The following is a 110,587-nucleotide window of genomic DNA, read 5'->3' as shown; positions in this document are numbered from 1 at the left end:
GACGTCGTAACCGCCGTCGCGCAGCGGCGACTTGAAGAAGGGGGGCAGCCAGAGGCAGTCGACGCCGAGCCATTGCAGGTAGTCCAGCTTGGCGGCGAGGCCCTTCAGGTCGCCGACGCCGTCACCGTTGCTGTCCTGGAAGGAGCGGACCAGGACCTCGTAGAACACGGCGCGCTTGAACCACTCCGGATCCCGGTCCTTGGCGGGAGTGTCCTCGAACGTGTCGTGCACGGGCTCGTTCACGGTCATGAGGCTGCAGACCCTCCGATCTGGGGTATGGATCGCCGGACATGGAGCACGTGCGCCGGCGCCCGGCCGGGTGTGAGACGCACATAGTTGGTCCTGCCCCAGTGATAGGTCTCACCCGTCAGTTCGTCGTGCACCGGCACCGACTCGTGCCAGTCCAGGCCGAGTTGCGGCATGTCCAACGAGACTGTGGCCTCCTGGGTGTGGTGCGCATCCAGGTTCACGACCACCACGACCGTGTCGTCTCCGGTGCGCTTGCTGTACGCGAGGACGGCGTCGTTGTCCGTCGAGTGGAAGCGCAGATTGCGCAGGCGGCGCAGCGCGATGTGGCGCCGGCGGATGGTGTTGAGGCGGGTGATGAGGGGGGCGATGGTGCGGTGTTCGTGTGTGGCGGTGTCCCAGTCGCGGGGGGTGAGCTGGTATTTCTCGGAGTTGAGGTATTCCTCGCTGCCCTCGTGCAGGGGGGTGTTCTCGCACAGTTCGTAGCCGCTGTAGATGCCCCAGGTGGGGGAGAGGGTGGCGGCGAGGACGGCGCGGGTCTCGAAGGCGGGGCGGCCGCCGTGCTGGAGGTAGGCGTGGAGGATGTCGGGGGTGTTGGTGAACAGGTTGGGCCGCATGTAGGCGGCGGCTTCGCCGGTGAGTTCGGTGAGGTGGTCGGTGAGTTCCTGTTTGGTGGTGCGCCAGGTGAAGTAGGTGTAGGACTGCTGGAAGCCGATCTGGGCGAGGGTGTGCATCATCGCGGGGCGGGTGAAGGCTTCGGCGAGGAAGATGACGTCGGGGTCGGTGGTGTTGATGTCGGCGATGACGCGTTCCCAGAAGACGACGGGTTTGGTGTGGGGGTTGTCGACGCGGAAGATGCGTACGCCGCAGGCCATCCAGTGGCGCAGGATGCGGAGGGTTTCGGTGATCAGGCCGTCCATGTCGGTGTCGAAGGCGAGGGGGTGGATGTCCTGGTATTTCTTGGGGGGGTTCTCGGCGTGGGCGATGGTGCCGTCGGGGCGGTGGTGGAACCAGTGGGGGTGTTTGTGGACCCAGGGGTGGTCGGGGGAGCACTGGAGGGCGAGGTCGAGGGCGATTTCCAGGCCGTGGGCGGTGGCCTGCTCGACGAAGTGGCGGAAGTCTTCGGTGGTGCCGAGGGCGGGGTGGACGGTGTCGTGGCCGCCTTGGGGTGAGCCGATGGCCCAGGGGACGCCGACGTCGTCGGGGTGGGCGGTGAGGGTGTTGTTGCGGCCTTTGCGGTGGGTGGTGCCGATGGGGTGGATCGGGGGGAGGTAGACGACGTCGAAGCCCATGTCCGCGATGGGTTTGAGGCGTCGGGCTGCGGTGCGGAAGGTGCCGTGGGGGTGCTGGGGTGTGCCCTCGGAGCGGGGGAAGAACTCGTACCAGGAGCCGTACAGGGCGCGTTCGCGTTCCACGAGCAGGGGCAGTGGTGTGGAGGCGGTGACCAGTTCCCGCAGCGGATGCCGGGCCAGCACCTCCTCCACCTCCGGCGCCGACGCCACCGCCAACCGCTCCCGCGGCGGGCGCGAGTCGTCACCGAGCGAGCGCGCCGCGGCCAGCACCAGGTCGCGGTCGGGCCCCTGCGGCACCCGGGCGGCGGCCCGTGCGTACAGCTCGGCGCCCTCCTCCAGGACCAGCCCGGTGTCGAGGCCGGCCGGGATCTTGATCCCTGCGGTGTGCCGCCAGGTGGTGACGGGGTCGCCCCATGCCTCCACGTGGTAGGTCCAGCGGCCCATCGCGTCCGGGGTGACGTCCGCGCCCCAGCGGTCGGTGCCGGGGGCCGTCTCGCGCATCGGGGTCCAGGGGCCGGGCCGGCCCTCGGGATCGCACAGCACCACATGGGCGGCCACCGCGTCGTGCCCCTCGCGGAACACGGTCGCGGACACCTCGAAGGTCTCCCCGACGACCGCCTTGGCGGGCCGGCGTCCGCCCAGGACCACCGGGCGGACATCGAGGACCGGGATGCGGCCGATGGCCGGAGTCGAACTCATGGGTCTCACCTCCGCCGTGCGCGAAGCCGGGCCCGGGGCCCGGCCGTGGATCCGGTCTGCGCGGAACCTTCAGTGCCTCGCCGCCCTGGAACGCGGCTGCACCGGGGGCGCCCGCCGGATCCCGCCACGGCGTCGCGGCCCGCCGTCCCGCTCCCATGGGCGGCCGTCCCGGCCGCCGCGCAGACAGCGCTCCGCGGCCTGCGCGGCCTCCCGCGCGCAGCGCTTTCCCATGAGCACGCACAGGGTGTAGCCCGAGTCCTCGAACGTGGCCCGCACCGCGCGGTCGGACGGCGCCGCGAGCATCGCGCGTTCGCACGCCCGGTACCGGAGCAGCTGCCTGGCCACCTCGGCCTTCGCGGGTATCAGCATGGCCCTGTTCACCCTCCACGCTCTCGACTGGGCGCGTTTCCCGACGGTCGGGTGGACTCCGGGCACGACGTGGCACGGGTCCGTTACGGCGATCGAGGCATTTCACCCATGGTGCACGGATGAGCACGCAGCGTCTTGTTGGTTCTTCAACCACCTCGGGTGTGCTCCTGTTGCACGAATGGCGTAGCGCCTCCACTGTGGATCTGACTCGAAGCGACCAGCGCTCGACGCTCCGTGATCGGGGCCCATGCCCGTGGGGGGCGATGACGAGCGGGAGTTTTGCCGGTGAGGAGCAAGCGACGATGAAGACCGCAGTGCCCTGCTACTACCACCTCGACGTGGAAGTCAGCCCCGAGCGGGTGGGACAGGTCGGCCGCATCCTGGCCGCCCGTCTACGCCACTGGGACCTGGAGAACCTCGTGGTCCCCGTCCGCAGCGGCGCGGAACTGCTGCTGCGCGCCATCGACGATCACGCCACGGACAAGCGCGCGTCGATCGAGATGTGGTGGAACGGCCAGCACCTGATCACCGCCGTCGGCGACGACGACCGTGATCTGCGCCCCGACCAGGATCTGCGGCCCTGCCTGACCCGCATCGCGGCGATCAGCGACGGCTGGGGGTGCTGTGCGTCGGAGACCGGCAGCAAGATCATCTGGTTCTCGCAGCGGGCCCGTGCGGGCGAACGTGTCCCTCTGGTGCCGACGGCCCCGGCGCCCAGCCTGCGCCAGATGCGCCGGGTGCCGCGCGACACTCCGGCCGCCGCACCGGCGGCCCGGGCGGCGGGCGTGCCTGTGGCCGCCCTGGAGGGCGCCCGGTGACGGCGTCGACGTCCCGTACAGGGGTGCCCGTGTGGAGCGGGCACCCCTACCCGTTGGGCGCCGCCTTCGACGGGCAGGGCACCAACTTCGCCCTGTTCAGCGAGGTCGCCGAACGCGTCGACCTCGTCCTGGTCGACGAAGCGGGCACCGAGACCCGTCTCCCGCTGACCGAGGTCGACGGGTTCGTGTGGCACGGCTATGTCCCCGGGGTCGGTCCGGGCCGGCGCTACGGCTACCGTGTGCACGGTCCCTGGGACCCCGGCCTCGGCCACCGGTGCAACCCGGCGAAGCTGCTCCTCGACCCGTACGCGCGCGCCGTCGACGGACAGATCGACAACCACGCCTCGCTCTACGAACGCGCCCCCTTCGGCCCCGCCCCGGCCGACAGCGCCGGGCACTCCATGCTCGGCGTGGTGACCGACCCCTACTTCGACTGGGGCGACGACCGCCCGCTGCGGCGGCCGTACGCCGAGACCGTCATCTACGAGGCGCACGTACGCGGCCTGACGCGCACCCACCCGGACGTCCCGGAGCGGCTGCGCGGCACCTACGCCGCGCTCGCCCACCCGTCCATCGTCGAGCACCTGACCTCGCTGGGCGTGACCGCCATCGAGCTGATGCCTGTGCACCAGTTCGTGCAGGACGGCGTGCTCCAGGACCGCGGGCTGTCCAACTACTGGGGCTACAACACGATCGGCTTCTTCGCGCCGCACAACGCCTACGCCGCGTTCGGCACCCGCGGCCAGCAGGTCAACGAGTTCAAGGCGATGGTCAAGGCGCTGCACGCGGCCGGGCTCGAAGTGATCCTCGACGTGGTCTACAACCACACCGCCGAGGGCAACGAGCACGGCCCCACACTCTCCTTCCGCGGTATCGACAACGCTTCCTACTACCGCCTCGTGGACGGCGACTGGGCGCACTACTACGACACCACCGGCACCGGCAACAGCCTGCTGATGCGGCACCCCTACGTACTCCAGCTGATCATGGACTCGCTCCGGTACTGGGTCACCGAGATGCACGTGGACGGCTTCCGCTTCGACCTCGCGGCGACCCTGGCCCGGCAGTTCCACGAGGTGGACCGGCTGTCGGTGTTCTTCGACCTGATCCAGCAGGACCCGGTGATCAGCCGGGTCAAGCTCATCGCCGAGCCCTGGGACCTGGGGGAGGGCGGCTACCAGGTCGGCAACTTCCCGCCGCTGTGGTCGGAGTGGAACGGCAAGTACCGGGACACCGTACGGGACTTCTGGCGGGCGGAGCCGGGCTCGCTCGGCGAGTTCGCCTCCCGGCTCACCGGGTCCTCGGACCTCTACGCGCACAGCAGGCGCCGCCCGAGGGCCAGCGTCAACTTCGTGACCGCGCACGACGGTTTCACGCTGCGCGACCTAGTCTCGTACAACGACAAGCACAACGAGGCCAACGGCGAGGGCAACCGGGACGGCGAGAGCGTCAACCGGTCCTGGAACTGCGGCGTCGAGGGGGACACCGACGATCCCGCGGTCCTCGAACTGCGGGCCCGCCAGCAGCGCAACCTCCTGGCGACGCTGCTGCTGTCGCAGGGCATCCCGATGCTGTGCCACGGCGACGAACTCGGCCGCACCCAGCGCGGCAACAACAACGCCTACTGCCAGGACAGCGAGATCTCCTGGATCGGCTGGCGGCTGACCGACGAGCAGCACACGCTCACCCGCTTCACCCGGTACGTCATCGGGCTGCGCGCCGCCCACCCCGTGCTGCGCCGGCGCCGCTTCTTCCGTGGCGAGACGGCCACCCACGCCGGACAGCCGCTGCCCGACCTGGTGTGGCTGCTGCCCGACGCGCGCGAGATGACCGACCGGGACTGGCAGCGCTCCGACGCGCACTCGGTCGGCGTGTTCCTGAACGGCGACGCCATCGCCGAACGCGCCCCCCACGGGCGACGGGTGATCGACGACTCGTTCCTGCTGCTCCTCAACAGCTACTGGGAACCCGTCGACTTCCGCCTGCCCGACGCCACGTACGGCGACCGCTGGACCGCCCTGATCGACACCGCCGCCCCCGACGGCATCCCGAACGAACAAGCCCACAAGCCCGACACCCCCCACCGCATCGCCCCCCGAAGCCTGCTCCTCCTCTCCCGTCCCCCCACCTACTAAGGCGTTTACGGCCACGATGCTGCGGCACTGGAAGGCCGGGCAGCGCCCCGCCAGGGGCGCGGGGAACGGCGCGCCCAGCCACAACGCTGCCGCACCCGAACGACTGCCTGGTGCCCCTGCAAGGGGCGCGGGGAACGGCGCGACCAACCACGACGCCGCCGCACCCGAACGACTGCCTGGTGCCCCTGCAAGGGGCGCGGGGAACGGCGCGCCCAGCCACAACGCTGCCGCACCCGAACGCCGACGGAACCCACCGCGCCCCCACCTCACCGCACCCGGAACAACACAGCAACCCAACCAAGCCGAACCCCGCCAAAAGCGCCCCGCGCATTGTCACCGGCCGCGCCGCGAAGTCACCGTGAACTGCGCCCCGTCCGGGTCACGCAGCACGGCCTCGGCGGCATCCTCCCGCAGCACACTGCCCCCGTGCTTCTCCGCGGCCCGTCCGCACGTGGTCACGTCGGTCACGTAGAAGTGGACCTGCCAGTGCGGCCGGACCGCGGGATCGGGCGCGGCCTCCACCGCGCCCGAGTCGATGCGTGCCACGACGGCACCCTCGCTGCGCAGCACGACCTCCCCGCCCTCGTACTCGACCTCGCAGCAGCCGGGCAGCCCCGAGGCCCAGTCGAGGATCTCGCCGTAGAAGAGGGCCGAGTCGAAGGCGTTGCGCGTGTGGAGGCGGATGAAGGTCGGGGACGCCCGCCGCCACGACTCCCAGTTGGAGATCAGCTGGCCCTCCCAGATCCCGAAGGTCGCGCCGTCCCGGTCGGCCAGCAGGGCCGCCCGGCCGGGCGGGAAGGACAGCGGTCCGACCGCGGCCGTACCGCCGCGCTCGCGGGCCCGGCTCACGGCCACGTCCGCGTCCCGCACCGCGAAGTACGGTGTCCATGCCACCGCCATCTGCCACATCGCGGCGACCGCGGCGATCCCGGCGACCGGCACCCCGTTCGCCAGTGCGATCCGGAAGTGGTCGCCGAGCCGGACGCTGCGCCACCGCCAGCCGAGCACGGCCGAGTAGAAGTCCGCCGTGGCCCCGAGGTCACGGCTGGTGAGACTCACCCAGCACGGTGCGCCGAAAACGGAGTGCGTGGAGATGACGTCCTTCTTCTTCGGATCGCCGGCAAGGGGCGTGTCATGGTTCATCACAGTCGCGTCCTGATCTCATGGACCGGTGGCCACCGGTCTGTCACCAGTGTCCAACCGGAACCCGTTCCCCTGCCTGTCGAGCGGTCCGGTGGCAGGCGGCCGGGCGAGTGACGACGATGGATGCATGGGCGACGGCGAGCCGGACCGGATCTTCGAGCTTCAGGAAGAGGTGCACCAGCTGAAGGAGGCGGTCACCTCCCATGCGGTCGTGGACCAGGCCATCGGCATGGTGGTGGCGCTCGGCCGGGTCACCCCCGACGAGGGGTGGGCCGTGCTGAAGGAGGTCTCGCAGCACACGAACATCAAGCTGCGCAACATCGCCGAACTCATCCTCATCTGGGGGCGTACGGGAGACATACCCCCCGAGATCGGCGCCGAACTGGAGGACGCGCTCGACCGGTACGGGCCGACGCAGTTCCCGGAGACACCGACGGAGTGATCGCGGTCCCCGGCCTCAGTTGCCTCAGCCCGGATCGGCGAGCAGTTCCTCGCGCAGCCGGTCGCAGCAGCCGCTGATCAGCCGGGAGACGTGCATCTGCGAGATGCCGAGCTGGCTGGCGATCCGGCTCTGTGTCATACCGCGGAAGAACCGCAGGTAGAGGATGGTGCGTTCGCGCTCGGGCAGCGCCTCAAGACACGGGCGTACGGCCGCCCGGTCGACGACGAGGTCGAAACCGGGATCCGGCGCGCCGAGGGTGTCGCCGAGCGAGCGGCCGTCTGCGCCGGGCGTCTCCGCGTCCAGGGACAGCGCGGCGAAGCACTCCAGGGCCTCCAGGCCGGTGCGCACCTCCGCTTCCGTCAGCCGCGTGTACTCGGCGATCTCGGCGACGGTGGGCACCCGGCCGGTCGTCGCCGAGGCCAGTTCCTTGACGGCGCCGCGGACCCGGTTGCGCAGGTCCTGGACTCGGCGCGGCACGTGCAGGGTCCACATGTGGTCGCGGAAGTGCCGCTTGATCTCGCCGGTGACGGTCGGCACCGCATACGCCTCGAAGGCCCGGCCGCGCGAGGGATCGTAGTGGTCGACGGCCTTGACCAGGCCGAGCGCCGCCACCTGGTAGAGGTCTTCCAGCGCCTCTCCCCGGCCGCGGAAGCGGACGGCGATCCGTTCGGCCATGGGCAGCCAGATCCCGACCAGTTCGTCGCGCAGCGCCCGGCGCTCCGGGCCCTCGGGCAGTGCCGCGAGCCGTTCGAACGCGGCGGCCGTGTCGGGGGCGTCGTCGTGTGGATGGGGCTTGGCCCTGGTGGTGGTACCCGTCATGGGTGCGCACCTCCCTCAGCGTGTGCCGGGTGGACGGACAGCGTGGGAGACGCGCGCTCGGACCGGTGGGAGGGTCCGGGGCGGCGGCATCTGCGGGCCGAGCCCCCACGGACGTGCCTCCTGTCCGAAGCACTTTTCTGGAGATTCCCGTGACCTGTTATATCGAAACAGATCCGCCTAAAGGGTGATATCCAGCCTACGCTTCTTGACTTGCCCTTTGGTCTTCCTCGCAGGGAAATACCTCTGTAGGGGAGGTAATCTTCTCGTGTGGAAACGGATCGCCCGGTGGTCGGTCGTGCGCAGGCCGGCCGTGCGGCGACGGAGACCTTCTCCGAGGAACTGGCCGACACCCTGGTCGGGATCCAGCGGCTGATCCGCCGCCGGCTGCGAGGCGGATCGACCGGCCCTCCGCTGCGCGGCGCCGAGGTGGAACTCCTCCGCCTGGTGCAGACCCGGCCCGGCATCGGCATCAAGGAGGCCGCCCGGGAACTGCACCTGGCAGGCAACTCCGTGTCGACACTGGTCAACCGGCTCGCCAGGGACGGCCATCTGGTCCGAGAGACCGATCCGGCCGACCGGCGTGCCGCGCGTCTGCACCTCACCGAGGCGGCCCGTAGACGGTTGCGCGACTGGCAGCGCCGCCGGGCCGCCCTGGTCGGCCGGCATACGGCGCGGCTGACCGAGGCGGAACGCGACGCCCTGCGCGCGGCGCTCCCCGCGCTGCACCGGCTGGCCGTCACCCTGCACGAGGAGGCCGAGGAATCATGAAGCCCGACACCACCGCGGGTCCGGCCGAGGCCGTCACCTGTACCGGCCTCGCCCACAGGTTCGGCGAGACGAGGGCGGTGGACGGGCTCGACCTCACCGTGCGGGAGGGCGAGGTATTCGGACTGCTCGGACCCAACGGCGCAGGCAAGACCACGGCGATCCGCTGCATCACCACGCTGCTGCCCGTGCCCGCCGGCATGGTCCGCGTCTTCGGCCACGACCCCGCCGCCGAGCGCATGGCGGTACGCCGCCTGCTCGGCTACGTCCCGCAGCAGTTGTCCGCCGACGCCGGCCTCACCGGCCGCGAGAACGTCGTCCTGTTCGCCCGGGTCTTCGACATCCCCCGCCGCGAACGCGCCGCCCGGGTCGGCCAGGCCCTGGCCGCCGTCGGTCTCGCGGACGCCGCCGACCGGCTGGCGAGCACCTACTCCGGGGGCATGGTCCGCCGGCTGGAGCTGGCCCAGGCCCTGGTCAGCGCGCCCCGGCTGCTGATCCTCGACGAGCCGACCATCGGCCTCGACCCGATCGCCCGCACCGGCGTGTGGGACCACATCAACGCCGTCCGCGCGGCGACCGGCATGACCGTCCTGGTCACCACCCACTCCATGGACGAGGCGGACCAGTACTGCGACCGCGTCGCCCTCATGCACCGCGGCCGCATCCGGGCCCTCGGCACCCCGGCCGAACTGCGGCGGCAGCTCGCCGACCGCCGCCGGGCCGAGGGCGCGCCGGCCACGGACCCGCCGCCCACGCTGGAAGACGTCTTCCGGGACGTCGCGGGCAGCGGTCTCGACGACCAGTCAGGAGGTTTCCGCGATGTCCGAAGCACCCGCCGCACCGCCCGCCGCGTCGGCTGACGGCGCCCCCGACGCCGGCCCGGCCCTGCTGCTGCGCCCGCCCGAGCCCCGGGCCGGCTGGCGGCTGCTGCCCGCCCGGGTCGTCGCGATGTGCGCCGTCGAACTGCAGAAGCTGCGCCACGACCGCACCGAGCTGTACACCAGGGCGGTCCAGCCCGCGCTGTGGCTGCTGATCACCGGCAAGGCCTTCGCCGCCGGTGTGAAATCGCTGATCCAGGCCGTCGTCGTCATCGTCATCGCCGCGCTGCTCGGGGTCGCGCTCAGCTGGAACCCGCTGAAGCTGCTCGGCGTCGCGCTGGCCGTGGTCCTCGCCTCCGCCTTCTTCTCCTGCCTGTCGATGACCATCGCGGGCATCGTGCTCAGCCGCGACCGGCTGATGGGCTTCGGGCAGGCGATCACCATGCCGCTGTTCTTCGGCTCCAACGCCCTCTACCCGGTGTCCGTCATGCCCGGCTGGCTCCAGGCGGTCAGCAAGGTGAACCCGCTGAGCTACGAGGTGGACGCCCTGCGCGGTCTGCTCCTCGGCACCCCGGCGCACCCGGGACTCGACTTCGGCGTCCTCGCCGTCGCCGCCGCCCTCGGCATCGCCGCGGCCTCGTCCCTGCTCGGCCGGCTGGCTCGCTGATCTTGCCGCGGACGTGATGTGCGGCACGCGCCGCGCACCGCCTTCACGCCCGCGGAACGGATTCCCGCTGCGCAACGCTTGATCAGCGATCAAAGGGGGCGAATCACCTGGCCATGGCGTATTCCGCTCATTTGACAGTGCGCTGAGCGCACAGATAGACAGCAGCTCTCCGAGGCCGAAAGGAGCGCTGTGTACGAGCCGAACGTGGTCGGTGACTGGCAGGAGTACGACGAGCATGCCGGTCTGCGGGTCCGCGTCCACCGTCTGGAACTGGTGGAGCCGCCGCGCGGGCGCGACGACGCCGCCGACGGGCTGACGTACTTCAGCGTCCGGGTGACCGTCGAGAACCGGGGCGCGCGGCACTGCTCCGTGCAACTGGAGGACGGCCAGATCGATGTCCGGGTCGGCCCGGACGGGGAGGGCGCGTTCATCGACTGGCGCAACTCCCAGTTCATCGAGGGCTTCGACGTCTACCCGCTGCGCCGGGTCACCGCCGTGCTGTACGCGGCGGGCGCCGAGGCGTCCCTGGCCCAGGTGGACGTCCAGGTGCAGCTGCGCGTCGACGAGGAGTGGACCGACCGCCGGCTGTGGGCGGGCGGCATCGGGCTGGCGGAGGGCCCGGCCGCGGCGGCCCCGGCGGGCGCCTGCCAGGGCGGCCTGGCCCACCAGGTGAGCACGTTCCTGCGGGACCAGGCGGAGCCGGAGGGCGCCTGAGCGCCGCGGGTGTTCAGTGCGGGATGCCGTCGATGATCTCGCGGGCGCCCTGCCGCAGCAGGGACACCGCCACCGAGGTGCCCAGGGTGGCGGGGTCGAGCCGGCCGGCCCATTCGTGGGCGTTCAGCCGCGTCTTGCCGTCGGGGGTGAACACACACGCCCGCAGGGACAGCTCGCCGCCGCCCTCCACGCGGGCGTAACCGGCGATGGGGCTGTTGCAGTGCCCCTGCAGGACGTGCAGGAACATGCGTTCCGCCGTCGCCTCGCGATGGGTGTCCGGGTCGCCGAGACCGCTGACGGCGGCGATCAGGTCGGCGTCGTCCTCGCGGCACTGCAGGGCGAGGATGCCCGCGCCGATCGGCGGCATCATCGTCTCCGGCGACAGCACCTCGCTGATCATGTCGGGCCGCCCGATCCGCTCCAGCCCGGAGACCGCCAGCAGCAGCGCGTCCGCCTCGCCCGCGGCGAGCTTCGCCAGCCGCCGGTTGGCGTTGCCGCGCAGCGGCACGCACCCCAGGTGCGGGTGGGTGGCGGCCAGCTGGGCGACGCGGCGCACCGCGGAGGTGCCGACGCGGCTGCCCGCCGGGAGTTCGTCCAGGGTGAGTCCGCCCGGGTGGACGAGCGCGTCGCGGATGTCGTCACGCTTCAGGAACGCGGCGAACACCGTGCCCGCGGGCAGCGGCCGGTCGGCCGGCACGTCCTTCACACAGTGCACCGCGAGATCCGCCCGGCCGGCCAGCAGAGCGGCGTCCACCTCCTTGGTGAACGCGCCCTTGCCCTCGACAAGGGAGAGGTCGCCCAGCCACTTGTCCCCGGTCGTCTTCACCGGCACGACCTCGGTGCGTACGTGCGGGTGCAGCGCCGTCAGCTCGGCACGGACGCGCTCCACCTGGGCGAGGGCCATGGGTGAGTCACGGGAGACGATGCGGACGAGTTCCGGGACGGCCATGGAAACACGATAGACCCTCACCCGGCCCGCGTCGGCCCGTCGCCGGATGGTTCCCGGCCACCGCGTGGCCCGGTGCGGGGGTTTGTCCGCCTCGGGCGGCGGCCGGCCCGGCCGGGCCACGTCCCACCGCGGCGGAGCGTGGCCGTCGCCGGCTCAGGCGTACGGGTCGAAGGCGATGCCGGACGGCTTGGCCGAGGCGAGGTGCGACGCGAAACTCGCGTCCTTCAGGCCGAAGTGGGCGCTGCCGAAGTCGTATGCGCTCAACTTGTCACGCAGCGCCGCCGGGTAGCCGTTCCAGCCGACCAGCGGCGGGTACTGCCAGGTGCCCTTGTGGTTCTCCGGCGGCTCGTCGCCCGAGCCGGCCAGCCGGAAGCAGTGCGTGCTGATGCCGTCCTTGTGGTAGACGATCTTGGCGTGCGTGCCCTCGAAGCGGACCGAGGAGGCCGCGTGCACGGTGAACGAGCCGTGGTTGGACGTCGACACGTACTGCACCTGGCCGCTTTGCACCCACACCGCGACGTGCTCCCAGTCGTGCCGGTGGCCGCCGATGCTCGTGCCGGCGAGCGCCTGGTCCTTCTCGAAGTACAGGCCGTACAGATAGGCGCACCAGCCGTTGTTGCACTTGTAGCGCGAGTAGCCGTTGGTGTTGTCCAGGTCAAAGGCGTCGCGGCACTGACCGTTGAGGGCGCCGGTCGGGTTCAGACCGCCGTTGACCGTGCCGTCCGGGCCGATCGCGGGCGACGAGTAGCAGCCGTCGGTGTCGTAGTCGAAGGCGGGCTGGTACGTCAGCTCCGCCGCCTCGGCGTTGACGGGCAGCGCCGGCGGTGGGGCGGCGAAGGCGACGGCGGGGAAGGCGATGACGAGGGCGGCGGCACCGGCCAGCCCGGTGAGCCAGCGCCCGGGCCGGATACGGAACGTCCGTGACGACACTGCGTCCTCCAACTACGGTGGGAGGTGGGGGAGTTCAGGATCGCGGGCGGTCAGTACGTTGCCAAGACGGCCCGGGCGTCCCGTCGGTGAAGCCGCGCCCAACACTTGGCTCCCGGAACTCCCGTCACACGGCGTCGTCGGGCAGGTCGGCGGCCGACTCCTCGGGCGTGAGGTCCGGCCGCAACCGGTACCAGGACGGCTGACGCAGCAGCCCCGCCCGGGTACGGGTGCTGTAGCCGACCTCGCCGACCAGCCGGGGCAGCACCCAGCGGGCCCCGGCGATCCGCGGGACCGGGTCGAAGGGGCACGCACTGGTTTCGGCGGCCCGCAGCAGCGCCGTCAGCTCCGCCCGCTCGGCCTCGCTCCAGCCGGTGCCCACCCCGCCGACGTAGCGCAGCCGGCCGGCGGCGCGCTGGCCGACGAGCACCGCGCCGGGCAGCCCCGCGAGCCGCCCCTTGCCCGGCAGCCAGCCGCCCACGACGACGTCCGCGGTGCGCATATTGCGGATCTTGATCCAGGCGCGGGAGCGCACACCCGGTTCGTACACCGAGTCCAGCCGCTTGCACACCAGCCCCTCCAGGCCGTGCTCCCGGGTGGCCCGCAGCGCCTCGGCACCGTGCCCGACGACGGCGGCCGGCGTGGACCAGTAGGGGCCGGCGAGCCCCAGGTCCTCCAGCCGTGTCCGGCGCTGCGCGTACGGCAGCGCGAGCAGCGGGCGGCCGAGGTGCGGCACGTCGAACAGCACGAGGTGCACGGGGATCTGGGCCGCCCGGCGTGCCGCCCGGTCGGGGGCGTGCGCCAGGCCCATGCGGCTCTGCAGCAACTGGAAGTCGGCGCGTCCGCGGTCGTCCAGGGCCAGCACCTCGCCGTCCAGGATCGCGGGCGTGGTGCCCAGGGCGCCGCCCAGCGCGCGCAGTTCGGGGTAGGCGCCGGTGATGTCCTCGCCCGAACGGGCGCGCAGCAACAGGCTGCCGTCGCCGGGCAGATAGGCCATGACGCGCTGGCCGTCCTGTTTCGTCTCGTAGGCCCACCGGGCGTCCTGGGCGGCGGGCGGCAGCGTGCCGGGGGTGGCGAGCATCGGCGGGATCGTCGCAAGGGTCGCGGTCACGGCAGAAGGTCTCGACCGGGTCCGGCGTGCTCACGCGCCTTTCCCGCCGGTTCCCCTGAACGGGCCCGTCCCGGCGGCCCGCGCACGGCGACGTCCGGGCGTCTGCCGACCGGCGGGCCTGCGGGACGAGTCGGGCACGCGGGAGGCCGGGCCCGCGCCGGAGACGGCCCTGCCGTCCCGGCCGGCCGGCCGGGCCGAGGACAGGCACGGGGCCCTTAAGACCATCGGGTCGTTTCCCACCCGCGGCACACCGCCGGTCGGCTCAAGGCGCTTTGGTCTCCGGTCCGAGGGGGGCGGGACCGTCGACGGGCGCGGCCACGGCGTTCACCGCCCCGCCCCGGAGCCCGCGCCCGCGTCGGACGCGTCGACGTACACACCCGTGCAGGCCAGCCTGCCCTCCACCGCCGCGCACGCCTCCACGCCCCGGGACGAGGGCACCGCGAGCATCGGGCTGGTGTACCCGGTGGGGTCCGCGGCGGAATAGGCCGCCGACAGCACGTCCTGGCCGGCCCGCACGGACACCTCACGGGCACGCGGCGAGCGCACCCGCACCTCCGACCAGACGGTTTTGCAGGTGGGCGAGTAGCGCAGCCGGACGTCGTACCCGGTGTCCGAAACGGCGCTTTCGGTCCGCGCGTCCCGCGCGCAGGCCGACGCGTCCGGCAGGGTGCCCCGGCAGGCCGCGGCGTGGCAGTGGGGGGCCGCCACGACGTTCTGCGCCCCCTGCGGCCCGTGCCGGCCGGAGACCGCGAACGCCGTGGCCGTCGCGACGGCCACGGCCAGCAGCGCGAGTGCCGACAGCGGCAGCCGCGGCAACCGGGACCGTGGCGGGCGGGGCGGGCCGGCCGCCGCGGGCACCCCCGGGCACGGCGGGCCGCCGGCGGCCTCCCACAGCGCCACGACCGGGCCGGGATCGACGTCGGCGAGCCGGGCGAGCGCCTCGACGGCCGAGCGGGGCGGGCGCTGGAGGCCGGTCAGATAGCGGTGCCAGGCGGACTTGCTGTACGGGGTGCGGGCGGCAAGCGCCGCCAGACTCAGTCCCGTACGGTCCTTGAGTGCGCGCAGCCGCACCGCCAGCGGCTCGTCGGCAGAGGTGGGTCCGGGGGGTGGCGGCTGCCGCATGGTGCGTCCCTCGACTCCTTTTCCGCTATGGGCACTTCGCCCCTGATGTCGCCATGGCTTCCCGGCCGGACCGAGGCCCAACCGGGCTGTGACAGAAGAGGGGTGAGGTAGCGACAGACCGAAGGCCCGTTCGGGAACTCCGCGCTTTCCAGGGTTCCCGAACGGGCCTTCGACGGTCAGGGCGTGGGGCGGGCCGGAGCCGTCAGCACCACGGCACGGCGGTGCCGACCCGCACGTAGCGCGCGGAGACGTAGCCCTTGTGGTGCGCCAGCCGGTACCAGGTCCGGTTGCCCGACACCCACGAACCGTGTGTCTTGCAGGTGATCGTCACGAGCCGGTCGTCGTGCCGGTGGCCGACCACCCGGTGTCCGGTGCCCGGGCCGGAACGGACGTTCAGCCGGACATGGTGGGTGGCGACCCGCCCCGTGGTGGACGGGCCCTGCCGGTATGCGGTCCGCAGGGCGATGCCGTGCACCCGGTGCGTGGCGTGGTGCCGGTGGTGCGCTTGGCCATGGTGCCCGTGGTGCGAGTGGTGCCAGTGGTGCCGGTGCTCGGCGCCGTGCCGCACCGGGGCGTGCCGGGCGGGGGCGGGCGGCACTGACGAAAGGGCGGACTGGGCTGCGGCGGCCGGCGCGGGCAGCGGTGCCGTCCAGCCCGCATCGGCGGCCGACGCCGCCGTGGGCAGGAGCGCGAGCGCCGCGACGGTGGCCAGCAGGCCGCTCTTCACGGTCCGTCGGATCATGGAAACCTCCGGGCTGTCGTTCTCGTGACCACGAGCCGTGATCACGACAGCCAGCGTTTCCGTGACGACCAGTCAGGATACCGTTCCCGCGTCCCACGGGACGCCCGGGACGTGCCCGGGACGGACCGCCCGCCGCCGCTGCGGCCACGGGTGCCGTGCGGCCGTTCCGAATTACTTGAGTTACGCAACGATATGGTAAAGTGGTGGGCATGTCCACACAACCGCTGCCCGGCGCTCCCGCCGCCTCCGCCGAGGTCGTCGAGATCGAGCGCGCGCTGACGCGCATCACGTATCTGAGCACCCGGGCCCGGCAGCACGACCGGCTGATGGCGCTGGCCGGGGTGCCGCTGGACCGCGCCGCGGTGGCGCTGCTGCGGCAGATCGTGGACACCGAGCCGCTGCGGCCCGGCGAACTGGCCCAGCGGCTCGGCGTCGAGGCGTCCCATGTGACGCGCACGGTGCAGCAACTCCAGAAGGCCGGCTATGTCAGCCGCGTCCCCGACCCGGACGACCGCCGGGCCCAGCGGATCGAGCTGACCGAGGCCGGCCGGGAGGCCGTCGGCCGGGTCCGGGACGCCGGGGCGCGGGGCATGCAGGTCGCCCTGGCCGACTGGACGCCCGAGGAACTACGGCAGTTGGCCACCCTCTTCCACCGCATGGTCGACGACTTCCTGGCGCACTCCGCCGACGGCGAGCCCCCCGAGGAAAACGGCACCCCGCCGGCCTCGGCCTGACCCACCACGCCTGCGCCCGCGCGGTACCGGTGGGCATGCGGTGCTGCGGCCGGCTGGGGGCGTCGAGCCCGCACATCCTTCGTCTGCCGCGCCGTCGTGGCTGGTCGCGCAGTTCCCCGCGCCCCCAAAGAGGCGCGGGTGTCCGCCGCGCTTGATGCGGCACCGACGGGATCATCCTGGGGCATATGGAGCATCTCGTGGCCACGGCGGTGACCCGGAGTTCGCCCGGTGGGTCGACGAACGCAACGCGCGCTCCCCCAAGGGCGTCCACTCGATCCTGGCGGTGCCGCTGCGGGCCCGGCGGAGCAGCCGCTGCCCGAGGAGTGATCACCGGGCCGGGGGTCCGTCGTCCGCGGCCACCTGGGCGAGGGTCCGGCCGGTGCGGACCGAGCGGGCCCGGCGCGGGTCGGGGGTGCCGTGTCCCGAGGATGTGCCCGGACCCTTGCGGACCAGCAGCCAGGCATCCTCCCCGTCGCGCCCCCGGAACCGGGTCAGCGCGTACTCGCCGTGCAGTTTGGTGCCGTGCAGCCGGAACGTGGCGTGCCCGTCCGCCAGCGAGCGGGCGAAGTCGACCGGCCGCCCGGCACGGTCGTGGCTGAGCGGTTCGTACGTCCCGCGGTCCCAGACGATCACCGTTCCGCCCCCGTACTCGCCCCGTGGGATGACGCCCTCGAAGTCCTCGTACTCCAGCGGATGGTCCTCGGTCGGCACGGCGAGCCGCTTGTCCCGCGGATCGCCGGACGGGCCTTTCGGCACCGACCAGGACTTCAGCACGTCGTCGACCTGCAACCGGAAGTCGAAGTGCATCCGGCGTGCGTCGTGGATCTGGACCACGAACCGGGGCTCCTCACCGCCGCGGGCCACCGCGCCCCGCGGCTCACGGGTCCGCCCGAAGTCCCGCTTGCCACGGTATGTCCGCAGCCGGTCGTCGCTGCCCACGCGCGGCTCCTTCCGTGCGACTGGCTCCCGCCGGGTACCCGTCACGAACCGGCTGACGCCAACCTGATCCGGACCGTCTTTCGCCATCGCCCGGGGGCGCCATCGCCGTTTGCGGCTGCGGGTGTGTTGTGGCTGGTCGCGCAGTTCCTCGCGCCCCTGACGGGGCGGGGCGTTCAGAACTCCTCGTGGGTTTCGGGGTCCCCGCCCAGGCGCCGGTGCGCGCGGTCCCCGACCGCGGACATCTGCGCGTCGCTCAGCTCGAAGCCGAACACGTCCAGGTTCGCGCGCTGCCGGGCCGGGTCGGCCGACTTCGGAATGGGCACGGCGCCCAGTTGGACGTGCCAGCGCAGCACCGCCTGGGCGGGCGTCACCCCGAGCGCGCCGGCGACCGCCACCACGGCCGGGTCGGTGAGCAGCCGGACGTCCCGGCCGAGCGGGCTCCAGCTCTCCGTGACGATGCCCTTGCCCGCGTGGAAGGCGCGCAGCCCGTCCTGCGGGAAGAGGGGATGCATCTCGATCTGGTTGACGGACGGCAGCACCCCCGTCCTCTCCTCCAGCTCTTCGATGTGCTCGGCGGTGAAGTTGGAGACGCCGATGGAACGGACGAGTCCGTCCTCGCGCAGCTTGATCATGGCCCGCCATGCGTCGACGTACTTGCCGACGCGGGGAAGCGGCCAGTGGATCAGATACAGGTCCACATACTCCACGCCGAGCCGGCGCCGGGACTCCTCGAAGGAGGCCAGGGTCTCCTCGTACCCGTGGTGGCGGCCCGGCAGCTTCGTCGTCACCACGACCTCCTCCCGGGGCACACCGCTGCTCGCGATGCCCCGGCCGACCCCCGATTCGTTGCGGTAGTTCGTCGCGGTGTCCACGAGGCGGTAGCCGGCCGCCAGCGCGCCGCGCACCGCCTGCTCGGCCTGGTCGTCGGTCATCGGCCAGGTGCCCAGCCCGATGGCCGGGAGCGTCGTACCGTCGTTGAGCGTGTGCATCGCAGTGCTGATCACGGTGGGACCTTCCGTCGGCTGTGTCGTACACCCAGCGTCACGGATAGGGTGAGCGGTGATCAACCGGACGGGTGGGATGAGGCCATGACGACGGACAGGGGCACGGGGCGGCGGGCGGAGCCGGTGGCCGGAATCGAGGTGCGACCGGTCGCCGGGCACATCGGAGCCGAGATCACGGGCGTCGACCTGGCGGCCGGCCTCGACGCCGCGGTGGTCGCCCTGATCCGGGAGGCGGTGCTGCGCTGGAAGGTGGTGTTCTTCCGCGGACAGCGCCTGGACCACGCCGGCCATGTCGCCTTCGCGCGCCGTTTCGGCGAGCCGGTGGTCCTCGGGCGGCGCGGCAGCGCCTCGCCGGCCGAGCACCCGGCGGTGGAGACCACCGCCGACCGGCTGGAGCTGGGCGGCCGGTTCGGCATGGAGCACGAGGAGTGGCTGGAACGGCGCCGGCACACCCTGCTGCGCGGCTGGCACTGCGACCACGGGGCGCGGATCGACCCGCCCGCCGCGACGATCCTGCGCGCCGAGACCGTCCCGCCCTACGGCGGCGACACCACCTGGTCCAATCTGGCCGCCGCCTACGCCGGGCTGTCGGCGCCGGTGCGTGCCTTCGCCGACACCCTGCGCGCCGAGCACCGGCTCGGCGTCGGCTACCGGTCCCGCTCGGGCGACGACGCCTATCTGCGCCATCTGCTGGACCATCAGGTGGCCTCGGTGCACCCGCTGGTGCGGGTGCACCCGGAGACGGGCGAACGGGTGCTGTACATCAACGGCTACTACGTGGAACGCATCGTGGACGTCTCCCGGCCGGAGAGCGCGGCGCTGCTGGAGATGCTGCTGGCCCAGGCGGTACGGCCCGAGTACACGGTCCGCTTCCGCTGGGAGCCGGGCAGCGTGGCCTTCTGGGACAACCGGGCCACCATCCACCTCGCGCCGTCGGACACCGCCCACCTTCGCTGCACGCGGACCATGCACCGGGTCATGCTCGCCGGTGAGGTGCCGGTGGGGGTGGACGGCAGGCCGTCGGAGCCGATCGCCGGTACCCGGGCCGGCCGTTGGTGAGTCAGGTGGTCGCCGGGCGGCCGAGCGCGGGGCCCAGCAGGGTCGCCATGTCGGTGAGGATCTGCACATAGTCCTCGTGTGCGAAGGTGAAGGGCAGCGCGAACGCGACCTCGTCGACCTCGCGGAACGCGGCGTGCGCGTGCAGCCGTTCCGCGATCTCGGCCGAACTGCCCACCAGGTCGGGCGCGAACAGCAGCCGCGCGGGACCCTGCGGGGACGCCGTGCGGGGCAGACGCCGCGCCGCGTACTCGGCGTACTTGGCGCGCTGTTCGGGCGTCGCGGAGTCGGTGGGGATCACCACCAGGCCCTGGGAGACACGGGCCGCGTCACCGTCCGGGTGGTGGGCGCGGAACTCACGGATGTGGGACAGCTGGATGTCGGCGAAGTCCCGGCCCTCCTCGGGATCCTCGGCCTTGACGACGCTGCTCGTCAGGAAGTTCATCCCGTGCTCGCCCGCCCAGCGCGCCGAGCGCAGGCTGCCCCCGCCGTACCACAGACGGCTGCCGAGCCCGGGGGAGTGCGGCTGCACCACCTTCGAGAACACCTCGAACCCTGCCGTCCCGTCGAAGTCGGTGGCCGGCCTGCCGCGCACGAAGTCCAGCAGTCTGCGCACCCGTTGGTGGCTGAAGTCCTCGGCGTTGGCCGTGTCCGGGTACAGGGCGTCCTTCACCTGGTCGTAGTGCATCGGCGGGCCCACGCTCACGCCCGGGTTGAGACGCCCGCCGGACAGGATGTCGACCGTTGCCAGGTCCTCGGCGAGGCGCAGCGGGTTCTCCCAGCCCAACGGGGTGACCGCGGTGCCCAGTTCGATCCGGCTGGTGCGCTGCGAGGCGGCCGCCAGGACGGCGACCGGCGACGAGATGCCGTACTGCAGATGGCGGTGGCGCACCCAGGCGCTGTCGAAGCCCAGCCGTTCGCCCAGCTCGATGATCTCCAGCGTGGACTCGTGGCCCCGGCCCGGATCGGCCGCGTCGAAGAGTCCGATCGTGAGGAAGCCCAGCTTGCGCAGCGGGCGGTCGGTGGGCGGCACGGGGTCCTCCGGCGGTCGTACGTCAGTTCCGTCCCGATTGTGGCAGGCGAACGTTGCGGGAGTGTGATCACTCCGCCGGGATGACGACCCCGTCCTCGACGACGATCGGCCTGGTGGACGACACCGCCGTCACGACCAGCTGAACGCATCGCAGCTGTCCCGCACGCGGAACCGCTCCGCGTGCGGGACACCCGCGTCAACTGAGCGGATCCAGTGTGAGGTAGGCCTGCTGCGGGTCGCCGTCGTGCACCAGCGACTCCTGGTTGCCGACGTCGTCGAAGGCGAACGCGTACGCCTTGCCGTCGGCCATCTGCCCGTGGATGAGCCGGGCGTAGTGGTTCGTCACCCCGTCCTGGTAGAAGCCGGCCGGGTTGTTGTCGGGCTGGTTGGCGTTCGTCAGCAGCGTGGACCGGTTGAATCCCGCGCACAGCGTGCGAGAGATGGGGCCGCGCACCGCGTCGTTGGGCGCGTCCAGCAGCTTGTGGCAGCCGAACACGCTGTCCGCGTCCGGCTTCTGGAAGCTCGTCACCACCGCGCCGGAGCCGTCGGTGAAGTTCATGACGCCGCCCGAGACCCGGCCGTAGTACTTGGTGTTCGGCTGGTCGCCGAACGGCGTGACCGTGAGCGTCGAGGTGGTGTACTTGTTCCAGACCCGGCCCACGTAGTCGTCCATGGCGGACGCGGGAAGCGCGCCGGTCTCCAGGCCGTGCCCGGGGGAGAGCGCGCGCAGCACGGTGCCGTCGGAGCGGGTCTGGATCAGTCCGCCCCAGCCGCCCGTCTGACCGCGCAGCCCGTCGAACACCCCTTTGTAGCCGCCCGGCTTGAGGTGACCGGTGGTGCTCACGCCGCCGTCCGCGCGCCGCACGCCGACCGCGTACGGCACCGAGAACATGTCGACCTGGGTGCTGTTGAGCCACAGGCCCGCGTCGTTGAGCGTGTATTCGGACCAGTTGAACAGGATGTCCCGGTTGGGGTCGCTGGGGTTCTGCACGGCCGGCTGCACGAGACCGCCGGTGGTCAGCTTGAACACGAGCTTCTGGCCGTAGGAGAAGTAGATCCGGCCGGAGAACTTGGGGATCCGGATCGTCTTCGACTGCCCCGCGGCGGGGCCGGGAATCGCCGCGTCGGGGGCGGGAGTCGGCGGGTTGCCGCCCGCGGGCCAGGCGTGGAACGTGCCGTTCGCATCCGCCCAGCCCTGCTGTCCGGTGGAGAGCTGGGTGCCGATGTCGTAGAGGTACACCGGGTCGGTGCGGCCGGAGTTGTTGGTCACCGTCAGGGTGATCGTGTCCGGCACCGCGGCATCGGCGCGGTCCGGTGTGCCGAGCGCGAGCAGCGCGCCGACCAGGGCGGTCGCGGCCGCCAGGGACAGCGTGGGGCGCGTGAGTCGTACGAGCACTCTCCACCTCCGTGTGGGGTCGGGGTCGTACGGGCTTGGTCCGTACCTGTCTGAGAGCGCTCTCAGCGTTGCGTCGAGACGCGGTCATGTCAATGTGGTGGGCGAACTCCGTGGGGGCGCGCGCTGTCACGGGCCCCCACGGCGTGGTTCACAAGGTGCGCTCCAGCAGGTCGAGCAGCGCGGCCCAGTGCCGCTCGTCCGCCGCCCGGTCGTAGGCCGGGGTGTCCGCCTGTGTGTACCCGTGCCGGGCGCCCGGGTAGACCTCGCACCGGTGCCGTACGCCCGCCGCGGTCAGCGCGTCCTCCAGCCGCCGGATCTGCTCCGGGGGCAGCGAGGAGTCCTGGTCGGCGTGGCCGAAGTACGCCTCGCCGGTGATGTGTTCGGCCACCAGGTGCGGGCTGTCCGGGTCCTCGGTGGCCAGTTGCCCGCCGTGGAACCCGGCGACCGCCGCGACCCGCTGCGGATAGGTGCCTGCGGTCAGCAGGGCCAGCCGGGCACCCATGCAGTAGCCGGTCACCGCGACCGGTCCTTCGGCCACCAGCGGGCTGTCGGCGAGGAACCGCAGACAGGCACCCGCGTCCCGCATCGCGAGGTCGGGCGTCAGCGACTGCATGAGCGGGCCGATCCGCCGCCAGATGGCCGGGTCCTGGGCCGGGTCGATGAACTCGGGCAACTCGACGACGGGGACGCGCCCGTGCCGGTGGAACACATTGGGCAGCAGAACCGTGTAGCCGGCCGCGGCCAGCCGGTCGGCCATCGACTGCAGATGCGGGCGCAGCCCGAACGCGTCCTGGAAGAACAGGACGGCCGGACGGGGACGCTCGTCACCGGGATGGACCAGATAGGCGTCGGCGACGCCGTCCTCGGTCGGGATGTCCACGGTCGTTCCCTGTACGGCGGTCATGGCGTGGGAGCCTCCCTGCGGGGGGTGGCCGCCGGGGAGCGGGGCGCCCCCGGCGGTGCGTGTACGGGCCATGCTGTCACGCAAGATGCACGCCGGCGCAGTGGGTCCGGTCCGGCGGGCCGGGCCCTTCCCGGCTCATTCGAAGCGGGCTGGGTCGCCCGCGCCACGCCGCACCACCTCGGCCTCGCCGCCGGAGAAGTCGACGACGGTGGTCGGCTCCGTGCCGCAGTCACCGGAGTCGACCACCGCGTCCACCACGTGGTCGAGCCGGTCCTTGATCTCCCAGCCCTGGGTCAGCGGCTCGTCCTCCTCGGGCAGCAGCAGCGTGCTGGACAGCAGCGGTTCGCCGAGTTCGGCGAGCAGCGCCTGAGTGACCACGTGGTCCGGGATGCGCACGCCGACGGTCTTCTTCTTGGGGTGCAGCAGCTTGCGCGGCACCTCCCTGGTCGCCGGGAGGATGAAGGTGTAGCTGCCCGGCGTCGATGCCTTCACGGCCCGGAACACATCGTTGTCCACGCGCACGAACTGGCCGAGCTGCGCGAAGTCCCGGCACATCAGGGTGAAGTGGTGCCGGTCGTCGAGGCGGCGGATCGAACGGATCCGGTCCATGCCGTCACGGCTGCCGAGCCGGCACCCCAGGGCGTAGCAGGAGTCGGTGGGGTACGCGATGAGGGCGCCCGAGCGCACGGCGTCGGCGATCTGGGCGATGCTGCGCGGCTGCGGATTGTCGGGGTGCACGTCGAAGTACTTCGCCATCCGCCGAGCTTAAGCCGTCCCCCACCCCCTCGCCGCCCTGGACCGGATTACCCCGTGGGTCGTACTGCACGACCACAGAGGGGGAGACATGGGGGAGATGTGGGGGCGGGTCGGCGTGGGGCGCGTGGATGTCCCCTGGCCGGCGGTGAGCTGGATGGGCTCGGGTTTGTCGACGGGCGCGCACTCACCTCGCTCACCCGTCGCCTTCACCCCCGGGCGGGCCCCTGGCCCGGACCCCGTCCGCATCCCCTGAAACGGGGCCCCGCCCGGTGCCCCGCGCCGCCCGCGCCGGGTGATGTCGGCCTGGGCGTCACGGCGTTGCGCGAACTCGGCGGGGCATGCGCAGGCATGGCTCAGGTCTGTCGGGGAAGGCGACGGGCAAGCCGCTCGGGACCCACCCCCCGGCCCGAGTCGGTCGGCTCCGCCGGCGGTCCGTCCCCCCGGGACCGCCGGCGGAGAACGCAGAGAACGCAGAGAACGCAGTCGGCCGGCGGACAGGCGGCCGGGCGGAACGGGAGCGGCGCGTCGGGTAGCGTCCTTTTCCAGAGACCGAGGTCGACGGGATGGACGAGGAGAAGCGCGAGATGGCCGGCCTGGCCGACGAGGGCCCGCACACACGGACGACGCACGGCGAGGACGCCGCCTGGGCCGAGGAACTCCTCGACCAGCTGCGGTCCACCGGACGAGACCTGAGCCGGGTCGTCGACTGGCTCGCCCGGAACGTGGACGGCACGGTCTGCCTGCGCAACGACGCCGGAGCCGTACTCGCGGGCGAACCGGTGCCGCTCGCGGATCCGCTGGTCGCGGACGTGGTGAGCGGCCGGATCTCGTCCGCCGCGGTGGCGGACGGCGGGCGGCACGTCCGCCTGGTCGCGGTGCGGCACCACGGACCGTTCCGGGAGGCGACGGGCGTGCTGGCCGTGGCCCGCGCCGCCCCGTTCGACCGGCGCAGCGCGGAGATCGTGACCCGCACCGCCCCGGTCGTCGAACTCCTGCTGCGCGAACGCGAACTGACGGCCGCCGGGCGGCGGCTCAGCCGCGCCACCGCCGACCTGCGGCTGGCCATCCTGCAACTGCTGATGGTGGAGGACACCGTCGCTGCCCGCCGGGTCGCCGCGGGCCTGTGGCCCGGCCTGCTCGACACCGACACCGCCAGCGTGTACGTCGTCGAGGGGGCCGCCGAGCAACGGGACCGGCTCGTCGACGAGTGCATCGAGGCGACCGGCGGCCGGGCCCTCGTCGTGCGCTGCCCCGCGATGGACCGGCACGTCATCGTCCTCAGCCCCGCCGCCACGGCGGAGCGGTGGCTGCGCCCGCTCGTCGACGGCCGCCCCGGCACCTATCTCGGCGGCAGCGTCCGGCAGAGCCTCGCCCAGACCGCTCTCGCCTACGGGCAGGCCATCAGTGCCCTCGCCGTCGCCCATTTCCGCCCGGAGCAGGCGGCCGTCTACGCCGAACGCACCCACCCGGAGACGCTGATGGACCTCGTCGCCCTGCGCGCCTGGTCCGCCGATGTGCTGCGCCCGCTCGACAGCCTGCCCCACCACACCAGGGCCGAACTGCTCGCCACCACCCGGCTGGGCCTGGAGTACACCGCGGTCAGCGCGGCCAAGGTGCTCGGCGTCAGCCGCAACACCGTACGGGCCCGCATGGACCGCGTCGAGGCGCTGCTGGACACCGACTTCTCCGATCTCGCCGTCCGCGCCACCGTCCACCTCGCGCTGAACACCCAGGCGGGCTGCGCCGTGCCCGGCGGGCCCGGGACGGCGGCCGGGGCGCCCCCCGTCCGCCTCGGCGGACTGCTCGCCGGCTCCGCGATCCGCACCTGGGCCCATGACCTGCTGGACCGGCTGACCCACGACGGACGGGACCTGCGCGGCACCCTGCGCGCCTGGATCGGCGCCGGCGCGAACGCCGAACGGGCCGCCCAGGACCTCGGCGTGCACGCCCAGACGGTGCGCGAGCACGTCCGCAGTGCGGAACCCGTCCTGGAACGCCAACTCCTCGCCTCGGGCAGCGACCTGTACGAGGTCGTCCTCGCCCACCTGGTGGTCGGTGACCTTCCCGAGCCCGTGCTGCGCCGTACGAAGCAGGGCCGAAAAAGCTGAGAACGCCGAGAACGCCGAGAACGCCGAAAACGCTAAGAACGCCGAGAACGCCGAAAACAGGGTCAAACGGACTCGGCTGTGCACAGGTGAGTCCTCGTGGCGCCGCAGCGGGCACCGGCGCGATACCCCCGCGGCCTGTCACGCACGTAGGTTCGGCACTCGATGGGGGCACGACCGGAACGGGGGTCCGGTCGCGCCACCATGGTGCGCTCCCCGCGGCGCGGCCCGCCCCGGCGGCGGGGCGCAGCCCGGCCGCCGCCCCGGCACGATGCCGGAAGTGCCGTATCCAGCGCCCGAGTTGAGCCGACGGCGGGCTTGTGGCGGGCAAAGTTCACGCCCGGCCGGGTCACGCCGCCGGGTGGCGGTGCCGCCGTCCGCTTTCGGGTGATCCCGGCAGCCCGGCGCCCGGGAGCGGGGCGGCGGATGCCCGACGATCGCATCGGCCGGGCCGACGGACCCGCGCCCTCGTCCGCCGGGAGAACACCGTGCACATCCTGCTCGTGGCCAGTGCCTTCAACAGCCTCACCCAACGCGTCCACGCCGAACTGCGCGACCGCGGGCACACCGTGGCGGTGGAACTCGCCGTCCCCGGCCGCTGCCTGACCGAGGCCGTCGACCGCCACGACCCGCACCTGGTCCTCGCCCCGATGCTGAGGACGGCGATCCCCGCCGAGGTGTGGACGGTGCGGCCCTGCCTCGTCGTGCACCCCGGCCCGCTCGGTGACCGCGGCCCCTCCGCGCTGGACTGGGCCATCCACGAGGGCGCCGAGACCTGGGGCGTCACGGTCCTGGAGGCGCGGGAGGAGATGGACGCCGGCGCCGTGTGGGCGACGGTCGGCTGCCCGGTGCCCCCGGTGGCCAAGAGCGACCTGTACCGGGGTGAGATCGCCGATGCCGCGCTGGCCGCCGTAACCCTCGCGGTGGAGCGCTTCGCCTCGGGCACCTACCGGCCCGTACCGCAGCGGACCGGGCGCACCCGTCCCTACCTCGACCAGAGCGTCCGGCGGATCGACTGGGCCGCCGACTCCACCCGCACCGTGGTGCGCAAGCTGCGCGCCGCGGACTCGCAGCCCGGTGTGCTCGACGTGCTGTGCGGCGCGGAGTGGTATCTGCACGGCGGCCACCCCGAGTACCGGCTGCACGGCGCGCCCGGAGCCCTGCTGGCCACCCGCAGCGGCGCGGTCTGCCGGGCCACCGCCGACGGCGCCGTGTGGATCCCCGAACTGCGCCGCAGACGGGTTGCGGGGCAGCCGCCCGCGGTCAAGCTGCCGGCGGTGACGGCCCTCGGGGACCGGCTGCCCGACCTGCCCGAGTTCGCGCCCGCACCGACCGTGGACGCGGGCGGCCGCGGCTGGAGCGACATCTCCTACCGGGAGGACGGCGACGTCGGCTTCCTGGAGTTCTCCTTTCCCGGCGGCGCGATGAGCACCGCGCAGTGCCGGCGTCTGCTCGCCGCCTACCGGGAGGCATGCGCACGCCCCACCGCCGTGCTGGTGCTGGGCGGCCGGCGCGATTTCTTCTCCAACGGCATCCACCTCGGCGTCATCGAGGCCGCCCCGGACCCCGCCGCCGAGTCCTGGGCGAACATCAACGCCATCGACGACCTTGTCGAGGCGGTCCTGACCACCACGGACCGGCTGGTCATCGCCGCTCTTGCGGGCAACGCCGCCGCCGGCGGGGTGATGCTCGCCCTCGCGGCCGACGAGGTCTGGTGCCGCTCCGGGGCCGTGCTGAACCCGCACTACCGGCTCATGGGCCTGTACGGGTCGGAGTACTGGACGTACTCGCTGCCCCGCCGGGTGGGCGCGGCGGCGGCCGAGCGCCTGATGGCGGACGCCCTGCCGGTGAGCGCCGCGGGCGCCCTGCGGGCCGGCCTGGCCGACCGGGTGATCGCGTGCGGGCCCGGGGACTTCGCGGCGCAGACGGCCCGGCTTGCGGCCCGGCTCGCCACGATGCCGGGGACACCGTCCCGGATCGCGGCCAAGAAGGCGGAACGGGACCACGAGGAGTGCGTCGAGCCCCTGGCCGCGTTCCGGCAGCGTGAGCTGGCCCGGATGCGCCCCGCCTTCGACGACCCGGACGCCCCCTACCACGCGCTGCGCCGGGCCTTCGTACGCAAGCAGCGCCCGTCCGGCACACCGCAGCACCTCGCCCGCGCCACCGGACCGCGCACCGGCACGGAGCGGAGCGGCCTGATGAGGTCCCGCGTCACTGGAACGGACCGCGCCGACCTCTCATCGCCCGTGGACGCCTGATAGCAAGAAACCGAGACGCCGAGAAACCGAGACGCCGAGAAACCGAGAAACACGACGGCCGATGTGTCGGCCGCCGTCCCCCTGCCTCACCTCCCCTACCTCCCCGAGGAGGCGGTCCCATGACTCCGGCCACGCCCAGCAGTGCCGAGGCGACGCACACCGGTGGTACACCCGCGGGCGAGACGCCCACGATCCACATCCTCTGGATCAACGCCGGGCTGAGCTGCGACGGCGACTCGGTCTCGCTGACGGCCGCCATGCAGCCGAGCATCGAACAGATCGCGCTCGGCGTGCTGCCGGGGCTGCCGAAGATCGAGGTGCACTGGCCCCTCATCGACTTCGACTCCGGTCCGGTCGGCGGCGCCGACACGTTCATCGAGTGGTTCTTCAAGGGGGAACGGGGCGAGATCGACCCCTTCGTGCTGGTCGTGGAGGGCTCCGTGCCCAACGAGGCGATCAAGCCCGAGGGTTACTGGTGCGGCTTCGGGGACAACCCGGAGACCGGTCAGCCGATCACCACGAGCGAGTGGATCGACCGTCTCGCGCCCAGGGCCCTCGCCGTCGTCGCCATCGGCACCTGCGCCACCTACGGCGGCATCCATGCCATGGCGGGCAACCCGACCGGCGCGATGGGCGTGCCCGACTATCTCGGCTGGAACTGGAAGTCCAGGGCGGGCATCCCCATCGTGTGCGTCCCGGGCTGTCCCATCCAGCCCGACAACTTCGCCGAGACGCTCACCTACCTGCTCTACCAGGCGGCGGGCTCCGCCCCGATGATCCCCCTGGACGACAAGCTCCGCCCGACCTGGCTGTTCGGCGCCACCGTGCACGAGGGCTGCGACCGGGCCGGCTACTACGAGCAGGGCGACTTCGCCGAGGCGTACGACTCGCCCAAGTGCTCGGTCAAGCTCGGCTGCTGGGGCCCGGTCGTGAAGTGCAACGTGACCAAGCGGGGCTGGATGAACGGCATCGGCGGCTGCCCGAACGTCGGCGGCATCTGCATCGCCTGCACCATGCCCGGCTTCCCCGACAAGTTCATGCCGTTCATGGACCAGCCCCCGGGCGCGACCCTGTCCACCAAGGCCAGCGGCGCCTACGGCCGGGTCATCCGCCGGCTGCGCGATGTCACCCAGCACACCGTCGACAAGGAGCCCAAGTGGCGCCACACCGGGGGCAGGCTCACCACCGGATACCGGCCGCCGTGGTGAGCGCCCCCGACGGCCCGCTCCCGGCGGCCCGTCTTCGAACCCGTTCGCACCCTCCGCACCTCCCGCTCGCAGAACCTCCCGCTCGCAGAAGGGCACGACTGACACGATGGCACCGACGACCAAGGCGGCCGGCGACGGTAGCGGCCTGATCGAGATGTCCTGGGATCCGATCACCCGGATCGTGGGCAGCCTGGGCATCCACACGAAGATCGACTTCAAGCAGAAGCGGGTCGCCGAGTGCTACAGCACCTCGTCGGTCTTCCGCGGCTACAGCGTCTTCATGCGCGGCAAGGACCCGCGCGACGCGCACTTCATCACCAGCCGCATCTGCGGCATCTGCGGCGACAACCACGCCACGTGCTCGGTGTACGCGCAGAACATGGCCTACGGCGTCAAGCCCCCGCACCTCGGCGAATGGATCATCAACCTCGGCGAGTCCGCGGAGTACATGTTCGACCACAACATCTTCCAGGAGAACCTGGTCGGGGTGGACTACTGCGAGAAGATGGTCAAGGAGACCAACCCGGGTGTCCTCGAACTCGCCGAGCGCACCGAGGCACCGCACGCCACGGAGCACGGCTACCGCACCATCGCCGACATCATGCGCTCCCTCAACCCCATGGAGGGCGAGTTCTACCGCGAGGCGCTTCAGGTCAGCCGCTCCACCCGGGAGATGTTCTGCCTGATGGAGGGCCGCCATGTGCACCCCTCCACGCTCTACCCGGGCGGCGTCGGCACCAACGCCTCCGTGCAGCTCTTCACGGACTACCTCAGCCGCCTGATGCGCTACGTCGAGTTCATGAAGCGCGTCGTCCCGCTCCACGACGACCTGTTCGACTTCTTCTACGAGGCCCTGCCCGGCTACGAGGAGGTCGGCCGGCGGCGCGTCCTGCTCGGCTGCTGGGGGGCGCTCAACGACCCCGAGTACTGCGACTTCACCTACGCCAACATGACGGACTGGGGCCGGCGGATGTTCGTCACCCCGGGCATCGTGGTCGACGGCAAGCTCGTCACCACCGACCTCACCGAGATCAACCTCGGCATCCGCATCCTGCTGGGCAGCTCCTACTACGAGGACTGGCAGGGCAGGGAGCGGTTCGTCACACACGACCCGCTCGGCAACCCGGTCGACCCGCGCCACCCCTGGAACCAGCACACCATCCCCGCCCCGCAGAAGCGCGACTTCGACGGCAAGTACAGCTGGGTGATGTCGCCGCGCTGGTTCGACGGCAAGGACCATCTCGCCCTGGACACCGGCGGTGGCCCGCTCGCCCGGCTGTGGATCACCGCCCTGGCCGGCCTGGTCGACACCGGCGGGGTGCGGGCCACCGGACACAGCGTCGTCATCAACCTGCCGCGCACCATGACCCGGCCCGAGACCACCTTCGAGTGGAAGATCCCGAAGTGGAGCAACGCGCTGGAACGCAACCGCGCGCGCAGCTACTTCCAGGCCTACATCGCCGCCCTCGCCCTGCACTTCGCCGAGAAGGGCCTCGAAGAGGTACGCGCCGGACGCACCCGGACCTGGGAGAAGTTCGAGGTCCCCGACGAGGGCATCGGCGTCGGATTCACCGAGGCCGTCCGCGGCCTCCTCTCCCACCACATGGTGATCCGCGACGGCAAGATCGCCAACTACCACCCGTACCCGCCCACGCCGTGGAACGCCAGCGTCCGGGACCCCTACGGCACGCCCGGCCCCTACGAGGACGCCGTGCAGAACACCCCCATCTTCGAGGAGAACCCGCCGGACAGGTTCAAGGGCATCGACATCATGCGCACCGTGCGCAGCTTCGACCCGTGTCTGCCCTGCGGCGTCCACATGTACGTCGGCGACGGCCGCACCGTGGAGAAGATGCACGTGCCCACCGGCCTGAGCGGACTGGGCGGATGAGCCCCACCACCGCACCGGCCCACGCGGAGCGGGCCGGCCGGCGCATCGAGGAGGTGCTGGACCGGCTCTCCGGCACCGCGGACCCGGCCGCCGTCGCCGCGGCCGAGGAACTGGTCCGCTCCCTCATGGAGTTCTACGGCGCGGGACTCGCCCGGATCCTCGAACTGCTGTCGGCCCCCGAGGACCGTCCGCGTGTCGAGGCCCTGTTCGGCGACGGACTCGTCGCGAGCCTGCTGCTCCTGCACGACCTGCACCCCGAGGACCTGACCGCCCGCATCGGCCGTGCCCTGCACGGCATCGACGGCGCGGGGCGCGGCGGCGCCGGCCGCGGCGGCCGCGGCGTCCTTGATGTGCTCGGCTTCGACGAGGCGACCGGAACGCTGCGGCTGCGCGCGGTGTCCGGCTGCGGCTGCGGCTGCGCCGCCGGCGCGCCGGACCTGCGACGGGCCGCCGAGGACGCGCTCTCCTGCTTCGCCCCCGAGGTCACGGCCGTAGAGGTGCGCACCGAGCCGAGCCCCGAGGAGCCCGCACTGCTCCAGATCGGCACCCGCCCCGGGGCCGGTGCATGAGCGCGACCTGGGCCCCGACGGCGCGGTCCGGCCGCGGCCTGCGCCGGTACCTGACCGAACGCCCCGCACAGCCCGAACGCTGCGGGCTGTGCGCGGCACCGGTGGCGGACACGGACCACCGTCATCTCGCCGACACCGAGCAGCGGTCCCTGATCTGCGCCTGCCCGTCCTGCTTCCTGCTGATGGAACGGCCGGGCGCGGGCGCGGGCCGCTTCCGCCCGGTCCCCGCCCGCTACCTCACCGACCCCGACCATCGGCTCGACGCCCGCGCCTGGGACACCCTGCGCATCCCGGTCTCCGTCGCCTTCGTCTTCCGCAACACCGCCCTCGACCGCTTTGTCGCCCTCTACCCGAGCCCGGCCGGCGCCACCGAGAGCGAAGGGGAACCGGAGGCCTGGACCACCGTCCTCGGCGAGAGCGCCCTCGCCGGCCTGCTCGAACCGGACGTCGAGGCACTGCTGCTGCGCCGCACCGACGACGACTGCGCCTGCTTCCTGGTGCCCATCGACATCTGCTACGAACTCGTCGGCCGCATGCGGCTGTTGTGGCAGGGCTTCGACGGCGGGTCCGAGGCCAGGGCCGCCCTGGACGCGTTCTTCGCCCACGTCGAGACCCTGGCCAGGCCCGTCGGCACCGAGGACCGCCCATGACCGAACTCTCCTTCACCTGCACCGGGGTGCGCGCCGACCGTTACGCGGCCGGGCCGACCCTGGTGTTCCGGCTGCGCGTCACCACCCCCGGCGACGAACCCGTGCACGCCCTGGCCCTGCGCTGCCAGATCCGCATCGAACCCGCCCGGCGCGGCTACGACCGCGCCGAGGCCGACGGGCTCGTGGACCTGTTCGGCGAGCCGTCCCGCTGGGGCAGCACCCTCCAGCCGGTGCAGTTCGCGCAGGTCCCGCTGATGGTGCCCGGCTTCACCCGGGAGACCGAGACCGACCTCGTCGTGCCCTGCACCTACGACATGGACATCGCCGCCACCCGCTACCTCGCCGCCCTCGACGGCGGTGAGGTGCCGCTGCTGATGCTGTTCTCCGGAACGGCGTTCACCGGAGCAGGCGGCTTCCGCGTCGAACCCGTCCCCTGGGACCGGGAGGCCGCCTTCCGGATGCCGGTCGCGACCTGGCGCGAGATGGTCGACCAGCACTTCCCCGGCTGCGGCTGGATCCGGCTGCCCCGCGACACCATGAACGCCCTGCTGGCCCACCGCTCGCGGCGGGCGCTGCCCTCCTGGGAGGCGACCGTGCGGGACCTGCTCGCCCATGCCGTGCCCGCGCCGGAATCCGCCCTGACCGGCACCACCGGAAGGACCGTTTCGTGAGCGTGACCGCGTTCGCCCCGCAGACCGAGGCGCGCCTCGCCCTCGCCCGGAAGGTGGCCGACGCCGTCCTCTTCGAAGGCTATGTGCTCTACCCCTACCGGGCCTCCGCCGCGAAGAACCGGCTGCGCTGGCAGTTCGGCGTGCTGGTGCCGCCCGGCTGGGGCGCCGAACGCGAGGAACACGCCTTCCAGCACACCGAGTGCCTGCTGGAACCCAAGGACGGCGCCGTGCTCGCCGTCGAACTGCGCTTCCTGCGCGCCCGCCGCCGCACCGTCCAACGGGCCCGCGCGGACGGCGACTTCGAGACCGTACCGGAACTCCGCTTGGCGGACCGGGTGCTGGTGCCCTGGGACGAGGGGATCGAGGAGCGCGTCGAGGCGGTCGTACCGGTCGCCGACCTCCTCACCGGGGATGTCACGGTGCCCTTCGAGCGATGTGCGGGCACCGCGCACGAGACGGTCCGCGACCCGGCGGGCCGGCCGGCCGGCCGGACCGTCAACCGGTACGCGCCGCTGGCCGGCCGGCTGCGGCTGTCGGCCCGCGAACTCGACGGCCCCTACCGGGTGGTGCGGCTGACCGCCGTCGCCGAGAACACCAGCGACTGGACCCCGCCGGCCGGCCACGCCGCCGACCGCGACGCGGCACTCCCGCGCTCCCTGGTGGCCGCCCACCTCCTCATGGCCGTGGACCGGGGATCGTTCCTGTCGATGACCGACCCTCCCGAGTGGGCCGGGGGCGCGGTCGCCGCCTGCCGCAATCTGCACACCTGGCCGGTCCTGGCCGGCGAGCCGGGCCGCGCGGACGTGGTGCTGTCCTCGCCGATCATCCTGGAGGACCACCCGGCCATCGCGCCCGAGAGCCCCGGCGCGCTGTACGACGCGACCGAGATCGACGAGATCCTCGCGCTGCGCACCGCCGCCCTCACCGACGAGGAGAAGCGCGAGGCGCGGGGCACCGACGAGCGGGCCGCCGCCGTGATCGACCTGGCGGACTCGCTGCCGCCCGAGGTGCTTGAGCGCCTGCACGGCGCGGTCCGCGGTCTGCGCGAGGTGACCCGGCCGGCCGCCGGGACCGGATTCCCCGACGAGCACGGTGTGCCGCGGCCGGACACCCCGTGGTGGGACCCGGCCGGCGACGAAGGGTACGACCCCGGCCACGACAGCGCTCTGGTGGCCGGCCGGCCGGCGGGCGCGGGCAGCCGCCTCGTGCTGCGGCCCGGGCTGCGCCGCACCGACGCCCAGGACCTGTTCCTGCGCGGGCGCACCGCGACGGTCGAGGCCGTGCTGCACGACGTGGACGGCGCGGTGCATGTCGCGGTCACCGTGGACGGCGACCCGGGTGCCGATCTGCGCCGTGCACAGGGCCGCTTCCTGTACTTCCAGCCCGACGAACTCGCCTGGCCCGGGGAGCGCGCATGAGCGCGCGTCCCGCGGGCGGCCGGGTCCTCGTCGCCGGCGTCGGGAACGTCTTCCTCGGCGACGACGGCTTCGGCGTGGAGACCGCCCGCGTCCTGGCCGGCCGGCCACTGCCCGGCCATGTCGAGGTGCTGGACGTCGGGGTACGCGGAGTGCATCTCGCCTATCAACTCCTCGACGGGTACGACACGCTGATCCTGGTGGACGCCACCGCACGCGGCGGCCCGCCGGGCGCCCTGTACGTCATCGAGCCCGGGAGCGTCCCCGCGCCCGACCCGCAGGGCGCCCCGCCGGACGGCCATCGCATGACCCCGGACGCCGTGTTCGCGCTGCTCGGCACCCTGTGCGCCGGCACCGGCGGGCGGCCCCCGCGCCGCACGCTCGTCGTCGGGTGCGAACCGGCCTGTGTGGCCGAGGGGATGGGGCTGAGCGGGCCCGTGTCCGACGCCGTACCGAAGGCCGTCCGGCTCGTCGAGGACCTGCTGGGCGCGTCCCGTGAGCCCGAGCCACGTCCGCCGGCCCGCGAGGCCGCGAACTGAGGAGAGACCCGTGAAGAAGATCGTCTTCGGCGCCCTGACCGCCGGCGCCGCCGTGGCCGCCGTGCTCGTCGTACAGTCCCTGCCCGACCTGCGGCGCTATCTGCGCATCCGCCGCATGTGACCTGACGCCCGGCGACCCGGGCCGTGGCCGCAGCGCCGGCCGCGAGCAGACCGGTGGCCGCATCCGGCCCGCCTGGCCGCGGCCCCAGCACAGCCCCCGGCGCCGGCAGCGCCACGGTCAGAGCAGGGCGAAAGGGAGGCCGGACAGCATGCCGCAGCGCCCCGCCGGGCACGTCGTCGCGCCCCGCCCGGCGGGGCGCTGCGGCAAACGACGGACGCGGTCCCACCGCGGCGGCGTGCCGGGCCACCGGCCCGGCACCCTGCCCCTCTAATGGGATGCGGCCGTTCGCGCCGGTACGGCCCGCGCGCAGCGCATGTACGGCCCGCCGGGACGGAGGCAGATGCACGAGATGTCCATCGCGCTGGCGGTGATCGAAGAGGTGGCGGAGGCGGCCGAACGGGCCGGTGACGTCACCGCGGTGCGCTCGGTGCGGCTCCAGGTGGGCGAACTGGCTGGAGTGGTACCCGAAGCCCTCGCCTTCTCCTTCGAACTCGCCTGCGTCGGAACCCTGTTGGAGGGCGCCGAACTGGTCACCGAAGCGGTGCCCGGACGGGCCCGCTGCACGCCCTGCGACCACGAATGGGCCGTCGGCATGCCGCCCCGGCTCGGCTGCCCGCGGTGCCGGGGCGCGACCACCGACCTGCTGTCCGGCCGCGAACTGCGCATCGTCGGGGTGCGCTGGGAGGACGGCACGACGGGGGCAGCCACCCGTGAACCGAGCGAGGAGCGCTGAACCATGTGCCGTGCGGTGGATCTGCACCAGTCCGTGCTTGCCAGGAACGACGAGTCCGCGCACGCCCTGCGCGCCCGGCTCGCGGCCCGCGGCACCACGGTCGTCAACCTGCTCTCCAGCCCCGGCAGCGGCAAGACCGCCCTGCTGGAGCACGAACTCACCCTGGCCCGCGAGCGGTCCGTGCCGGTCGCCGCGCTCACCGCGGACCTCGCCACCGAGAACGACGCGGCGCGGCTCGCCCGTTCGGGCGTCCCGGTCCGGCAGATCCTCACCGACGGGCTGTGCCATCTGGAGGCCCGGATGCTCGCCCGGCACGTCGACGACTGGCTGCCGCGGCCCACGCGGCTGCTGTTCGTGGAGAACGTCGGCAACCTCGTCTGCCCGGCCTCCTACGACCTCGGCGAGACCCTGCGGGTGGCCCTCGCCTCCGTGACGGAGGGCGAGGACAAGCCGCTGAAGTACCCCACCGCTTTCGGCCTCGCCCACCTGGTGGTCGTCACCAAGACCGACATCGCCGCGGCCGTGGACTTCGACGAGGCGGCGTTCCGCGCCCACGTCGAACAGGTCAACCCGGGCGTCGAGGTGGTGCTGACCTCGGTGCGCGCGCGACGGGGGCTCGGCATCCTGCTGGAGCGCGCCCTGGCCGCCGCGGACGGCGTCCCGCCGCACACCCCGGTCATGTCCGCCCGCCCGCACGAGCACGCCGGGCACGCCCAGGCCGGGCACGCGCACGCCGGGCACGCCCAGGTCGGGCACGCGCATGCCGGGGACGAGCATGCCGGGGACGAGCATGCCGGGCACGCGCATGCCGGGCACGCCCAGGCCGGGCACGCGCGCGCCGGGCACGAGCAGGCCGGGCACGAGCAGGCCGGGCACGAGCATGCCGGGCACGCGCATGTGGGGCACGCGCATGCCGGGCACGCCCAGGCCGGGGACGAGCGCGCCGGGCACGCGCACGCTGCGTACGCGCAGGCCGGGTACGCGCACGACGCGGTTCCGTCTCGCTCGTGAACGTCACCGGGACGGTCGGCGCGACGGTTCTGCGCCGCCGGGTCACCGCGCGCGGCGTGGTCCAGGGGGTCGGCTTCCGGCCGTACGTCCATGCCCTCGCCACCTCGCTCGGCCTGACCGGACACGTGACCAACACCCCCGACGGGGTGGTCGTCGAGGTCGAGGGCGACCGCGCGGCCGTCGACCTGTTCTGCGCCCGTCTCGCGCCGGACGCCCCGCCGCTGGCCCGCGTCGACGGCGTCGACCAGGAGGACGTGCCCGCCACCGGCGACGGCGCGTTCACCATCCTCGCCTCCCGGGCCGACGGCCGGGCCGGCGCCCTGATCCCCCCGGACACCGCCACCTGCGCCGCGTGCCTCGGCGAACTGGCCGACCCCGCCGACCGGCGCCACCGCCACCCCTTCGTCAACTGCACCCACTGCGGGCCCCGCTTCACGATCGTCACCGGCCTGCCCTACGACCGGGCGCACACCACGATGGCCGGCTTCCCGCTGTGCCCGCGCTGCGCCCGCGAGTACGCCGACCCCGCCGACCGGCGCTTCCACGCCCAGCCCGTCGCCTGCCCGGACTGCGGCCCACGGCTGCGGCTGCTCACCCGCCGCCCGCGGACCGGCGGCGCCCCCGAGGAGGTCACCGACGCGGACCCGGTGGCCGAGGCACGCCGGCTGCTGGCCCGCGGGGCGGTCCTCGCCGTGAAGGGGCTCGGCGGCTACCACCTGGCGTGCGACGCGACCGACCCCGAGGCCGTCGCGCTGCTGCGGCGCCGCAAGGCGCGGGGCGACAAGCCGTTCGCGCTGATGGCACGCGGCGCGGGTGACATCGAGCACCTGGTGTCGCTCACCGCCGCGGAACGCGAACTGCTCGCCGGCCCGGCCCGCCCGATCGTGCTGCTGCGCCGCCGCGCACCGGCCGGGCCCGCCGGTCCGCGCCCGGCGCGGCAGGTCGCGCCCGGCAGCCCCGACCTCGGCGTCATGCTGCCCTACACCCCGCTGCACCACCTTCTGCTGGGCCTGCCGGGCGACCCCGAAGGGCCCCGGCTGCTCGTCATGACCAGCGGCAATGTCTCCGGCGAACCGATCGTCACCGACGAGGGGGAGGCCCTGGAACGCCTGGCACACCTGGCCGACGCCTGGCTCACCCACGACCGGCCGATCCGGGTGCCGTGCGACGACTCCGTGGTGCGACTGTGCGACGGGAAACCGCTCATCGTGCGCCGCGCCCGCGGCTATGCGCCGCTGGCACTCGATCTGCCCGTCCCGGTGCGCCCGGCCCTCGCGGTCGGCGGCGACCTGAAGAACGCGTGCTGTCTCGGCGAGGGGCGACGGGCCTGGCTGTCGGCGCACATCGGCGACATGGACGACCTCGCCACCCAGCGGGCCTTCGCGCGGGCCGTGGCACACCTGGAGTCGATCACACCGGTGCGGCCCGGACTGCTCGCGGCCGACCGGCACCCCGGCTACCGCTCCGCCCAGTGGGCCCTGCGCAACGCCGCGGGACGCGAGGTGGTCCGCGTTCAGCACCACCACGCGCACATCGCCGCCGCGATGGCGGAGCACGGCCTCGACGGCACGCGGCGGGTGCTCGGCGCCGCCTTCGACGGCACCGGACACGGCGACGACCAAGCGGTGTGGGGCGGGGAGTTCCTGCTCGCGGACTACGCCGGCTTCACCCGTCTCGGGCACCTGGCCTACGTCCCCCTGCCCGGCGGTGACGCCGCGGTGCACCGGCCCTACCGCATGGCGCTCGCGCATCTGCGCGCGGCCGGGCTCGGCTGGTCCGCCGACCTGCCCTGCGTGGCCGCCTGTCCTGCCGTCGAACTCACGGTGCTCTCACGTCAGTTGGAGCGCGGCATCCACTGTGTGCCCACCTCCAGCATGGGGCGCCTGTTCGACGCGGTGTCCTCCCTCGCCGGCGTGTGCCACCGGGCCGGCTACGAGGCGCAGGCAGCCGTCGAACTGGAGGCCGCCGCGCTGTCCGCGCCCGCCGAGGACACCACCGCGTACGCCTTCGCCGTACCCGAGGCCGCACCGGCCGACGGCCCGCTGCGGGCCGACCCGGCGCCCGTGCTGGCCGCGGTCGTCGACGATCTGCGGGCGGGCGTGCCCGCGGCGTCGATCGCGGCCCGATTCCATCGCGCCGTCGCCGGCCTTGTCCACCGCGTCTGCCTGCTGGCCCGGGACCGGCACGGGGTGGACACCGTCGCCCTCACCGGCGGCGTGTTCCTCAACTCCCTGCTCTCCTCTGCCTGTGCCGCGGCCCTTAGGGCGGACGGATTCACCGTGCTGCGCCACCACCTGGTCCCGCCCGGCGACGGGGGACTGGCCCTCGGGCAGCTGATGGTGGCCGCCGGGGCCGGCGGCCCGGACGGGACCACCCCCTGACGACCGACGCACGACCTGACAGCGAGGAGAGGCCCATGTGCCTGGCGGTACCCGGCAGAGTGCTGGACATCGACGAGCGGGACGGCACCCGGATGGCCACCGTCGACTTCGGCGGCGTGGTCAAGGAGGTGTGCCTGGAATACCTGCCCGACCTGAAGGTCGGCGAGTACGCCATCGTGCACGTCGGCTTCGCGCTGCAGCGGCTCGACGAGGAATCGGCCCGGCAGACGCTCGAACTCTTCGCCGAACTAGGCATGCTCCAGGAGGAGTTCGGTGACCCCTGGGAGGCGGCCGCGGGCGCGGGCGCCGCGCACACGGGCGAGGAGGCCCACCGGTGAAGTACATCGAGGAGTTCCAGGACCCGGAGCTGGCCCGGCGGCTGCTCGACGAGATCCATGACACGGTGACCAGGCCATGGGCGCTGATGGAGGTCTGCGGCGGCCAGACGCACTCCATCATCCGGCATGGCATCGACCAACTCCTCCCCGAGCAGGTCGAGTTGATCCACGGTCCGGGCTGTCCGGTGTGTGTCACACCGCTGGAGGTCATCGACAAGGCCCTGGAGATCGCCGCCCGCCCCGAGGTGATCTTCTGCTCCTTCGGCGACATGCTCCGGGTGCCCGGGACGGACCGCGACCTGTTCCAGGTGCGCGGGGAGGGCGGCGACGTACGGGTCGTGTACTCCCCGCTGGACGCCCTGCGGATCGCGCAGCGGCACCCGGACCGCGAGGTGGTGTTCTTCGGCATCGGCTTCGAGACCACCGCGCCGCCCAACGCGATGACCGTCCACCAGGCCCGCAAGCTGGGCATCCGCAACTTCAGCCTGCTGGTCTCGCATGTGCGGGTGCCGCCGGCCATCGAGGCGATCATGCGGTCGCCGAGCTGCCGGGTGCAGGCCTTCCTCGCCGCCGGACACGTGTGCACCGTCATGGGCCTCGGTGAGTATCCCGAACTGGCGCGGCGCCACCGTGTGCCGATCGTCGTCACCGGCTTCGAACCGCTGGACATCCTGGAAGGCGTACGCCGTACCGTGGCGCAGCTGGAGCGCGGCGAACACACTGTCTCCAACGCCTACCCGCGGGCCGTGCGCGCCGAGGGCAACCCCGCAGCGAAGGCCGTGCTGGAGGATGTCTTCGAGGTCACCGACCGCCCCTGGCGGGGCATCGGCGTGATCCCCGACAGCGGCTGGCGGCTGTCCGGCAGATACCGCGACTACGACGCCGAACTGCGGTTCCGCGTCGACGGCATCCGCACCCTGGAGCCGGCCGAGTGCCGCAGCGGCGAGGTGCTCCAGGGACTGCGCAAACCCCACGAGTGCGAGATGTTCGGCACCCGCTGCACCCCGCGCACCCCGCTCGGCGCCACCATGGTCTCCAACGAGGGTGCCTGCGCCGCCTATTACCTCTACCGACGTCTTCAGATCACGCCCGCGCCCCGGGAGGCGAGCCCCGTTGCCTGACACCACCGACACCCTGGACGTGACCGGCTGGACCTGCCCGGCCCCGCTGCGCGACCGGCCCCGCGTGGCCATGGGCCACGGCGGCGGGGGCACGCTCTCCGCGGAACTGGTCGAACAAGTCTTCGCGCCCGCCTTCGGCGGTGCGGCCCTCGCCGAACTGGGCGACGCGGCCGCGCTGAGTCTCGGCGGGGTCCGGCTGGCCTTCTCCACCGACTCCTTCGTGGTGCGGCCGCTGTTCTTCCCCGGCGGCAGCATCGGCGACCTCGCCGTCAACGGCACCGTCAACGACCTCGCGATGAGCGGCGCCCGGGCCGCCTACCTCTCCTGCGGATTCATCCTGGAGGAGGGGGTGGAGATCGAGACCGTCGCCCGGGTGGCCGACGCGCTCGGCGCCGCCGCGCGGACCGCGGGCGTGGAGGTCGCGACGGGCGACACCAAGGTGGTCGAGTGCGGGCACGGCGACGGAATCTTCGTCAACACGGCCGGCATCGGCCTGATCCCGGCCGGAGTCGATCTGCGCCCGGCCCGGGTGGTGCCCGGCGACGTGGTGATCGTCAGCGGGCCGGTCGGGGTGCACGGCGTGGCCATCATGAGCGTGCGCGAGGGCCTGGAGTTCGGGGTCGAGATCGTCAGCGACTGCGCGGCGCTCGGCGGCCTGGTGGCGGACATGCTGGCCGTCACCCCGGATCTGCACGTCCTGCGCGATCCCACCCGCGGCGGGCTCGCGGCCTGCCTCAACGAGATCGCGAGCGCGTCGGGCACCGGTGTCGTCATCGCGGAACGCGCCGTGCCCGTCCCGCCGGCGGTGGCCGGCGCCTGCGCCATGCTGGGCCTCGACCCCTTCTACGTCGCCAACGAGGGCAAGCTGGTGGCGTTCGTCCCGCGCGAGCACGCCGACGCCGTGCTGGCGGCGATGCGGGCGCATCCGCTGGGCGCGCAGTCCGCGATCATCGGCGAGGCGGTGGCGGAGCACCCCGGGATGGTGGTGGCCCGCACCGGCCTGGGCGGCACCCGGGTGGTCGACATGCCCCTCGGGGAACAGCTGCCGCGGATCTGCTGAGCGCTGCCGCACATCTGCCGAGCGCTCCCGGGCGTGCGCGCCGCCGGGCTCAGCCGGGGTCCGGCGGCTGGAGGACGGCCAGCGTGCCGTGTGCCTGGCGCAGCGCCACCTCCAGCGCGGTCGGGGCGTGCAGGGTGCCAGAGCCGTCCGGCGGGACCAGCCACTCCATGAGCCCGGCCGGACGGTACGGCGGCGGCACCGCGACCCATGCGCCCTTGCTCGCGTGCCGCAGCCCGGCCCCGACCCAGCGGCTGCCCGGGTCGGGCGGCAGGAAGAAGCCGACCCGGTGGGCGCCGCCGTCCGCGAGCGTGGGGCCCGGCAGGGGCAGCGACGGGCTCCACAGCAGGTCGAGGGTGAGCAGCCCCAACTCGTCGGGGACGCTCAGCACGTCCCAGTAGCGCCCCGCCTCCAGCAGGGCGATGCCCTCGCCCTGGTCCCACTCCCGCTTGCAGGTCCGGGGGTCGCAGGAGGCCGCCGCCAGCCACTCCACGCCCCGCATCCACGTCGCGTCCGTCATCTGCCGCTCCGGATGCCGGGCGCACGAGATAACCGCACGATGCGGCACACCGACCCGGCATATGCATCCTTGTAGATATTTCTATGCCGGGGAAGGGGTGGCGTGCCCTGGCGCTTTACGGCGCGTACGATTCCCGGGTTCCGTCGTCTTCCTGTTCGAGGGTGGACAGGACGGCCGGAGCCTTCGTGGACACCCGCACCGAGGTCTTCGCCGCGGACCCGGCCCAACCGACCGGCCGGGACGCGCCGTTACAGTGGGGCGGAGCCGGGCCGACGGCGGGAGAGGACGAACGTGGACGAGATCGACCGGGCCATCCTGCGTGAACTGCAGACCGACGGACGCATGGCGTACGCCGACCTCGGCCCGAAGGTCGGCCTGTCCGCCTCGGCGGCCCGGCAGCGCCTGCAACGACTGCTGGACTCCCGGGCGGTCCAGGTCGTCGGCGTCACCGACCCGATGGCCATGGGCGGTCAGGCCCTGGCGCTGCTCGGTATCGGTGTGGACGGTGACCCGCGCGCCGTCGCCGACGAACTGGCCGAACACCCCGAGGTGATCTACGTGGTGCTCACCTCCGGCGGCTTCGACCTGTTCGCCGAGGTCGTCACCCCCGGTCCCAAGGACCTGCTCGACTTCGTCAACGACGTCGTGCGGCCGATCGACGGCGTACGGCAGATCCAGTCGTTCCCGTACTTCGGCATTCACACCCACCGCTTCCTGTGGGACATCGGCTGAACCCCGCGGTCCGGCGCCGGGCGCGGCTCACCGGGCGGGCAGCGGGCTGAGGACGAGCATGGTCGCGTCGTCCCGGACGGCGTCGGAGTGCGCCAGGAGATCCGCCCACACGCGGGAGGTCAGCGCCGCCGGGTCCTCGGCGGCGAGGGTGCGCAGCCGCTCGGCCAGCGGGTAGAACGCACCGGAGGCGTCCCGTGCCTCCCACACCCCGTCCGAGGCCAGGAACAGCCGGTCACCGGGCTCCAGACCCACGGTGACCTCCTTGGGCGGATCCAGCCCGAACGGGCCGAGGCCCAGCGGAATCCCCGGACTGACCCCGATCTCGCGGGCCTGCCCGTCGCGCAGCAGGATCGGCGGCGGATGCCCGCGGACCACGATCCGCACATCGCGGACATCGACGGAGAACTCCAGCAGTACGGCGGTGGCGAACATCTCGGTATGGAGTTCGCCCGCCGAGTCCGCCGCCAGCCTGCGGTCCATGCGGGCCGCGACCCCCTCCAGGTCCGGCTCGTCGAGCACCGCCTCCCGGAAGGCACCCAGCAGCGACACCACGGTGGGCACGGTGACCAGCCCGTGCCCCTGCACATCGGCCATCACCGCCCGGACCCCGTATGGGCCGTCGCGCACGTCGAAGAAGTCCCCGCCGACCAGCGTCCCGCGCTGGGCGGCCCGGTACAGCCCCGAGCAGCCGACAGCGCCGACCCGCTGGGGCAGCGGCGGCGCGATGGCCCGCTGCACGGCCTGCCCGACCGTCCGCTCGGTGACCAGTTGGGCGTCCCGCTGACTGCGCACGTAGGAGACGAACACGCTCAGCAGCACGACGAAGACGACGGTGAGCAGATCGGTGTTGCCGGGCCGGTTCAGATGGGTGGTCGGCACGTTCAGCACGACCACCACCAGAGCGCCCATGACCGCCGTGGCCAGCGGCCCGTACGACAGGACGGTGAGCGGCGGTATCGCCCCCAGCAGGAAACCGATGTCGAGCGCGTTGCGGCTGAGCACGGTGGCTGTGGTGACGCACACGAGCAGGGCGACGGGCAGCACCCGCACCCAGCGCGGCGGCGGCGCGCCCCGCAGCCAGTCACGCTCCTCCCGGTACCGGCGCCAGGGCCGGCCGCGGACCCTTCCCACACGCCCACGCTACGCCCGGCCGAGGCACCCGGCCGCCCGCGAGCCTCCCCCCGGGCGGCCTGCGGGCCCCGGGCCGGCGGCGGAAAAGCGGTGGACCCGGTGCCCGGCCGGCCCCTACGGTGGCAGCGTACGCCCGAGACCCGACGGAAGGAGGCGAGTGCCATGTGGTTCAAGCTCACTGAGCGCTCCCTCCCCGTTGCCCCGGCGTGCCACGTCTGACCTGACCGGGAGCGCACCCCGTTCGCATGCATCCCGGAGGAATCCATGACCGATCCGGTCATCCAGACGCTCGACGAGCACACCGTCCACCTCTTCGACGCCCTGCCCGACCCGCTGCGTGCACGCGAGGCGCACCGGCTGACCCGGCACCGCCCCGACTGGAAGCGGGTGGCCCTGCGCGACGGCCGGGTGGTGGCGCGGGCCGCCTGGTGGGGCGGACCCGATGACGCGCGGCCCCGCGCGGTCAACTGGTTCGATGTGGCCGAGGGCGAGGAGGAGGCGGGGGCCGAGCTGCTGCGGACCGCGCCCTGGCAGGTCGACGACCTCGAATTCAACCTGCCCGGCGGCTGGCGCGACGTGCCCGCCCTGAAGGCCGCCGCCGAGACCCGTTTCGCCGCCGTCCGGGCGGCCGGCTACCGGCACCTGGTGGAGCGCTTCATCTACCGGTGGACGCCGGCGTGCGGACTGCCCGCACGGCCGGGACGGCTCGTCTTCCGTCCCGAGCCCGACGACGCGGTGTTCTTCGACGCCCTGCGCCGTATCCACTCCGGCACCCTGGACGCCCACGCCCTGCGGGCCATCGCGAAGGGCGGAGCGGAGCTGGCCGCGCAGGAGGAGATCGACTTCTTCCGGTGGTGTCCGTCGCCGCGCGAGTGGTGGCAGGTCGCGCACACCCCGCAGGGCGAGCCCGTCGGCATCCACATTCCCGCGCACAACCCGGTGGGGCCCTGCATCGGGTTCATCGGGGTCCTGCCGGAACAGCGCGGACACGGGTACGCCCACGACCTGCTCGCCGAGTGCACCCACTTCCTGGTCGAGCAGGGAGCGACGGCCATCGCCGCGGCGACCGACTGCGACAACGCCCCCATGGCCGCCCACTTCACCCGCGCCGGATACCCCGTCATAAGAGAACGAGCCCATTTCCACCTGGCCCCCGCAGCCGAGTAACACCCAGTGCGCCAGCGCCCCCGAAGGGGCGCGGGGCTGTATCGATATGCGGCTCCGCCGCGCGGGCGCGACAAGCCACGACGGTGCCGCGGACGACTGACGGCAGACCGCGGCACGCGGGGCTGTATCGATATGCGGCTCTGCCGCGCGGGCGCGACCGGCCACGACGGTGCCGCGGACGACCGACGGCAGATCGCGGCACTTCCAGCGCAAGGTTCAGAGGGGGGACGGCGCCAGCCGGTCACCTCGCAGGGAGTCCGCCGCGGCGAGGATCTCGGTCACCCGGAGGGCGAACGCGGCGTCGCACGGATGCGGTCGGCCCGTGCGCGCCGCGACCAGCAGCGCGTCCACGGCCCGGCCGAAGGCCGCGAGGGCGCCGTCCGCACTGTCCGGCAGCGTGCTCACCCCGGCCTCGCCCCGCAGCTCGACGGTGGCGCCGGCCGCCGCCGGCGGGGCGGTCAGGCTCAGGGTCAAGGAGCTGGAGGCGCCGCCGAGATGGTCGAGGACGACATGCGCGGTGTCACCGGGGCCGTGCGCCGCCGCGCTCACCTGGCGCACATCGCCCAGCACCGGCAGCAGCACGGACAGGGCATGCGGGCCGACGTCCCACAGCGCGCCCTTCTCCCGGCGCCACGGCGACGCCCCGAACGGGCTGTCCGTCGTGAACACCGAGCCCAGCCACTGCGCCCGCGCGGTGAACCAGCCGCCCTTCTCCGCCTGTTCGGCGATCCAGGCGTCGGCCTCGGGCTGGAACCGGGTGGTGAAGAACACCACGGAGGCGACCTCGGCCCGCCGCGCGGCCTCGACGACCTCCCGGCCGTGCGCCACCGTGGCGGCGAGCGGCTTGTCCAGCAGCAGATGACGTCCGGCGCGGGCCGCCCGCGAGGCGAGCGCGGCCTGGACGTCCGGCGGCAGCGCCACGGCGACCGCGTCCACGTCGTCGAGCAGAGTGTCCACGTCGGCGTAGGCCCGGGTGCCGTGCCGGTTTGCCAGTTCGGCGGCGGCGTCCGCGCGCCGCCCCCACACCCCGGTGAACTCCACCTCGTCGTGCCCGCTCAGGGCGGGGGCGTGGACCATCTGGGCCCAAGGGCCGGTGCCGAGCAGTCCGATGCGCATCGTGCTGCCTCTCCAGGATGCCGAACGGGACGACCGGCGCGGGCCGCCGGTCCTGGGTGAGGGTTTCACAGATCGTCCACGCGTGGGCATACCACGAGCACGGCACAGTCCCTAGTATGTACTCCCTGTTATCACCGGCCAGTTGACACAGTACGTACCGGGGGAGCAATGCAAGAGGGAAACCAGCCGTCCAGGGAGATCGACCCCACCGTGCCGACGGCCGCGCGGATGTACGACCACTACCTCGGCGGCAAGGACAACTACGCGGCCGACCGGGCGGCGTGCGAAGAGCTGGACAAGGTGGTGCCGAGCACCCGGCGGCTCGCCGTCAACAACCGCCGCTTCCTGCGGCGCGTCGTGCGGACCCTGGCCCGGGACTTCGGCATCCGGCAGTTCCTCGACCACGGTTCCGGGCTGCCCACCCAGGACAATGTGCACCAGGTCGCCCAGTCCGTCGACCCCACCTCCCATGTGGTCTACGTCGACAACGACCCCATGGTGCTGGTGCACGGCCGGGCGCTGCTGGAGCAGGACGAGCGCACCGCCGTCATCCAGGCCGACATGCGTGACACCGACGGGATCTTCGGGCACCCCGAGACCCAGCGGCTCATCGACTTCAGCCGGCCGGTGGGCGTGCTCTTCGTCTCGGTCATGCACTGCCTCCCGGACAGCGACACCGACGGCCCGTCGGCCCTGGCCCGGCGGGTGGCCGAGCGCCTCGCCCCGGGGAGCTTCATGGTGATGTGCCAGCTGGTCAGCGAGGACGCCGAGGTCCGCGAGTTCGTCACCGACTTCATGGACCAGACCACCCAGGGGAACTGGGGCCGGGTGCGGCAGGAGAAGGACGTCGCGGAACTCTTCGAGGGCCTGGAGATCCTGGAGCCCGGTCTCGTCGAGGTGTCGACATGGCGGCCGGACTCGGAGGTGGCCCCGCGCCAGCTCACCCATGAGTGGATCGAGTTCGGCGGTGTCGGCCGCGTCGGCTAGCGGGGGACGCGCGGAGGGGGGAGGCGGGCCGTGCGCGCACGGCCCGCACTGCCGGTCAGGGGGCCGGATAACGTTCCGTCATGATCCGCTCCAGCAGGTCGACGGACTGCCGCGGCTGCAGCGCCTCGTCGGCCAGCCGGTCCAGAACCACCCGGTACTCCTCGGTCTCGTCCCGGTCCTCCAGGAAGTTGGCGCTCCTGATGTGCTCCAGATAGACCACATCGGGCAGGTCGAGGCCGCCGAACCGCAGATAGGTGACCGGGATCGCGGGCGCCGACGCGTTCGTCACGTCCAGCGGGACGATCTGCAGCGTGACATGCGGCCGCTGGGCCGTCCGCAGCAGGTGCTCCAGTTGCTCGCGCATCACCTCGGGGCCGCCCAGGACGCGCAGCAGCACCGACTCGTCGATGATCACCCACACCTGGGGAGGGTCCGGGCGGCGCAGCAACTCGGCCCTGCGCATGCGTAGTTCGACGCGTCTGCGCACCTCGTTCTCGGGCGCCGTCGGAAGGCCGCGCCGCACCACCGCACGGGCATAGTCCGGCGTCTGCAACAGACCGGGAACGTACTGGATCTCGAAGGTACGGATCGCGACGGCGGCCTCCTGAAGACCGACCAGCCGGTCGAACCACTCGGGCATCAGCCGCTTGTCGTACCGCTGCCACCAGCCCGGCTCACCGGCCCGCCGCAGCAGCCTCAGCAGGACCGAGGACTCGTACGCGTCCGTGCCGTACAGCGTCAGCAGGGCCTGCACATCGGCCTCGGACGGGGGCCTGCGGCCCTTGCCCGACTCGATGCGGGACAGCTTCGCCGCGCTGAAACCGAGGTTTCGCGCCGCCTGTTCCTGGGCCAGCCCCGCGTCCTCGCGGAACCCCGCCAGTTGGACGCCGACCAGCATCTTCAGCAAAGTCGGGGCGGGTTCGGCGCGGTCCAGATAGGGTTCGAGGCGGGAGACGCGAGGGGACTCGGCTGACATCCTTGCTCCCGGAAGACCGGCGACGGAGACCGTCAGACTAACGCAGGCGGCGCACCTCGGCCCATGTCTCCGACACATGTGGGGCGTTGGGTTCCGGGCAGGGTGCGCCGCGAGGGCGTGGCTACAACAGGTTGTCGAACTCGCCGTCCTTCGCACCCGCCAGGAAGGCGGCCATCTCGGCGGGCGTGTAGACGAGCGCGGGGCCGTCCGGGTCGCGGGAGTTGCGGACCGCGACGTAGCCGCCGGACAGGGCCGCGACCTCCACGCAGTTGCCCTCGGCATTGCTGCGCCTGCTCTTGATCCATCGCACGTCGAGCGAGCTGGCTCGCACCCCGTTCGGCACCGGTGACATCACAGCCTCCTTGTGGGTTCACGTCCCGTCCCGGGGAGCGGACGCTCGCCTGGTGCGAGGCCGCCGGGGCGGGTTCCGTGTTCCTACCCACTTTTCGCGCAATTTCCCGTGCAATTGCACGCGGACGCTGTTGACGTGAATAATGACAGCGACGCCGGTCCCGCCGTCGGCGTCATGACCTGACCGCGAATCAGGGAGATGTCGTGTCATCGCCTGCGCCTCGGACCAACCCCTCCAGCACCGGGCGGACCGAACCCGCGACGTCCTCGCTCCGGGCGGCAGCCGCGCCGCTGGCGGGAGTCGACGAGGTGCCCTGGCAGGAGTTCAAGGACTCCACCGGATCCGCCGAGGGCATCCCGCTGCTGCTCCACATCATCGCCCGCGGCGACGAGAACCGCGCCCGGCAGGCACTCGGCGAACTGCGCACCCGCATCTGCCAGTTCGGATTCGTCGTGGAACAGGCCACGGCCGTCACCGTGCCCTTTCTGTGGGAACTGGCCCGACAGCCCCGCATCGCCTGCCGTGCCCAGATCATCGAACTCCTCGGCAGCATCGCGGCGGCACGCCAGTGGGAGGACACGGCCGCCGTCTACCCCAAGCTGCTCAACCACCGGGAGAACCACGTGGTCTGGGAGCGCAACGCCCGGGAGGCCGTCCGGTCGGGCCGGGAACTGATCCGCCGGCTGCCGCCGGGCGACTGCCCCGAGGTCGCCCGGGCCACCAGGGAACTGGCCCGCACCCTGGGGGAGTAGCCGCCCTCTCCGTCTCCCCGCCCGTCCTGCGGACGGCACCGGATCACGCGTGATACGAACACCCGCTGCGCACCTGGCCCGTCTGTCCCGCGGCGACCGCGGGAGGCCGGCCGGGGCCGTGCTCGCGGAGCAAGGGGGAATGAACTTCCGTTTCCCGGGCATACGCAGCGCATAAAACGAGAGAGGGGCATACACGTGCCGGTCCCGGATCCCAAGGTCGTCAGAAAGCTGCTGACCCGTTACGCGTCGCTGAGGATCGCCCAGGCCGAACGGCCGACACCGGCGGCGGCGCGGGAACTGGCGGAGGTGACCCGCGGTCTGTGCGCGATGACGGGCACCGCGGACGTCCGCGAGGCCATCGCCCGTGCCGACGCCCTGCTGATCCGGGCGCGCGGCACCGGCGAGGAGAGCGGACTCCCGCTCGCCGGATGACGGCCGCGCCGGCCGCCCGCACGGCCCGCCCCACGGCTGCGGCGTCACGTCCTTGGGGGTAACCTCCACCAGGACCGCACGAGAACCGGCGTCGGTCCTTACACTCGTCAGCTGTGCCCATGTCCATGGGCCGTGCTCGGAAAGGCGCTTGACGGGTGTTCCAGGATTCCCCCATCTACGACCGGCTCGTCGCGGAACGCGGCGACGTACCCGCGGGAGTACGCGAAGAGGCCGACCGACTGCGCAGGGAAGTGGAGGCGGTCATGCTGCCGCTGCGGTCGCCGCGGGCGCCGTATGCCGCGCTGCCGCCGCCCGCGGCCCCGCCCTCGCAGTGGCAGCGCGTGCACCCGCTGCCGGGTCCCTGAGCCCCCTGAGCCGCGCGGCGCGCGGTGGACGACGGTGCCGCGGCGGCAGGGCGGCGCCAGGCGCTCGGCGGGCCCTCACGGCGCCGGCCTCCGTGGTCCGCCGCCCGACGAGCATGTGCCGTCGGGCGCGGACGCCAGCCACTGCGCGATGGCGCGGGCGATCGGCTGGCCGGTGTCCATCTCCACAAAGCCGAACTGGCCCGACTGGTTGCACTCCAGGAACCACCAGATGCCGTCCTCGTCCTCGGCGAAGTCGAATGCCCCGTAGGCGAGTTCGGCGCCGCTGAGATAGGCGTGGACGGCCGTGGCGACTCGCGCGGGCACCTCCACGGCGCTCCATGGGGACAAGGACGGGGCGAAACGCACGTCCACGTCGTCCGGGTCGGCGTCCGGCTCGACGGCCTTGCGCGCGGCGAACAGATGGCCGCCGACGGCGGTCAGCCGGATGTCGGCCCGCTTCGGCACCCTGCGCTGGAGCAGGGTCGGACCGAACGCGACGGCCGAGAAGTCGGTGTCCGGCGCGACCCTGCTGGTCGGCACCGCCCGGGGCGGCTCCTTGGGGTGCGCGCCGGAGACGGGCTTGACCACGAGATCCGGGAAGCGCTTAGAGAACTCCCGGGCGGCCTGGGGGAACGTCGTGATCAGGGTGGCGGGTACCGGCAGCCCGCTGCGCTGCGCGAGCCCGAGCTGCCATGGCTTGTGACGGGCCCGCCGCGCCGCGTCGGGATGGTTCATCCAGCGTGCCTCGGTGCAGCGCAGCATGCCGTACAGCGCCTGGGACGCCTCCTCGGTCAGCCAGGCGGACGGCTGGGCCGCCCGGGCCGCCGGAAGGCCCGGTCTGCGCACCCAGACGGAGCGCAGACCGCTCATGCTCACCAGCCGGCCCGCGACGGACAGGTGGCCGTGGCTGACGCCCTGCACGTACTCGCCGGACAGGGCGACACCGGTGGTGAGATCCGCTGGATCGAGGCGGACCACGGGCACGTCGGCCTCATGGAGCCGAAGGACCACCATGTCCGCCGTCACGTCCTCTTCACTGGTCAGAATGAGCACGGTCATTGCGAGAACTCGGTCAGTCGTCGAAGTGCGTTTTGGAGCCGGCCGTGGAGGTCGTGGTCCCCAGCGCTCTCAATGTCGCGTGGTCGGTCGCGGCGATGCGGCCGTCGGGGAGTACGTTCAACTGCAGTCCGGAGTCGTACATGTACGGAGTGGTGACATCCAACTGCACAGCCGGGCGGGCGTAGTTGAGCGTGAACGGTTGCATGGTCTCTCCCTGTTTCAGCTTCCATGCATTTATACGATTCGAACGCCTGGTTGGTTTCCTTACTTTCTGTGACCACGGCCCGAATCACGGCCCGTGTCAGGCCGCCAGGAGCCGCCGGGCGATCGCGAGGGCCTGTTCCGCGTAGCCGCGCCCGAACAGCACCGCGTGGACCAGCAGCGGGAACAACTGGTGCAGCCCGACGCGCTCGCGCCAGCCGGACGCCAGGGGCGTGGTCTCCCGGTAGCCGTCGAGCACCCGCTCCAGGTGGGGACAGCCGAACAGCCGGAGCATCGCGAGGTCGGTCTCCCGGTGCCCGCCGTGCGCGGCCGGGTCGATGAGCCGTACGTGACCGTCGCCGCCCCACAGGACATTGCCGTGCCACAGGTCGCCGTGCAGCCGGGCCGGGGGCTCGGCGGGGCCCGCCAGCAGGGGCAGCCGCTCGCAGACGCGGTCGAGGACGCCGGCCTCGTCCCGGCCGAGGGTGCCGGCGTCGGCCGCGCGGCGCAGATAGGGGAGCATCCGGTGCTCGGCGTACCAGGTCGGCCAGTCGGCACCGGGGACGTTGCGCATCGGGGCGAGGCCGATGTACGCCCGCTCGGGGCCGCCGGGCGGCGGGGAGCCGAAGGCGGGCGCGCCGGCGGTGTGCAGGCCGGCCAGCGCGCGGCCGAACCGGACCGCGGCGCCGGGGTCGGGCGGCCCGGTCGGAACGTGGTCGAGCACCAGCCACCGCGCGTCATGGCCGCGTACGGCCGGCAGCCGGACCGTGTCCGCGGCGGCCAGCCAGCGCAGCCCGGCCACCTCGGCGGCGACGGCGCCCGGAGCGTCGGCTCGCTTGACGACCACGACCGGCCCGCCGTCGAGGCCGACCTCGCTCAGCGTGCCGGACAGTGAACGCTCCCGCGTCGCCGCGCGCCCGGTGAGCCGGGCTGCCGCCGCCCGTGGTCCCTCGCCGCTGCGCACCATGGGCCCAGGGTAGGTGTCGGTGGTGCTCCTGTTCCCGATCCCGAAACACGGGCGCCGCGGTCCCCGCGGAGGCGGCCTCCCGGCAGGACGCGGAGAACCGCGTTCCGCGCGGCCGCGACGGATTCCGAACACGGGCGCGCCGCACTGTGCCCGCAGCCCGTGCGACTCCCGCTTGCCGGGCCGGGCCGGGCCGACCGGTCGCTCGGGCCATGGTGCGCGATTTGCCGAACCGGCAACATCACTCGGCGGTGGAAACCGGCTCACGCATGATCGTGCCAGCAGTCCCCGATCGTCTGGGAGGAACCATGCCGCAGACCACCGCTTCGCACGCCGTCCATCGCCTGGTGCCGTCCCCGGCGGGCCGGACCCACCTGGTGGAACAGGGAACCGGGCCGCTGGTGCTCCTCGTGCACGGATTTCCGGAGTCCTGGTACTCGTGGCGCCGCCAGCTGCCTGCGCTGGCCGCCGCCGGCTACCGGGCCGTCGCCGTGGACGTGCGCGGCTACGGCCGCTCCTCCCGACCCGCCGAGGCCGACGCGTACCGGATGCTCGAACTGGTGGCGGACAACGTCGCCGTAGTGGAGGCGCTGGGCGAGCGGTCCGCCGTGATCGTCGGACACGACTGGGGAGCCGGCATCGCCGCCACCTCGGCGCTGGTCCGTCCCGACGTCTTCAGCGCCGTGGGCCTGCTGAGCGTGCCCTACACCCCGCCCGGCGGCCCGAGGCCCAGCGAGGTGTTCGCGGCGATGGGCGGCCCGGAGGAGTTCTATGTCTCCTACTTCCAGGAGCCGGGCCGCGCGGAGTCGGAGATCGAACCCGATGTGCGCGGCTGGCTCGCGGGCTTCTACGCCGCGCTGTCCGCCGACACCATGCCCGCGCCCGGGGCGCCGGATCCGCACTTCGTCGCCGCGGGCGGGAGGCTGCGCGACCGGTTTCCCGCCGGTCGTCTGCCCGCCTGGCTCGGCGACGACGAACTCGACGTCTACGCGGCGGAGTTCGAGCGCACCGGGCTGACCGGCGCACTGAACCGCTACCGCAACATGGACCGCGACTGGGCCGATCTCGCCGACTTCCACGGCGCTCCCGTCACCCAGCCGTCCCTGTTCGTCGGCGGCGGTCTCGACGCCTCCACGACCTGGCTCTCCGACGCGATCGAGGCGTTCCCCCGCACCCTGCCCGGCCTGACCGCCTCGCATCTGCTCGACGGCTGCGGCCACTGGATCCAGCAGGAACGCCCCGAGCGGATCAACACCCTCCTGACGGAGTGGCTTGCGCAGGTGTCCCCGCGCCGGTGACAGCACGCTTCCACCGGGGAGCCCGCCGTGCGCCGGTTCACAAGGTGGCGGACGGGTGCTTCGGGCCCGGCCCGGGGCGGGTGCGCGTCCAGGACGGGTCGGCCGAGCAGAGCTGTGCCGTGCCGCGTCCCCGCCCGCACGGCACAGCGGCCGGGCGGGCGGAGCGCCGCGGGCGCGGGTCAGGGCGCCCCGCCGGGCTGACCCGGGCGCCCGGTCCGGGGCGGGGCGGCGCCGCTCGCGCCGAAGCGGCCGGGCCGTGCGGCGGTAGCGTGCCGGTGCGCCGTGGGCGCGGGTCAGGGCTGGGTGGGCAACGGTCCATGGGCTGGGCGTCCTTCGGCCGGGTGGCGGGCGGGCCGGTCGGGCAGGGGGGCCGGTGACGGGGCCGTGCCCGTGGTCGTCGCCAGCTCGGCCCAGACGACGCGTGCGGACCGGTGGGTGCCGGTGACACCCCAGTCGCGGCTCAGCGCCTCGACCAGCAGGAGTCCGCGTCCGCTCTGGTCGTCCGGGTCCGGCCGCCGGGGCGCCGGCAGCGCGGCGGCGCGGTTCTGGTCCTCGACCTCGATGCGCAGCCGGCCCGCGGCGCTGTGCAGCCGGCAGGCGATCCGTTCGCTGGCCGAGTGGTTGACCGCGTTGGTGACCAGTTCGGAGGTCACGAGGACGGCGTTGTCCCGTACCTCGTCGTCGATGCCCCAGCTGGTCAGCAGCGCACGCACGGCCCTGCGCGCCGCGCCGACCGAAGCCGGGGTCGCGGGCAGGTCGAACGCGTGCACACGGCCGGGAGGTTGAGCCCCGGAGGCGAGCGGGTCGGGGCCGTCGGGCCCAGGGAGTCGACCGGCATGCTCGCCTCCGGGTGGTCTGGTGGAACTCGCCGACTGCGCCGGGCGGTGCGGCCACGGGGCCGCGTGCGGGCTCGCGGACCTGTCGCCGCCCGGCAGCGGTGCCGGCCGCCAGGCCCCCGGCGGTGCGGCACCGGCGGACCGGTCGTCGGGCAGTCGGTCCAGTGGCTGGGGGAGGGAGGGCGCAGTCATCGCCGTACGCCTTTCGTCCGGCCTCGCTGAGTGGGGATCTCTCGGTCGTGGATCGGTCGGCCGCACAGGACGATCGGGCGACAACGCGCGCCGGATGACGCCCGATTGCAGCCCAATCTCCCCCAACTGGACTGTTCCGCCTGCTCATTCGTGAGCCGAGTCAGTGGGTCCACTGTGGCATCTGCCAACATCTGCTCGCAACCGGCAAGTTGAAATTTGCAAGTGGTGGCGTGCATGCTGCTTGCGTCAACAAGTGATCGAATGAGGCGCCGGAATCGACCGCGTGAGACGGTGACCCTGAAAACCTGGTGCGAGGGGGTAAGCGTGACCGCGGAGACCGACTGGGGCGGCGCCCCTTCCGTCCTTCGCATGATCCTCGGCCGGCAGCTGGAGGAACTGCGCAACCGGGCCGGTCTGACCTACGAGGACGCGGGCGCGGCCATCGGCGTCAGCCACTCCACCATCCGCCGGATGGAGGCCGCCAAGGTGGCCCGGCTGCGGCTGGCCGACGCCGAGAAGCTGCTGCAGACCTACGGCGTGACGGACCGGCAGGAGATAGAAACCTTCCTGCAGTCCGTGCGCGAGGCCAACAAGCGCGGCTGGTGGCACACGTACCGCGACGTCATGCCGGACTGGTTCGCCGCGTATCTGAGCCTGGAGCAGGCCGCGCTGCACATCCGCGCGTACGAGAACGAGTTCGTCCACGGGCTGCTCCAGACCCCGGAGTACGCGCGCGCCCTGCTGAGCGCCGGCAATCCGCACGCGTCGGCGGACGCCACGGAGCGGCGGGTCGCGCTGCGCATGCGCCGCCAGGAGCTGCTGGTGCGCAAGGCGCCGCCGCGGGTGTGGATCGTGATGGACGAGACGGTGCTGCGCTGGCCGGTGGGCGGCTCCGACGTGATGCGCACGCAGGTCGACCATCTCATCGAGGTCAACCGGCTGCCGCAGGTCACCCTGCAGATCATGCCGTTCGCCAACGGCCCGCATCCCGCCATGCGGGCCGGGGCCTACCACCTCTTCCGGTTCCGGGCACCCGAACTCCCCGACATCGTCTACCTCAACGGCCTGGTCGGCGCCGTCTACCTGGACAAGAGCGACGACGTCGTGGTGTACCGCGAGTCCCTGGACCGGTTGGGCGCCCAGGCGGCGCCCGCCAGGAAGACCGAGGCCGTCCTCGGTGCGATACGCAAGGAGCTGTGACGTGCACCACCTCATACACAACGGCATGCCATCCCGGGAACTCGGCGCGCGCGGCTGGACCAAGCCGTGGAGCGACGACGCCGGCGGCGCCTGCGTGGAAGTGAAGAAGCTCGCCGACGGACGCGTCGCCGTGCGCCAGTCGACCGACCCGGACGGCCCGGCGCTGGTTTTCACCCCCCGCGAGATGACCCGTTTCCTGACGGGTGTGAAGTCGGGTGACGCCGACTTCCTCCTGTGAACCGACTTGTTATAGCTGCGTTGTAGCTGCTTGTTCCCTCGACCCCTGCTGCATCCCCGACTCGAATGGGAGACACGGCGTTGCCCGACAACGGATGGCCGGCCGACCGCATCGACACCGAGAACGCTCACTCCGCACGGATCTACGACTACATCCTGGGCGGTAAGGACTACTACCCCGCTGACAAGGAGGCGGGCGATGCCATGGCGCAGGAGTGGCCCGCCCTGCCCATCCACATGCGCGCCAACCGGGACTGGATGAACCGGGCCGTGCGCTGGCTCGCCGAGGAGGCGGGCGTGCGCCAGTTCCTGGACGTCGGCACCGGCATCCCCACCTCTCCGAACCTGCACGAGATCGTGCAGGCGGTGGCCCCGGAGTCGCGGGTCGTCTACGTGGACAACGACCCGATCGTCCTCACCCTCTCCCAGGGGCTGCTGGCCAGCGCCCCCGAGGGCAGGACGGCGTACATCGAAGCCGACTTCCGCGACCCGGGCGCCATCCTGGACGCCCCGGAGCTGCGCGAGACCCTTGACCTCGGCAAGCCGGTGGCGCTCACGGTGATCGCCATCGTCCACTTCATGCTCGACGAGGACGACGCGGTCGGCGTCGTGCGCCGTCTCCTGGAGCCGCTGCCCTCCGGCAGCTATCTGGCGATGTCCATCGCCACCGCCGAGTTCGCGCCCGAGGAGGTGGGCCGCGTCGCCCGCGAGTACGCGGCCCGGAACATGCCGATGCGGCTGCGCACCATAGACGAGGCCCACGAGTTCTTCGACGGCCTCGACCTGGTCGAGCCGGGCATCGTCCAGGTCCACAAGTGGCACCCGGACGGCATGGGCGAGAAGGGCATCCGCGACGAGGACATCGCGATGTACGGAGCGGTGGCCCGCAAGCCGTGACCTCCCGGGGCCGGGACCCGTCGGGTTCCGGCCCCGGTCAGCGGGCGGCGGGGCCGGTGCTCGGGCGGAACACGCCCGTCTCGATGATCCTCACGTGCTGCCGCCCGCGGACCGCGGAGGTGCGGTGCAGGACGACCACGGCGGCGTCGTCGTCCAGGCGCCCGCCGGTGTGGGCGACCAGATCGCGCTGCACATGCTGGACGAGGGTGTCCGGCGGGGCGTCGCACCACCGGGCGACGCGCTCGGCCAGCGGGTAGAAACGGCCGTCGGCGTCTCGGGCCTCGATGACGCCGTCGGTGTACAGCAGCAGGGTGTCGCCCGGTTCGAAGGGGATCTCGTCCAGCTCGCGGGCGGCCGGCCCGCATCCCCCCGCTCCCAGCCCGCAGCCCTGGACCCCCAGGGGCGGCGAGGGATGCAGGGTCGGGACGGTGACCCTGCGGCCCTGGCAGAGCAGCAGCGGCGGCGGGTGGCCGCAGGTGGCCATCCTGACGACCGGGTACCCGTCGGGGATCTCCACCAGCAGGGCGGTGGCGAAGCGCTCGCCTGCCTCCTCGGGCGGTTCGAAGTCGGCCGCGTAGCGCTGGACGCTCTGCTCCAGGGACTCGGCCAGGTCCGTCAGCACGGGACGCCGGTGGGCCGCCTCGCGGAAGGCCCCGAGCAGGGTGGCGGCCTCCCCGATCGCGGACAGCCCCTTGCCGCGCACGTCACCGATCAGCACACGTACCCCGCCGAACGCGCGGGTGGCCGCATACAGGTCTCCGCCGATCTGGGCCTCGTCCTCGGCCGCCAGGTACAGGGAGGCGATCCGTACGAACCCCATCTGCTCCGGCAGCGGCCACATCAGGACGTGCTGGGCGGTCTCGGCCACCGAGCGGACCCGGACCAGCTGCTCGTGCCGCCGGTCCCGGATCGCGCAGTAGATCACGACCAGCACGGACAGCACCGTGAGGGTGATGAGCTGCACGATGCGGTTGGCGGTGGCCAGCTCGCCGTGCAGGAGCCCGATGAGGCTCTGTGCCACCACCGTCAGCGCCCCGACCGCCGCCGTCGTCCGCGGGCCGGCGAACGACGCGGTCAGCGCCGGGGCGATGACCAGCGCGGAGGCCAGGTGGAAGTCCTGGGGCGAGTGGACCTCCACCACGGTGATCACGGCGATCAGCGCGACCGGAAGCAGCAGCAGCGCCTGACTCGACTGCCATGGCTGCCGGAGACCCGTCGTGCCCTGCCGGTCACCCATGTCATCCAGCGTGCCCCACCCCGGGCCGGTCGGCCATCCCTTGCCGGCCCGGCTCCCTCCGGCCGGCCCGGCTCAGTGCCCGTGGTCCGCCGTCGTACCGGGCCGCGCCGTCCCCGAACCGGACGCTTCGGGCCCGGCCGTCACCGTGAACGCCGCGGTCCTGACCACGCCCGCGTGCCGGAAGTCGAGGAACAGCCGGTAGGTCCCGGTGCTCGGTGCCGTCGCCGTGAAGGAGATCTCCGGCCCCGGCCGGGTCCTGCCGTCCCCGGGCTCGCCGTTCGGATGCACATGCAGATAGGCGAGGTCTTGGGACCGCAGCGCGACCAGATGGCCGTACGCCTCCAGATAGGGCTGGAGATCGCGCACCGGCCTGCCGTCCTTGGCCACCTCCAGCCGCAGCTCGCTCGGACGGCCCGCGGTCAGAGCGCCGTGCAGCGTCACCTCGTAGCCGTCCACCCGGGCGGTGCGGCCCGGGGTCCGGGTCCGCGCCGGACGCTCCCGTCCGGTGGCCGTGAGGTCGGCTCCGAGGGTGAGCCCGTCGCCGCCGCGGGGGGTGAAGTCGGCGAAGACCCGGTATCCCGTCGCCTCGGGCAGATCGACGGGGGCCGACCAGGTGCCGTCGGCCGCGCGGGCAGGGTGCAGATGCCGGAAGACGGTCAGGTCCCGCGAGGCGATGATCAGGTGCAGTTCCTTGCTGTGCTCCCGCTCGTACGCGGTGACGGTGCGGCCGGTCGCGTTCTCGACGATCGCGAACCGGAGACCGTCGCTGCGGCCCGCCTCGATCGTCGGGGTCCGCAGGGCGAGGGTGTACCCGCCCTCGGAGGCGTGCAGCCCGCCGGGCGGCGCGGACTCATGGGCCCCTTGGGCCGGATCGTGGCCCTGCTGTGCCGGGTCGTGGCCCCGCTCGTGCGCGCGGGGCGCCCGGTCGGACTCGGCGGCGACCTCGCCGAGTCCGGTGCCCAGGCCGTAGGCGGTGCCGAAGGTCGCGGCGAGCGCGGCGGCGAAGACGGTGATCCGCAGTCCCGTGTGCATGGGTGCCCTCCCGGGCTCACGGCCGCCCGGTCGGCGGCCCGACTGCGCAAGAAGGTACCCCCTGGGGGTATCAAGTCAAGCTCTTTCGGCCCTTGAGTCGGGTACGGGGTGGGGGTATAGATTGATCCCTCGGTTGCATACCCCCGCCGGGTATATGACCGCGCTATCACCCAAGCCGACAGCTCGGAGGAACGAACATGACCACCCTCGCCACCGGTGCCGCCGAGGTCGAACTCGCCATCGGCGGCATGACCTGCGCCTCGTGCGCGGCGCGGATCGAGAAGAAGCTCAACCGCATGGACGGTGTCCGGGCCACCGTCAACTACGCCACCGAGAAGGCCAAGGTCAGCTTCGACGAGGGCGTGGCCGTCGCGGACCTCATCGCCACCGTCGAGGCCACCGGTTACACGGCGCACCAGCCGCGACCCGAGCCCGCCGCACCGGACGCCCGAACCGGCCGTGCGGACGACGAACTGCGCACGCTGCGCCGGCGGTTGACCACCGCCGTCGTCCTCGCCGTACCGGTGATCGCGATGGCGATGATCCCGGCCCTGCAGTTCACGTACTGGCAGTGGCTGTCCCTGACCCTGGCGGCCCCCGTGGTGACGTACGCGGCCTGGCCCTTCCACCGTGCCGCCTGGACCAACGCGCGGCACGGTGCCGCCACCATGGACACCCTGATCTCGGTCGGTGTGTCGGCGGCCGTCCTGTGGTCGCTGTGGGCGTTGTTCTTCGGCACGGCCGGGATGCCCGGCATGACCCACCCCTTCGAGCTGACCATCGCCCGCACCGACGGGGCCGGGAACATCTACCTGGAGGCGGGCGCCGGCGTGACGGCCTTCATCCTGGCCGGGCGGTACTTCGAGGCACGGTCCAAGCGGAAGGCGGGCGCCGCACTCAAGGCGTTGCTCGAACTCGGCGCCAAAGAGGTCACCGTGCTCCGCGACGGTCGCGAACATCCCCTTGCCATAACGGAGTTGCAGGTCGGCGATCGCTTCCTCGTACGCCCCGGCGAAAAGATCGCCACCGACGGCACCGTGGTCGAGGGCACCTCCGCGGTGGACGCCTCCCTGCTCACCGGCGAGTCCGCCCCCATCGAGGTGGGCGTCGGGGACGGCGTCACCGGGGCCACCCTCAACGCCGGAGGCCGCCTCGTCGTCGAGGCCACCAGGGTGGGGGCCGACACTCAACTCGCCCGCATGGCCAGGCTCGTCGAGGACGCCCAGAACGGCAAGGCGGCCGCACAGCGGCTCGCCGACCGGATCTCCGGTGTCTTCGTGCCCGTCGTGATCGCCCTGGCCGTGGCCACGCTCGGCTTCTGGCTGGGCAACGGCGCCGGCCTGACCGCCGCCTTCACCGCCGCGGTCGCCGTACTCATCATCGCCTGCCCGTGCGCCCTCGGGCTCGCCACTCCGACCGCGTTGCTGGTGGGAACGGGGCGGGGTGCACAGCTCGGCATCCTCATCAAGGGGCCCGAGGTGCTGGAGAGCACCCGCAGGGCCGACACCGTCGTGCTCGACAAGACCGGCACCGTCACCACCGGAAACATGACCCTGCTCGCCGTGCACCCGGCCGAGGACACCGACGAGCAGGACGTGCTGCGCCTCGCCGGCGCCCTGGAACACGCCTCCGAGCACCCCGTCGCGCGGGCTGTCGCGAGCGCCGCGGCGGACCGGGTGGGACCGCTGCCCGCGCCGGAGGACTTCGCCAACGTACCCGGCCGCGGCGTACAGGGCGTGGTCGACGGGCACGCCGTCCTGGCCGGCAGGGAGCAGCTGCTGGCCGACTGGGCCATGTCCCTGCCGGAGAAACTGCGCCGCGTCAAGGCCGTGGCCGAGGCGGCGGGCCGTACGGCCGTCGTGGTCGCCTGGGACGGCCGGGCCCGCGCGGTCCTCGAAGTCGCCGACGCCGTCAAGGACACCAGTGCGGAGGCGATCCGGCGGCTGCGGGACCTCGGACTGACCCCGGTCCTGCTCACCGGGGACAACCGTGCCGTGGCCGAGGCGGTCGCCGCGGAGGTGGGCATCGCGCCCGAGCACGTCATCGCCGAGGTGCTGCCGCAGGACAAGGTGGACGTCGTAAGGCGCCTGCAGGGCGAGGGCCGTTCGGTCGCCATGGTCGGCGACGGCGTCAACGACGCGGCGGCGCTGGCCCAGGCGGACCTGGGCCTTGCCATGGGCACCGGCACCGACGCCGCGATCGAGGCCGGCGACCTGACGCTGGTGCGCGGGGACCTGCGGGTCGCCGCCGACGCCATCCGGCTCGCCCGCAGCACGCTCGGCACCATCCGGTCCAACCTGTTCTGGGCGTTCGCCTACAACGTCGCCGCCCTGCCGCTCGCCGCGGCGGGCCTGCTCAACCCGATGATCGCCGGTGCGGCCATGGCCTTCTCCTCGGTCTTCGTGGTCGGCAACAGCCTCCGGCTGCGCCGGTTCCGAACGGCCTGAGCGCTCCGCTGGATGTGCCGCGCTCGTGCCGTCGGTCGTCTGCGGCACCCGTCGTGGCCGATCACGCCCGCGCGGCGGAGCCGCATATCGATACAGCCCCGCACCCCTTCGAGGCGCCGTCGAATGCTATCTTCTACAGCACTGTAGAAGTAAGGCGGCTGCCGGTGCGGCTTTGTGCGGGATGCGGTGGCCCCGGAGCGAGGGAAGTCGACATGGCCCTGTGGGACCGCATCAAGGACTCGGCGTCGCAGATGCAGAATCAGCTGGTGGCGAAGAAGAACGACCTGAAGAGCGGTGCGTTCCGCGACGCCAGCATGGCGATGTGCGCCCTGGTGGCCGCGGCCGACGGAAAGATCGACCCGGCCGAGCGGCAGCGCGTCGCCCAGCTCATCTTCAGCAACGAGGTCCTGCAGAACTTCCCCGCGGACGACCTGCGGCGCCGTTTCGAGGAGAACCTGGACAAGCTGACCGCCGACTTCGACTTCGGCAAGGTCGGTGTGCTCCAGGAGGTCGCCAAGGCGAAGAAGAAGCCCGCCGAGGCCCGCGCGGTGATCCAGATCGGCATCGTCATCGGCGGCGCCGACGGCGACTTCGACGCCACCGAGCGCGCCGTGGTCCGGGAAGCATGCTTCGCGCTCGGGCTGCCGCCCCACGAGTTCGACCTGTGAGCGAACGCCGTCGCGGCCGGATGTCACGACCGCGGCGGCCGGGCGCGGCACCCGCCCGCCTGGGGCGGGTCCGCGTCACAGGGGCGTGGCCGCGTGCAGGAGCAGCAGCAGCGTGACCGCCGAGTTGGCCGAGAACATCGCCGACAGCAGCGCCCCGGTCGCCGCGGTCCACAGGGCCAGGCCCACGGCGGTGAAGATGGGCGGCCAGGCCCGCACCGCGGGCGCCGGTCCGAGCAGGGCCGCGACCCGGCGGGGCAGCGGGCCCGGAGCCGCGAACGGGGTGAACGCGGGCGCGGGCGTGCCCTGGGGGACCAGCGCCGCCTTGCCGATCGCGCGGGCGACGGCCCGGCGGCTGCCGACAACCTGGGCCGCCGCCTCGTCCGCCCAGCGCTCGGTCGTATAGGTCACGGCCTTGCGCAGCGGCCACAGGAAGGGGTTGGCGCAGGCGGCGAGCCGGACCAGCAGCAGATGGCGATGGTGGCCGGCCGCGAGGTGCGTGCGTTCGTGGGCGAACAGGGCCCGGCGCTCCCGCGGGGCGAGGCGGGCGAGCATGCCCGTCGAGACCACGATGCGGTCGCGCGGCCCGCCCGGCAGCGCGTATGCGTACGGCTCGGCGTCGGGCAGCACCGCCACCTCCGTGCGCGGCAGCTGCGCAAGGGCCCGATGGGCGCGGCGCCGTAACCGGTGGTGGTGCAGCAGCGCGCGCAGACCGCCGCCGACCACCGCGACCAGCGCGGGAATCGCGGCCTTGCCGACGATCTCATGGCGCGGCACGCTCTCCCGCACCTCGGCGTCCGACCAGCCGTCCGGCAGCGGGTTGCCGGGCAGTTGCGCGGTGCCGACCACCATCAGCAGCACCAGACACACCGTGCTGCACAGGGCCATGACGCAGGAGACGCCGGTCAGCAGCAGCGTCGCCGTGCGGGGGTGGAGGCGCTGTTCGGCCAGCCGCGCGATCGGCCAGGCGGTCAGCGGCAGGACCAGCGGGAGGAAGACGAAGATCCCCATGCGGTCACTCCTCGTCGCCGGCCTGGTCCAGCAGTTCGCGCAGCAGTTGCTCGTCGTCCTCCGGCAGCGTGGTGACGAAACTGGCCAGCACCGCTCTGCGGTCCCGCTCGCCGTCCAGGACCTTGTGCATCTTCAGCGCGGCGAGACCGGCGCCGTCCGAGGCGGGCAGCCACACGAACGAGCGGCCTTCGCGCCGACGGGTGACGGCGTCCTTGGCCAGCAGCCTGGCCAGCACCGTCATCACGGTGGTGTAGGCGAGGTCGGCGGCCAGGTGGTCCTGCACCCAGCCGGCGGTCACCGGCCCGCCGGCCTCGTGGAGCGCCGCGAGCACCTGCGTCTCCAACGCGCCCTGCGCCCGGCGCGGACGGTGCGGATCCGGGTTCGTCACGCGCTGTCTCCCTTCTGCTGCGCCCCGCCCGGCTCCTCGCCCCGGGGTATCACATCGTATAGAGCCACGGGCGCCACCCGTTCGGGGGCGGCCGCCCTTGGCCGAAAGCGGCCGTTGACGCCGCCTCACATCGCGTCCTTGACCCGCCGCGGAGCGGTGTGGCGCATTCGGTCGCCTCCGTACGCGCCCTCTCCGCGATTACTTCTACAGTGTTGTAGATTCTAGCTCGGGCCGTGGCACGGACCCGAGTCGACCGCGTGTGTGGAGGTATGGAGCATGGGTGTTTCCCTGGCCAAGGGCGGCAATGTCTCGCTGAGCAAGGAGGCGCCGGGGCTGAGCGCCGTGCTGGTGGGGCTGGGCTGGGACGTACGGACCACCACCGGGGCCGACTTCGACCTGGACGCATCGGCGCTGCTGCTGACCTCCGCGGGCCAGGTCGCCTCCAACCAGCACTTCGTCTTCTACAACAACCTCAAGAGCCCCGACGGCTCGGTGGAGCACACCGGCGACAACCTCACCGGTGAGGGGGAGGGCGACGACGAGTCCATCAAGGTCGACCTGGCCGCCGTGCCCGCCGAGGTCGAGCGGATCGTCTTCCCGGTGTCGATCCACGACGCCGGGTCGCGCGGCCAGAGCTTCGGGCAGGTCCGCAACGCCTTCATCCGCGTGGTCAACCAGACGGGCGGCGCCGAGCTGGCCCGCTACGACCTGTCCGAGGACGCATCGACCGAAACGGCCATGATCTTCGGCGAGTTGTACCGCAACGGCGCCGAGTGGAAGTTCCGCGCGGTCGGCCAGGGGTACGCCTCGGGCCTCGCGGGTATCGCCGCCGACTTCGGAGTCGATGTCTGAGCGGGCGACCCGCGCCGAAGACCCGTGTGAGGGCCGCGCCCCCGGCCCTCACACGCCGGCGTCCCGGCCGCCGGGCCCGCCTCGGACGGGCCCTCGTACCGGCCGGGGAAAGAGCGTGAGCGGCGTGCCGGGCCGGTGTCCGGGAGACCGGGCGGACTTCGCGCAGGTGCTCCGGTCCGCCCTGGACACCGCGGAGATCCGCGCGGCCCTGAGCGTCGATGCCACCGGCCGGGCGGCGACCCGGCTGTATGCCTGGGCACTGGCGGCGGACGCCGAGATCGCGGCCGCGGCCCAGGACGAGTACCGCGCCTATGCGGCCGCCCGCGCGACCGCGGGCCACCGCACGTCCCCGGCCGAAGGTCCCCCGCTCGCCGGCGGCGCCGGGCTGCCGCCGGCCGTGCTGCTGCCCCTGGTCTCCGCCGTCTCCGCGGCCGTACTCCTGCTCATCGGGCACGGGCTGCTCCTCTCCGGCACGGCGGTCCGCTTCGCCGGCTCGGTCCGCTCGGCGGGCTGGGTGCTCGCCGTGGCGGCGGTGGCCGCGGCGGCCCTCGGGGTGGCGACGCCGCACCGGGCGGCCCCGGGCCGGGACGCCGGTCAGGCCGCGGCGCGCGGGCCGGTGCCCCCGGAGAGCCCGGTGAGCGCAGACGACGTCGAACGGGCCCGGCGGCGGTGGCAGCAGGCACTCCTGGAACGCGGCGTCCTGCCCTATCTGCGCCGCCGGCTGCCCGATTCCCTCGCCCCCTAGGGCCTCACTCGACCCCCCGCGACAGAAAGCGAGACGACACATGTCGGTCAATCTGAGCAAGGGCCAGCAGATCAGTCTGAGCAAGTCCGACGGCACCGCACTGAACGCCGTCCGGATGGGGCTCGGCTGGCAGGCGGCCCAGCGCAAGGGCTTTTTGGCCAAGCTGGCCGGCCCCCGCGACATCGATCTGGACGCCTCGGCGCTGCTCTTCGCCGGCGGACAGCTCGCCGACGTCGCCTTCTTCCAGCATCTGACCAGTGACGACGGATCCGTGCGGCACCTGGGCGACAACCTCACCGGCGGCAGCGGCGCCGGCGGCGACGACGAGGTCATCCTCATCGACCTCGGCCGCGTCCCCGCGCACATCGACCAGATCGTCTTCACGGTCAACTCATTCACCGGACAGACCTTCGCCGAGGTGCAGAACGCGTTCTGCCGTCTCGTCGACGAGAACACCGGGCAGGAAATGGCCCGATACACCCTCAGCGGCGGCGGCACGTACACCGCCCAGATCATGGCCAAGCTGCACCGCGGGACGGGCGGCTGGCAGCTGAAGGCCATCGGGGAGCCCGCGGCCGGCCGGACCTTCCAGGACCTGCTGCCCACCATCGTCGGCCACCTCTGAGCCGGACGCATGCGGTTAATTCATCCATTGCGCAATCAGGGAACTGTAAGGGCAGGGCTCCCGTTGATCACGACGAACACGGGATGCGGAAGCAGCAGCGGAGGACGTGCATGAGTGTGCCCCTGACCAAGGGCGGCAACGTGGCGCTGGGCCGGCAGGCCCCGGGCCTGAGCGCGGTGACGGTCGGCCTGGGCTGGCAGGCGAACACGGGCTACGACCTGGACGCCAGCGCGCTGCTGTGCGACGGGTCGGGCAAGGTGCCCTCCGACGAGCACTTCGTCTTCTTCAACAACCTGAGCAGCCCGGACGGTTCGGTACGGCACTCCGGTGCCGGCGGCCCGGTCGGCCCGGACGACCAGCAGATCCAGGTCGACCTCGACCGGGTACCGGCGGACGTGTCGAAGATCGTCTTCCCGGTCTCCCTCTACGAGGGCGCGGCCCGCGGGCAGTCCTTCGGGCAGGTCCACCGGGCGCACATCCGGGTGTCCGACCGGCACGGCGGCGCCGAACTGGCCCGCTACGACCTCGCCGCCGGCGGCCTGTCGAACGAGACGGCGCTGGTCTTCGGCGAGTTGTACCGGCACGGCACGGAGTGGAAGTTCCGCGCGGTCGGGCAGGGGTACGCCTCGGGGCTCGCGGGCATCGCCGCCGACTACGGCGTGAACGTGCTGCGCGCGCCGGACCCGGGCCCGGAGCCCGCCACCCCGCCGGCGGCGAGCGCGGGCACGCACCTGCCGCAGCCCGCCGTCGCAGCGCCGCCCGCCGTCGCAGCGCCACCCGTGGCGGCACCGGCACCCGTGGCGCCGACACCGACCCTCCTCTCCACGCCCGCCCCGACGTACCCCGGTTCACCCCAACCCCCAGGGAGTTCCCCCGTGACCTGCTTCTTCGACCCCGACCACGGCCCCGGCGCGACGATGGTGACCTGGTCGCCGCAGTGGGGCGTGGCGCGCCCGGTGCAGGCGTGCGGCGGCTGCGCGCAGCGGGTGCAGACCACGGCGCCGCCGTTCTACACGGCGCCGCAGCCGGGGTATCCGCAGCCGATGCAGCAGGGCTACCCGCAGCAGGGATATCCGCAGCAGGGCTACCCGGCGCCGCACGGCGACCAACAGCACCAGGGCGGACGCCGCTTCGGCACCGGCGCGCTCATCGGCGCGGGTGCGGCGGGCCTGGTCGGCGGCGCCCTGCTGAACGAGGCGCTGTCCGACGACGAACCCGATGTCGTGGTCAACAACTACTACGAAGAGGAGTGACCCGTCCGCCCACCGCGGGCACCGCGCCGCGCCGTGGCCGGACCGGGACGGCGCGGCGCAGCCTCACCCGGGTCTTGGTCCCGGTGGGGTAGAAGGGTGCTGGTCGAGGGAGGGATGCGAGAGAGGACCGGACATGTCCGATTCCCGGGCGCCGAGACGCCGGCGCTGGCTGCCCGTGCTGGTCTTCGCCTTCGCCGTGTACGTCATCGTGCGCGCCGCCAACACCCCGCAGGGCGACACCCCGCCGCCCCCGGGCTCGTCCGCCTCTTCCTCACACGCACCGACCGGGGGGCCCTCGGCCACCGCGGCGGCGGAGGCGGCGTTTTCCTACGACCCCGCCGACTACACCCGCCAGGTCCGCGACCGGGCCCGGCGCACCGGCGTCAGCGCCCGGCTGCTGATGGCGATCCTCTACAACGAGTCGTACAAGCCGCACGATCCCGGCCTGGAGCGGGCCTGGCAGAAGTACAGGCCCGACGCCTCCTTCGGCATCGCGAACATGCACCGCGCCGCCTTCGACGAGGTGAAGACGGGCCGGGACTTCGCCGACCGCCGGTGGGAGGAACTGCCCGATGACCGGGACCTCGCCATAGAGGCCGAGGCCTGGTACCTGCACGACCTCGGCGGCCGGCTCCCCGCCGAGTGGCCCGCCGCCTACGACAGGAACGAACTGCTGGCCCTCGGCTACAACACGGGCGCCGGCACCATGCCGGCCTTCGCCCGGGGCACACCACCCGGCGGTCAGGCCCGGACCTACCTCGACAAGCTCCACGCCAACTGGGCCGAGGCGGGCCGGGCCATCGGCGTCTGACGCACCGCCGGGCGGCCGGGGCCCGTGCCGTCAGGTGCGGGGCGGGCCGTCCCGGTTGACCACGGGGCCGCTGACCACGTCCCCGGCGGCGGACGAGCCGCCCGGCGCGTCCTGTTCCCGCAGTGCCTTGGCCTCGCTCTTGAAGATCCGGGCCGCCTTGCCCGCCGAACGCGTCAGTTCGGGCAGCTTCTTGATGCCCAGGACCACGATGACGACGATGAGGATCATGGCCAGTTCACTCAAGCCGAACATCTGAAATGCCCTCCCGGTGGCGGAGCCGACCGGCACGGCGTACCGGCGACATGCGCAATCTACACTGTTGTAGAAGTCTCTCCCGCGGACAGATCATGCAACAAGTGCGCCCGCCGGATCCGCCGCCCGGGTGAAGGGGCGCGGGGCAGCTGCTAGACTCGCACGCTGATTCGTTCGGGCAGGTGGCCCGGGTTGTCTGGGGGTCGGTGTGGCAGCAGGCCGTGTGGTGAGGTTCGACAGCGTTCGCGGATATGGGTTCATCGCCCCGGAACACGGGGACGAGGATGTCTTTCTGCATGTGAACGACCTTCTGATCCCCGAGTCCATGGTGCGTACCGGACTCGCGGTCGAGTTCGAGATCGAGGAGGGGGAGCGGGGCCCCAAGGCGTCGTCGATCCGGCTGGCACCGGGGGCGACGGCACGGGCCGGGTCCGCGTCGGGGTCCGTCGGTGACGATTCGCTCTGCGACGTGCTGCAGACGGTGGAGTTCACCAACGAGATCACGGAACTCCTGCTGCAGACGGCGCCGACCCTGACGGGCCAGCAGATCGTGCAGATCCGGCGCGAGTTCCTGCAGTTCGCCAAGAAGCACGGCTGGACCGAGGACTGACCCTCACCTCCACGACACACGCCGGGGCGCCGCACGCCCCGGCACCGTGAGACCCGGCCGCCCCGGCGGGTGCCCCGCGCGGACCGCCGGGTGTGCCGTTCGGGCGTGTTCCGGTGGCGGCGGGCGACGGGAGACGGCTTGCTGGTGGCATCAGCCGCCGCACAGGAAGCGAGCCGCGCATGCAGACAACGGCGTCGGGAGAGCGGGCACTACAGACCCCACGGGCCGCCGGGCTCGCCGGGGTCGTCTTCGCGCTGCTGCTCGCCGCGGCGATCGTCCTCATCCGGATCGGCATCCCGGAAGGCGCCGACAAGGTCACCGCCGCCGACTTCGCCGACTCGGCGGGACACAACGCGGTGCACACGGCGCTCGCGCTCGTGCCGTTCGCCGGCATCTTCTTCCTCTGGTTCACCGGCGTCGTCCGCAGCCACCTGGGCGAGGCCGAGGACCGGTTCCTCGCCACCGTCTTCCTCGGCAGCGGCCTGCTCTTCGTCGCCACCCTGTTCGGGGCGGCAGGGGCGGCCGCCGCCGTACTCGACGTCGCGCAGACCGCCGGTCCGGCACCGGCGCTGCCGACCTGGGCCTTCGGCAGCCACTTCGCGTACACCCTGATGACCGGATACGCGATGCGCATGGCCGCCGTCTTCACCTGCTCGCTGTCGGTGCTCGGCTACCGGCGCGGCGTGCTGCCGCGCTGGCTGATCCTGCTGGGCCTGCTCACCACTCTCGTCCTGCTCTTCGTCTCGTCCAACGTGCCCTGGGCCGAACTGGCGTTCCCGGCCTGGTCGCTGGTCCTCAGCGGCTACATCCTCGTCGTCACCAACCGCCCCCTGCCGTCCATGGCCGCGGCGACCTGAACCCGACCGTGCGCCGGTGCCGGTGCCGTGGCCGTGGTCCGTCACTCGATCGGTGGGCCCCCGCGCGCGGCGCCCGCACCGCCGCTCCCATGCTGGCCGGGGGAGATGACCGCCGTCCGGACGCGGGCGGCACACGACGGACCCGGCCACCGGAAGGGCGGAGCGCCATGAGGCTTGTGGTCGATCTCAACGCGTGCCAGGGATACGCCCAGTGCGCGTTCCTCGCGCCGGACGTCTTCACCCTGCACGGCGAGGAATCGCTCGTCCACAACCCGCGGGCCGAGGCGGACCAGCGTGAACGGCTCGCCCGCGCCGTCGCCGCCTGCCCCGTGCAGGCGATCACGGCCGACGGACTCGACGGCCCCGCCGGCCGGCCCGCGGCGGGCGCCCCGGAGGCGAGCGATGCCCGCTGACTACCTCGCCTGGCTGCGCACCGAGGGCCGGATCGTCGTCGTCGGCGCCTCGCTCGCGGGACTGCGGGCCGCCGAGACGCTGCGCGCCGAGGGCTTCGCCGGATCGCTCACCATGATCGGCGACGAGCCGTACGAGCCCTACGACCGGCCTCCGCTGTCGAAGGCGGTGCTGCTCGGCAAGGCGTCCGCGCACCACACCGGGCTGCCCCACCGCCGGGACATCGACGCGAAGTGGCGGCTCGGCGTTCCGGCGACCGCCCTCGACCTGGCGGGCAAGCGGGTACGGCTGGCGGACGGGGACGAGGTCGAGTACGACCGGCTGCTGATCGCCACCGGCGTACGCGCCCGGCCCTGGCCCAAGGAGGAGGCCCGGCTGGACGGCGTCTTCCTGCTGCGCACCCGGGACGCCGCCGCCGCCCTGTACCGGCGGCTGAAGGCCGGGCCGCGCCGGGTCTTCGTGATCGGCGCCGGTTTCTCCGGTTCGGAGATCGCCTCCGCCTGCCGGGAGACGGGCATCGCGGTCACCGTGGCGGAACGGGCCGACGGGCCCCTGGTGGGCGCCCTCGGCGGGGTGATCGGCGCGGTCGCCGCCGACCTGCACCGGGACAACGGCGTCGACCTGCGCACCGGCGTCATGGTCACCGCCCTGGAGGGCGACTCGGCGGGCCGGGTGCGGGCCGCCCATCTCTCCGACGGGAGCGTCGTCGAGACGGACGTCGTGATCGTCTCGCTCGGCGCGATCCGCAACACCGAATGGCTCACCGGATCGGGGCTCGGCGCGGGCCCGCGGGGCATCGCCTGCGACGCGGCAGCGCGCCAAGGAACCCCGCGACGACATGCTGTCCGACCTCGTGACCAGTCATGGCCCGGACGGCGCGATGACGATGATGGAAGTGCTCAGCACCTCGGTGCTGCTGCTCATCGCGGGCCACGAGACGACGGTGAACCTGATCACCAACGGCATGCTCACCCTGCTGCGGCACCCCGAACACCTGCACCGGCTGCGCGACGACGCGGGCCTGTCCGTCAGGATCGTGGAGGAGTTGCTGCGGTACGAGCCGCCCGTGCAACTGGTGACGCAGCGCACCTGCATCACGGACATCGACGTGCGCGGGGTGACCATCCCGAAGGGCTCGCGCATCTGGCTCGTCCTCGCCGCCGGCAACCGCGACCCGGAGCGCTTCCACGACCCCGACCGGTTCGACCCGGACCGAGGGGACATCCAGCACCTCGGTTTCGGCAGCGGCGTCCACATCTGCTTCGGCGCGCCGCTGGCCCGCCTGGAGACCCAGATCGCGCTGTCCGAGCTGGCCCGCCGCCTGGACAACGCCCGCCTCGTCGAGGACCCGCCGCCCTACCGGCAGAACGCGCTGCTGCGCGGCCCACGCCATCTGAACGTCGCCTTCGACACCCTGCTGCCCTGATCCGACGCCCCCTGCCCCGGGCACTCCCGCTCCGAGGAACTGACTCCTCCCGGCCGCTCGTGCCGCTCGCCGGTGCCGTCACCTTCCGAGCATCCAGGAGCGGGTGCCGAACGACGCGCACGACCGCGACGCCACCTCCGCCGCCCGCGCGAGGGCCACTGCGAAGCGGTCGGCGCGGTCCCGTTCGCCCCAGGCGCCGGCGTGCCGGGCGGGCGCCCAGTGGTAGGCGAACGCACCGTGCAGGAAGTCCCCCGCGCCGAGGGTGTCCACCACCGCGGTCGGCGGCACCTCGACCACGCCCTCCCCGTCGGGGCCCGACCAGACGACGGGGTCCGCGCCCCCGCTGACCGCAGCCCAGGTCACCCCCTGCGCGTGCAGGTACGCAAGCGTCTGGGCGGGTGTCCGTGTGCCCGGCGGACGGAAGTCGGCCGAGCAGACGGCCACGTCGACGAAGGACAGCAGGGTCTGTGTGCCCTCCTTCCAGCTGCCGCCGTCCAGCACGGTGGGACGGCCCGCGGCCCGCGCCGCACGGGCCGTGGCGATCGCCAACTCCATGTGGTGACCGTCGAGTTCCACGATGTCGCAGTCGGCCACCAGGGCGTCGAGGCCGTCCGGCGCGGCGAGCCGGTGCCGGCCGGCGTTCGTGGAGGCGACGGCCCGCCGCCCGCTCGCGGCGGTCACCAGGACCGACGAGAGGGCGGGCGGCCCGGCCGTGTCACCCGCCAGGTCGTCGACGGTCACGCCCAGCGCCGCGAGGTCGGCCGCGGCGGCCCGGGCCAGCGGATGGCGGCCGAGACCCGTGAGCAGCCGTGCCCGGCCGCCCAGATGGGCGAAGACGGCGGCGGCGTTGGCGGCGGGACCCCCGGCGGCCACCGTCTGGTCCTGGGCCGTCAGCTTCTCGTCGGGCGCGGGCACACGGTCCACCAGCTGGACGACGTCCAGGGTGCACAGGCCGACGAACAGTCCGACCGGGTGCCGCCGCGTGCCGTGTGCCATCCGTGGGTACCTCCTCCTGCTCGGGCACCGCGATCAGTGTACGAACCGCCGCGGCCCACGACGACGCGCGCCGACCGCCGCCGACCGGCTGAGAAGCCGCCGCAGACGGGGCGACGGGCGGGTCCGGGTCCTTCCGGGCGGCATGCGTGGCACCGGGCACGCACCCGATGTCCCGGGCGGCGCGTGCGGTGGCGATGTCGTTCAGATCCAGTCGGTCAGCGCGCTCATGAAACCGTCGAAGTCGTCGCGGTGGAGGGTGTGCCCGGCGCCGCCGACCGTACGTACCTCGAAGCCGCTGCGCGTCAACCGCCCCTGCAGCTCGGCGGACACCAGCGTGCTCGGATCGGCCGTCAGCACCAGCGAGGGCACCACCGCGCGGGCCGGCGTACGGCTGACCGCGTACACGGCGGCGATCGCCTGCGCGGTCCTCGGGTCCCAGGCGGCGAGCGTGGCCAGTTCCACCTCCACATCGGCCTCCTCCCAGCGCGGATTGAGGCTGGTGATCATGTCCCGGGTGGCGTCCTTGAAGGCCGCGAACCGTGCCGCCCCCGCGCCGGCCTCCGGCCTCATCTCCCACGCCGGGTCGCAGTACACGGCCCGGCCCGGGGCAAGCCGTTCGACGGCGCCGGCCAGCGCCATCGCGCCCAGCGAGTGACCGATCGCCAGCTCCGGGGCGGCCGCGAGGGTGTCGACGAGGTCGCCGGCCCAGCTGTCGGCGCTGTACTCCCCCCGCCCGCTCGCGCCGTGCCCCCGCAGGTCCACCGCGACCACCCGGTAGCCCCGGTCCGCCAGCGCCGGCCCGACGCGACGCCAGGTCCTGTGGTCCGCCATGATCCCGTGGACGAGTACGGCGACCCGGTCGCCCTCGCCCCACTGACGGGTGTGCAACTTCATCGGCATGCCCCTTCCGGCCCGGTTTCCGTCGATCTTCTTATGCCCTTCCGGGGCGGCGCCGCTCGCGCCGAAGCGGCCGGGTCGTGCGGCGGTAGCGTGCCCGTTGTGAATGTGGGCACCGCACAAACCCGGCTGATCGTGCTGCGCGGCAACAGCGCCTCGGGCAAGTCGTCCGTCGCGGCCGGTCTGCGGGACCGGTTCGGCCGCGGTCTCGCCCTGGTCGGACAGGACAATCTGCGCCGCGTCGTGCTGCGCGAGCACGACCGGCCGGGCGCGGCGAACATCGGCCTGATCGACCTCACCGCGCGCTACGCCCTGGACGCCGGATACCACGTGGTGGTGGAGGGCATCCTCTACGCGGACCACTACGGCGACATGCTCGCCCGGCTGCGCGCCGACCACCGCGGCCCGACCCACGGCTACTACCTCCATGTGCCGTTCGCCGAGACCCTCGTCCGGCACGCCACCAAGCCGATCGCCGACGAGGTCGGCGAGGACCAGCTGCGCGCGTGGTACCGGCCGCTGGATCTGCTGCCCGGCGCTGCCGAGACCGTCGTCGGCGCCGACAGCTGCCTCGCCGCGACCGTCGACCGCATCATGAAGGACACCGGCCTCACGGGACGTACGGCCCGGGACCGCTGACGGCGGGCCCGGCGCCGCACGCCCCGCATCAGCCGATCGGCCGACCCGCGGGTCGGCCGGACCTCCCGCCGTCGGCAGCCCGTCGGCCGAGCCGGGTGCACCGCCGCGGCCCCGAGGCTGGCACCGGGACCGCACCGGCCGGCCCCCTCCCGCGGAAGGCAAGGAGACCTCATGCCCGCGAAGAACCCGTCCGTCAACCGCGCCGCCCTCGGTCACCGCGTCGGCTACGCGCTGCGCCACCCGGACCGGGTGCCCCGCCATCTGGTCCGCGCCGCCCGGGACATGTGGCTGCGCCACCGCCACCCGGACCACATCGCCTACTACCGGGCCGTGATGCGGTCCGACACCCGGGCCGATCCGGACGCGGCGGTCGGCAGCCGCAGCCGCGAGCGGTGGCTGGCGCTGGGCGCGTTGCAGTTCGACTACCTGCTCGGGCACGGGCTGCGCCCCGAGCACCGCATGCTGGAGATCGGCTGCGGCAACCTGCGCGGCGGCTGGCGGTTCATCCGCCACCTGGAGCCGGGGCACTACTACGGCATCGACATCTCGCCGGACATCCTCCTGGCCGCGCAGGACACCATCGTGGAGAGGGGACTGCGCGAGCGGCTGCCCACACTGACCCCGGTGCGCGACCTGACGCTGCGCTTCCTGCCCGACGCGCACTTCGACGTCGTCCACGCGCACAGCGTGTTCTCGCACTCGCCGCTGCCGGTCATCGAGGAGTGCCTGAGCCATGTCGGCCGTGTGCTCGCACCGGGCGGCTTCTTCGACTTCACCTTCGACCGCACCGAGGGCGCGGAACACCATGTGCTGCGGGAGGATTTCTACTACCGCACCGAAACCCTCGTGGCGCTGGCCGGGCGGCACGGACTGCGGGCGCGCTTCATGGACGACTGGGAGCGGCTGCCGCACGGCCAGTCCAAGATCCGGGTCACACACGCCGACGTCACCTGACCGGGCACACCCGGGCCCCGCCCGGCGCACGGCCGTACCCCGGCGGGCCCAGCCGTACACCCGGCGTGCTCCGGCTTCCGCCGCCCCGATCTCTCGCCTCGCCCGGCCGGGCGGGCGGACCGTCGTACCCTGCGGTGGTCGGCTTCCGGACCGCCCGAGCGGAACAGGCCGCCGATCTCGCCGGCCACATCGCCCGGCGCCGTCGGGACGCACCGTGGACCGACGCCCGCCCCCGGCGTCCGTCGCCGGTGCTCTTCCTGGTCTACCCGCTGCTGATCTGGTCGGCGCTGCGCTTTCGGGTCGCGGGCAGCACGCTGTGCGCGCTGTGCATGTCCGTCCTGGTCACCGTCGCGGCGACGGGCTACGCCGGCTCGTTCGAAGGGCTCACACCGGTCGAGGTGCTGCTGAAGCTGCACGCGTTCAACGGGACCATGGCCCTGACCGCGCTGCTGGAACACCTCACCATAGGCGATTCCGCCGGCCGCCGCTTCACGTCCTCCGTGCGGGACACCGACCGGGCCCCCTCGCGAAGTGGGGCCGCGGCGGGGAAAGATGGGACGCCGAGCGATGCATCGACGACGCGGAGGAACGGACCCATGCCGCACGAACGAGCGGGCACGCCGGCCCGCCCCGAGGACCTGGTCGACGTGGCCCGGCTGGTCACGGCGTACTACGCGCTGCACCCCGACCCGGCCGAGCCGGCCCAGCGGGTGGCGTTCGGCACCTCGGGACACCGCGGGTCGTCCCTGGTGGGCGCGTTCAACGAGGACCACATCGCCGCCACCAGCCAGGCGATCTGCGAGTACCGGGCCGGTCAGGGCGTGTCCGGCCCCCTGTTCCTCGGCGCCGACACCCATGCGCTGTCGGAGCCCGCGAAGGTCACCGCGCTTGAGGTGTTCGCCGCCAACGACGTCACGGTGCTGATCGACGGCGCGGACGGGTACACCCCGACGCCGGCCGTCTCGCACGCGATCCTCACCCACAACCGGGCCCGCGCCCTCGGCCTCGCGGACGGCGTGGTGGTCACCCCGTCGCACAACCCGCCCGCCGACGGCGGCTTCAAGTACAACCCGCCGAGCGGCGGCCCCGCGGCCTCGGACGCGACCTCCTGGATCCAGGACCGCGCCAACGAGATCATCACCGGCGGCCTCAAGGACGTACGGCGCATCCCCTACGCCCGGGCGCTCGCCGCGGCCGGCACCGGTCGGTACGACTTCCTCGGCCGTTACGTCGCCGATCTGCCGAGCGTGCTTGACCTGGACGCGATCCGGGCGGCCGGGGTACGTATCGGCGCCGACCCGCTGGGCGGGGCGTCCGTCGCCTACTGGGGCCGCATCGCCGAGGAGCACCGGATCGACCTGACGGTGGTCAACCCGCACACCGACCCCACCTGGCGGTTCATGACGCTGGACTGGGACGGCCAGATCCGGATGGACTGCTCGTCGCCGTACGCGATGGCCTCGCTCATCGAGCGGCGGGACCGCTTCGCGATCGCCACCGGCAACGACGCCGACGCCGACCGGCACGGCATCGTCACGCCGGACGCGGGTCTGATGAACCCCAACCACTACCTCGCCGTCGCCATCTCCTACCTCTACGGCCACCGCGACGAGTGGCCCGCGGACACGGGGATCGGCAAGACGCTGGTGTCGTCCTCGATGATCGACCGGGTCGCCGCCGACCTCGGCCGCCGGCTGGTCGAGGTTCCGGTCGGGTTCAAGTGGTTCGTGGACGGGCTGCTGGGCGGCACGCTCGGCTTCGGCGGCGAGGAGTCGGCCGGCGCGTCCTTCCTGCGCCGGGACGGTTCGGTGTGGACGACGGACAAGGACGGCATCCTTCTCGCCCTGCTCGCCTCCGAGATCACGGCCGTCACGGGACGGACGCCCTCGGAGCACTACGCCCGGCTCACCGACCGCTTCGGTGAGCCCGCGTACGCCCGCATCGACGCGCCCGCCTCCCGGGAGGAGAAGGCCCTCCTCGCGAAGCTCTCCCCGGCCCAGGTGACCGCCGAGACGCTGGCCGGGGAACCCGTCACCGCCGTTCTCACCGAGGCCCCGGGCAACGGCGCCGCCGTCGGCGGCATCAAGGTGGCCACCGAGCACGCCTGGTTCGCGGCCCGCCCCTCCGGCACCGAGGACGTCTACAAGATCTACGCCGAGTCCTTCCGCGGTCCTGACCACCTCCGCCAGGTCCAGGAGGAGGCCAGAACGGTGGTGCTCGCGGCGCTCGGCGCCTGACCGGCGCACCCGCCCCCCTCGCCGCCCCGGGCGACGGGGGCGGTGACGGTCACGCCGTACCGAGCGGGGCCGCGCCGCGCACCGGGTGCTTGCTCATGACCGAGACCCGGTTGAAGGCGTTCATGGTGATCGCCACCCAGATCACCGCGGAGATCTCGGCGTCCGACAGCACCGCCCGCGCCTGCGCGTAGGCGGTGCTCTGGGCGTCGGCGTCCGCGGGGTGCGTGGTGGCCTCGGCCAGGGCGAGCGCCGCCCGCTCCCGCGGGGAGAACAGCTCCGTGTCGCGCCAGGCGGGCAGGACGCCCAGGCGTTGCGTCGTCTCGCCGGCCCGCAGGGCCGCCCGGGTGTGCAGGCTGAGGCAGTAGGCGCAGGCGTTGAGCTGGGACACCCGGACGTTGAGCAGTTCGACCAGGGCGCGGTCGAGGCCCGCCTCGTCCGCCGCGGTGCGTACCGCCTCGGCCGTGGCGGTCAGCGCGCGGTACGCCCCCGGGCTCTGCTTGTCGACGTAGACGCGCCGTTCGCTGTCCGTCGCCGCTGCCGTCTCTGTCACCTGTGCTCCTTCGTCCCGTGCCGTTCCGTGGGTGAATCCCGTGCCTGTCCTATCATCACCTCATAAAAGTTGAAAGTGAAACTATCATCACCCCGCCGGCCATGTGACGTCGCCCACCTGCTCTTGCCGTGGCGGGGAAGGCAAACCTAAGTTCGGCCATATGTCCGCCCATGACCCCACACCTCCCACCGGTCCCGGCGATCCCGCAGCAGGGCGGCCGGACGGCTCCGCTCCGGTCGACTTCGCCGTCGACCTCACCGCGCACGAGGCGCACCGGCGGGCCCATGTCCTTCAGGCCATCGGTCCGCACTGGGATCCCGTCGAGGTGCTGCACGGCGAGGAGGCGGCGTACGCCCTGCTGTACTCCGGTCTCGACGAGGAGCAGCAGCGCGTGTACGACGACCTGGTCGCGGCCGGGGTGCTGCCGCCGCCCGGGGGTGGCCGTGCTGCCGCTTGATCCGCAGGCCGACATCGGCCGCCGGGCCTGGGTTCCCTGCCCCCACTGCGCCGACGACAAGGGATGCGCGACCTGCGCCGAGCGGCGCACCTGCGCCGAGCACTGGCGTTTTCTGCTCGCCAACAGCGGCAGCGTGCTGCATCTGCAGTGCCCCTCGTGCGCCCATGTCTGGGACCACGAGACCGGCTTCGGCGCCACCCGCTCTGCCCGTCGGCGCACCATCGACGAACTGCCCCGCCCCTGACCCCGGGCCTGCCCGGCGGGTCAGGCGGGCGTGGCCGCCGCCCGGTCGAGTGCTTCGCGTGCCGCCTCTAGCGCGGCGGTCCGGTCCTCGGGCACGAGCCCGATCCGGGTGCGCCGGTCCAGCAGGTCCGCCTCGTCGAGCGCGCCCTCGTGCCGTGCCGCCCACAGCAGGTCGGCGTGGGTGACGGGCTGTCCCGGCAGCACGGGTTCGGCGAGGCGCGGGTCGCGCGCGGCGAGCGCGTGCACGGCGGGCGCCTCGGTGCCGTGCCGCCGGACCAGGCGGGCCGGTGCGGGCAGCAGGCCGAGCCGGTCGGGCAGCGCCGCGCCGACCAGCGGCAGCGACGCGGTGGGGGAGGCCCCCGCGGGGAGGCGGTGGGCGGTGACGGCGGCGTCGACCGCGTCCTCGGCCATCCGCCGGTACGTCGTGAGCTTGCCGCCCACCACGGTGATCACGCCCTGCGCCGAGGTCAGCACCGCGTGCCTGCGCGAGATGTCCGACGTCCTGTTCGCCGCGCCGCGCCGCGTGGTGTCCAGCAGGGGGCGCAGCCCCGCGAAGGCGCCGACGACGTCGTCGCGCCGGACGGGCGCATCCAGGACGGAGCCGAGCACGTCCAGCAGAAAGCCGATGTCCGTCTCGGGGACATCCGGTACGTCGGGGACGCCGCCCTCGGCCGGTTCGTCGGTGAGACCGACGTACACCCGCCCGTCACCCTGCGGCAGTACCAGGACGAAGCGGTTCGTCTCACCGGGGACGGGGACGTGCAGGCCCGCCGGGAGCGGTCCGAGCCGGTCCGAACGCAGCACCAGATGGGTGCCCCGCGAGGGACGTATCCGGATGCCGTCCACCAGGGAGTCCGCCCACACACCGGAGGCGTTGATCACCGCCCGGGCGCGGATCTCGCCCTCCTCGCCGGTGAGTTCGTCGCGGATGCGGGCGCCCGTCCGGGTCAGCTCCAGCGCCCTGACCCGGGTCAGGACCTTCGCGCCGCGGGCGGCGGCGGTCCGGGCCAGCGCCGTGACCAGGCGGGCGTCGTCGGTGACCCGGCCGTCCCAGGAGAGCAGGCCGCCGCGCAGGCCGTCGGCCCGCACCGACGGCGCCAGATGCCGGGCCTCGACGGCGGACAGCCGGCGGGGCGCGGGCAGCGTGGCCCGGGAGGTGCGGGCCATCAGACGCAGGGTGTCCCCGGCGCGGAAACCGGCCCAGGCGAGGGACGTCTGACCGCGGGTCACCAGCGGGGTCAGCGGAAGCACGAAGGGCTGGGCGCGCACGAGATGAGGGGCGGTGCGCTCCATCAGCACCCCGCGCTCGACCGCGCTCTCGTGGGCGACGTCGACCTGCGCGGAGGCCAGATAGCGCAGCCCGCCGTGGATGAGCTTGGAACTCCAGCGCGAGGTGCCGAAGGCGAGGTCGTGGGCGTCGACGGCGACGACGTCCAGCCCGCGGGCCGCGGCGTCCAGGGCCGCACCGGCCCCGGTCGCGCCGAGTCCGACGACCAGGACGTCGGCCGTGCCGCCGCCGGCCGCCGCGGCCAGTTCACGGGCGCGGCGGGCGGCGCAGAGCGACGATCCGGGGCGGGGTGCGGCGGCCTCGGCCGTGGGGTGGGCGGGGCTCATGGCGTCAAAGTCCTCTCCAGGATGAGGCGCAGTTCGGCGAGGAACGCCGCGGGGGTCAGGCCGGCGTCGTCCTCGTCGGTCATGGTCCGCAGGGACAGCGTGAAGGACTGGACGATCAACAGCAGCGAACGGGCCTGCCGTTGGACGGGGCCGGTGCGCACCGAGCCGTCGGCGTGCCCCTCGCGCAGGGCGTCGGCCAGCAGGTCCAGCAGCGCCTCCTGGCTCGCTCCGCGGCGGTCGAGCACATAGGGCAGGAGCAGTTCCGGATCGACGTCGACGATCTTGCGGAAGAGCGGGTGGGCGCGGAACGCCCCGACCCCCGCGACAAGCCCGTCCACGATCAGTGCGCGCGCGTCGAGACCCGGCCGCCGCTCGGGCATGGCCGCGGTGGCCACGCCGATCCACTCACGGGTCATCAGATCGCCCACCAGGGACCGGACATCGGGCCAGCGCCGGTACAGCGTCATCCGCGAGACGCCGGCGCGGCGGGCCACGTCGGTCAGGGTGGTGCGCCGGACCCCGACCGCGAGGACGCAGTCGCGCACCGCGTCCAGGACTCGATCGCCGTCCGAGTAGTTGTGACGAATGGGCGTCATATGTAACAGTGTAACGCGCCCTGGAGGGCCGCACGGGAGACGGCGCCTCGCGGACCGACCGCTTCGCGGGCCGACCGTTGTGCGCACCATGCGCTTCGCGAACCGACCGATGAGGGGCGACCGTTCATGGACATGCTGTGGAGTGGCTGGGGCGACCCGGCCGAGGCGGCACCGCTGCCCGACACGGTGACCGCACTGCTCGGCGAACTGCTCGGCGTGCGGCCGCGCGGCACCGGCGCGCCCACCCTCGATGACCTCCGCGTCCCCGGCTCCCCGCTCGACGCCGCCGCGCTCGGGGCCCTGGCGGACGCCGTCGGCGGCGCGGACGGGATACGCACCGACGCGGACAGCCGTATCCGGCACACCCGCGGCAAGTCCACCCCCGACCTGCTGCGGATCCGGGCCGGGGACACCGCCGACGTCCCGGCGGCCGTCGTCCTGCCCGCGACCCACGACGAGGTGCTGGCCGTGCTGTGCGCGTGCGCCCGGCACGGCCTCGCCGCGGTCCCGTTCGGCGGCGGCACCTCCGTCGTGGGCGGCCTCGCGCCCGAGCGGCGCCGCCCCTTCGTCGCGCTCGACCTGCGCCGCATGACCGGCCTGCTCGACCTCGACCCGGTCTCCCGCACCGCCACCCTGCAACCCGGCCTGCGCGCCCCGCACGCCGAGGCGCTCCTCGCCGAACACGGCTTCACCCTCGGCCACTTCCCCCAGTCCTACGAGTGGGCCACCATCGGCGGGTTCGCCGCGGCCCGCTCCAGCGGCCAGGCCTCCGCCGGATACGGCCGGTTCGACGACATGGTCCTCGGCCTCACCGTCGCCACCCCCGAGGGCACCCTCGACATCGGCCGCGCCCCGCGCTCGGCGGCAGGACCCGACCTGCGCCAACTGATCCTCGGCTCCGAGGGAGCCTTCGGCGTCATCACCGCGGTCACCGTACGCATCCGCCCCGTCCCCGAGACCCGCCGCTACGAGGGCTGGCGCTTTGCCTCGTTCGAGGAGGGCGCCGCCGCGCTGCGCCGGCTCGCGCAGGACGGGCCCCGGCCCACGGTGCTGCGCCTGTCCGACGAGAGCGAAACCCTGATCGGACTCGCCGAGCCCGCCGCCATCGGCTCCGCCGCCGCGACCGATACCGGCTGCCTGGCGATCGCCGGCTACGAGGGCACCGAGGAGGAGACGGCACACCGGCGGGCCGGGGTGGCGGCCGTGCTGAGCGCGTGCGGCGGCACCCATCTGGGCGCGGGCCCCGGCGAACGCTGGGCCGACGGCCGCTACTCGGCCCCGTATCTGCGGGACTCCCTGCTGGACGCGGGCGCGTTCGCCGAGACCCTGGAGACCGCAGCCTTCTGGTCCCGCGTCCCGCGGCTGTACGCGGCGGTCCGCGGGGCGCTCACCGACACCCTCACCGAGGCGGGCACGCCACCGCTGGTGATGTGCCACATCTCGCACGTGTACGAGAACGGCGCCTCCCTGTACTTCACGGTGGTCAGCGCCCAGGGCGCCGACCCCGTCGCACACTGGGCGACGGCCAAGCACGCAGCCAACGACGCCGTGCTCGCGGCCGGCGGGACGATCAGCCACCACCACGGCGTGGGCACCGACCACCGCGACTGGTACGTCAGGGAGGCGGGCCCGCTCGGCGTCGCGGCCCTCCGGGCGGTCAAGCGCCGACTGGACCCCGAGGGGCTGCTGAACCCCGGGATCCTGCTGCCCGTCGACTGACCGGCCACCGCACCGCCCGGCCCCGCCGCCCCGCACCACCCGTCACCGTCCGGAGGCTCACCGATGCGACAGTTCACGGCCGTCGTCAACCCCACCGCGGGCGGCTCCACCGGGGCGGCGGCGCTGCTGCACATGGGCCGGCTGCTGCGGGAGGCCGGGGCGGAACTGGAGACCGAGTACAGCCGCAGCCTGGCCCACGCCCAGGACCTCGCCCGCCGGGCCGGCGAGCGCGGCCGGGTGGTGCTCGCGGTGGGCGGCGACGGCATCGCCGGGGGCATCGGCGGCGCCCTCAGCGGAACCGGCACCGTGCTCGGCCTGGTCCCCGCGGGCCGCGGCAACGACTTCGCCCGCGCCCTCGGCCTGCCCGCCGACCCCGCCGCGCTGGCCCGCATCCTGCTCCACAACGCCCCGCGGCCCGTCGACACCATCGAAGTGGAGTCGGCCGTGCACCGGGGCACCGTGGTGCTGGGCAGCGTGTACGCGGGTGTCGACGCGCTCGCCAACCGCCACGCCAACACCACGCGGCTGCTGCGCGGCGCCGCCTCCTACTACGCCGGCGGACTGCGCGCGGTGGCCACCTGGCGCCCGGCGACCTACCGCCTCACCGTGGACGGACGGGAGCACGCCCACCGCGGTTACACCGTGGTGGCCGCCAACTCCGCCTACTACGGCTCCGGCCGGGCCATCGCCCCCGACGCCCGGGTGGACGACGGACTGCTGGACATCGTGATGATCCGCGAGGCACCGCGCCGGCTGTTCTTCGCCCTCATGAACGAGCTGTCGACGGGCGCCCATGTCGACCGGCCCGAGGTGCGGGTGCTGCGCGGCCGGGAGATCCGCATCGAGGCCGACCGGCCCGTCCCCTACGGCGCCGACGGAGAGGTCGAGGCCACCCTGCCCGTCACGGCCAGGGTGCGGCCCGGCGACCTCAGGGTGCTGTGCTGAGCCCCACAGCCGCGCGACCCGCGGGGCCGGTACCGGTACCGGATCCGGGTCAGGTCGCGGACCTCGCCGTGCAGAACGAAGGGGGCCGGATCGGCCGTCGCACCGTCCGCGGTGAGCCTCATGTGCCCCGCCGCGCGGACGCATCGGCCGCCTCCTCGGGCGGGCGGAGCACGACCGTCAGGGCGGCGATGTCGTCCCGCGGCCGGTCGTGGCTGTACTCCAGCAGGTCGTGGTGGAGCCGGTCCAACAGCTCCCGGGGCGGCAGCGGCCCCCAGGAGCGCAGCCGTTCCAGCAGCGGGTAGAAGGTGCCGGCCGGGTCGCGGGTCTCCGTGATGCCGTCGGTGTACAGCAACAACTGGTCACCGGGCAGGAAAGGGTAGACGTCCTCGGGGTACGGCTCGCCGACGAGCATGCCCAGGTTCAGCGGCGGAGCGGACCGTCCAGAGTCCAGTTCCCGCAGCTCGCCGGGCCTGATGAGCAGCGGCGGCGGATGCCCGCGGTTGACGACCCGCACCGTGTGCTCGTCGGTGCGGATCTCCGCGATCACCGCCGTGACGAACCGTTCGCCCACGTCGCTCCCGGAGATCTGATCCGACCGGCGGGTCATGCTGGTCTCCACCCGGCCCGCCAGCGCGGGCAGGTCGGGCTCGTCGTGCGCCGCCTCGCGGAACGAGCCGAGCAGGGTCGCCGCGGTCTCCACCGCGAGCAGCCCCTTGCCCCGGACGTCGCCGATGAGCAGACGCACACCGTGCGCGGTGGGCACGGCCTCGTACAGGTCTCCGCCGATGCGGGCCTCGGCGAAGGCGGAGAGGTAGAAGCTCTCCAGACGGAGGTCCCCGACCCGGTGCGGAACCGGTCTGAGCAGGACCTGTTGCGCGATGTCCGCCACGAAGCGCACATCGGCGAGCGTACGTTCCCGGCGCGTCCTGTGCTGGGCGAGGACCGTGCCGAGGAAGCCCACCAGGGCCGTGCAGACGTAGGCGGCCACGTAGTGCGGGTCCCACTCGTAGCCGAGGTGGCGCCCCGCGCAGCACGGGGTGCCTGCCAGGGTCCACTCGGACAGGACGGCGAACACGGTGACGCCCGCGACCACGGCCGGGCCGTGCGCGAAGGCCGCCACCAGCGGCAGCGCGATGAGCGCGAAGCTCACCGGCCACTCCACGGGGGTCAGCGGCTCCAGTACCAGGACCAGGGCGACGTACCCGACCGGAAGCCAGCGCAGCCAGGCCGGCGGCGCCGGCGGCCGGGTCCGGCTGTCGTCGCCCGTCCGTTCCTCGCCGCGGGCCGCCCGGGCGGTATGACCGCGAAGCCTCACCGGTCGCCCGCCCGCGCCGGCGCCCGGCGGGCGCGGAACGCGGGGGCGGGGCGAACGGGCGGAGCACCCGCCCGACGGCTCGGCTCAAGCAGCCTGGACACACTGAACTCCCGGCGATGGCGACAAGAGGGCCAGCCTGGTGTGCCCACCCGCGGTACCCCGCCCATTGCTCCGGTCCACGGCATGTCCCTTCTGCCGCCGCCCGCCGGTCGGGGAATCGGCGGGCGGCAGAACTTTTCGGCGGTCACGCGCATCCAACAGAGTGACACACATCCACCCATTCACCCGATAGGGGTGGTATGGCATGTTTCTTCACTCACGACACCTCTCCCGGCGCGTCGCGATCGCTTCGGCGACCGCCCTTCTCACGGGCGGTGCGGCGGCCGGTGCCGCCTGGGCCACGACCGCGGCAGCGGCCCCGGCCGGCCCGCGTACCTGCACGGTGAGCGACCTGTATGTGTCCATGGGACGCAAGGAGGGCGCCGCGGGCTCGCTGTACTGGCCGATCCGGTTCACCAACACCGGCACCACCGGCTGCGCCCTGCGCGGCTACCCGGGCGTCAGCGTCCTCGACGCCGCCCAGCACCGGATGGGCGCGGCCGCCACCCGGACCGGAGGGGCCGTCTCGACCGTGACGCTCGCCCCCGCCCACTCGGCGTCCGCGGTCATCCGCACCACCAACGGCCCCGTCGGCGGGCCCTGTCAGGCCACCGGAACCTATCTGCGGGTCTATCCGCCGGCCTCCCGCACCGCGGTCCTGGTGCCGGCCGGCTGGAAGGTGTGCTCCGGCACCTTCCGGGTCGCGCCGGTCACCCGGTAGCGCCCGGTGCGACGCGTCACCGGCGGCCGGGGCCGATCACCGCTCGGGTCATCGACCCCGGCGCCGGCGCGCGCGAGGACCGTGGCGTGCCGGTGACGGACCGACCGGCAAGGAGCCGTCATACCAGCCTGCGCCATCGCCCCCTTCCGGGACGCCGCCCCGCATCCCGGGATCACCGGGGCGCGGGCCTGGTGGGACTCGTCCGCCCAGCGGGAGATCGCGCCCCTGCGGGCCCGGCACATCGGGCGGCGGCATCATTCCGGTCGAGGGCGTCCCGGACGACCACGACCCGGGCGGCACCGCCCGCACGATCCGCGACGCCCCGCCCACCGCGTGGCCCCGGCCGCGGACGAACCCGAAACCGCCTCGGCGGCCCGCGCCGCGGCGGCCGTCGCTACGGCGCGATGCCGACGCCGCCGACGTGGCTCCAGGCCCGCTCCTGCGCCGCTGTCATGGCCGGCCAGTCCCGGGCCGCCGGGCCGGGCGGCGACCCGCGAGAGCGGGCCGGCCGCCCGGCCATGACCTGTCACTCCTTGACCGCGCCCGCGTTCGCGCCCTGCACGAAGTACCGCTGGAAGCAGAAGAAGAGCGCCGCCACCGGAAGGGTCGACAGCAGGGCCGCGGCGAGTTTCAGCGGGTACTGGGTGCCGCCGCCCAGACCGCCCGAGACGAACCGGGCGAGCCCCGTCGTGAGCGTCTCGTACTGGGCGGACTGCGTGGCCACCAGGAAGTGCGTGAACTCGTTCCACGAACTCTGGAACGACAGGATGGTCAGGGTCAGCAGGGCGGGCCGCGCCATCGGCAGCACCACGGACCAGAAGGTGCGCAAGACACCGGCGCCGTCCACCCGGGCCGCCTCCTCCACCTCCCGGGGAACCGACTCGAAGAACTGCTTCATGATGAAGATGCCCGCCGCGTCCACCATCAGCGGCAGGATCATGCCGGTGTACGTGTCGAACAGCCCGAACGTGTTCAGGACCAGGAACTTCGGGATCAGCAGGGCCACTCCGGGCACCGCCATCACCGCGAGCACGAACCCGAACAGCAGGCCCCGCCCGGGGAACCGCAGCCGGGCCAGCGCGTACCCGGCCATCGAGTCGAACAGCACCCGCCCGGCGGTGACCAGGACGGCGACCACCGCCGAGTTGCCCAGCCAGCGCAGGAACGGCACCCCGTCGCCGGCCTCGCTCAGCCCGAACAGCCGCTGGTACGCGGCGGTCGTCGGGGTGACCGGCATCAGCGACAGCGGGTGCGACGCGGCATCGGGGTCGGTCTTGAAACCGGTCACCAACTGCAGGACGAACGGCAGGATGTACAGCAGGCCGAGCCCGGCCACCACGGCATAGCCCACGATCCGCAGCGGCAGCGGATACCGGCCCAGCACCGGACGGTGCTGTCTGCGGACGGCCCGTGTCGTCGACGTCATCGGTTCCTCCCGGGGCGGGCGTCGCGGTCCCTGAACGCCCAGCGCTGCAACGCGGTCAGGCACAGGATCAGGGCGAGCATGATGAACGCGATGGCCGCGCCCTGCCCGAAGTCGGCGTCGTCGAACGCGGACGAGTACGACAGGAACGCCGGGGTCAGTGTCGTGTTGCCGGGAGCGCCCTGACCCATCACATACACCTGGTCGAAGACCTGCCAGGTGGAGATGAGACCCAGGGTGAGCACGAGGAACAGCACCGGCCGCAGCGCGGGCAGCGTGATGTGGCGCAGCATCTGGAACCGGTTGACGCCCTCCAGAGCGGCCGACTCCTCCAGCTCCCGCGGGATGTCCTGCAGCGCCGCGAGGAAGATCAGCATGAAGGTGCCGGAGGTGGTCCACACGGCGAGCAGGATGATCGTGCACATCGCGACGGACGGCCCGGACAGCCACTGGAACCAGGACAGACCGAGGAAGGAGTGCTCGGCCAGCGCGCCCGAGGGATGGTCGGGATCCACGATGCCGAGGGCACCGAGCAGCAGCGAGAGCACCCCGCGCGGGTCGGCGAACCAGTTCGGGCCCTTCACCCCGATCCAGGACAGCAGCGAGTTCACGGCCCCGCTGCCCTGGAAGAGGAACAGGAAGACGGTGGACACCGCGATCGAGCTGGTGACCGACGGGAAGAAGAACGCGGTGCGCAGGGCGCTGCGGGCACGCAGCAGCCGCTGGTTGACGATGAGCGCAAGCACCAGGGCCAGACCCGTCTGCAACGGCACGGTCAGCAGCACGTAGTAGGCGTTGTTGCGCAGCGAGGTCGCGAAGAGGGTGCGGTCGAGACCGTCCTCGGTCAGCAGCGCCCGGTAGTTGTCCAGGCCCACGAACTTCGTCTGGCCGCTGAACGGATTGGACTGCCCGTCCCAGTGCAGCAGGCTCACCCACAGCGCCATCAGGATCGGCAGCATCAGGAACAGGCCGAGGACGAGCACCATGGGGCTGACGAACAGCCAGCCCCATATGCCCTCACCGAGGCGGCGCCCCGCGCGCGGGGCGTGGTTGGCGCGGGGCGCCGCGGTGGGACCGGCCCCGCCGGGCGCGTCAGGTGCGCCCGGCGAACCGGTCGACCGGGAACGTGCCGCTGCACGCGGCCGTCCGGAGTCGGAGGAACCGTCGCCGCGGGGCTGGTCCGCGGCGCGGGTGGTGCGGGGGGACATGACGGCTCATTCGCCCTTCGCCATGGCCTGTTCGCCGTTGTTCTGGAGGTCGGCGAGGATCTTCTTCGGGTCGGCGGTGCGCAGCGCCTGCAGATCGGTGTTGAACTGGCCGAGCACCTTTTCGAACCCGGCGATGGTCACCGGCCCCTGCGCGTACGCGGCGCCGTCCACCCATGCCTTGGCCTCCGGCACCTGCTGCGCATACGTGGCCAGCGAGCTGGTACGGGAGGGCATGACACCGAAGGCGTCCGCGAACTTCAGCTGCTGCTCACCGGAGCTGAGGTACTTCACCAGATCCACGGCGGCCTTCTGGTGCGCGCTCTCGGCGGCCACGCCCCAGCAGTTGCTGAAGGCGAGCGTGCCCTTGCCGGCCGGCCCCGCGGGCAGCTCCACGACCTTGTACTTGACGTCCGGGTAGTCGGCCTTCATGGCTCCGGCCAGCCAGTTGCCCTCGATCGTCATCGCGGCCTTGCCCTTGCCGAGCGCCTCACCGCCCCAGCTGGTGTCGACGTCCGGGGCGTACTTCATCGAACCGGCCTTCAGCAGGGACTGCGCGAAGGCGAGGCCCTGCGCGTTCTCGGCGCCGGCGGCGGTCATCTTCGTCTGCCGTGCATCGGTGACCCAGCCGCCCGCCTCCTTCATGAAGACGCCGAGCCGCTGGTACTCGTTGGTGGTGACGAGTCCGGTCACCCCGTCCCCGGTGAGCTTGCCCGCGACCTGCTTCAGCTCGGCCCAGGTGGTCGGGTAGTCCTGGTCGGTCAGCCCGGCCTTCTGCCACAGCTCGGTGTTGACGGCCAGACCCAGCGTGGAGGTGTCCTTGGGCAGGCACACCAGCTGACCGTCGTGGGTGAAGGAGGAGCGCAGCTGTGCCGAGAAGTCGTCCGCGTCCTTGATCTGGTCGCCGTACGCGTACAGCGAGCCCGCCTTCGCGTAGTTGGCGAACTGGTCGGAGTTGACGTAGAAGACGTCCGGCGGCTTGTGCCCGGCGAAGGACTGCGCCAGCTGCTGGTTCATGTCCTTGGCGACCTGCACGGTCACCGTGTTGCCGGACTCCTTCTGGTACGCGGCAGCCGCGTCCTTGACGGCCTTGGTCTCGGCGTCGCCCGACGTGGCGATGAGCACCGTCAGGTGTTGCTTGGCGCCGGAGTCCTGCTCGGTCTCCTTGCCGTCGCCGAAACTCGACGAACAGCCGGTGGCGGCCATCAGAGCCGCGCAGGTGGCGAGGGCCGCGGCGGCCGTGCGGGTGGTCATTGCTTCCTCCGTGTACTCGGGGTGGGACGTGCGGCTCCGCCCGGGCGGTGCGGCGGACCGCGACCCGGGGTGGGGAGGAGAAAGGGGGGAGAGGTTCGGGGCCCGTGCGGGCCGGTGTACAAGGTCGCGCCGTGCGCGTCGGGCGACGGCTAACGGGCTGCCGGTCCGTCGGCTCCCGCGTCCGTGCCGGGCACGCTGTCGCGCACGACCAGCGACGGCGCCAGCAGCACCCGTTCCGGGGGTGCGCCGGCGTCGGCCATCCGCGCCAGCAGCAGGCGCAGGCACTCCCGGCCGACCGCCTCCAGCGGCTGCTCGATCGAGGACAGCGCGGGCGACAGGAGCGCGGCGGTCGGGGAGTCGTCGAAACCGATCACGGCGACGTCCCGGCCCGGGGCGGCACCGCGCTCGCGCAGCGCGTGGTAGCAGCCCAGGGCCAGTGTGTCGCTGGCCGCGATCACGGCCGTCGCACCGGCGTCCAGGAGCGGTTTGACCGCGTCGTGCGCGGCCTCGATGTCGTCCACGCTCTGTGCGCGCCGCGCCCGTGTGGACAGCCCGTGCCGGCGCATCGCCCGCTGCCAGCCCGCGGCCCGGTCGTCACCGACGTCGGAGCCGCGCGGCCAGCCGAGGAAGGCGATCCGCCGGTGCCCGAGGGCGACCAGGTGCTCCACCGCGGCATCCGTGCCCGAGGCGCCGTCCACGTCGACCCAGTCGCCGACCGGCCGCCCCGACCACATCCGCCCGAAGCCGACGAACGGCACGCCCCGCTTGGCGAGCCAGGCCTGACGGGGGTCGTGGCGCGCGGTCCCGCTGAGCACGAACCCGTCGACCTCGTGCTGTCCGAGCAGTTCCTCGTACCCCTCAAGCGTGGGCTCGCCCGGCGGGCTCGCGAACAGCAGGATCCGGTACCCGGACTCGTCCGCGGCCTGGGACACGGCGTGCAGGAAACGGTCCATGATCGGGGCCGTGGTGCCGGCCGGGGACGGCTGGATGCCGTAGCCGATCAGCTTGCTGGAGCGGGTGCGCAACGTCTGCGCGGCGCGGCTCGGCCGGTATCCCATCTCGTCGACGGCCCGCCGCACCCGCTCCAGGGTCTCGGGGCGCAGCAACTGCGGCGAGTTGAGCGCGTTGGACACCGTCTGCGGGGAGACACCGGCCCGGCGGGCGACCATGGCGAGGGTGACCGGGCCCGGTGAGGCCGGGGAACGCGGGGTGCGGGGCATACGGGTCTCCGACGAGAAAGGGCCGTGTAGAGCCCTGGTGGATCGATTTGAGCGTTCCAAAGCCATTGTCATCGCTCTGACATGGAGATTACTGTCTTTGGAACGATCTAACGCTGAGAGGTTCTTCTCTTTTGGACACCACTGTCAAGCCCCAGGACACAGGCGACCCGGAATCGGAGGCCGCGGACACCCCCGAGGGACTGCAGCCGTTCCTGCACGACGCGGTCGTCACACTCTGCGCGCCGAGCTTCGCGCTCTCCCGCCCGGACGGGCAGATCGAGCACGGCGTCGACGGCTTCTACCACGGCGATGTCAGGGCCCTGTCCCGGCTGACCGTCGCGGTCGACGGCATCCCGCTCGTGCCCGTCACGGGCGGCTTCGGCGGCGCCGACCGGGCCGGTTTCCGGGCGATCCTGCGCGGGCTCGGCGAGAGCACCCCGGACCCGGCCGTGGAACTGCACCGCGGGCGCACCGTCACGGCCGGCCGGCTGACCGAGGAGTTCACGGTCGTCAACGCCGGACACCGCCACGTGGCCTTCCGGCTCACCGTCTCCGCCGGAACCGATCTGGCCCCCATGGAGCGCGTCAAGTCGGGCGACCGCCAGGCCCTCGTCCCGGCGCGGGCCGCGGACGGCGCCACGCTGGACTGGTCGCGCGACGGCCTCACCGTGCGGCTGGCCGCCGAGCCGGCCGCCGACCGGCTCGACCCCGGCACCGGGCGCCTGTCCTACGACATCGAACTGGGCCCCGGCGCCCGGTGGACGGCGACGCTGCACTGCACGGCCGCCCACGCGGACGGCGACCAGTTCCCGGCGCCCCCGGCCGGCGCCGTACCGTGGCGCACCCCCGCGCTGCGCTCCGCGGACCACCGCTTCGACCACTGGCTGCGGCAGTCGGTGGCCGACCTGGACCGGCTGCGCCTGACCGACCCGCGGTCGGACGAGGACGACGCGGCGCGGGACGGCCGCGTGGACCAGTTCCTCGCCGCCGGCGCCCCCTGGTTCCTCACCCTCTTCGGCCGCGACTCGCTGTGGGCGGCACGGATGCTGCTGCCGCTCGGCACCGAACTCGCCGCCGGCACCCTGCGCACCCTCGCCCGCCGCCAGGGCGCCGTCGTCGACCCGGCCACCGAGGAGCAGCCGGGCAAGATCCTGCACGAAGTGCGGCGCGGCAGCCAGGAGTTCGCGGACACCTTCGCGCTGCCGCCGGTGTACTACGGCACGGTCGACGCGACCCCGCTGTGGATCACGCTGCTGCACGACGCCTGGCGCTGGGGCCTCGCCCCGGAGCAGGTCGAACGGCTCCTGCCGCACGCCGAGTCGGCGCTCGCCTGGATGCGCGACCACGGCGACGCGGGCGGCGACGGCTTCCTGAAGTACGTCGACCTGACCGGCCGCGGCCTCGCCAACCAGGGCTGGAAGGACTCGGGCGACTCCGTCCGGTACCAGGACGGGCGCCTCGCCGAGCCGCCCATCGCGCTGTGCGAGGTCCAGGCGTACGCGTACGAGGCCGCGCGGGGCGGCGCGGCCCTGCTGCGGGCGTTCGGCCGGCCCGGCGCGGACGCCTGGGAGGAGTGGGCCGAACGGCTCGCCACCCGCTTCCGCGAGCGCTTCTGGGTCGAGGACGCCGACGGCCCGTACCCGGCGCTCGCGCTCGACCGCGACGGCACTCCCGTCGACGCGATCACCTCCGGATTCGGACACCTCCTCGGCACGGGCCTGCTCAACCAGGAGGAGAGCGCGCTGCTGGCCGCCCGCCTGACCCGGCCCGACCTCGACTCCGGCCATGGTCTGCGCACCCTCAGCAGCGCGGCGACGGGCTTCAACCCGTACGGCTACCACATCGGTGCCATCTGGCCGCACGACACGGCGATCGCCGTGCACGGCCTGGTCAGGGCCGGTTTCGCGGATGCGGCGGCGCCCCTTGCGGCGGGCCTGCTGACCGCGTCGACGGCCTTCGACGCCCGGCTGCCCGAACTGTTCGCCGGCCACGGCGACCGGGCCGCGGCGCGACCCGCCCCCTACCCCGCGTCCTGCCGCCCGCAGGCCTGGGCGGCGGCGTCGTCGGTGCATGTGCTGCGGGCCGCGCTGGGCCTGGAGGCGGACGTACCCGGCGGCACGATCACCGTGGCGCCCGGATTCGCCCGCTCCTTCGGACCGTTCACGGTCACCGGTCTTGAGGCCGGCGGAGAGCGGCTCGACATCACGCTGGCCGCGGACGGCACGGTGAGCACCCGGGCCCCGGAGGGACTGACCGTGCTCACCGGCTGAACCCGGCCGGCAGAGCACGCCGGGGCGCCCGGCCACCCCGGGCGCCCCGGCACCGACCTCCGAGCCGACGGCCCTCCCGGTACACAGGGTGCCGCCGCACCGACCGAGACGACCGCTGATCGGTGTGCCGTCGGCCGGCCCGGTCGGACAGGAGGCTTGCCTGCTCAAGGGCGGCAAGGGCGGCAAGGGCGGCAAGGGCGGCAAGGGCGGCAAGGGCGGGCTCAGGGCCCGGCACGAGGACGGCGTCCCGATCCTGCCGCGTCCCGTTCTCCGTTGCGGAGCCGGACGGCGGCACGGCATTTCCTACGTGAGTTCTCCAAGGACTTGCTGCGCGGCTTCGGAGAGGGCACGGGGCGCGACACGTCCGACGGCTTTGATCAGCGGCGCCGGAGCGGCGGCGGCCAGGGCTTCGGTGAGCAACAGCAGGCGCTTGCTTTCCGGCAGCCCGTCGCGGGAGGCGATGGCGGCCAGGGCTTCGGCGCGCTGCTCCTGATCGATGATGGTGCGGGCAAGGGCGACTGCTCGGTCGTGCCGCCCTGCCCGGGCCAAGGCTCGTGCGATGTCGCGCAAGGCCTTGCCCCGGTGCTCCGGGTCGAAGGAGCCGGAGAATTCGATGGCCTCCTCGTATTCGTTCGCAGCGGTCAGATAGCCGATGACCTCCAGTTGTCCCCACCATCGTTGGGAACGCATGTCAGAGGTACCGGTGATGTCTCTGGCCTCCTGGTAGCGGCCGGTGCGGACCCAGACTTGAGCCAGCGTGGTGAGCACACGCCCCCGAGCGCTTGAGTCGGCAACCGCAGACACCCGGTCGGTGATCTGTTGCACAAGATCGATGGCCCGTCCATGCCGGCCCTGCCGCGCGAGGACGTCGGCGATCTCGGCCAGTACCTGCAAGCGGTGGCCGATGTCAGTGATCGTGCCGGTGAGGTCCGCTGCTTCATCGTGGCGTCCGGTGTGGGACAGAGCCTCCGCAACTTGTCCCACAACACGGTCCCGTCCCTCGTCGATGAGGGGGACCACCTCAAGGGCCTGTGCGCTGAACCCGGCTGCATCGGAAAGCCGGCCCTGCCGAGCCGACGTGCGGGCGAGGTAGGCGAAGATCCATGCCTTGACGTCGGGGAATGATGTCGTCAGCGCCAGGTCGACCGCCTTCTGGCGGCGGCCCGATTTCATCAAGGAAAGGGCCACTTTGGACAGTGCGTCTTGCTGCTCGCCAAGGTCGGCGATGGAGACTGCCAGCTCAACGCCCTCGCGGGCCTTGTGCGCGTCGGCGAGCGCCACGGCCAGGTCGCCCAGCAAGCGGGAGCGTTCTTGTGGGTCGGTGAGGGCACGCGCCCGGTCGATGGCCTGCAGGGCCACCTCGCCCGCTGCGGAATGTCTGCCCTCCGCGGCCAGAGCGTAGGAGACGAAGGCCATTGCCTCGACGAGATCCCGCTCGCTCGCACCAGCGTCGCGTACAGCGTCGTGTACGAAGTGGAGAGCCTCGGTGTCGTGCCGGTTCCTGAAGAGCGCCCGCACCATCCCGTACGCCTCCGGCATCTCGGAGAAATCCGGAACGGTCCGGGCGACCCTGACGGCAAGTTCGCTCATTCCGGCCTCGGCGAGGGCCTCGGCCAGGGCCGCTAGCTCGTGGTTGCGTCGGTCCGGATCACTGATCCCCAGCGAGGCTGCCGCGGCGGCCCGGGCAAGGTCGGCGGCCAGTTGCGGATCACCGGACCGGGCTGTGACGTCCGCGATGGCGGTGAGGGCATCGGCCCGTTCCTTTTGGTCGGTGATGGTGAGGGCCAGGTCGGCGGCCCTTCGGTGGTCACCGGCTTCTGCCACGGACTCGGCGACGGAGCCCTGCGCGCCGGCCTGTCGTGCCGGGTCCGTGATCTCGCCGACCAGCTCCAGAGCCTGCTCGAACCGCCCGTCCCTGGCCAGGATTTCCACGATGCCCACGAATGCGTGGTCCCGGTCCTCGGGGGCGGACATCGTCAACGTCAGATCGACTGCCAGGTGTTCCTGCCGCGCCGTGGCCAAGACGCGCACGAGTTTCGTCTTCAGCAGCGTCGGATTCCCGACAGCCGGCTCAGCACCGGCCATGGCGCGGGCCTGCTCGTACTGGCCGGCCTCGACCAGGTGCTGCATCGCTGACAGAACGTCGGTCGCCTCCAGGCGACCGGTACTCTCCTGCACCGCAAGAGCCGCCTCCTTGGCCAGGCTTGCGGCCAGATCGTCCTGGCCCGTACAGGCGGCCGTACGGGCGGTCTCGGCGAGCATCCGCACCCGCTGCCCGGCAGGGCCTACATCGCGCGCCGTCTCTGCCGCCTCTGCGGCGATCCTGGCTGCGAACCGGTCCTCGCCCATATGGGCCGGACCGGCCCGGTCCTCGCCCATCTGGGCCAGACAGTCAGCGAGATCGGCCAGGGCCGAGGCCCTGTGGCAGAGATCGGAAATGCGGCGGGCCGTCTCAGCGGCGAGCGCGTAGTCTCCCGCGCGCGCCAATCCGAGGGAAGCATGGAACAGTGCGGTATCCGCCCATTTCACGTCGCAGGTCGTGTCTGCCACGTCGGCGAGTCGGCGTCCGAGGCCGACTGCCTGCCGGTACCAGCCCGCCTCCACCGAACTCAGGAGCATGGCAGCCAGTACGGGCACCTGCTCCTCGGGGCCGGTGACGCCTGACAGCAGGTCCAGGGCGTCCGGGTGACAACCTGCCTCGGTCAGGCTCCCCGCCACGAGGGCCAGAGCATCTGTGCGTGTCGTGGGGATGCCGATGAGCCGTGCCGTGGCCGCCGCTTCCCGGTGCCTGCCGGCGGAAGCGAGTGCGACCGTGACTGCGGTCAGGGCACGGGCTTGCGGCTCCAGGTCGGTGATGGTGCCGGCGAGGTCGGTGGCTTCCCGGTACCGCTCAACCATGGTCCAGGCCTGGACGACGTCGCACAGTGCCCACGATCGCGCCTCAGGGTCGGTGATGCCTTGTACGAGAGCGACGGTGCGGTCGTCATCGCCCATGCGGGCGAACAAGCGCGCCATGCGGGAGTGGAGATCGTCGCCCGGGACCTGCCTGGCTGCCCTTTCCGCCTCGACCAGCACGGGGTGCGCCGCACCTTCGTGGCCGTGGGACATCAGGGTCTCCGCGAGTTCGGCCAGCTGCCCGGCTCTGGTCTTCGGATCGGGGTGGCTCTGCGCCAGCGCCACGGCCTTGTCCGTTGCCCCGAGCCTGGCCCACACCTCCAGCAGTCCCGGCGGCACGTCTGTGATCTTGTCGTGGAGGGTGTTCCGGCACATTGCCAGGCGTAGCGCGGCGGCCAGATCCGGGCCGTCCGCCCCGACTGCCGTGCCCTGCTCATCCGGCGCGAGCAGGAGGTCGAAGGCGGAGTCGATCTCCTCCAGTGCCGCCTGATGTCCTCCGCTACGCTGCCACAGGCGTTCGTACCGTCGAGGATCGGTGGCCAGCTCGACCAGCCGAGCCGTATCCCGCCGTGCGTGCAGCATCTGGGGATAGCCGCGCAGCGCGTATTCCGGGGTGCGAAGCGGCCAGCCGGCCCGGCGGTGGCGGGCGACGAACGTGTGGATGCGGTCGAGGGCAGCGTTGAGGGCGGCCGGGGCCAGCAGCTCGCGGGCGCTGGTGAGAAGCTCCTGATGCGCGAAGGAGAAGAGCTGGTCGCCGACGCCGGGCACGGGCCACCGGGCGACACGGCGCTGGAAGACCCGGCCGGTGGCCCCTCCGAGCTCCAGCTCTACCCTGCGCGCCGACATCCCGGTCAGGTCGGCGAGGTCGGCAGCGCTCAGAGAGCCGCCGGCGGCCGCCGCCAATGCCACCAGCTCCGCACCCGGCCCTTTGCCGGCCAGCAGCGCGTCGAGGCTGCGCTCCGCCTCCTCGCGCACCGCCTGTGCCACGGGCGACACCTCCAGCCAGTGGTCGATCGCGCGGCTCCGCAGCGGATGGCCTGCCGAGACATCACCCGGTACCGGAGGGTTGGGCCGTCCCGCCACGAGAACCCTCAGCCCGAACGGCACCTGCCGGGGCAGCAAGGCAGCGATGCTGTGGCCGGACACAGCGCTGACGACCCCGGTGTCCTCGTCCAGTCCGTCGACAAGCAGGACCAGACGGCGGCCGCCCTCCTCGGCATGCTCGGCCGCCCGCCGCAACCCGTCCAGGAACTGCCCCTGGGTCCTGCATTCGAGTTCGCGGTCGTGCAGGTATTCACGCAGTTGACGCTCCATGGCGGAGAGGAAGGCAGTGCGGTCGGAGTTTCCGCCGTGGCGCTCGGTGATGAAGAAGGCGAGCACGTCCACTCCCGTTGGCGGGTGCAGCGCGAACTGGGCCATCAGCGTGGTCTTGCCCGACCACGGCTCGGCCAGCCACCGCCAGTAGGCACTTTCACCGTTCGGCGGCTCAAAGGGTTCGGCGCAGAACGCGGCCATCGTGGTCAGCTCCTCCGCGCGGCCCTCGAAGCGCTCTGCGGCGAGTTCACGAACCTCCAGCAGGTATCCGGAGCCGGGTACCGCAGGCTGTTCCTGCACCGGCACAAGACCGGGCGCCAAGCCCCCGTGGCGCTCCAGCAGTTCGACGAAGGCAGAGTCCGTGCCGAACCTACGCACCGGCAGCGCGTGCAGACGGCGGTTCTCGTGCTCTTCGTCGTCCTGGAGAACGACGCCCACGAGGTGGCCCTGACAGAAGACCGCTGCCCCGGAGACCCCGCCCCATGCCTGCCGCTGATCGGTCCTCAGACGTGGGGCGGCATGCTGGTCAAGGGTGTACAAGTCGTGTCTGCCGTCGCCCCCGGCCAGGGGGGAGAGCATGCCACGCAGGTGCTCGACCCGCCGATGGCCGTCTGTGGCCCTGGTCTGAAGCGGGTACCCCAGCCCCGCATACGGAAGGGCTTCGCTGCCCACCGGTCGGCCCCAGCGCACCGTTCCCGGAACGTTCACGGGCGCGTCCAAGCGCAGCAGAGCCACATCCAGGCCGTTCGAGCCGGTCCAGCAGACGGCGGCTTCCCGGCGGTCCACGTTCCCGGACGGCGGGTGGCCCACCCGAACGGTGATCCTGGGCCAAACCTCGCCGGTTTCGTCGACGAGGACATGGAGGGCGGTCAGCACCAGCTGCGGAGCGACGAGATAGCCCGATCCGGCCTTGCGGCGGCCCCTGCCGTCGCAGCGGACATCAGCCAACCTGCGCTTGTCCACGAAAGTTGCCTCAGCTCGTCCCCTGTCGGCCTTCCGTCCGCCGCGATCAGCCCTCGTCCCAGGAGCCGGATTCCTCGGCCCCGACGTCGACCTGCCCACCTGCGGTGGCACGGTCCTTGACCTTCAGTTTGAGGGTCAGCTTGTGAGTGCGGGTTGATCCCAACGAGCCGCTTGCGTTCACAGTGGCCACGCCGAACGTCAGCTTCCCCTCCCCGCGGCCCTCGTTGCGCAGCTCCAGCAGGAGCTCAAGCTGCGCCTCCTCGATCTCGAAGGCGAGTTGCTGCCTCGCTCCCGCGTTCTGGGCCAGGTACAGCTCCTGCCGTAGTTCCTCGATTGCTGCAGCCAGCCCGATGTCCGCCACCGTACGCCCGCGCCCCTTGTCCAGCGAGGCCGTCTGTGTGGCCCCGGACCGATTCCGACGGCCGATGCTCTCAGCCGTTCCGGCCAGTCTGCCCAAAAGGGCTACGCCGAGCCAAGAGCACAAAGGGCCGGGCCGCCCGGGGCCCTCAAGTGCGGGCGCCGCTTTCGCTGTTCGAAGACCGAGGTGTCGGACCACACCACTGTGATCTTGTGATGAGCCGGGGTGAGCCGTTTCAGTCTCCCTGGGACCACGCCGCCGTCGGAAGCGACAAGTAGATGCCGAAGTCGCGGAGTCCGGTCAAGTGCGGCAGCGCCGAACCCAGTTCGCGCAGCTCCGATTCAGCGACACCCGGGGCGTGGGTCACATCGCCCCTGTCCGCCACGAGTCGTGACGGCCATTGACGGCCCGCGTCTGTTCGGCGACCGGGGAAGTCCTTTGCCGGTCGGGGAGTTGTACGCGCCGTGGCGGGCTGCAGCGAGTCCGCGGCCTGACGCGCGCTCCGCGCGCGATCGCACCGCAGGCCCCGATGCCGTGACAGGTGCGCGGGGCGGCGGGCGCCCGGGACGGGGCGGGGCCGGGTCAGCCGCCTGTGCTCTCCCGTATCACCAGCCGATACCCGGCCACATGGTCCCGCGGAGCGCCGACGTCCGGTTCGTCTATGCGCCGCAGCAGCAGCGACACGGCCGCGCGGGCGATCTCCTGCTTGTCGGGGGCCACGGTGCTCAGCGTGGGCACGCTGAAGCGGGACGCCTCGATGCCGTCGAACCCCACCACGTCGATGTCGCCCGGCACCGACCGGCCCTGCTCGTGCAGCGCGCGCAGGGCGCCGAGCGCGAGATGGTCGTTGAGGCAGAGCAGGGCGTCCGCGGCGGGCTCACGCTCCAGCAGGCGCTCCGTCGCCCGGGCCCCGTCCCGCCAGTGGTAGGCGTCCACCGGCACCACGAGGTCCGCGGCGAACGGCAGCCCGGCCGCCTCGACGGCCTCGCGGTAGCCGTCCGTGCGCAGCCGGTCGGTGCCCTGCGGGCCTTGCACCGCACCGCCGACGACGGCGATGCGCCGCCGCCCCCGGGCCAGCAGATGCTCGGTGGCCTCCCGCGCGGCCCGTACGTTGTCGATGCCGACGTGGTCGGTGCCGGCCCCGGGGGAGCGCTCGCCGAGCAGCACCACCGGCAGTCGGCGGTCGCGGGTGGCGAGGTCGTGGGGGAGCAGGGAGAGCGGGCTCAGCAGGACGCCGTCGCAGAACTGGGCGTCAAAGCCGCGCAGCGCCGCCAGTTCGCTCTCCCGCACGGCCCCGGTCTGGTGGATGAGGACGGTGCGCCCCCGCCGCCCGGCCTCGGCCATGACATGTTTCGCCAGTTCGGCGAAGTACGCCACGTCCAGCTCCGGCACCGCCAGCGTGATCACTCCGGTGCGTCCCTGCCGCAGTTGACGGCCGGCGATGTTGACCCGGTAACCGAGGGCGTCGATGGCCTCCTGGACGGCGGTGCGGGTCCGCTCCGACACGTGCTCGAAGTTGTTGATCACGTTGGAGACGGTCTTGGGGGAGACACCCGCGTACTCCGCCACGTCCTTGAGCCTCGGTCTGGCCGCCACCTGTCCGTCCTTCCGTCGGTCGTGATCGTACCGACCATCACGAATCGGTTTCGGGCCGGTCCGCTGTGTGCCGACGTATTTACATCGATGTAAATCTCATGATGCCATGTGGCCGCACCGACCGGCACTCCCGACGCAAGGAGGACCATGTCCGTTCCGCACCCCTCGGACCCGCCCCGCCCCGAGTACCCCAGGCCGCAGTTCGTCCGCGAGTCCTGGCTCAATCTCAACGGCGAGTGGCAGTTCGAGATCGACCGGTCCGACACGGGTCTTGAGCGCGGCCTGCGCGAGCGCGAGCTGACCGGCCGTATCGTCGTCCCGTTCTGCCCGGAGTCGACGCTCTCCGGTGTCGGCGAGACGGACTTCCTGGAGGCCGTCTGGTACCGGCGCACGGTCACCGTCCCCGCGGCATGGGCGGACGCCCGGGTGCTGCTGCACTTCGGCGCGGTGGACCACGACACCACGGTGTGGGCGAACGGCGTCGAGGTCGCCCGCCACCGGGGCGGCTTCACGCCCTTCACCGCCGACCTCGGCCAGGTCGCCGCGGCCGGCGAACGGGTGACGATCGTCGTGCGCGCCCGGGACAGCCGCCACGGCCCCCAGGCCCGCGGCAAGCAGGCCACCTGGTACGCCAACTCGCACTGCCACTACACCCGGACGACGGGCATCTGGCAGACGGTATGGCTGGAGCCGGTCCCACGCGCGGCCGCCCTCAAGCGCCCCCGCATCACCCCCGACCTGGCCTCGGGCTCCTTCTTCCTGGAAATGCCGCTCACCGCCAACCTCCCCGGTCACCGGGTGCGCGCCACGCTCCGGGACGAGGCCGGCGAGGTGGCCGTGGCGCAGAGCCGTGCCGATCTCGACCTCGCGCCCCGCCTGGTGCTGCCCGTCCCCGAAGCCCGGCGCCGCACCTGGTCCCCGGCGGGCCCGCACCTGTACGACCTGACCCTCGAACTCCTCGACGCCGACGGCGGTGTCGTCGATGCGGCACGCTCCTACGCGGGCCTGCGCTCGGTCTCCGTGCACGGCAAGCGGCTGCTGCTGAACGGCGAACCCGTCTTCCAGCGCCTGGTGCTCGACCAGGGCTACTACCCGGACGGCCTGATGACCGCGCCCACCGACCGGGACCTGGTCCGCGACATCGAACTCGGCCTGCACGCAGGCTTCAACGGCGCCCGGCTGCACCAGAAGGTCTTCGAGGAGCGCTATCTCTACCACGCCGACCGGCTCGGCTACCTGGTGTGGGGCGAGTTCGGGGACTGGGGCTGCGAGGTCGGCGTGCGCGACGACAACCAGCGCCCCGACGCCTCGTACGTCACCCAGTGGCTGGAGGCGCTGGAACGGGACCACTCGCACCCGTCGATCGTCGGCTGGTGCCCGCTGAACGAGACGTACCAGCCGCTGCACGACCGCATCACCCGGCTCGACGACGTCACCCGCGGCATGTTCCTTGCCACCAAGCAGGCGGACGCCACCCGCCCGGTGCTCGACGCCTCGGGATACGCGCACCGGGTCCCGGAGAGCGACGTCTACGACTCCCACTGCTACGAGCAGGACCCGGCCGTCTTCGCCAAGGTGATGTCCGGCCTCGCACAGGACCGCCCGTACGTCAACACCGGCCCCGAGGGGCGCACTTGGTCGCTGCCGTACGGCGGACAGCCCTACTTCTGCAGTGAGTTCGGCGGCATCTGGTGGGACCCCGAAGCCGCCGCTGCGGCCGGCGACGAACGCGACACGTCCTGGGGCTACGGCGAACGGCCGCGCACCGAGGAGGAGTTCGTCGCCCGCTTCACCGGCCTCACGGCCGTACTGCTGGACGACCGGGACATGTTCGGCTACTGCTACACCCAGCTCACCGATGTCTTCCAGGAACGCAACGGCGTCTACCGTTTCGACCGCTCCGAAAAGGTCGACACCGCCCTGCTGCGGGCGGCCCAGACCCGCCGGGCGGCCTACGAGCGCGACGCCTAGCAGCCCGGTCATACGGGGCGCCGCTGATTCTCGATGTACTGCTTCACCACGGTCAGCGGCGCCCCACCACAGCTTTCGGCGAAGTACGAGCCGGACCAGAAGTGTCCGCCCCACAGGAACCGGCGGACGCGGCTTGAGTACTCCTGGCGCAGGTACCGGAAGCTCACGCCCTTGAGCGTGACCACCCTGCTACATCTTCTTCGCCCTCGTCCTGATCGCCTCCGCCGCCCGGTACACGGCTCTGCGCGGCCGGGAGAAGTGACATGACCTCCACCGACCTGCCCGTCCGCACCCCGTCCACCGCCCGCGCCCCGCGCCCGGTGCGGGAGGTGCCGGCCCTGACCGCGCCGGCCCTGCCGGCCGTCGCCTGGCTGCTGGCCCTGATGACGCTGCCGGTCGGCATCACCTCGGTGAAGGACGCCTACGGCATCCAGTACGCCCAGACCATGGCCTCCGCCGTGCCGGCCGCGCTCCCGCTCGTCGTGGTCTTCATGATCTTCCAACGGCATATCGTGAAGTCCGTGGCCACGGCCGGACTCGGCGGCCAGTGAGCAACGGCCGCACGGCTCGACGGCGGCGGCCGTGTGCGCCACCGCAGGGATGCCGCGCCCTTGCGCGGCCCCGCGGGAGCGACGTGCACGCCCCACGGCCGGCGCACGGCCTTCGCGGTCGTGACGGCCGGTGGTGTGACGTCACCCACACCCGACGCTGTGGCCTTCCCCACAATCCGCGGGCGAAGCCGTCCCGAGGTGGCGGCCGTCACTTCGTCCTCGGGGTGATGTGTTTACGTTCGCAGTGCTGTGCCCCCTCCCCGATTAACTGCCGAGGTTTCGCACCATGCCGTACCCGTCGTCACCCTTCTCGCGTCCGCTGCGCGCGGCACGGCGTGGCCGCAGGCGTGCCGCGGTCGGGGTCACCGCCTTCGCGGCCGCGGTGGCGGCCCTCGTGTCGACCGGTGCCATAACCCCCACGCAGGCGGCCGCCGCCACGGCCGTGGCGCGGCCCGACTCCGCCACGGCGGACTTCCTCGCCCAGGTGCGGCCGCAGGGCAGGGAACGGGTCACCGCCGCGGTGCTCGACCTGGACGCCCCGGGCCGGGGCACCACGGTGTACGGCGCCGACACCGCGTACGACACGGCGAGCATCATCAAGGTCGACATCCTCGCCGCGCTGCTGCTCAGGGCGCAGGACGCCGGGCGGGGCCTGACCGCGCAGGAGCGCACCCACGCGGAGGCGATGATCGAGCGCAGCGACAACGCGGCGGCCAACGCGCTGTGGCGGAGCATCGGTCGTGCGCCTGGCCTGGAGGCGGCGAGCAAGCGCCTCGGACTGACCTCGACGCGGGGTGGCCCCGGGGCCAAGTGGGGACTCACCCGGACCACGGCGAGCGACCAGATACGGCTGTTGCGCGCGGTGTTCGAGCCGGCCTCCGGCGCGTCCGAGGGCGCGGAGGGGCTGACCGCCCCGTCCCGCGGCTATCTGCGCACACTGATGTCCCGTGTCGTGGACGAACAGTCCTGGGGCGTCTCGGCGGCGGCCCGTTCCGCCGCGGAGCTGAAGAACGGCTGGCTCCAGCGCACGACGACCGGGCTGTGGGACGTCAACAGCGTCGGCCGTGTCGCGGTGGGCGGACACCACTACCTCGTCGCGGTCCTCTCCGACGGCAGTACGTCGATGAAGGACGGCGTCTCACTCGTGGAGCGCGCGGCCCGCACGGCGATCTCCGCCACCACCGACCGCTGACCGGCCCGCCGTTCGGGGCGCCCGGGGTCCGTCGGCCCAATGGGGGTCGGCCCGCTGATCCGGAAGGCTCGCGCCGTCCGCCGGTTCGCGTGAGAGCGGACGCTGCCCGCCCGGCTCGAAAGGGTTGCTGCCGCCCGCTGACCGGCCCGGGAGGGGCTGTTTGTTGTCCGGACAGGGCTGCCGCCGGCGCCGGCCGTCTTCCGTTCCCGGTGCTGTCGCCGCCCGCTGACCGGCCCGGGAGGGGCTGCCCGTCGTCCGGACCGGGCTGCCGTCCGCGGCGCTGGCCGCCTTTCGTTCCCGCCCGCCGTTCGGAGGCGCCCGGTCTCGGTCGGCCCAACGGGGTTGCCGCCCGCTGATCCGGAAGGCCCGCGCCGTCCGCCGGTTCGCGTGAGAGCGGACGCTGCCCGCCCGGCTCGAAAGGGTTGCTGCCGCCCGCCGACCGGCCCGGGAGACGCTGCCCGTCGTCCGGACCGGGCTGCCGTCCGCGGCGCTGGTCGCCTTTCGTTCCCGCCCGTTGTTCGGGGCGCCCGGGGTCCGTCGATCCCCTTGGGTGCCGCCGCTGACCGGGCGGGACGCGCTGCCCCGCGGTCGGGGCGGCGTGCGCCGGGTTCGGGACGGGCCCCGGCCGGTGGTCGGGGCCCGTTGTGGTGCGGGGTGGTCAGGCGGTGTGCAGGGTCAGACCGTACCGGTTCAGGATCTCGTTGACGGGCTGGAACCAGGTCTCGCCGCCGCTGCTGCAGTTGCCCCAGCCGCCCGAGGTGACCCCCTGCGCCTGGTCGCCGCTGATGAACGAGCCGCCGGAGTCGCCTCCCTCGGCGCAGACGTTGGTCTTGGTCATCTGGTGCACCGCGCCCTGGCTGTAGTTGACGGTCTCGTTCTTGGCGAGCACCGTGCCGCAGTGCCAGTGCGTGGTCGACCCGGACCGGCAGATGGACGCGCCGACGGGTGCCGCGGCCGAACCGCGCACGAGCTGGTCGGAGACGGTGCCCCAGCCGAGCACGACCGGAACCGTCCACCAGCCGCTGCCCACGTTGACCCAGGCGTAGTCGTTGTCCGGGAACGACGAGCCCTGGAAGTTGCCTATGTAGCTGCGGTCCCAGCCGCTGACGCCGGCGCCGGGCTGTCCGCAGTGCCCGGCGGTGACGAACCCGCCGTGCACGGAGAAGCCGATCGAACAGCGGACGTTGCCGGTGTAGTACGGGTCGCCGCCCACGGTGCCCGCGGCAAGGGTCGCCGGCACGCCCGGGATCGCCTCGACGGTGACCGGACCGGCCTTGCGGGCCTGGGCGACGAACGACCGGACATCGTTGTCATCCCGCTTGCCCTCGGCGATGTTCACGACCACGGTGCTCGCCTGCGGGTCGACGTGCCAACTGGTCACGCCCGCCGGGGCGGAGAGCTTGTCGAGGCGGGCCCGGGTGGCGTCCAGTTCGCGCGCGCTGTGTTCGACGGTGGTCACGCTCGCGCCGGTCGCCCGGATCGCCTGGCGGGTCGTGGCGGTCGTGTCCGGGGTGACGCCGACGGTGAGGGTGCCGCTGGAGGCGTCGAACCAGGACCCGCCGAAGGACGTCCCCGCGGCCCGGCGCGCCGTGGGCTCCGTGGTGGTGGCCCGCTGTTCGGCGGCGAGCCTCGCCTCCGCCTCGGCCTTCGTCAGATGCAGATCGCGCTGCATCGCGGAGAGCAGCGCGGCCGAGGCGGGTGCCTCGGCGGACCGGGTCGCGGCCGGGGTGTCGTCGGCGGCGGCGGGCAGGGTGCCCGCCGTCACGCCGACGCCGAGCATGAGCAGGACGGCGAGGCCGGCATGCGTGAATCTGGTGCGTCTCATGGGGGTTGCCCTTCGTCGTTCCAGCGGTGGTGGGGTGGAACAGCAGAGACAGTGAGAGCGCTCTCAGCCCTGTGGCGGAGCCGAGCCTAGCCGTTGATCAAGAACAGGTCCATGCCAATGCAGCAGGCGTTCATGACGGGCCGTCGGACAATCTCGGACACGACGGGCGCGGGCGGGCGCGGACGCACACCCCGGACACCCCTCTTCAGGACCGGAGTTCACGCATGGACGGCGTGTTCGGTGAACCGGCCGCACGGCCGAAAGCCCAGCCGGCGGTAGACGGCCTCGCCGTCGGCCGACGCCTGGAGCACGGCCACGCGCAGGCCTTGGGTCCGGGCCGTGTGGAGCGCGGCGAGGGTGACGGCCGTGCCGTAGCCGCGCCGCCGGTGAGCGGCGAGGGTGGCGATGTTGTAGAGGCCGGCGACCCCCGCGTACAGAAAGACCTCGGCCGAGCAGACCGGTCGGCCCGCCGCGTAGCCGACCAGGTAACGGGCCGGGCTGCCGGCGGCCAGTGCGAGGGGAGCGGTCCGGGCGACGAAGCGGCGGACGGTGTCGGAGGGCGGGCTCCAGTTCGCGGCGACGACCTCCGCGTAGTCGGCGAGCTGCGCGGCCGTGGTGACCGGCCGGATGTCCACTCCCGCGGCGTCGAAGGACGGCAGGGAGCCGTCCAACTCGGCCCACATGGCCGTCTCCTGCTCGGACGCCGGCAGACCGGCGGCGGACAGCCGGTCGGTCAGGTCGGGCGGCGTCGAGGCGGGCCCCACCCACCAGGAGAAGCCGCGGCCGGTGGCGGCCAGTGCCCGGACGGTCTCGGCGATGCGCGCGGGCGCGGCGGCGGCGGTGAAGCGGGCCGCGGCGACGATGTTGAACGTGTCGTCGTCCAGGCCGCTGTCCGCGACGAGCAGATCGCCGGGCTCGGTGACCGTCGCTCCGCTCAGGCCGCGATGCAGATGGCAGGCGTGCTCGGCCAGGTTGCGTTCCATCCTGGCCGACAGGTCCGCCTGGTCGGCGACGGGGGTGTTCAGCAGATCCACGGCGGTCGACTCCATCACGATCACGCCGGCGGCGCACCTCATTTTCCGGCGTCGAGCCGCGTGCCCTCCGCAGCGGACGAGTCCGTCCGGCGGGTGCCACCCGCGGCTGGCCGCGGGGAGCAGGCCCGGTACACGAACGCCGGCGGCACGTTGGGCCACACCACCGGCCCGCGTTCGACCAGGCCGAAGCGGTCGCGCAGCCCGTCGGCGAACCGGCGGCCCGGCGGCGTCCAGGCGGCGTGCAGATAGGCGAAGGTGGTGAAACGGCCGCCGGGCGCGAGGCCGTCGCCGACCGCGTCCAGGGTCCTGTCCCGTTCCCGGGCGGGCATGACCGTCCACGGCAGTCCTGACACGATCGCGTCCACCGGGCCGCCCGTCGCCTGCGCCAGTTCGGCCGCGGCGCCGTTCACCACCGTCAGCCGTGCGTCGCGCCGGGTGGCCGCCAGGTGCGCCGCGAGCCGCGGATTCAGCTCGATCGACACGAGCCGCGCGTCCGCCGGCAGCAGCCGCAGCAGGGCGTCCGTGAACACGCCGGTGCCCGGCCCGAGTTCGACGACCAGCCGGGCCTCCTCCAGACCGATGCGATGGGTCATGGCGCGGGCGAGCCGCCGCGAACTGGCGGCCACGGCCCCGGTCATGAGGGGCCGCCTGAGGAATTGCGTGGTGATCGACACGGCCGTCATGCTCGGCGGCCGCGGTGTGACCCGGCGTCGTACTCCCGGTCCGTGCGGGTCCTCCTGCGGGAGGACCCCGGTGCAGCCCACGGGGTGACGACGGGGCTCTTCGGCCGTCGTAGCGTGAGGCGGTGCTTCGCCTGATGGAGAGCCTGGCGCGATGGCGAGGGCGCCACCCCCGGCTGATGGACGTCCTGCTCGTCGTGCTCGTCGCCGCGCCACCGGTGATCCGGGACCAGCCCGGCTGGCGGCCCGTGTGGGTGCAGACCGCGGTGTACGCGGCGCTCGTGCTGCCCCTGTTGTGGCGGCGCCGGCACCCGGTGGCGGTCGCCGCGTGCGTCACGGCCGCCTTCTGGGCGCAGCACCTGGGCGAGGTCTGGGGCCGCGAACCCGGGCGCGGGGCGCTCGCCCTGGCCGCGGTCTTCTACACGCTCTCGGTGCGCGGGCTGCGCCGCGCCGCCGCCGTGACCGCCGCCTGCGCGGGCGCCTGCGTGCTGCTGTGGGCTCCCGGCTGGGTCGCCGACTACCCGCGACTGCGGACCGGCGGCATCGCGTGGCTCACCCCGGTCTCCGTGGTCCTGTGGCTGGCCGGCGCCTGGGTCCTCGGCGCGTACGTCCGGGCCCGCCGCGCCTATCTCGCCGAGTTCGCGCGCCGCGTCGAACTGGCGGAGTCCCGGCGGCTGGCGCTGGCCCGCGCCGCCGTCGCCGAGGAACGGACCCGCATCGCCCGCGAGATCCACGACGTCCTCGCGCACGGCGTCACCGTCATGGTGCTCAACGCGGAGGGAGCGAGGCTGGCCCGCGACACCGACCCCGGGGCCCCGGACCGCGCGCTGCGCACCATCGGCACCACCGGCCGTGCCGCCCTGTGTGAACTCCGCCGGCTGCTGGACGTGCTGCGCGCCGACGAACCACCCGCCAACGCCCCACAGGCCGGCGAACTCCATCACTTCTACGGCGAGTTGAGCGGAGGCGGCGCCACCCTCGACGAGCTGCGCGCGCTCGTCGACCGCCTCCCCGGCTCCCGCCTGGAGCTGAGCGGCGAGCGCGACGGGGTGTCCGCGGCACTGGCCGAGCAGACGTACCGCATCGTGCAGGAGGCGCTCACCAACGTGGCCAAGCACGCCTCGCCCGGCGCGGTCGCCCGGGTGCGGGTCGACCTCGGAACGCCGGGCCCCGAACGCCGGGTCCGCATCCGGGTCGACAACTCGGCGGGTACCGGGAGCGCACCCCCGGCCCTTCCCGCGTCGGCCGGCCGCGGACTCGTCGGCATGCGGGAACGGGCGGCGCTGTACGGCGGGACCGTCGAGGCGGGGCCGCTGCCCGAAGGCGGCTACCGGGTGGACGCGGCACTGGGGCTGACGCCGCGCCGGCTCGCGGCGGTGCCCCGGTGAGCGGCACGGCGGCCCCGCACCGCGTGCTGCTCTGCGACGACCAGGAACTGATCCGGATGGGGCTGCGCATGGTGATCGACAGCCAGCCCGATCTGACCGTCGTGGGGGAGGCGGCCGACGGGCGCGCCGCCCTGGAACGCAGCGCCGAACTGCGGCCTGACCTCGTCCTGATGGATGTCCGCATGCCCGAGGTGGACGGCCTGGCCGCGACCCGGGAACTGTGCGCCCTGCCGTCCCCGCCGAAGGTGCTGGTCGTCACCACCTTCGACCTCGACGAGTACGCGTACGGGGCGCTGCGGGCCGGGGCGAGCGGGTTCCTGGTCAAGGACGCGCTCGGCGAGGAGATCCTGGTGACGGTCCGGGCGGTCCTGCGCGGCGACGTCATGATGGCGCCGTCGGCCGTCCGCCGTCTCGTGGAGCGGTACGTCCTGCCCGCGGCCCCCGGCGCGGAGCGTGGCCGCCTCGCCCGGCTGACCGACCGCGAACGGGACGTCCTCGCCCTCGTCGCCCAGGGCCTGAGCAACGCGGAGATCGCCGGCCGGCTCTTCCTCGGGGAGACGACCGTCAAGACCCATCTGGGCCGCATCCTGGGCAAGCTGGACCTGCGCGACCGTGTGCACGCGGTGATCTTCGCCTATGAGAGCGGCCTGGTCCGGGTGGGCGGCTGACCGTCGGCGCCCGGCTGGACCGCCGGGTTGGGACCTTCCCGCGTTCTTACCCGACTCCGACCGCCTGGGCCCGCCGGCGGTCCGACAATGGAGGCGGGGCCGTGCGACCGAGGTGGTGCGATGGCGACCGGTGCGCTGCGGCGGCGGGCGGTGACGCTGATGACCGGCACCGTCCTCGCGGCCGTGGCGTCCACCGCAGGCCCGGCGGCCGGCGTCGCGTCCCAGGGCCCGTCCGCCACCTCGGCCGACGGGATCCGGCCACCGCCCGTGGACTGCCGGACCACCCCGTGCGTCGCGCTGACCTTCGACGACGGTCCCACCGGCTACACCCCGGCCGTGGTGCGCGCGCTGGAGCGGCAGCACGCCGTGGCCACCTTCTTCCTCATCGGGCCGCACGCGCTCCGTCACCGCGCGGACGTGCTGCGGGAGTACCGGGACGGGGACGCGATCGGCGACCACACGGTCACCCACCCGCACCTCACCCGGCTCCCGCCCGACCGGATCCGCCGTGAACTGGGGACCGCGGCGCGGCAGATCGCATCGGTCACCGGACACCGGCCGACGATCTGCAGGCCGCCGTTCGGCGCGTGGAACGCGAAGGTGCGGGCGGCGGCGGCCGGAGCGGGCCTGTCGGTGGTGATGTGGAACGTCGACCCCCGGGACTGGAAACACCACGACCCCCGGCTCATCGAACGGCGCGTGCTCGCCGGGGTGCGGCCCGGAGCCGTCGTGGTCCTGCACGACCGGTACGCGACCACCCCGCCGGCCGTCCCGTACCTCCTGCGGGCACTGAAGGCCCGCGGCTATGCGCCGGTGACCGTCCCTCAGCTCTTCGCCACGAGCGGCGGGATGCGTTCGGGCGTGGTCTACCACCACGGGCCGTGACGCCGGAAAATGACACGGCGCAGCACGGCCCGGTCTCCTCAGCAGGCCCGGCGATCGGTCGTCCGCGGCACCGTCGTGGCTGGTCGCGGGGGGGGGGGGCCCCCCCCCCGGGGGGGGGGGCGCCCCCCCCCCCCCCGCCCCCCGGGGCCCCCCCCGCCGGGCGCGCGTCCCCCCCCCCCCCCCCCCGCGGGGCTCAGCCCCGCACCCCC

General features: G+C 73.0%; 105 protein-coding genes and 5 pseudogenes. 63 read left to right on the top strand and 47 right to left on the bottom strand.

The features are described 5' to 3' along the window. The 3 genes from ACFYTE_RS33075 to ACFYTE_RS33065 all read right to left on the bottom strand — a co-directional run. Positions 1 to 249: alpha-amylase family glycosyl hydrolase (locus ACFYTE_RS33075; RefSeq protein WP_388718614.1), on the bottom strand; the 249-nt coding region annotated here is incomplete at its 3' end. Next, positions 246 to 2,237, bottom strand: coding sequence for an alpha-1,4-glucan--maltose-1-phosphate maltosyltransferase (locus ACFYTE_RS33070; RefSeq protein ID WP_388718612.1), 1,992 nt, complete (start codon positions 2,235 to 2,237; stop codon positions 246 to 248). The genes ACFYTE_RS33070 and ACFYTE_RS33075, both read right to left, overlap by 4 nt. Before the next feature lie 69 nt (positions 2,238 to 2,306). Next, positions 2,307 to 2,606, bottom strand: a complete 300-nt coding sequence (locus tag ACFYTE_RS33065) for a DUF5133 domain-containing protein (RefSeq protein ID WP_388718610.1) — start codon at positions 2,604 to 2,606, stop codon at positions 2,307 to 2,309. Positions 2,607 to 2,908: 302 nt separating this feature from the next. Here ACFYTE_RS33065 and ACFYTE_RS33060 point away from each other — a divergent pair, with 302 nt between their 5' ends. Then, positions 2,909 to 3,424: a pep a2 gene (locus ACFYTE_RS33060; RefSeq protein ID WP_388718608.1), complete on the top strand. Its 516-nt coding sequence runs from the start codon at positions 2,909 to 2,911 to the stop codon at positions 3,422 to 3,424. A gap of 23 nt (positions 3,425 to 3,447) precedes the next feature. Further along, complete coding sequence (gene glgX, locus ACFYTE_RS33055) at positions 3,448 to 5,559, top strand: glycogen debranching protein GlgX (RefSeq protein WP_388718606.1); 2,112 nt, start codon at positions 3,448 to 3,450, stop codon at positions 5,557 to 5,559. A 333-nt stretch (positions 5,560 to 5,892) separates the two neighbouring features. Here glgX and ACFYTE_RS33050 read toward each other — a convergent pair whose 3' ends face one another. After that, positions 5,893 to 6,702 carry a VOC family protein gene (locus tag ACFYTE_RS33050; RefSeq protein ID WP_388718604.1) on the bottom strand — a complete coding sequence of 270 codons (810 nt, stop codon included), beginning with the start codon at positions 6,700 to 6,702 and terminating at the stop codon, positions 5,893 to 5,895. Positions 6,703 to 6,829: 127 nt separating this feature from the next. Here ACFYTE_RS33050 and ACFYTE_RS33045 point away from each other — a divergent pair, with 127 nt between their 5' ends. Continuing rightward, the gene (locus ACFYTE_RS33045; protein WP_388718602.1) at positions 6,830 to 7,144 is read left to right on the top strand and encodes an ANTAR domain-containing protein; all 315 of its coding nucleotides are present in this window, start codon (positions 6,830 to 6,832) and stop codon (positions 7,142 to 7,144) included. A gap of 24 nt (positions 7,145 to 7,168) precedes the next feature. Here the strand turns inward: ACFYTE_RS33045 and ACFYTE_RS33040 are convergent, their stop codons facing one another. After that, positions 7,169 to 7,963: an RNA polymerase sigma factor SigF gene (locus ACFYTE_RS33040; RefSeq protein WP_388718600.1), complete on the bottom strand. Its 795-nt coding sequence runs from the start codon at positions 7,961 to 7,963 to the stop codon at positions 7,169 to 7,171. Between the two features lie 267 nt (positions 7,964 to 8,230). On the opposite strand from ACFYTE_RS33040, the gene ACFYTE_RS33035 reads away from it, so the two are divergent. From ACFYTE_RS33035 to ACFYTE_RS33020, 4 genes are all read left to right on the top strand, one after another. After that, complete coding sequence (locus tag ACFYTE_RS33035) at positions 8,231 to 8,731, top strand: MarR family winged helix-turn-helix transcriptional regulator (protein WP_388718598.1); 501 nt, start codon at positions 8,231 to 8,233, stop codon at positions 8,729 to 8,731. Continuing rightward, entirely contained in the window at positions 8,728 to 9,588 is an 861-nt protein-coding gene (locus tag ACFYTE_RS33030) for an ABC transporter ATP-binding protein (RefSeq protein WP_388718596.1), read from the top strand. The genes ACFYTE_RS33035 and ACFYTE_RS33030 overlap by 4 nt, the downstream gene beginning before the upstream one ends. After that, a complete protein-coding gene (locus tag ACFYTE_RS33025; protein ID WP_388718594.1) occupies positions 9,548 to 10,213 on the top strand; it encodes an ABC transporter permease in 666 nt (221 codons plus the stop codon). Before ACFYTE_RS33030 ends, ACFYTE_RS33025 begins: the two co-directional genes overlap by 41 nt. A gap of 189 nt (positions 10,214 to 10,402) precedes the next feature. Next, positions 10,403 to 10,927 carry a hypothetical protein gene (locus ACFYTE_RS33020; protein WP_388718592.1) on the top strand — a complete coding sequence of 175 codons (525 nt, stop codon included), beginning with the start codon at positions 10,403 to 10,405 and terminating at the stop codon, positions 10,925 to 10,927. A 13-nt stretch (positions 10,928 to 10,940) separates the two neighbouring features. Here ACFYTE_RS33020 and hemC read toward each other — a convergent pair whose 3' ends face one another. The 5 genes from hemC to ACFYTE_RS32995 form a co-directional block, all read right to left on the bottom strand. After that, a complete protein-coding gene (gene hemC / locus ACFYTE_RS33015; RefSeq protein WP_388718590.1) occupies positions 10,941 to 11,876 on the bottom strand; it encodes a hydroxymethylbilane synthase in 936 nt (311 codons plus the stop codon). A 153-nt stretch (positions 11,877 to 12,029) separates the two neighbouring features. Further along, positions 12,030 to 12,806 carry an NPP1 family protein gene (locus ACFYTE_RS33010; protein ID WP_388718588.1) on the bottom strand — a complete coding sequence of 259 codons (777 nt, stop codon included), beginning with the start codon at positions 12,804 to 12,806 and terminating at the stop codon, positions 12,030 to 12,032. Positions 12,807 to 12,930: 124 nt separating this feature from the next. Next, positions 12,931 to 13,884, bottom strand: a complete 954-nt coding sequence (locus ACFYTE_RS33005; protein WP_388718626.1) for an ATP-dependent DNA ligase — start codon at positions 13,882 to 13,884, stop codon at positions 12,931 to 12,933. Positions 13,885 to 14,238: 354 nt separating this feature from the next. Then, complete coding sequence (locus tag ACFYTE_RS33000; RefSeq protein WP_388718586.1) at positions 14,239 to 15,036, bottom strand: DUF2690 domain-containing protein; 798 nt, start codon at positions 15,034 to 15,036, stop codon at positions 14,239 to 14,241. Positions 15,037 to 15,238: 202 nt separating this feature from the next. Next, positions 15,239 to 15,778, bottom strand: coding sequence for an SH3 domain-containing protein (locus ACFYTE_RS32995; protein WP_388718584.1), 540 nt, complete (start codon positions 15,776 to 15,778; stop codon positions 15,239 to 15,241). Between the two features lie 209 nt (positions 15,779 to 15,987). On the opposite strand from ACFYTE_RS32995, the gene ACFYTE_RS32990 reads away from it, so the two are divergent. Next, positions 15,988 to 16,512 carry a MarR family winged helix-turn-helix transcriptional regulator gene (locus ACFYTE_RS32990; protein ID WP_388718582.1) on the top strand — a complete coding sequence of 175 codons (525 nt, stop codon included), beginning with the start codon at positions 15,988 to 15,990 and terminating at the stop codon, positions 16,510 to 16,512. A gap of 327 nt (positions 16,513 to 16,839) precedes the next feature. On the opposite strand, the gene ACFYTE_RS32985 is transcribed toward ACFYTE_RS32990, so the two are convergent. Continuing rightward, positions 16,840 to 17,451 carry a DNA polymerase ligase N-terminal domain-containing protein gene (locus ACFYTE_RS32985; RefSeq protein WP_388718580.1) on the bottom strand — a complete coding sequence of 204 codons (612 nt, stop codon included), beginning with the start codon at positions 17,449 to 17,451 and terminating at the stop codon, positions 16,840 to 16,842. 173 nt (positions 17,452 to 17,624) lie between these two features. Next, positions 17,625 to 18,455, bottom strand: coding sequence for an aldo/keto reductase (locus ACFYTE_RS32980; RefSeq protein ID WP_388718578.1), 831 nt, complete (start codon positions 18,453 to 18,455; stop codon positions 17,625 to 17,627). Positions 18,456 to 18,539: 84 nt separating this feature from the next. On the opposite strand from ACFYTE_RS32980, the gene ACFYTE_RS32975 reads away from it, so the two are divergent. Next, positions 18,540 to 19,514 (top strand): TauD/TfdA dioxygenase family protein, encoded by a 975-nt coding sequence (locus ACFYTE_RS32975; protein WP_388718576.1) that lies wholly within the window; start codon positions 18,540 to 18,542, stop codon positions 19,512 to 19,514. 1 nt (position 19,515) lies between these two features. Here ACFYTE_RS32975 and ACFYTE_RS32970 read toward each other — a convergent pair whose 3' ends face one another. The 4 genes from ACFYTE_RS32970 to ACFYTE_RS32955 all read right to left on the bottom strand — a co-directional run bounded on the left by ACFYTE_RS32970 (position 19,516) and on the right by ACFYTE_RS32955 (position 23,600). After that, entirely contained in the window at positions 19,516 to 20,544 is a 1,029-nt protein-coding gene (locus ACFYTE_RS32970) for an LLM class flavin-dependent oxidoreductase (protein WP_388718574.1), read from the bottom strand. A 196-nt stretch (positions 20,545 to 20,740) separates the two neighbouring features. Beyond that, the gene (locus tag ACFYTE_RS32965) at positions 20,741 to 21,940 is read right to left on the bottom strand and encodes a glycoside hydrolase family 64 protein (protein WP_388718572.1); all 1,200 of its coding nucleotides are present in this window, start codon (positions 21,938 to 21,940) and stop codon (positions 20,741 to 20,743) included. A 148-nt stretch (positions 21,941 to 22,088) separates the two neighbouring features. After that, positions 22,089 to 22,844 carry a dienelactone hydrolase family protein gene (locus tag ACFYTE_RS32960; protein WP_388718570.1) on the bottom strand — a complete coding sequence of 252 codons (756 nt, stop codon included), beginning with the start codon at positions 22,842 to 22,844 and terminating at the stop codon, positions 22,089 to 22,091. A gap of 135 nt (positions 22,845 to 22,979) precedes the next feature. After that, positions 22,980 to 23,600: an L-threonylcarbamoyladenylate synthase gene (locus ACFYTE_RS32955; protein ID WP_388718568.1), complete on the bottom strand. Its 621-nt coding sequence runs from the start codon at positions 23,598 to 23,600 to the stop codon at positions 22,980 to 22,982. A gap of 584 nt (positions 23,601 to 24,184) precedes the next feature. On the opposite strand from ACFYTE_RS32955, the gene ACFYTE_RS32950 reads away from it, so the two are divergent. The 16 genes and pseudogenes from ACFYTE_RS32950 to hypE all read left to right on the top strand — a co-directional run bounded on the left by ACFYTE_RS32950 (position 24,185) and on the right by hypE (position 41,671). Further along, positions 24,185 to 25,708, top strand: a complete 1,524-nt coding sequence (locus tag ACFYTE_RS32950; RefSeq protein ID WP_388718624.1) for a helix-turn-helix domain-containing protein — start codon at positions 24,185 to 24,187, stop codon at positions 25,706 to 25,708. Between the two features lie 485 nt (positions 25,709 to 26,193). Then, positions 26,194 to 27,963, top strand: a complete 1,770-nt coding sequence (locus ACFYTE_RS32945; protein ID WP_388718566.1) for a hydrogenase maturation protein — start codon at positions 26,194 to 26,196, stop codon at positions 27,961 to 27,963. 119 nt (positions 27,964 to 28,082) lie between these two features. Continuing rightward, entirely contained in the window at positions 28,083 to 29,171 is a 1,089-nt protein-coding gene (locus ACFYTE_RS32940) for a hydrogenase expression protein HypE (RefSeq protein ID WP_388718564.1), read from the top strand. Positions 29,172 to 29,277: 106 nt separating this feature from the next. Further along, complete coding sequence (locus tag ACFYTE_RS32935) at positions 29,278 to 31,062, top strand: nickel-dependent hydrogenase large subunit (protein WP_388718562.1); 1,785 nt, start codon at positions 29,278 to 29,280, stop codon at positions 31,060 to 31,062. Beyond that, positions 31,059 to 31,631 carry a hypothetical protein gene (locus ACFYTE_RS32930; RefSeq protein ID WP_388718560.1) on the top strand — a complete coding sequence of 191 codons (573 nt, stop codon included), beginning with the start codon at positions 31,059 to 31,061 and terminating at the stop codon, positions 31,629 to 31,631. The genes ACFYTE_RS32935 and ACFYTE_RS32930 overlap by 4 nt, the downstream gene beginning before the upstream one ends. After that, on the top strand, positions 31,628 to 32,281 hold the full coding sequence (locus tag ACFYTE_RS32925; protein ID WP_388718558.1) for a DUF5947 family protein: 654 nt from the start codon (positions 31,628 to 31,630) through the stop codon (positions 32,279 to 32,281). The genes ACFYTE_RS32930 and ACFYTE_RS32925 overlap by 4 nt, the downstream gene beginning before the upstream one ends. Further along, positions 32,278 to 32,952 carry a DUF6084 family protein gene (locus ACFYTE_RS32920; protein ID WP_388718556.1) on the top strand — a complete coding sequence of 225 codons (675 nt, stop codon included), beginning with the start codon at positions 32,278 to 32,280 and terminating at the stop codon, positions 32,950 to 32,952. Before ACFYTE_RS32925 ends, ACFYTE_RS32920 begins: the two co-directional genes overlap by 4 nt. Then, a complete protein-coding gene (locus tag ACFYTE_RS32915) occupies positions 32,949 to 34,370 on the top strand; it encodes a hypothetical protein (protein ID WP_388718554.1) in 1,422 nt (473 codons plus the stop codon). The genes ACFYTE_RS32920 and ACFYTE_RS32915 overlap by 4 nt, the downstream gene beginning before the upstream one ends. Continuing rightward, positions 34,367 to 34,906: a hydrogenase maturation protease gene (locus tag ACFYTE_RS32910; protein ID WP_388718552.1), complete on the top strand. Its 540-nt coding sequence runs from the start codon at positions 34,367 to 34,369 to the stop codon at positions 34,904 to 34,906. The genes ACFYTE_RS32915 and ACFYTE_RS32910 overlap by 4 nt, the downstream gene beginning before the upstream one ends. 10 nt (positions 34,907 to 34,916) lie before the next feature. Beyond that, positions 34,917 to 35,027, top strand: a complete 111-nt coding sequence (locus ACFYTE_RS32905; protein ID WP_388718550.1) for a DUF6893 family small protein — start codon at positions 34,917 to 34,919, stop codon at positions 35,025 to 35,027. A gap of 340 nt (positions 35,028 to 35,367) precedes the next feature. Beyond that, entirely contained in the window at positions 35,368 to 35,760 is a 393-nt protein-coding gene (locus ACFYTE_RS32900) for a hydrogenase maturation nickel metallochaperone HypA (RefSeq protein WP_388718548.1), read from the top strand. Positions 35,761 to 35,763: 3 nt separating this feature from the next. Beyond that, positions 35,764 to 36,546: pseudogene (hypB, locus tag ACFYTE_RS32895) on the top strand (hydrogenase nickel incorporation protein HypB); the annotation flags it as partial. Positions 36,547 to 36,767: 221 nt separating this feature from the next. Then, a complete protein-coding gene (gene hypF / locus ACFYTE_RS32890) occupies positions 36,768 to 39,152 on the top strand; it encodes a carbamoyltransferase HypF (RefSeq protein ID WP_388718546.1) in 2,385 nt (794 codons plus the stop codon). A gap of 35 nt (positions 39,153 to 39,187) precedes the next feature. Further along, positions 39,188 to 39,490 carry a HypC/HybG/HupF family hydrogenase formation chaperone gene (locus ACFYTE_RS32885; protein WP_388718544.1) on the top strand — a complete coding sequence of 101 codons (303 nt, stop codon included), beginning with the start codon at positions 39,188 to 39,190 and terminating at the stop codon, positions 39,488 to 39,490. After that, on the top strand, positions 39,487 to 40,611 hold the full coding sequence (hypD, locus tag ACFYTE_RS32880; RefSeq protein WP_388718542.1) for a hydrogenase formation protein HypD: 1,125 nt from the start codon (positions 39,487 to 39,489) through the stop codon (positions 40,609 to 40,611). The genes ACFYTE_RS32885 and hypD overlap by 4 nt, the downstream gene beginning before the upstream one ends. Next, the gene (hypE, locus tag ACFYTE_RS32875) at positions 40,604 to 41,671 is read left to right on the top strand and encodes a hydrogenase expression/formation protein HypE (protein WP_388718540.1); all 1,068 of its coding nucleotides are present in this window, start codon (positions 40,604 to 40,606) and stop codon (positions 41,669 to 41,671) included. The genes hypD and hypE overlap by 8 nt, the downstream gene beginning before the upstream one ends. A 49-nt stretch (positions 41,672 to 41,720) precedes the next feature. On the opposite strand, the gene ACFYTE_RS32870 is transcribed toward hypE, so the two are convergent. Continuing rightward, on the bottom strand, positions 41,721 to 42,188 hold the full coding sequence (locus ACFYTE_RS32870) for a hypothetical protein (RefSeq protein WP_388718538.1): 468 nt from the start codon (positions 42,186 to 42,188) through the stop codon (positions 41,721 to 41,723). Between the two features lie 291 nt (positions 42,189 to 42,479). On the opposite strand from ACFYTE_RS32870, the gene ACFYTE_RS32865 reads away from it, so the two are divergent. Beyond that, positions 42,480 to 42,920: an Lrp/AsnC family transcriptional regulator gene (locus tag ACFYTE_RS32865; protein ID WP_388718536.1), complete on the top strand. Its 441-nt coding sequence runs from the start codon at positions 42,480 to 42,482 to the stop codon at positions 42,918 to 42,920. Positions 42,921 to 42,947: 27 nt separating this feature from the next. Here the strand turns inward: ACFYTE_RS32865 and ACFYTE_RS32860 are convergent, their stop codons facing one another. Continuing rightward, entirely contained in the window at positions 42,948 to 44,051 is a 1,104-nt protein-coding gene (locus ACFYTE_RS32860) for a PP2C family protein-serine/threonine phosphatase (protein ID WP_388718534.1), read from the bottom strand. 264 nt (positions 44,052 to 44,315) lie between these two features. Here ACFYTE_RS32860 and ACFYTE_RS32855 point away from each other — a divergent pair, with 264 nt between their 5' ends. After that, on the top strand, positions 44,316 to 45,218 hold the full coding sequence (locus ACFYTE_RS32855) for a GNAT family N-acetyltransferase (protein WP_388718532.1): 903 nt from the start codon (positions 44,316 to 44,318) through the stop codon (positions 45,216 to 45,218). A 216-nt stretch (positions 45,219 to 45,434) separates the two neighbouring features. Here the strand turns inward: ACFYTE_RS32855 and ACFYTE_RS32850 are convergent, their stop codons facing one another. Further along, entirely contained in the window at positions 45,435 to 46,334 is a 900-nt protein-coding gene (locus ACFYTE_RS32850) for a Gfo/Idh/MocA family protein (protein ID WP_388718530.1), read from the bottom strand. 168 nt (positions 46,335 to 46,502) lie between these two features. Here ACFYTE_RS32850 and ACFYTE_RS32845 point away from each other — a divergent pair, with 168 nt between their 5' ends. Beyond that, a complete protein-coding gene (locus tag ACFYTE_RS32845; RefSeq protein WP_388718528.1) occupies positions 46,503 to 47,321 on the top strand; it encodes an SAM-dependent methyltransferase in 819 nt (272 codons plus the stop codon). 55 nt (positions 47,322 to 47,376) lie between these two features. On the opposite strand, the gene ACFYTE_RS32840 is transcribed toward ACFYTE_RS32845, so the two are convergent. Together ACFYTE_RS32840 and ACFYTE_RS32835 are read right to left on the bottom strand one after the other, a co-directional pair. Continuing rightward, positions 47,377 to 48,297 (bottom strand): helix-turn-helix domain-containing protein, encoded by a 921-nt coding sequence (locus tag ACFYTE_RS32840; RefSeq protein ID WP_388718526.1) that lies wholly within the window; start codon positions 48,295 to 48,297, stop codon positions 47,377 to 47,379. A 121-nt stretch (positions 48,298 to 48,418) separates the two neighbouring features. Continuing rightward, the gene (locus ACFYTE_RS32835; RefSeq protein ID WP_351742503.1) at positions 48,419 to 48,649 is read right to left on the bottom strand and encodes a DUF397 domain-containing protein; all 231 of its coding nucleotides are present in this window, start codon (positions 48,647 to 48,649) and stop codon (positions 48,419 to 48,421) included. 203 nt (positions 48,650 to 48,852) lie between these two features. Between ACFYTE_RS32835 and ACFYTE_RS32830 the strand changes: the two genes are divergently transcribed. From ACFYTE_RS32830 to ACFYTE_RS32820, 3 genes are all read left to right on the top strand, one after another. Next, the gene (locus ACFYTE_RS32830; protein ID WP_388718524.1) at positions 48,853 to 49,401 is read left to right on the top strand and encodes a hypothetical protein; all 549 of its coding nucleotides are present in this window, start codon (positions 48,853 to 48,855) and stop codon (positions 49,399 to 49,401) included. A gap of 195 nt (positions 49,402 to 49,596) precedes the next feature. Beyond that, positions 49,597 to 49,833, top strand: a complete 237-nt coding sequence (locus ACFYTE_RS32825) for a DUF5133 domain-containing protein (RefSeq protein WP_388718522.1) — start codon at positions 49,597 to 49,599, stop codon at positions 49,831 to 49,833. A 155-nt stretch (positions 49,834 to 49,988) separates the two neighbouring features. Then, a complete protein-coding gene (locus tag ACFYTE_RS32820; protein ID WP_388718520.1) occupies positions 49,989 to 50,198 on the top strand; it encodes a hypothetical protein in 210 nt (69 codons plus the stop codon). Positions 50,199 to 50,273: 75 nt separating this feature from the next. Here the strand turns inward: ACFYTE_RS32820 and tgmB are convergent, their stop codons facing one another. The 3 genes from tgmB to ACFYTE_RS32805 form a co-directional block, all read right to left on the bottom strand. Next, positions 50,274 to 51,257, bottom strand: coding sequence for an ATP-grasp ribosomal peptide maturase (gene tgmB / locus ACFYTE_RS32815; RefSeq protein WP_388718518.1), 984 nt, complete (start codon positions 51,255 to 51,257; stop codon positions 50,274 to 50,276). A 13-nt stretch (positions 51,258 to 51,270) separates the two neighbouring features. Beyond that, positions 51,271 to 51,462: a putative ATP-grasp-modified RiPP gene (gene tgmA / locus ACFYTE_RS32810; RefSeq protein WP_383094378.1), complete on the bottom strand. Its 192-nt coding sequence runs from the start codon at positions 51,460 to 51,462 to the stop codon at positions 51,271 to 51,273. 96 nt (positions 51,463 to 51,558) lie between these two features. Next, on the bottom strand, positions 51,559 to 52,425 hold the full coding sequence (locus ACFYTE_RS32805; protein WP_388718515.1) for a fructosamine kinase family protein: 867 nt from the start codon (positions 52,423 to 52,425) through the stop codon (positions 51,559 to 51,561). Positions 52,426 to 52,730: 305 nt separating this feature from the next. Between ACFYTE_RS32805 and ACFYTE_RS32800 the strand changes: the two genes are divergently transcribed. Continuing rightward, complete coding sequence (locus ACFYTE_RS32800) at positions 52,731 to 53,720, top strand: alpha/beta hydrolase (protein ID WP_388718513.1); 990 nt, start codon at positions 52,731 to 52,733, stop codon at positions 53,718 to 53,720. 293 nt (positions 53,721 to 54,013) lie between these two features. On the opposite strand, the gene ACFYTE_RS32795 is transcribed toward ACFYTE_RS32800, so the two are convergent. Continuing rightward, positions 54,014 to 54,490: an ATP-binding protein gene (locus ACFYTE_RS32795; protein WP_388718511.1), complete on the bottom strand. Its 477-nt coding sequence runs from the start codon at positions 54,488 to 54,490 to the stop codon at positions 54,014 to 54,016. Positions 54,491 to 55,072: 582 nt separating this feature from the next. Between ACFYTE_RS32795 and ACFYTE_RS32790 the strand changes: the two genes are divergently transcribed. The 3 genes from ACFYTE_RS32790 (at position 55,073) to ACFYTE_RS32780 (ending at position 57,082) form a co-directional block, all read left to right on the top strand. After that, positions 55,073 to 55,948, top strand: coding sequence for a helix-turn-helix domain-containing protein (locus ACFYTE_RS32790; protein ID WP_388718509.1), 876 nt, complete (start codon positions 55,073 to 55,075; stop codon positions 55,946 to 55,948). A gap of 25 nt (positions 55,949 to 55,973) precedes the next feature. Continuing rightward, entirely contained in the window at positions 55,974 to 56,186 is a 213-nt protein-coding gene (locus tag ACFYTE_RS32785) for a DUF397 domain-containing protein (protein WP_388718622.1), read from the top strand. Positions 56,187 to 56,266: 80 nt separating this feature from the next. Continuing rightward, a complete protein-coding gene (locus tag ACFYTE_RS32780) occupies positions 56,267 to 57,082 on the top strand; it encodes an SAM-dependent methyltransferase (RefSeq protein WP_388718507.1) in 816 nt (271 codons plus the stop codon). Positions 57,083 to 57,119: 37 nt separating this feature from the next. Here ACFYTE_RS32780 and ACFYTE_RS32775 read toward each other — a convergent pair whose 3' ends face one another. Together ACFYTE_RS32775 and ACFYTE_RS32770 are read right to left on the bottom strand one after the other, a co-directional pair. Then, positions 57,120 to 58,319: a PP2C family protein-serine/threonine phosphatase gene (locus ACFYTE_RS32775; protein ID WP_388718505.1), complete on the bottom strand. Its 1,200-nt coding sequence runs from the start codon at positions 58,317 to 58,319 to the stop codon at positions 57,120 to 57,122. 72 nt (positions 58,320 to 58,391) lie between these two features. Next, a complete protein-coding gene (locus tag ACFYTE_RS32770) occupies positions 58,392 to 59,351 on the bottom strand; it encodes a hypothetical protein (RefSeq protein WP_388718503.1) in 960 nt (319 codons plus the stop codon). Positions 59,352 to 59,548: 197 nt separating this feature from the next. On the opposite strand from ACFYTE_RS32770, the gene ACFYTE_RS32765 reads away from it, so the two are divergent. Both ACFYTE_RS32765 and ACFYTE_RS32760 read left to right on the top strand, forming a co-directional pair. Continuing rightward, complete coding sequence (locus ACFYTE_RS32765; RefSeq protein ID WP_388718501.1) at positions 59,549 to 61,798, top strand: heavy metal translocating P-type ATPase; 2,250 nt, start codon at positions 59,549 to 59,551, stop codon at positions 61,796 to 61,798. A gap of 212 nt (positions 61,799 to 62,010) precedes the next feature. Continuing rightward, positions 62,011 to 62,466 (top strand): tellurite resistance TerB family protein, encoded by a 456-nt coding sequence (locus ACFYTE_RS32760; RefSeq protein WP_388718499.1) that lies wholly within the window; start codon positions 62,011 to 62,013, stop codon positions 62,464 to 62,466. Positions 62,467 to 62,541: 75 nt separating this feature from the next. On the opposite strand, the gene ACFYTE_RS32755 is transcribed toward ACFYTE_RS32760, so the two are convergent. Beyond that, positions 62,542 to 63,474, bottom strand: a complete 933-nt coding sequence (locus ACFYTE_RS32755) for a M56 family metallopeptidase (protein WP_388718497.1) — start codon at positions 63,472 to 63,474, stop codon at positions 62,542 to 62,544. A 4-nt stretch (positions 63,475 to 63,478) separates the two neighbouring features. Further along, a complete protein-coding gene (locus ACFYTE_RS32750) occupies positions 63,479 to 63,862 on the bottom strand; it encodes a BlaI/MecI/CopY family transcriptional regulator (RefSeq protein ID WP_388718495.1) in 384 nt (127 codons plus the stop codon). Between the two features lie 276 nt (positions 63,863 to 64,138). On the opposite strand from ACFYTE_RS32750, the gene ACFYTE_RS32745 reads away from it, so the two are divergent. From ACFYTE_RS32745 to ACFYTE_RS32725, 5 genes are all read left to right on the top strand, one after another. After that, complete coding sequence (locus ACFYTE_RS32745; RefSeq protein WP_388718493.1) at positions 64,139 to 64,714, top strand: TerD family protein; 576 nt, start codon at positions 64,139 to 64,141, stop codon at positions 64,712 to 64,714. Between the two features lie 115 nt (positions 64,715 to 64,829). Further along, positions 64,830 to 65,459 (top strand): hypothetical protein, encoded by a 630-nt coding sequence (locus ACFYTE_RS32740; RefSeq protein WP_388718491.1) that lies wholly within the window; start codon positions 64,830 to 64,832, stop codon positions 65,457 to 65,459. Positions 65,460 to 65,499: 40 nt separating this feature from the next. Continuing rightward, positions 65,500 to 66,084, top strand: a complete 585-nt coding sequence (locus ACFYTE_RS32735) for a TerD family protein (RefSeq protein WP_388718489.1) — start codon at positions 65,500 to 65,502, stop codon at positions 66,082 to 66,084. 110 nt (positions 66,085 to 66,194) lie between these two features. Continuing rightward, positions 66,195 to 67,337, top strand: a complete 1,143-nt coding sequence (locus tag ACFYTE_RS32730; protein WP_388718487.1) for a TerD family protein — start codon at positions 66,195 to 66,197, stop codon at positions 67,335 to 67,337. A 133-nt stretch (positions 67,338 to 67,470) separates the two neighbouring features. Then, positions 67,471 to 68,148, top strand: a complete 678-nt coding sequence (locus ACFYTE_RS32725) for a lytic transglycosylase domain-containing protein (protein WP_388718485.1) — start codon at positions 67,471 to 67,473, stop codon at positions 68,146 to 68,148. A 30-nt stretch (positions 68,149 to 68,178) separates the two neighbouring features. On the opposite strand, the gene ACFYTE_RS32720 is transcribed toward ACFYTE_RS32725, so the two are convergent. Then, entirely contained in the window at positions 68,179 to 68,400 is a 222-nt protein-coding gene (locus tag ACFYTE_RS32720; protein ID WP_388718483.1) for a twin-arginine translocase TatA/TatE family subunit, read from the bottom strand. 208 nt (positions 68,401 to 68,608) lie between these two features. Between ACFYTE_RS32720 and ACFYTE_RS32715 the strand changes: the two genes are divergently transcribed. The 5 genes and pseudogenes from ACFYTE_RS32715 to ACFYTE_RS32695 all read left to right on the top strand — a co-directional run. After that, complete coding sequence (locus ACFYTE_RS32715; RefSeq protein WP_388718481.1) at positions 68,609 to 69,010, top strand: cold-shock protein; 402 nt, start codon at positions 68,609 to 68,611, stop codon at positions 69,008 to 69,010. Between the two features lie 179 nt (positions 69,011 to 69,189). Beyond that, a complete protein-coding gene (locus tag ACFYTE_RS32710) occupies positions 69,190 to 69,867 on the top strand; it encodes a hypothetical protein (protein WP_388718479.1) in 678 nt (225 codons plus the stop codon). 167 nt (positions 69,868 to 70,034) lie between these two features. Continuing rightward, a complete protein-coding gene (locus tag ACFYTE_RS32705; protein ID WP_388718477.1) occupies positions 70,035 to 70,280 on the top strand; it encodes a ferredoxin in 246 nt (81 codons plus the stop codon). After that, positions 70,270 to 71,097, top strand: a pseudogene (locus ACFYTE_RS32700) (NAD(P)/FAD-dependent oxidoreductase); the annotation flags it as partial. The gene ACFYTE_RS32705 and the pseudogene ACFYTE_RS32700, both read left to right, overlap by 11 nt. Next, positions 71,090 to 71,704, top strand: a pseudogene (locus ACFYTE_RS32695) (cytochrome P450); the annotation flags it as partial. The pseudogenes ACFYTE_RS32700 and ACFYTE_RS32695, both read left to right, overlap by 8 nt. A 78-nt stretch (positions 71,705 to 71,782) precedes the next feature. Here ACFYTE_RS32695 and ACFYTE_RS32690 read toward each other — a convergent pair. Together ACFYTE_RS32690 and ACFYTE_RS32685 are read right to left on the bottom strand one after the other, a co-directional pair. Then, positions 71,783 to 72,700, bottom strand: coding sequence for a PfkB family carbohydrate kinase (locus tag ACFYTE_RS32690; protein ID WP_388718475.1), 918 nt, complete (start codon positions 72,698 to 72,700; stop codon positions 71,783 to 71,785). Between the two features lie 201 nt (positions 72,701 to 72,901). Further along, positions 72,902 to 73,594, bottom strand: coding sequence for an alpha/beta fold hydrolase (locus tag ACFYTE_RS32685; protein ID WP_388718473.1), 693 nt, complete (start codon positions 73,592 to 73,594; stop codon positions 72,902 to 72,904). Positions 73,595 to 73,690: 96 nt separating this feature from the next. Here ACFYTE_RS32685 and ACFYTE_RS32680 point away from each other — a divergent pair, with 96 nt between their 5' ends. The 4 genes and pseudogenes from ACFYTE_RS32680 to pgm all read left to right on the top strand — a co-directional run bounded on the left by ACFYTE_RS32680 (position 73,691) and on the right by pgm (position 77,427). Beyond that, positions 73,691 to 74,236, top strand: a complete 546-nt coding sequence (locus tag ACFYTE_RS32680; protein ID WP_388718471.1) for a kinase — start codon at positions 73,691 to 73,693, stop codon at positions 74,234 to 74,236. 171 nt (positions 74,237 to 74,407) lie between these two features. Further along, a complete protein-coding gene (locus tag ACFYTE_RS32675) occupies positions 74,408 to 75,190 on the top strand; it encodes a class I SAM-dependent methyltransferase (protein WP_388718469.1) in 783 nt (260 codons plus the stop codon). 65 nt (positions 75,191 to 75,255) lie between these two features. Then, positions 75,256 to 75,630 (top strand): annotated as a pseudogene (locus ACFYTE_RS32670) (MASE1 domain-containing protein); the annotation flags it as partial. A 156-nt stretch (positions 75,631 to 75,786) separates the two neighbouring features. Further along, on the top strand, positions 75,787 to 77,427 hold the full coding sequence (pgm, locus tag ACFYTE_RS32665) for a phosphoglucomutase (alpha-D-glucose-1,6-bisphosphate-dependent) (protein WP_388718620.1): 1,641 nt from the start codon (positions 75,787 to 75,789) through the stop codon (positions 77,425 to 77,427). 49 nt (positions 77,428 to 77,476) lie between these two features. Here the strand turns inward: pgm and ACFYTE_RS32660 are convergent, their stop codons facing one another. Then, positions 77,477 to 77,977, bottom strand: a complete 501-nt coding sequence (locus ACFYTE_RS32660; protein ID WP_388718467.1) for a carboxymuconolactone decarboxylase family protein — start codon at positions 77,975 to 77,977, stop codon at positions 77,477 to 77,479. A gap of 160 nt (positions 77,978 to 78,137) precedes the next feature. Here ACFYTE_RS32660 and ACFYTE_RS32655 point away from each other — a divergent pair, with 160 nt between their 5' ends. Both ACFYTE_RS32655 and ACFYTE_RS32650 read left to right on the top strand, forming a co-directional pair. Beyond that, positions 78,138 to 78,434 carry a DUF6400 family protein gene (locus ACFYTE_RS32655; RefSeq protein WP_388718465.1) on the top strand — a complete coding sequence of 99 codons (297 nt, stop codon included), beginning with the start codon at positions 78,138 to 78,140 and terminating at the stop codon, positions 78,432 to 78,434. Then, positions 78,421 to 78,678 carry a hypothetical protein gene (locus ACFYTE_RS32650; protein ID WP_388718463.1) on the top strand — a complete coding sequence of 86 codons (258 nt, stop codon included), beginning with the start codon at positions 78,421 to 78,423 and terminating at the stop codon, positions 78,676 to 78,678. The genes ACFYTE_RS32655 and ACFYTE_RS32650 overlap by 14 nt, the downstream gene beginning before the upstream one ends. 20 nt (positions 78,679 to 78,698) lie before the next feature. Here ACFYTE_RS32650 and ACFYTE_RS32645 read toward each other — a convergent pair whose 3' ends face one another. Together ACFYTE_RS32645 and ACFYTE_RS32640 are read right to left on the bottom strand one after the other, a co-directional pair. Continuing rightward, the gene (locus tag ACFYTE_RS32645) at positions 78,699 to 80,291 is read right to left on the bottom strand and encodes a glycerol-3-phosphate dehydrogenase/oxidase (RefSeq protein ID WP_388718461.1); all 1,593 of its coding nucleotides are present in this window, start codon (positions 80,289 to 80,291) and stop codon (positions 78,699 to 78,701) included. After that, positions 80,288 to 80,887 (bottom strand): TetR/AcrR family transcriptional regulator, encoded by a 600-nt coding sequence (locus tag ACFYTE_RS32640; protein ID WP_388718459.1) that lies wholly within the window; start codon positions 80,885 to 80,887, stop codon positions 80,288 to 80,290. Before ACFYTE_RS32640 ends, ACFYTE_RS32645 begins: the two co-directional genes overlap by 4 nt. A 126-nt stretch (positions 80,888 to 81,013) precedes the next feature. On the opposite strand from ACFYTE_RS32640, the gene ACFYTE_RS32635 reads away from it, so the two are divergent. Then, positions 81,014 to 82,606, top strand: coding sequence for an FAD-binding oxidoreductase (locus ACFYTE_RS32635; RefSeq protein WP_388718457.1), 1,593 nt, complete (start codon positions 81,014 to 81,016; stop codon positions 82,604 to 82,606). Positions 82,607 to 82,669: 63 nt separating this feature from the next. After that, positions 82,670 to 83,551: a YegS/Rv2252/BmrU family lipid kinase gene (locus ACFYTE_RS32630; RefSeq protein ID WP_388718456.1), complete on the top strand. Its 882-nt coding sequence runs from the start codon at positions 82,670 to 82,672 to the stop codon at positions 83,549 to 83,551. Positions 83,552 to 83,669: 118 nt separating this feature from the next. Here ACFYTE_RS32630 and ACFYTE_RS32625 read toward each other — a convergent pair whose 3' ends face one another. Continuing rightward, positions 83,670 to 84,866, bottom strand: coding sequence for a PP2C family protein-serine/threonine phosphatase (locus ACFYTE_RS32625; protein WP_388718454.1), 1,197 nt, complete (start codon positions 84,864 to 84,866; stop codon positions 83,670 to 83,672). A gap of 304 nt (positions 84,867 to 85,170) precedes the next feature. Here ACFYTE_RS32625 and ACFYTE_RS32620 point away from each other — a divergent pair, with 304 nt between their 5' ends. Beyond that, positions 85,171 to 85,686 (top strand): DUF4232 domain-containing protein, encoded by a 516-nt coding sequence (locus ACFYTE_RS32620; RefSeq protein ID WP_388718452.1) that lies wholly within the window; start codon positions 85,171 to 85,173, stop codon positions 85,684 to 85,686. Positions 85,687 to 86,212: 526 nt separating this feature from the next. On the opposite strand, the gene ACFYTE_RS32615 is transcribed toward ACFYTE_RS32620, so the two are convergent. The 4 genes from ACFYTE_RS32615 to ACFYTE_RS32600 all read right to left on the bottom strand — a co-directional run bounded on the left by ACFYTE_RS32615 (position 86,213) and on the right by ACFYTE_RS32600 (position 90,788). Continuing rightward, the gene (locus ACFYTE_RS32615) at positions 86,213 to 87,112 is read right to left on the bottom strand and encodes a carbohydrate ABC transporter permease (RefSeq protein WP_388718450.1); all 900 of its coding nucleotides are present in this window, start codon (positions 87,110 to 87,112) and stop codon (positions 86,213 to 86,215) included. Continuing rightward, positions 87,109 to 88,095 (bottom strand): carbohydrate ABC transporter permease, encoded by a 987-nt coding sequence (locus tag ACFYTE_RS32610; RefSeq protein ID WP_388718618.1) that lies wholly within the window; start codon positions 88,093 to 88,095, stop codon positions 87,109 to 87,111. Before ACFYTE_RS32610 ends, ACFYTE_RS32615 begins: the two co-directional genes overlap by 4 nt. Before the next feature lie 228 nt (positions 88,096 to 88,323). After that, positions 88,324 to 89,568 carry an extracellular solute-binding protein gene (locus ACFYTE_RS32605; RefSeq protein ID WP_388718448.1) on the bottom strand — a complete coding sequence of 415 codons (1,245 nt, stop codon included), beginning with the start codon at positions 89,566 to 89,568 and terminating at the stop codon, positions 88,324 to 88,326. Positions 89,569 to 89,717: 149 nt separating this feature from the next. Beyond that, on the bottom strand, positions 89,718 to 90,788 hold the full coding sequence (locus ACFYTE_RS32600; RefSeq protein ID WP_388718446.1) for a LacI family DNA-binding transcriptional regulator: 1,071 nt from the start codon (positions 90,786 to 90,788) through the stop codon (positions 89,718 to 89,720). Between the two features lie 131 nt (positions 90,789 to 90,919). On the opposite strand from ACFYTE_RS32600, the gene ACFYTE_RS32595 reads away from it, so the two are divergent. Further along, on the top strand, positions 90,920 to 93,058 hold the full coding sequence (locus ACFYTE_RS32595; protein ID WP_388718444.1) for a glycogen debranching N-terminal domain-containing protein: 2,139 nt from the start codon (positions 90,920 to 90,922) through the stop codon (positions 93,056 to 93,058). A gap of 303 nt (positions 93,059 to 93,361) precedes the next feature. Here the strand turns inward: ACFYTE_RS32595 and ACFYTE_RS32590 are convergent, their stop codons facing one another. The 3 genes from ACFYTE_RS32590 to ACFYTE_RS32580 all read right to left on the bottom strand — a co-directional run bounded on the left by ACFYTE_RS32590 (position 93,362) and on the right by ACFYTE_RS32580 (position 100,184). Then, positions 93,362 to 98,230: a trypsin-like serine protease gene (locus tag ACFYTE_RS32590; RefSeq protein ID WP_388718442.1), complete on the bottom strand. Its 4,869-nt coding sequence runs from the start codon at positions 98,228 to 98,230 to the stop codon at positions 93,362 to 93,364. A 46-nt stretch (positions 98,231 to 98,276) separates the two neighbouring features. Continuing rightward, positions 98,277 to 98,591, bottom strand: coding sequence for a trypco2 family protein (locus tag ACFYTE_RS32585; RefSeq protein ID WP_388718440.1), 315 nt, complete (start codon positions 98,589 to 98,591; stop codon positions 98,277 to 98,279). 579 nt (positions 98,592 to 99,170) lie between these two features. Further along, entirely contained in the window at positions 99,171 to 100,184 is a 1,014-nt protein-coding gene (locus tag ACFYTE_RS32580) for a LacI family DNA-binding transcriptional regulator (RefSeq protein WP_388718438.1), read from the bottom strand. Positions 100,185 to 100,331: 147 nt separating this feature from the next. Between ACFYTE_RS32580 and ACFYTE_RS32575 the strand changes: the two genes are divergently transcribed. Beyond that, positions 100,332 to 102,155 carry a glycoside hydrolase family 2 protein gene (locus tag ACFYTE_RS32575; RefSeq protein WP_388718436.1) on the top strand — a complete coding sequence of 608 codons (1,824 nt, stop codon included), beginning with the start codon at positions 100,332 to 100,334 and terminating at the stop codon, positions 102,153 to 102,155. 8 nt (positions 102,156 to 102,163) lie between these two features. Here the strand turns inward: ACFYTE_RS32575 and ACFYTE_RS32570 are convergent, their stop codons facing one another. Next, positions 102,164 to 102,340 (bottom strand): transposase, encoded by a 177-nt coding sequence (locus ACFYTE_RS32570; protein ID WP_388718434.1) that lies wholly within the window; start codon positions 102,338 to 102,340, stop codon positions 102,164 to 102,166. Positions 102,341 to 102,535: 195 nt separating this feature from the next. Between ACFYTE_RS32570 and ACFYTE_RS32565 the strand changes: the two are divergent. Continuing rightward, positions 102,536 to 102,706, top strand: a pseudogene (locus ACFYTE_RS32565) (carbohydrate ABC transporter permease); the annotation flags it as partial. A 286-nt stretch (positions 102,707 to 102,992) separates the two neighbouring features. Next, positions 102,993 to 103,898 carry a serine hydrolase gene (locus ACFYTE_RS32560; RefSeq protein ID WP_388718432.1) on the top strand — a complete coding sequence of 302 codons (906 nt, stop codon included), beginning with the start codon at positions 102,993 to 102,995 and terminating at the stop codon, positions 103,896 to 103,898. Positions 103,899 to 104,556: 658 nt separating this feature from the next. Here the strand turns inward: ACFYTE_RS32560 and ACFYTE_RS32555 are convergent. The 3 genes from ACFYTE_RS32555 to ACFYTE_RS32545 form a co-directional block, all read right to left on the bottom strand. Beyond that, positions 104,557 to 105,723 carry a S1 family peptidase gene (locus ACFYTE_RS32555; protein WP_388718430.1) on the bottom strand — a complete coding sequence of 389 codons (1,167 nt, stop codon included), beginning with the start codon at positions 105,721 to 105,723 and terminating at the stop codon, positions 104,557 to 104,559. A 218-nt stretch (positions 105,724 to 105,941) separates the two neighbouring features. Next, positions 105,942 to 106,706 carry a GNAT family N-acetyltransferase gene (locus tag ACFYTE_RS32550; RefSeq protein WP_388718616.1) on the bottom strand — a complete coding sequence of 255 codons (765 nt, stop codon included), beginning with the start codon at positions 106,704 to 106,706 and terminating at the stop codon, positions 105,942 to 105,944. An 89-nt stretch (positions 106,707 to 106,795) separates the two neighbouring features. After that, the gene (locus ACFYTE_RS32545) at positions 106,796 to 107,440 is read right to left on the bottom strand and encodes a class I SAM-dependent methyltransferase (RefSeq protein WP_388718428.1); all 645 of its coding nucleotides are present in this window, start codon (positions 107,438 to 107,440) and stop codon (positions 106,796 to 106,798) included. Between the two features lie 122 nt (positions 107,441 to 107,562). On the opposite strand from ACFYTE_RS32545, the gene ACFYTE_RS32540 reads away from it, so the two are divergent. The 3 genes from ACFYTE_RS32540 to ACFYTE_RS32530 all read left to right on the top strand — a co-directional run bounded on the left by ACFYTE_RS32540 (position 107,563) and on the right by ACFYTE_RS32530 (position 110,378). Next, entirely contained in the window at positions 107,563 to 108,825 is a 1,263-nt protein-coding gene (locus ACFYTE_RS32540; protein ID WP_388718426.1) for a sensor histidine kinase, read from the top strand. After that, positions 108,822 to 109,493 (top strand): response regulator, encoded by a 672-nt coding sequence (locus ACFYTE_RS32535; protein ID WP_388718424.1) that lies wholly within the window; start codon positions 108,822 to 108,824, stop codon positions 109,491 to 109,493. Before ACFYTE_RS32540 ends, ACFYTE_RS32535 begins: the two co-directional genes overlap by 4 nt. Positions 109,494 to 109,613: 120 nt before the next feature. Next, complete coding sequence (locus tag ACFYTE_RS32530) at positions 109,614 to 110,378, top strand: polysaccharide deacetylase family protein (protein ID WP_388718422.1); 765 nt, start codon at positions 109,614 to 109,616, stop codon at positions 110,376 to 110,378. Positions 110,379 to 110,587 lie beyond the last annotated feature (209 nt).

This window comes from Streptomyces sp. NPDC004629 (assembly GCF_042873595.1).
GTDB lineage: Bacteria > Actinomycetota > Actinomycetes > Streptomycetales > Streptomycetaceae > Streptomyces.
Note: the sequence above shows the minus strand (reverse complement) of the source record. Positions and strands in the feature narration are given on the sequence as shown.

Excerpts from the sequence above, each read along its gene's own strand:
- ACFYTE_RS32925 (WP_388718558.1), top strand. The coding sequence starts at position 31,628 with ATGAGCGCGACCTGGGCCCCGACGGCGCGGTCCGGCCGCGGCCTGCGC.
- ACFYTE_RS32555 (WP_388718430.1), bottom strand. The coding sequence starts at position 105,723 with ATGAGACGCACCAGATTCACGCATGCCGGCCTCGCCGTCCTGCTCATG.
- ACFYTE_RS32725 (WP_388718485.1), top strand. The coding sequence starts at position 67,471 with ATGTCCGATTCCCGGGCGCCGAGACGCCGGCGCTGGCTGCCCGTGCTG.
- ACFYTE_RS32745 (WP_388718493.1), top strand. The coding sequence starts at position 64,139 with ATGGGTGTTTCCCTGGCCAAGGGCGGCAATGTCTCGCTGAGCAAGGAG.
- ACFYTE_RS32920 (WP_388718556.1), top strand. The coding sequence starts at position 32,278 with ATGACCGAACTCTCCTTCACCTGCACCGGGGTGCGCGCCGACCGTTAC.
- ACFYTE_RS32630 (WP_388718456.1), top strand. The coding sequence starts at position 82,670 with ATGCGACAGTTCACGGCCGTCGTCAACCCCACCGCGGGCGGCTCCACC.
- ACFYTE_RS32575 (WP_388718436.1), top strand. The coding sequence starts at position 100,332 with ATGTCCGTTCCGCACCCCTCGGACCCGCCCCGCCCCGAGTACCCCAGG.
- ACFYTE_RS32655 (WP_388718465.1), top strand. The coding sequence starts at position 78,138 with ATGTCCGCCCATGACCCCACACCTCCCACCGGTCCCGGCGATCCCGCA.
- ACFYTE_RS32935 (WP_388718562.1), top strand. The coding sequence starts at position 29,278 with ATGGCACCGACGACCAAGGCGGCCGGCGACGGTAGCGGCCTGATCGAG.
- ACFYTE_RS33060 (WP_388718608.1), top strand. The coding sequence starts at position 2,909 with ATGAAGACCGCAGTGCCCTGCTACTACCACCTCGACGTGGAAGTCAGC.
- ACFYTE_RS32685 (WP_388718473.1), bottom strand. The coding sequence starts at position 73,594 with ATGAAGTTGCACACCCGTCAGTGGGGCGAGGGCGACCGGGTCGCCGTA.
- ACFYTE_RS32990 (WP_388718582.1), top strand. The coding sequence starts at position 15,988 with ATGTCCACACAACCGCTGCCCGGCGCTCCCGCCGCCTCCGCCGAGGTC.
- ACFYTE_RS33050 (WP_388718604.1), bottom strand. The coding sequence starts at position 6,702 with ATGAACCATGACACGCCCCTTGCCGGCGATCCGAAGAAGAAGGACGTC.
- ACFYTE_RS32530 (WP_388718422.1), top strand. The coding sequence starts at position 109,614 with ATGGCGACCGGTGCGCTGCGGCGGCGGGCGGTGACGCTGATGACCGGC.
- ACFYTE_RS32950 (WP_388718624.1), top strand. The coding sequence starts at position 24,185 with ATGGCCGGCCTGGCCGACGAGGGCCCGCACACACGGACGACGCACGGC.
- ACFYTE_RS32675 (WP_388718469.1), top strand. The coding sequence starts at position 74,408 with ATGCCCGCGAAGAACCCGTCCGTCAACCGCGCCGCCCTCGGTCACCGC.
- ACFYTE_RS33030 (WP_388718596.1), top strand. The coding sequence starts at position 8,728 with ATGAAGCCCGACACCACCGCGGGTCCGGCCGAGGCCGTCACCTGTACC.
- ACFYTE_RS33065 (WP_388718610.1), bottom strand. The coding sequence starts at position 2,606 with ATGCTGATACCCGCGAAGGCCGAGGTGGCCAGGCAGCTGCTCCGGTAC.
- ACFYTE_RS32605 (WP_388718448.1), bottom strand. The coding sequence starts at position 89,568 with ATGACCACCCGCACGGCCGCCGCGGCCCTCGCCACCTGCGCGGCTCTG.
- ACFYTE_RS32770 (WP_388718503.1), bottom strand. The coding sequence starts at position 59,351 with ATGCACACGGGACTGCGGATCACCGTCTTCGCCGCCGCGCTCGCCGCG.
- ACFYTE_RS32940 (WP_388718564.1), top strand. The coding sequence starts at position 28,083 with ATGACTCCGGCCACGCCCAGCAGTGCCGAGGCGACGCACACCGGTGGT.
- ACFYTE_RS32900 (WP_388718548.1), top strand. The coding sequence starts at position 35,368 with ATGCACGAGATGTCCATCGCGCTGGCGGTGATCGAAGAGGTGGCGGAG.
- ACFYTE_RS32850 (WP_388718530.1), bottom strand. The coding sequence starts at position 46,334 with ATGCGCATCGGACTGCTCGGCACCGGCCCTTGGGCCCAGATGGTCCAC.
- ACFYTE_RS32835 (WP_351742503.1), bottom strand. The coding sequence starts at position 48,649 with ATGTCACCGGTGCCGAACGGGGTGCGAGCCAGCTCGCTCGACGTGCGA.
- ACFYTE_RS32885 (WP_388718544.1), top strand. The coding sequence starts at position 39,188 with ATGTGCCTGGCGGTACCCGGCAGAGTGCTGGACATCGACGAGCGGGAC.
- ACFYTE_RS32610 (WP_388718618.1), bottom strand. The coding sequence starts at position 88,095 with ATGGTGCTCGTCCTCGGCCTGTTCCTGATGCTGCCGATCCTGATGGCG.
- ACFYTE_RS32560 (WP_388718432.1), top strand. The coding sequence starts at position 102,993 with ATGCCGTACCCGTCGTCACCCTTCTCGCGTCCGCTGCGCGCGGCACGG.
- ACFYTE_RS32800 (WP_388718513.1), top strand. The coding sequence starts at position 52,731 with ATGCCGCAGACCACCGCTTCGCACGCCGTCCATCGCCTGGTGCCGTCC.
- ACFYTE_RS32975 (WP_388718576.1), top strand. The coding sequence starts at position 18,540 with ATGACGACGGACAGGGGCACGGGGCGGCGGGCGGAGCCGGTGGCCGGA.
- ACFYTE_RS32765 (WP_388718501.1), top strand. The coding sequence starts at position 59,549 with ATGACCACCCTCGCCACCGGTGCCGCCGAGGTCGAACTCGCCATCGGC.
- ACFYTE_RS32720 (WP_388718483.1), bottom strand. The coding sequence starts at position 68,400 with ATGTTCGGCTTGAGTGAACTGGCCATGATCCTCATCGTCGTCATCGTG.
- ACFYTE_RS32550 (WP_388718616.1), bottom strand. The coding sequence starts at position 106,706 with ATGGAACGCAACCTGGCCGAGCACGCCTGCCATCTGCATCGCGGCCTG.
- ACFYTE_RS32870 (WP_388718538.1), bottom strand. The coding sequence starts at position 42,188 with ATGACGGACGCGACGTGGATGCGGGGCGTGGAGTGGCTGGCGGCGGCC.
- ACFYTE_RS32635 (WP_388718457.1), top strand. The coding sequence starts at position 81,014 with ATGGACATGCTGTGGAGTGGCTGGGGCGACCCGGCCGAGGCGGCACCG.
- ACFYTE_RS32960 (WP_388718570.1), bottom strand. The coding sequence starts at position 22,844 with ATGACCGCCGTACAGGGAACGACCGTGGACATCCCGACCGAGGACGGC.
- ACFYTE_RS33070 (WP_388718612.1), bottom strand. The coding sequence starts at position 2,237 with ATGAGTTCGACTCCGGCCATCGGCCGCATCCCGGTCCTCGATGTCCGC.
- ACFYTE_RS33040 (WP_388718600.1), bottom strand. The coding sequence starts at position 7,963 with ATGACGGGTACCACCACCAGGGCCAAGCCCCATCCACACGACGACGCC.
- ACFYTE_RS32775 (WP_388718505.1), bottom strand. The coding sequence starts at position 58,319 with ATGGGTGACCGGCAGGGCACGACGGGTCTCCGGCAGCCATGGCAGTCG.
- ACFYTE_RS32845 (WP_388718528.1), top strand. The coding sequence starts at position 46,503 with ATGCAAGAGGGAAACCAGCCGTCCAGGGAGATCGACCCCACCGTGCCG.
- ACFYTE_RS32730 (WP_388718487.1), top strand. The coding sequence starts at position 66,195 with ATGAGTGTGCCCCTGACCAAGGGCGGCAACGTGGCGCTGGGCCGGCAG.
- ACFYTE_RS33005 (WP_388718626.1), bottom strand. The coding sequence starts at position 13,884 with ATGCTCGCCACCCCCGGCACGCTGCCGCCCGCCGCCCAGGACGCCCGG.
- tgmA (WP_383094378.1), bottom strand. The coding sequence starts at position 51,462 with ATGCAACCGTTCACGCTCAACTACGCCCGCCCGGCTGTGCAGTTGGAT.
- ACFYTE_RS33025 (WP_388718594.1), top strand. The coding sequence starts at position 9,548 with ATGTCCGAAGCACCCGCCGCACCGCCCGCCGCGTCGGCTGACGGCGCC.
- ACFYTE_RS32620 (WP_388718452.1), top strand. The coding sequence starts at position 85,171 with ATGTTTCTTCACTCACGACACCTCTCCCGGCGCGTCGCGATCGCTTCG.
- hemC (WP_388718590.1), bottom strand. The coding sequence starts at position 11,876 with ATGGCCGTCCCGGAACTCGTCCGCATCGTCTCCCGTGACTCACCCATG.
- ACFYTE_RS32755 (WP_388718497.1), bottom strand. The coding sequence starts at position 63,474 with ATGGGGATCTTCGTCTTCCTCCCGCTGGTCCTGCCGCTGACCGCCTGG.
- ACFYTE_RS32840 (WP_388718526.1), bottom strand. The coding sequence starts at position 48,297 with ATGTCAGCCGAGTCCCCTCGCGTCTCCCGCCTCGAACCCTATCTGGAC.
- ACFYTE_RS32640 (WP_388718459.1), bottom strand. The coding sequence starts at position 80,887 with ATGACGCCCATTCGTCACAACTACTCGGACGGCGATCGAGTCCTGGAC.
- pgm (WP_388718620.1), top strand. The coding sequence starts at position 75,787 with ATGCCGCACGAACGAGCGGGCACGCCGGCCCGCCCCGAGGACCTGGTC.
- ACFYTE_RS32600 (WP_388718446.1), bottom strand. The coding sequence starts at position 90,788 with ATGCCCCGCACCCCGCGTTCCCCGGCCTCACCGGGCCCGGTCACCCTC.
- ACFYTE_RS32805 (WP_388718515.1), bottom strand. The coding sequence starts at position 52,425 with ATGGTGCGCAGCGGCGAGGGACCACGGGCGGCGGCAGCCCGGCTCACC.
- ACFYTE_RS32760 (WP_388718499.1), top strand. The coding sequence starts at position 62,011 with ATGGCCCTGTGGGACCGCATCAAGGACTCGGCGTCGCAGATGCAGAAT.
- ACFYTE_RS32910 (WP_388718552.1), top strand. The coding sequence starts at position 34,367 with ATGAGCGCGCGTCCCGCGGGCGGCCGGGTCCTCGTCGCCGGCGTCGGG.
- ACFYTE_RS32690 (WP_388718475.1), bottom strand. The coding sequence starts at position 72,700 with ATGGCACACGGCACGCGGCGGCACCCGGTCGGACTGTTCGTCGGCCTG.
- ACFYTE_RS32785 (WP_388718622.1), top strand. The coding sequence starts at position 55,974 with ATGCCATCCCGGGAACTCGGCGCGCGCGGCTGGACCAAGCCGTGGAGC.
- ACFYTE_RS32705 (WP_388718477.1), top strand. The coding sequence starts at position 70,035 with ATGAGGCTTGTGGTCGATCTCAACGCGTGCCAGGGATACGCCCAGTGC.
- ACFYTE_RS32615 (WP_388718450.1), bottom strand. The coding sequence starts at position 87,112 with ATGACGTCGACGACACGGGCCGTCCGCAGACAGCACCGTCCGGTGCTG.
- ACFYTE_RS32645 (WP_388718461.1), bottom strand. The coding sequence starts at position 80,291 with ATGAGCCCCGCCCACCCCACGGCCGAGGCCGCCGCACCCCGCCCCGGA.
- ACFYTE_RS32710 (WP_388718479.1), top strand. The coding sequence starts at position 69,190 with ATGCAGACAACGGCGTCGGGAGAGCGGGCACTACAGACCCCACGGGCC.
- ACFYTE_RS32955 (WP_388718568.1), bottom strand. The coding sequence starts at position 23,600 with ATGGCGAAGTACTTCGACGTGCACCCCGACAATCCGCAGCCGCGCAGC.
- ACFYTE_RS32930 (WP_388718560.1), top strand. The coding sequence starts at position 31,059 with ATGAGCCCCACCACCGCACCGGCCCACGCGGAGCGGGCCGGCCGGCGC.
- ACFYTE_RS32735 (WP_388718489.1), top strand. The coding sequence starts at position 65,500 with ATGTCGGTCAATCTGAGCAAGGGCCAGCAGATCAGTCTGAGCAAGTCC.
- tgmB (WP_388718518.1), bottom strand. The coding sequence starts at position 51,257 with ATGACCGTGCTCATTCTGACCAGTGAAGAGGACGTGACGGCGGACATG.
- ACFYTE_RS32545 (WP_388718428.1), bottom strand. The coding sequence starts at position 107,440 with ATGACGGCCGTGTCGATCACCACGCAATTCCTCAGGCGGCCCCTCATG.
- ACFYTE_RS33000 (WP_388718586.1), bottom strand. The coding sequence starts at position 15,036 with ATGCGGCAGCCGCCACCCCCCGGACCCACCTCTGCCGACGAGCCGCTG.
- ACFYTE_RS33045 (WP_388718602.1), top strand. The coding sequence starts at position 6,830 with ATGGGCGACGGCGAGCCGGACCGGATCTTCGAGCTTCAGGAAGAGGTG.
- ACFYTE_RS32995 (WP_388718584.1), bottom strand. The coding sequence starts at position 15,778 with ATGATCCGACGGACCGTGAAGAGCGGCCTGCTGGCCACCGTCGCGGCG.
- ACFYTE_RS32855 (WP_388718532.1), top strand. The coding sequence starts at position 44,316 with ATGACCGATCCGGTCATCCAGACGCTCGACGAGCACACCGTCCACCTC.